We start from the raw sequence: 115,343 nt of genomic DNA on the forward strand, positions 1-115,343 counted from the left end.
GCGGCTGAGCCTCGAGGCGTTCCAAGCCGGGCTGTCCTGGGCCACCATCCTGCGCAAGCGCGAGAATTTCCGCGAGGCCTTCGCCGGGTTCGACCCCGAGGTCATCGAGGGCTTCGGCGATGCGAAGGTCGAAGAGCTCCTGGGCAACGCCGGGATCATCCGCAACCGCGCCAAGATCCTGGCGACCATCAAAAACGCGAAGGCCACCATCGCACTGCGCGAGGACGGCGGCCTGGCCGACTTCATCTGGTCGTTCCAGCCCGATTCCACCCCGGCACCGAACGCGCTCGAGGACATCCCCACCACCAGCCCCGAATCCGTGGCGATGTCAAAGGCGCTGAAGAAGCGCGGCTTCGCCTTCGTGGGACCCACGACCATGTTTGCGCTCATGGAGGCATTGGGCATCGTGGACACCCATTTGTTGGGATCCCATCGCCGCGGCACCTCGGGCATCTGGACGGCATGAGCTCGCGCCTCCTGAAATCCAACGGCTTGCTCGACCCCGGGCACATGATGCGCACTCTCGGCATCCATTCGATTCCCACCCTCGACATCCACGAACCCGACGCCTTGCGGCACACCCGGGCGGTTTCGACGGCTTCGGGGCCGAAGTCTGTCCGGCTGGAGTTTGCCGAGGACGGGGTCGGACTTTCCTGCGCCGAGGCCGACGCCCGGGGCCTTGACGAGCTGGAGGTCGTGGTTCGAGCGTGGCTTGACCTGGATTCGGACCTCGCGCCCATGCAAGGGCATTTCGCCCGCGACCCGTTGCTCGGCCCCCTGGTCCGGTCCCGGCCATGGCTGCGCCTGATTGGATACCTCAACGGCTTCGAGGCCGCAGCCACCACCATTCTTGGCCAGCAGGTGTCCCTGGCGGCGGGCCGGACCTTTGGCGGACGGTTCGTCGGCGCCTACGGCAGCGACGGGCCAGACGGCCTTCGCCTCTTCCCCACCCCGGCTGCGGTGGTCGAGCACGGTGTTGACATGCTGCGTGAAACCATCGGCCTCACCAAGTCCCGCGCGGCCACCTTGTTCGCCATGGCGGAAAGCTTCGACGCCAAGAATTTTTCCGGTACCGCGGGGATCCCGTTGGAACGCGCCGAACTTCTGGCACTGCGCGGCGTCGGCCCCTGGACGGCCGACTACCTGCAGATGCGCGGCCGCAGCGATCCGGATGCATTCGTGCCCGGCGACCTGGTTGCGAGGCGAGCCCTCAACAGGATCACTGAACGCGAGGCATCCAGGTTGGCGGAATCCTGGGCGCCATACCGGTCCTACGCCATGGTCCACCTGTGGGCCTCGGACCCATTGGCACCGGTGTCGACCGATTCACCCAAGCCCGGAGCCTCGGACAACAGGGGTCGCCCCGGCCTGCAACCTGGCTAGGCGTTCATCGCCTCGGGGTAGATCTGCCCGATGGGCGTCTTCTTTTCGGCCTGGAATTCGTCCTCAGCACGCCCGTAGGCCCAGTAGGCGGAGAGCGACATGGCCTTGCGGTCCACCCCTCGCTCCCCGTTGAGGTAGGCACGCAGCGACTTCATGGTCTCACGCTCGCCGTGGGCGAAGACCTGCACGGTCCCCTCGTGCCAGTCGGAGTTGCGCACGGTTTCCTCGAGCTTGGTGTTCTCCGGGGTGAAGTAGCCGCCGCGGTGCAACCAGTGGAGGTTGACCCCGGCGGGCACATCCAGCTGAACCTCGTCCTCGGGACCGGACACCTCAAGGTAGATGTCGCCCACCATGTCCGGCGTCATATCCTCGACGGCTGCGGAAATCGCCGGAAGCGCTGTCTCGTCGCCGATCAGCAGGTGGCGGTCGAATGCCGGGTCGGGAGTGTAGAGCCCGCCCGGGCTGGCGAAGCAGATCTGATCACCGATCTTGGCGTTTTGCGCCCAGGGCCCGGCCAGGCCTTGGTCGCCGTGGATGACGAAGTCGATCTGCACGGTCTGGGCCTCGAGATCCACATGGCGCAGGGTGTAAGTGCGTCGAACCGGGAAGTCTTCCGGAGCCTGCTGCTCGCGCAGGGCATCGAGGTCATACGGCGGAACCAGCCCGAGTTCGGGCTTGGCAAAGAGGATCTTGACGTAGCGGTCGGAGACGGCCTTGTCCTGGAAGTTCACGAACCCCGGCCCGCCGAAGGTCAGTCGCATCATGTGGGGACTCAGTCGCTCGCTCGCCAAAACCTCGAGGACTACCTGGGGCCGAACCGGACGTGCTGAACGCTGCGTACTCACTAATTACCACTTTCTTGGATTAGGGAAGGTAAACCTATCCTATTCGATGGGGCATCGACCAAGCCAATGCCAACTTCACATGCCTACTCCATTGCGCCGGGCCAGACCGTCGATCATGATCGCCAGCCCGACCTCAAAGGAATGGTTCGCGCGCGAGCCCTCAAGCGCAGACTGCGCAGCGAGGACTCCGGCCAGCCCCGGGGTTTGCGCAGCGGCGTCGCCGGGATCGAACATGTCATCCGGGGCAACCACATCAAGCGCGGATCCCAGGATGAACGACTCCAACGCCACCATGTCGCCCATGACTGCGGAGGCCTCCCAGCCGGCGGCAAGGAATCCCTGCACTACGCATTCATACATGGCCAAGGTTCGAGTCGCCCCTGTGATGGGCTCGGTGGCCAACAGGGCAATGGCATTTGGGTGTGCGGAAAATGCGGCCCGGTAGGACCGAGCCCAGCGCTCCACGGCTTCCCGCCAGGACAAACTTCCGAAACCACTGACATCAATGCTCTCATTGACTACCTCGCGCATCCCCACCAACAGCGCCTGCTTGTTCTTGACGTGGTGGTAGAGCGCGGGCGGCTTGACCCCAAGCTCGCCGGCGAGCGCTGCCATGGAGAACTTCTCCGGCCCCACTGAATTGAGCAGCCTAAGGGCCGCGACGAGGATCCTTTCGCGGTCAAGCACCGACGTGCGCGGCCGACCGGCGCGACGAACTTCTGACGAATCCACCAAAACCCCTTGCGTGTGACTCCGCCCACAGATAAGGTAGGCGACAGTTTATTTAATCTTATTAAATTTAGTTGGGAGCTGCACCCCTTGACCTTGACAGTCTTTCATTCGGGCTCGGTTGCCGGTGCCCCTGCGGGGCAAACGACCGCCGTGGCGGTCACCGACGGAATCATCACCGCCATCGGTCCGGCCGCCGGGGACCTGGCATCGATCGCCGATGTCCTCCATGACCTGCGCGGCGGCTACCTCGGGCCCGCCTTCGGCGACGGCCACGCCCACCCCCTCTTTGCCGGGCTCGAGGACGTCGGTCCCCAGATCCGCCACTGCACGGACCTCGACGAAATCCTGGCCGCAGTCGCACGCTGGGCGGACGAGCACCCCGGGGACGAATGGATCGTCGGTGCCAGCTACGACGCAACACTGTCCGAAGATGGATGCTTCGATGCCCGATGGCTCGACAGCGTCGTTTCCGACCGCCCCGTACTCTTGCGCGCCTGGGACTACCACACGGTATGGGTAAATTCCCGGGCACTGGAAATTTCCGGGATCACCTCGGACACGCCAGAGCCCGAGCTCGGCCGTATCATCCGTCGCCCGGACGGCTCTCCCCTGGGGACGTTGTGCGAACCCGGCGCCATCGTCCTGGCTGCCGCCCATGTTCCCGCACACGGCCAGGACACCTTGGTCTCCGCCCTCAGCCGGGCCACCTCGGCATTTGCCCGGGCCGGTGTCAGTTGGGTGCAAGACGCATGGGTGGAAACGGAATCCCTCGACGCCTACCTCGCCGCCGCACGACAGGGGGCGTTGCACACCCGGGTGAACCTTGCCTTCCGCGCTGACCCGTTGCGCTGGGCAGGGCAACTGCCCGAATTTGCCGCAGCCAGGGACCGCGTGATCGCCGCCGGCGGGGAACTGCTCAGCGCAAACACCATCAAGTTCTTCCTGGACGGGATCGTTGAATCGCACACGGCCCACATGATCGATGCCTATGCGGACTGCCCCGGCAGCCGCGGCCTGCCCAATTGGGAAGACCACTCACTCATCGATGCGGCGATCGCCGTGGATTTCATGGGTTTCCAATTGCACCTGCACGCCATCGGAGACGCCGCCGTTCGCCAGGGACTGGACACCATTGCGGCGGTCGTTGCCGCCAACGGCCCACGCGACCGCCGACCGGTCATGGCCCACCTGCAGTCCATCTCCCCCACCGACCTGCCACGGTTCAGGGAATTGGGCGTCATCGCGAACTTCGAGCCGCTGTGGGCCCAGCGGGACACCGTCATGACCGAACTGACCTTCCCACGGCTTGGAGCCGAACGGGCGTCACGGCAGTTCCAGATCAGCGAGGTCGCCGCCTCGGGCGTCAGGGTGTCCTTTGGCAGCGACTGGCCTGTCACACACCACCACCCGATGCCGGGCATCGGCACGGCAGTGACCCGCACAGGGCTGTCCGACCCCGACATTCCTCCGCTGGCCGGGGCCCCCTACGGCGTTGTCGATGCCCTGGACTCCTACAGCGCCCAGGTCGCCTACCAGGCCTTTGCCGACCACGAACGCGGAACCCTGGCAGCGGGGCAGATCGCGGACCTGGTCTGGCTGGAGAGCGATCCACGCTCCATCGCGGAACACGACGTGGCCGGCGTGAAGGTCCTTGGCACCTGGCTTGCCGGCAAACCCACCCACCTGACGACACCCGAACCGGCATTGGACGGAATACGATGAATACCAAGATCTCGGCTCATGTTCCGGCATCCGGCAGCATACACGGCGCCCGTCCCACTGAGCTCAAGCGGGTCCTGGGCATACCTTTCCTGGTGCTCTTCGGACTGACGTACATGGCGCCGGTCACGGTGTTCACCACCTACGGCGTGGTGACCGGGGTGACCAACGGACATCTGCCGGCCGCTTATATCGTGGGACTGGTGACCATGCTGTTCACGGCCTTCAGCTACGCCCAGATGTCCCGGGCGGTGCCGCAGGCCGGATCCGCCTACGCCTACACCCAGCAGGCCTTCGGCGGAACTGTCGGTTTTGCCACGGGCTGGACGCTGATGCTCGACTACTTGTTCATCCCGATGATCAATTTTCTGCTCATCGGCATCTATCTCAACACGCAGTTCCCTGCGGTCCCCGCCTGGGCGTTCTCGCTGGTGTCCCTCGTGCTGGTGCTGGGCCTGAACATCATCGGCATCAAGTTCATCGGCCGGCTCAGCGCCACGGTGGTCGCCTCCTCGGTGCTCATGATCGGCATCTTCGTGGCGCTGGTGCTCAACCAGGTCATCAACGCCGATGCCCCAAGCCTGTTGGCACCGTTCTCCTTTGGCGCCGACGGCCTGGGCCCGATCTTCTCCGGCGCTGCCATCCTCTCGCTCTCGTTCCTGGGATTCGATGCTATTTCGACCTTGTCGGAGGATGCGAGGAATCCCGGCAAGACGATTCCCGCCGCGATCGTGCTTACCACCTTGGCCGGCGGCCTGATCTTCATCGTCGTTGGCTGGGCCGGGGCATTGATCCACCCGGACCACACCACCTTCACCGATCCGGATGCCGCGGGCGTCGAGCTCATGGCAGGGGTCGGCGGTTCGGTGCTCACCGCGATCTTTGTGGCGGTCTACGTTGTGGGGTCATTTGGTTCGGCCATGGCCTCGCAGGCCAGCGTGACCCGAATCCTGTACTCCATGGGTCGTGACGGATTGCTGCCGCGCCGCATGGGCATGCTCAATCGCCGTTTTTCCACCCCCGTCTATGCCACCCTCGTGGTCTCCGCGGTGTCGCTGACCTACCTCTTCGTCAGCTTGGAGACTGCGGCCTCGGTGGTCAGCTTCGGGGCCCTGGTTGCGTTCTCCATGGTGAACCTTTCGGTCATCAAGACCTTCTTCATGGATGCTAAGGCGCGCGGTGCCCGTTCGGTGTTGCTCTACCTGCTCATGCCCCTGGTGGGATTCGCGCTGACCATTTGGTTGTGGACCTCGCTCTCCGGCGTCAGTCTTGTGGTGGGACTGATGTGGTTCGCCGCGGGAATCGGCTTTTTGGCCATCCGCACCAAGGGCTTCCGCACCACCCCGCCGAAGCTTTCCTTCGAGGACTGACGCCGATCCTGAATTGCCGCCCCCACGACGTTTCGGCGCCGTGCGGGCGGCATCGCCGGTTGCAGAACGGGACTTTCTAGTCCAGACGCCGGTCCTGCCAACTGCGCATGGTCCACCGCGATCTTGCTACCGCATCCAGCGTCACCACTCCGGTGTTGGCCAGTGGCAGCGGGCTCAGCAGGCCGGGGTCGAAGTTGGTGCTTCGGGAGGCAAGCCATGTCACCAGCATTGCGGCATGGCTGACCACGACCAGCTTTCCGGTCCCAGCTGCGCGCGCCTGTTCGATGACCGAGTTGAATCGATCCAGTGCCGTGTGCGCATCCTCGCCGCCAGCAACCTTGGCGGCAAGGTCGCCGGAAAGCCACCGGAAAAACACGTCGCGGTAGGCAAGTTGGGCCTCGGGGTCGTTGCGCATCTCCAGGTCACCGGCGGAGATTTCGCTCAGCCCCACGTGCTCGGCAAGGACAAGTCCGCGGGAATCGGCCAAGGGCGTTGCGGTCATCTTGGCGCGCAGCAACGGCGAGGAGAAGACCGCGTCCACATCCTCGGCACCGAGCCTCCGGACGAGTTCCCGTGCCTGGGCCAGGCCGGTCTCGTCCAGCGGCGCGCCGGGGGCCGCGGTGTCCAGGGCCTGGGCCACATTGGAGGCTGTCTGCCCGTGGCGGATCAAGATGAGTCTCATTCACTCACTCTAAAAGGTCACCGGGCGTTTGGTAGGATGAAATTAGCTTCACGAGATACGCGTCAGCTTTGGGCTCCGACCCGGCGCGACACCAACCCCATGCTTCAAGGGTGGTTCGGATGACGAAGCGGTCCTGGCAGCAGCCGCTGCCTTGGGGACAAGAGCACACGAAAGGCGCCACCACCTTGCGCAATGAGTCACGTTCCATCGACACCTGTACCTCGTTCCACTCCGGACACCGCACCAATCCCCGGGCGATCAGGAGCCTCATGGCCCGCCCCACGCTTTGGGCGCCCGCTGACATCGAGGTCGCGATGTCCCTGACCCAGGGCCTGACACTGCATGTCTTTGCCGGAGGCACCCACCACCAGGTGTTCGCCCACGACCTGCCGGTCATTGTGCAGCTGCTGCGCATTGCGCCGCAGCCGGCTCCGGGGATTTCACTTGGGCGGGTGAATTTCCACAGCAACGCGATTGCGCTTCCCGCCGATCCGCGCCACAGTGCCGGGCTGCGCTACTTTTCCTTCAGCACCGAACCGCTCTCTGCATGTACCTTCGAGCGCGATGAGGAATTGGCCCGCGACTTCGAGTCCCTGACGGGCAACCTGCAACTTTCCTAGGATTCCGGGCGGCTGAGACGGCCGTGGACCCAAAGTTGGCGGTCGCAGTCCACCGGTGCTTGGCGGGCCACCCCTTTTTCGGTGGTTTAGAACGGGCTATTGCTTCAGCTCTTCGACAATGCTGTTTCCCGTTTCCGGTCGGGATTCCCATGCCCACGATTCATGGAAACGTACCCGACCGTCGTCAAGGACCTCGATGACCGATTCACAAACTCCGGTTGAGGTTTCCTTGTTAGCGCCAAGGTGAACGTAGCGAAAGTTCAATTTATCCGCATTGCGAGTGCCGACGAGATAGCCTCGGACGACTGCACCACCGGAGTACTCTGCCCAAACCACTTCGTGATCTTGGTGGTAGGTAAATGTGGTGGATTGCCCTACTTCTCCTGTTGCAGAATTCTCAACGCCGCAGAATACTCGGCCGTCCAAGGACACGGTGTCTGCCTGAGGTGCAGTTTCGGTGCTCATGCTCCGAACAATAGCAACGCATTGCACGGGAGAGTCCAAGGCTTGTCTCAATGTGACGGTTCGACGTGTTCCTAGGCGGGGCTGGGCATTAGGCCTTGCACGGCAACGATTGTCCATTGCGTCCGGAAAGAGAAAGCATTAGCGGAAAATCGGGTCGGCCGCGTACTGCGCCAGCGCTTCCTTGTTCCCCGGGCTAAGTCGAAGCAATCGCTGCTCGTCAACGGAGAAGAATGCCAGGGTGGTTGCAGCACGAACGCACACCCCGCCGTCCACCGGATCGTGGAACTCGTAGCTGATGTCGAAACTCGCGGCCTTGATGGTGCTGATCCACAAATCCACGTGCGCCGGGACGTTGCGGTAGTCCAACGGTTTGAGGTAGCGCACGCGGTGCTCGACGACCAGGATCTGCGTGTTTTCCGGGACCGTGGAGAACAGGTCGACCTGCGGCATGATGCCGGGCTTTCCGGTGCCGCCGGGCACCCCGAAGCCGGCGATGCGCGCCTCTTCCATCATGCGGACCAGGTTTACGTTGTTGATGTGTCCGTAGGCATCCATGTCTCCCCAGCGCATGGGGACCTCGACGCGGATCTTGTGTCCGGACATTCAGTCGATCCTTGCCGGATCGTCGGGGCTGATGATGCCCAGGCCCTCCAGCTTCTCGGCGATGCGCGACCCGTCTGGCTCGTAGACCCAGGGCACTCCGGGGGTGGAATTCAGGATCCCCTGGCTGCGCCCACCGGCCAGCACCGCCTCGGAGGGGGTCAGCTGGCGAATGACGATGGCCTCGACATGGCGGGGATAGCGGCGGGCGAATTCGGCGTAGAGATAGGGGTCGTGTTGGCCGTCGTCGCCGATCAGCAGCCACTTCATGTTCGGGAATTCGGCGGCGAGGCGGCGCAACTGGTCGGCCTTGTGCTGCATGCCCGAACGGAACCAGCCGCGCTCGGTGGCTCCCCAGTCGGTCAGCAACAACGGGCCCTGCGGGTAGAGGTTGCGTGAGAGGAATCGGGTGAGGGTCTGGGCGACGTTCCAGGCACCGGTGGAGAGATAGAAGGTGGGGGCTCCGGGCTTGTCTCGCATCAGCCGCTCCATCATCACCGGCATCCCCGGTGTGGCCAGGCGGGCGTGCTCGGAGAGCACGAACGAGTTCCACGCCGCCAGCAGCGGGCGCGGCAGCGCGGTGACCACCACGGTGTCGTCCACGTCCGAGAGCACCCCGAACTCCTGCTTCCCGTCAACGACCACAATCGGCGCGGTGACGGTGGGCCCACCCTCGACGTGCAGGCTGATCTCGTTCCAGCCGGGTTCCAGCGAGGCGGCCACGCGGACATCGACCACTCCCCCGCGGTCTGCCTGCACCTTGAAGCGTTCGCCGTTGATGTGGGCCTCGATCTCGCCGTGGGGCAGGATCGGTGACATGAAGTTACGCCAGCCCCGCACGCCGTCCGTGATGACCTTCGCGAGGTGGCGCCCGTCTTCGAAGGCGCCGGGCTTGGCCAGCAGCACCCGGGCGAAGATGCGCACCCAGCCGTTCTCCGGATCCGACAAGCCGTATCCAGTGTAGGGCAGCACCGTAGGGATCAGCCCGCGTTCGCGGGCGCTCTCTGCGCGAAGCTCGTAAAGGCGATCCTCGAAGCGTGCTGCGATGTGCCGGGCGCGTTCTGATCCTGTTTCCTTGACCATGATCCCCAGTCTTTCATGAGCTGGTGGCATGCGGTGGATCGAAAGGATGACGCGCCGCCATGGCATGAAATAAGGCGGCAATCCTCGACACACTGGTATTTATTCATACTTCATAGAAGTGTGGGGGCATGATGTTCAACCATGATGCAGACCAGCCCGTGCTAACGCTGACAGATGAGGAGTCTTGGGGCCTACTCGGAAGGACCAGCCACGGCCGGCTGGCAACCGCCGTGGGCAACACCATCGATATCTTCCCGGTGAACTTCGGTCTGTTGGACAAGACCATCTATCTCCGCACCGGGCCGGGCGAAAAACTTGCGGCCCTCACGGTACACGATGCGGTCGCGTTCGAAGCCGACGGCATCCTCTCCGACGAAGCGTGGTCGGTGGTCGTGCACGGCCAGGCACACCACTTGCAAACCAGCAAGGAAATCGAAGTGGCCCGCAGCTCCGGGGTATCCCCTTGGATCCCCACTCAAAAGGAATCATGGGTGAAGATCGAGGTCACCGGCATCTCGGGGCGCCACTTCGTCCTTGGGGCACAGCCCGAGGCAGACTAGGTACTGCAGTCGCGTTATTTTCGGCGTTGTCGGCGGTTCAATGGGAATTAATTGGATATCGCCGTTTGCGGCCCCACACCCGCGGGGACGGACGGCTGGTGATCAGACCTTGACGGCGTTGACCTTAATCATGCGTTTGAGAAGGTCGGCTGCTACGCTCACCGCAATGGTGGCCGGATCCTTACCCACGACCTCAGGATCTCCGATGGGGCAGTCGATCCTCCCAATCACAGCTTCCTCATGTCCGCTTTGCGCAAGATTCTTGCGGAATCGCTGCCATTTGGCGTTGGACCCGATCAGGCCGATCGAGCCAAGATTCGGATGCCGCAACGCAGCATCGCATAGGTGGAAATCCTCGGCGTGGTCATGGGTCATGATCAGCACGTGTGTTCCACCAGGCAACCGACTGAGCACTTCTTCGCCAATGACGGCCAGTTTCGGATGAATCCGCGCCACTGCCGGTTCAAGTGCGTTCAGCCCCTGTAGGTTTTCCTCGCGGGAATCGCTCAAATACAGTTCAATGTCCTGCCGAGAAAGAATGCGGGCAAGTTCAAGACCCACATTGCCAGCGCCAAAGATCGCCACCGTCGGGGGTACGGCCATCGGTTCAAGCAAGATCGTCACTTCTCCTCCACAGCATTGTCGACCGTAGGTCGCCGGAGCCTTGTCATTCAGCCGCAAGGTCATTGTTTCGGGCACGTGCAGCGACTCGGTGAGCATTTGCCGGGCCCGTGTCACCGCGGTCATCTCCAGGTTGCCGCCACCTATGGTTTCAAAAAGCTCGTCAATGGTGGCAACCATCTTGGTTCCGGCCTCGCGCGGTGCATGCCCGCGCACACCAACCACGGTGATCAAAACCGCCGGGACCCGCTGGGACCGCAGCCGCATCACCGCATCAATCCAGGTCATGATGATCGCCCGCTGATCAATGCACTGTGCTCGCGGGCCGCCTGAACCGCCCAAAACACCGCTTCGGGCGTGGCCGGCGAAGCCAGGCACACACTGGTTCCGGGCTCGGCAAAACCGGCAATGGCTTGGCGCAGGGCCTCGCGCACCGAAAGTGACAACATCAGTGGGGGCTCACCCACGGCCTTGGAACCATAGACCGCACCCTCTTCATGGGCTTTGTCCAGGAGCGAGACATTGAAGACCTCGGGCATTTCCGACAGGCTCGGGATCTTGTAGGTGCTGGCGCTCTGAGTCGCCAGCCGTCCCCTGGTGGGCCGGTCGCTGGTGTCCCAACGCAGGTCCTCCAGGGTCAGCCACCCCGTCCCCTGCACGAATCCGCCTTCGATTTGTCCCAGGTCAATCAGCGGGGAGAGCGAATCCCCCACGTCGTGCACCACATCCACCCGGCGCAAGGTGTACGAACCGTCGAAACGGCTGACCTCCACTTCACTGGCCGCCGCCCCATAGGCGAAGTACTTGAACGGTTCCCCCTTCATGATGTCCAAGTCCCAGTGCAGCCCTTCGGTCCGGTAAAAACCTGCTGCCGAAAGCTGGACCCGCTGGAAGTAAGCGGCATGAACCAGTTCATTCCAGCCGATGGATTCGCGTCCACTGAGGCTGGAGACCGTACCGCGGATAAACCTGATCTCGTGGGCGGGAACACCCAGCTTTACGGCCGCTACCTCGGCGAGCCGTTCACGGATCTGCTCGCACGCATCCTTCACGGCCCCGCCGTTCAGGTCGCTGCCCGAGCTGGCCGCCGTAGCCGAGGTGTTCGGAACCTTGTCGGTACGAGTCGGTGCGATCCGCACGCTATCGAGGGGGACTCCGAGGGTGGTGGCTGCCACCTGCAGGATCTTGGTGTGCAGCCCCTGCCCCATTTCAGTGCCACCGTGGTTCACCAGCACCGATCCGTCCTTGTAAACCAGCACCAGGGCGCCGGCCTGGTTGAACGCGGTGAGGTTAAAAGAGATCCCGAATTTCACCGGTGTCAGGGCCAAGGCCCGCTTTGCATGCTCATGGCTCCCGTTGAATCGGGCAATCTCGGCTTCGCGACGTTCAATCTCCGCACCGTCCAGCAGCTGCTGCCAGGCGGCCTCCATCCGTTCGGGGTGTCGCACCGGTTGGTAGTACGGGGTGTCCTGCCCCTGTACGTAGAAGTTTCGACGACGCAGTTCCCTGGCACTCATCCCCAGTTGCGGGGCCACCCGGCCCAGGATGTCCTCCATGACCAGCATGCCCTGTGGCCCCCCGAAACCGCGGAAAGCCGTTTGCGAGGTCTTGTGGCATTTGGCGACCCGGCCGTGAACCCGGATATTTGGTATCCAGTAGGCATTGTCAATATGGCACAGCGCCCGGGTCAGCACCGGCTCGGACAGGTCCAGGCTCCACCCTCCATCAGCGGTCAGCGTCGCATCCAGGCCCACGATCTTTCCTTCGTCGTCAAAACCGATTTTCCAGCTGGCATGAAAGCCGTGGCGTTTGCCGGTCATGGTGATATCCACCGTGCGGTCCAGCCGCACCCGTACCGGCCGCCCGGTGAGCAAGGCCCCAAGGGCTGCCACCGCGGCATAGCCATGCGACTGCATTTCCTTGCCGCCGAAGGCGCCTCCCATGCGCAGCACTTGGACGGTGACCCGGTGCGCGGGGATCCCCAGTATGTGGGAGACGATGTCCTGGGTTTCGGTGGGGTGCTGGGTGGATGAATGGATCATCACCTGGCCGATTTCGTCCACCATGGCCAGCGAGTTCTGGGTCTCCAGGTAGAAGTGTTCCTGGCCGGAGAACTCGAACTCCCCCTCAAACACCTGCGCGGCGTCCCTGATGGCGGCTTGGCTGTCGCCCTTGTCGATCACGGGCTGGATTCCGTGGAAGCTTTGCGCGGCGATCGCATCCTGCAGGGTGATCAACGAGTCGAGCGGTTCGTAGTCCACTTCAACGGCGGCTGCCCCGGCCTTGGCAGCTTCCAGGTCCTCGCCGAGCACCCACACCACAGGCTGGCCATAGAACATGATCTCGTCCACCGGCAGCATCGGTTCGTCGCGTTTGGCACCTTGGTCGTTGACCCCCGGGATGTCCGATGCCGTGATCACCCGGACCACGCCGGGAACCCGGTAGGCCCCGTCGATACCCACTTTCAGGATTTTTGCGTGCGCCTGCGTTGACTGCACCGGGTAGGCATGCAGCACTCCGACCAACCGCCGGTCCAGGTCATCGGTGTACAACGCACTTCCGGTGACGTGTCCCACCGCCGACTCGTGCGGATGGGTTTCCCCGACGATGGGACGGTCGCGACGTTGGGACAACCGGCTCATTTGCCTTCTCCCTTCAACGAATGGGCGACTTGCAGTTGTGCGGCGAAGAACCGTTCGAACGAGGATTCGAGCATCGCCTTCCGGTATTCGGCGCTGGCCCGGTGGTCATCCATTGGGGTTCCTTCCTCACCCATGACCTGGGCCGCGGCGCGGATGGTTTCCAGGTCCCATGCCCGGCCTTCGAGCATCGCTTCGGTGGCGGTCGCGCGCAACGGGGTGGCCGCCACCCCGCCCAGGCCGATCCGCGCCTTGGTGATGATGCCGTTCTGGACAGCGAGGGCATAGCCGATGGCCACACTGGAGATGTCGTCAAAGCGGCGCTTGGAGATTTTTTGGAATGAGGTCAATCCGGAAAGGGGCAGCGGGACGCGGATGACGGTGATCAGCTCGCCGGGCTGACGGGCCGTTTGTCGGTACCCGGTGAAGTAGTCGGCCAATGGCACCACCCGTTGGCCCGTCACCGAGCCAAGCACCAGCTCGGCGTCCAGGGCCAACAAGGCCGGAGCCGTGTCGCCGATGGGTGAGCCGGTGCCCAGGTTCCCGCCGATGGTCGCGCTGTTGCGGATGAGCCGGGAAGCGAACTGGCCAAAGAGCTTGCCCAGCAGTGGGATCCGTCCGTGCAGTCCACGTTCCAGTTCACTGAGCGTGCAAGCCGCCCCGATCTCAATGTGCGTGTCAGTCACATCCAGTTGCCTCAGTTCACTCAGCCGGTCGATGGCCAGCAGGGAACGGGCCCGTGCCCCCTTGATGTTGACCTCCACGCCCCAGTCGGTTCCACCGGCGAGGGGCAGCACCCCGGGTTCCTCGAACAGGATCTGCAGTGCTTCCTCCAGGGTTCCGGGCCTCCGGTAGCGGCCGAGCTGGCCCGTGGGGGTATCGGCGCGAGACAGGTCTGTGTGCACGACGGCCGGAGCCAGCTGGTCGCGGCGGGCAGCCAGCGCGTCATCCACCGCCGGCGTGCCGAGCGCAAAGGCGGCATCACGGATGGGCCGGTACCCGGTGCACCGGCACAGGTTGCCTGAAAGCGCATGCAGGTCAAACCCATTTGGCCCGCAGTGCTGGTCTGCTGCGTCCTCTTCATTCGGCGGGGCGCCTGCGGCGGTTGCCCGCTCCGGTCGATAGTATTCGGCGGCCATGCTGCAGACGAATCCCGGGGTGCAGTAACCGCATTGGGATCCACCGTGCTCGACCATCTGTTGCTGGACCGGATGCAGGCGGGTGCGGTCCCCCAGCCCTTCGGCGGTAATCACCTCCTGCCCGTCAAGGGCAGCGGCCGGCAGGAGGCAGGCGTTTAGTGCGGTCCAGCGTGTGGCTTCGCCGTCTGCTCTGGCCACCAGGATGGAACAGGCCCCGCATTCACCTTCGGCGCACCCTTCCTTGCATGAGGTAAGTCCTTCACCGCGCAGGAAGTCCAGGGCGTTGGTATGCGTTGGTCCGGTAAATTCCCGCACCGCTCCGTTAACGGTAATCAAGCACTGGGAGTCTGTGGTTGGTTTGGCGGTCATGCCGCTTCCTCCTACTTCCCGCCGAGCGGAAAGCGCTGTGTACGAACGATCGATGATGGGCACGCAACAAAGCGGCCTGCGTATCAGCGTCAGGAGCCGAAGTCCGGGTCAGCTGGCTCGCTGTGTGCAGGCCAGCTTAGCTTCCGTGGGCAATCTGCCCTTTCGGCCAAGCGATCGTTCCACCCATGAGGGGTCCTCCGACATTTTCAGATCATCAATGTGCTTGGTTCACAAAACAGTCAAAAGTTTGCGGAGACCTGCTGTCCCCGGCTGCCGTCTTTGTGCTCAAAGCCGGCCGTCTGGTGGTTCACAGCTGTGACTCCCTGTCGTTTCACATGGGTGAACCGGAAAACCTCCCGTGCCCGGAACCGCCAGTCACCCACTCAGCCCCGCGTCCGGTCGATAGCTACCATGGGTAAAGCGCACCATGGACTTGCTCCGACCATAGCAGTGACTGTGACTTGTGTCATGCTTCACGCGACACTTAGTTCCCTCTCTACTGGTGCCGTGATTTCGCCCCTGTCGAACGGCCTCCCTGCACCTCTTGTCGAGGAAGTTCGCCGCCAGAAACCATAAGGCCCACGGCCCACGGCGCCGGTGTCAGCAACCCCGGACGCCTGTCACGCGGCAGTGCCCGGGCCGGGACAAAACGGTTTCCCACTACCCCTTGTAGTCGTAGAACCCGGCGCCCGACTTCCGTCCCAGCTTGCCCTCGGCCACCAGGGCCGCGATGCGCTCGTTGGGGGCGTCCTCGACCGCGCCGGTTTCCGCGTGGGTGGCCTGGGCAATGAAGTCGATGACATCCAGGCCCACCAGGTCCATCAGCGCGAACGGGCCCATCGGGTGGCCCAGCGCCGTGCGGGCGGTGGTGTCGATGTCCTCGATGCTGGCGATGCCCTCCTCGGCCAGGAAGAGCGCCTCGCGCTGGATCGCGCCCATCAAGCGGTTGGCGATGAATCCGGGGACCTCGCGATTGATCAGCACCGGCTCCTTGCCCAGCCGCCGCGCCAGTTCCATGGTGGTTTCCACCGTTGCATCGCTGGTGGTTTCGTGGCGCACGACCTCCACGCACTTCATGACCAGGGCCGGGTTGAAGAAGTGCATGTTGCACACCTGTGCCGGCCTGCCGGTGACCTCCGCGACCTTGGAGGAACCGAGGGTCGAGGAATTCGTGGCCAGGATGGCGTGGGCCGGTGCCAGCACGCCGAGCTTCTCGAAAATCTGCGTTTTGATGTCCAGGCGCTCGGTGGCGGCCTCGATGATGAAGTCGGCTTTTGTCGCGACGGAGTCCAGGTCGGTGCTGTAGCCCAGCGCCTCCAGCGCCGCGGTGGCTTTCGCCTGCTCCAACTTGCCCTTGGCCACCCGCGAGGCCGCCCAACCCTCGAGTTCGGTGCGCGCCGCGGCAAGGCCGTCGGCGGAAATATCCTGGATGATGGTCGCGAACCCGCCCAGGGCAGCGGTCATCGCGATCTGCCGCCCCATGGTCCCCGCTCCAATGACCAGGATGGTGGAAATGTTCTCGATGCCGGTCTCTGCGCTCATTTTGGCTCCGCACTTTCGTCAATTGTTCGCTGGATCACGTTTCGCCCATGCCCGTTGCCCATCCTAGACATGACCCGGGGCACCCGCCGCATCCGGTCAGGCTGGATGACGGCGGGTGCCCCAAACCCCGTTTCCTACGCTCCGCGCAGGTACACGGTGGTGGTGTGCGTGAAGAATTCCTTCGCCGCGCCGCCTTGTTCCTTGGGCCCGTACCCGCTCTTCTTGGCCCCGCCAAAGGGCACGTGAGGGTCGGCGCCCGCCGATTCCGAATTCACGTGCAAGATGCCCACGTCGATTTTCTCCATGGCCGCCAGCGCCTTGGAAAGGTCCTGGGTAAACAGCGCACAGCTCAGGCCGTATTCGGAGTCGTTGGCCAGCTCGAACGCCTGCTCGGTGGTTGCCACCCTGCGCACTGCCAGCACGGGACCAAAGAACTCCTCGCTCCAGGCATTGTTCTCCCCGGCGGGCAGCTCAAGGACCGTCGGGGCCACGAAGGCATCCCCCAGGCCCGCGACATCGCCCTCGAAGGTGACGACCGCTCCCTGGGCGATCGAGGCGGCGATGCCGGCACGGATCTGCTCCGCGGCCGGGCCCGAGACCACCGGCCCCATGTGGACGGAGGGATCCGTCGGGTCCCCGGTTTTCCACTCGCTGAGGCGTTCGTGCAAGCGTGCCAGGAACGCATCGGCGATTTCCTCCTGCAGGATGAGCCGCGAAGTGGCGGTGCACTTCTGGCCGGTGGAGCGGAAGGCCCCGAAGAGCACCTGCTCCACTGCGAGTTCCACATCCGCGTCATCCAGCACGACGGAGGCGTTCTTGCCGCCCATTTCCGCCTGGATCGGGACTCCGGCCGCGGCGGCCGCCGCGGCGAGCTTCCTGCCCACCCCGGTGGATCCGGTGAAGGTGAGTCCGTCCAGGTCGGGGTGGTTCACGATCTCGTTGCCGAGCGAACCGGGTCCGATGACCAGGTTCAGCACGCCCGCCGGCAGCCCCGCCTCAACCAGTGCCTGCGCCAGGCGCAGGGCCAGCAGCGGCACGGTGGAGGCAGGCTTCCACACCACGGTGTTGCCGAAGACCAGTGCCGGGGCGATCTTCCAGGCCGGGATCGCGATCGGGAAGTTGAACGGGGTGATGACTCCCACGACGCCCAGCGGCTTGCGGGTCACCAGGATCTTCTCGCCGCGGCGCGGGGAGGAGAAGACCTCCCCGGCCTGCCGGTCGCCCTCGGCGGAGTAATAGGAAAGGATCTGTGCCGCGCGCAGCACCTCGCCCTTGCCCTCCGCTGCGGTCTTGCCTTCCTCGCGGGCCAGTTCGGTGCCCCAGGCATCGGCGTTGGCCGTGATGATCGCCGCGGCGCGAGCCAGGTACGAACCCCGCTCGGCCATGGGTGTTGCAGCCCAGCTGTTTGCCGCTGCGCGCGCCGCGGCCATGGCGGAGCGCACGTCCGCCTCGGTGGCGGTGCCGCCGGCGGCAACCACGCGCCCGGGGTTCGCGGGCGAGGTGGATTCCAGGCCAGCACCGGCGCCGTCGATCCATTCGCCGTCAATGAGCAGGCGCAGCGGCACGGTGTCGGTGTGCGTCATGGTTTCGGTCATGTCTTGCCTCTCGAAACGTTGGAGGTGGGTTAGCGGAAGGCCGGGACGCCGGTGAGCTTGTTGCCCAGGATCAGGGTGTGGACCTCGTCGGTGCCCTCGTAGGTGCGCACCGATTCCAGGTTGTTGGCGTGGCGCAGCGGTGAGTAGTCCAGGGTGATGCCGTTGCCGCCCAGGATGGTGCGGGCCTCGCGGGCGATCTTGATGGCCTCGCGGCAGTTGTTCAGCTTGCCCACCGAGATCTGGTGCAGATCCAGGGTTCCGGCGTCCTTCATGCGGCCGATGTGCAACGCCAGCAGGTAGCCCTTGTTGATCTCCAGGGCCATGTCCACCAGCTTCTGCTGGGTCATCTGGTACCCGGCCAACGGCTTGTCGAACTGCATGCGCTGCTGCGAGTAGGCCAGGGCGTCTTCGAAGGAGTCGCGGGCGGCTCCCATGGCGCCCCAGATGATCCCGTAGCGAGCCTCATTCAGGCAGGAGAATGGTCCCTTGAGCCCCACCACGTTCGGCAGCACCGCGGTTGCGGGCAGGCGCACATCGGTCAGCTCGATCTCGCACTGGATCGAGGCACGCATCGAGAGCTTCGGCTCGATCGGGGTCGCCTTGAACCCGGCGGTTTGCGTGGGAACCACGAAACCGCGGATGCCCTCATCTGTCTGCGCCCAGATCACCGCGACCTGGGCGACGTTGGCCAGCCCGATCCAGCGCTTGGTGCCGTTGATGACCCAGTCGTTCCCGTCCTTGCGGGCAAAGGTCTTCATCGCCGAGGGATCCGAGCCGGCAGTGGGTTCGGTCAGCCCGAAGCAGCCGATGGCCTGCCCCGCTGCCATCTTCGGCAGCCACTCCTGCTTCTGTTCCTCGGAACCATGCTTGTAGATCGCGCTCATGGCGAGGGATCCCTGCACCGAGACGAAGGTGCGCAGCCCCGAATCCCCGGCCTCCAGTTCGGAGCCGGCCAGTCCGTACTCCACCGCGGTGCCCCCGGCGCAGCCGTAGCCCTTCAGGTGCATGCCCAACAGGCCGAGCTTCGCCATTTCCGGGACGATCTCCAGCGGGAACACCGCATCGGCGTACCAGGAAGCGATGTTCGGCTTGATGGCCTCGTCGACGAAGGTCCGCACCTTGGAGCGCAGCGCGAGCTCCTCGGCGGTGAGCAGCGCATCAAAGTTGATCAGGTCCGCCGGGTCCAACTGGTGGGTTTCGTGGTCGTGCATGGTGAGGGTCATGGTGTTCTCCAAAAGTTCGGGGGGTATGGGGGCTGATGAAGGGGTGCTAGTTGGCGGCGTCGGTGATGGCCTGGGCCAGGACGGCCAGTCCGTCGCGCAGCAGGTCCTCGCCGATCACCAGCGGGGGCAGCAGGCGCACGACGTTGCCGTGCGTGCCGCAGGTCAGGGTGATGACGCCGGTGGCGTGGCAGGCCGCGGAGATTTCCTTGGCCAGGTCCGGGCGCGGGGCCAGGGTGCCGGCGTCTGCCAGCTCGATGGCGAGCATGGCGCCGCGGCCGCGGACCTCGGCAACAATGCCGGTGGAGGAAAGCAAGGGCTCCAGGATTTCGCGGGCCACTGCCTCGATGCGGCGGGCGTTGGCCAGCAGCGATCCGTCCTCGAACTGCTCGAAGACCGCCAGCGCGGCCTCGCAGGCCAGCGGGTTTCCGGCATAGGTGCCGCCCAGGCCGCCCGCGTGCGGCGCGTTCATCAGCTCGGTGCGTCCGGTGACGGCGGAGAGCGGGACTCCGTTGGCCAGTGCCTTGGCGGTGAGGATCATGTCCCCCGCAACGCCCTCGTGCTCGGAGGCGAAGAGCGTTCCGGTCCGGCCCATGCCGGCCTGGATTTCGTCGATGACCAGCACGATGCCGTACTTGTCGGCGAGTTTGCGCAGGCCCGGGATGAAGCCCGCGGCCGGGACGATGAAGCCGCCCTCGCCCTGGATCGGTTCGATGACCATGGCGGCGAAGGAATCCGCGCCGTGTTCAAGGATGGTGGCCTCCACGGATTCCAGTGCCGCTTCGGCGCCGGACTCGAGGCCCTCGGCGGGACGCAGCGGGTTGGCGGAGGCGGCCCGGATGATCTCCGCGGGAAGCGGACCGAAGTTCAGCTTGTACGGGTTGACCTTGGCGGTCATGGCCATGGTGAGCAGCGAGCGGCCGTGGTAGGCCTCGTCGAACACCAGCACGTTGGGCCGTCCGGTTCCAGCGCGGGCGATCTTGATGGCATTTTCCACGGCCTCGGCGCCGGTGGAGAACAGGCCGGTGCGCTTGTCGAAGTCGCCGGGGGTGTTGGCGTTGAGCCACTTGCAGACCTGGGTGAAGGATTCGTATTCGGTGACCATGAAGCAGGTGTGGGTGAAGGCTTCCAGCTGGGCGGCTACACGCTGCGCCACGCGCTTGTTGCTGGCACCCAGCGAGGTCACGGCGATGCCGGAGGCGAAGTCGATGAGCCGGTTGCCGTCGACATCCTCGACGATTCCGCCGTCCGCGCGGGCCACGAAGACCGGAAGGGTGATGCCGAAGCCGTTGGTCACCTGTGCTGTGCGTTCGGCGTGCATGGCCGTGGAGCGCGGGCCGGGGATGGAGGTGGCGAGGTGGCGTGTCTGCGGGAGCGTCTCGGCGTCGACGGCCAGAAGTGTTTCGGTCATGGGCTCCACGTTATGCGAGAGCGTGACACGCGTCATTGGATGATTTGCCCAACAAGGCCCTCTGTGTTGGATAATTCAACCCATGATTTCCTTGTTGCAGTTGGGTGCCGAACTCGGACCAGAACTTGTGCCCTGTCCCGGGGCCGAATTCAGCGCCAAGCCGGTGACGGGAGTCCATGTCTCCGAACTGGAGGACCCCACCCCGTATCTGGAGGGCGGCGAGCTGTTGCTGACCACCGGCATGCCCTTCGCGAAGTCGGCGGCGCTTTCGCTCGCGTACATGAAGCGGCTCGGGGCAAAGGAGGTTCGTGCCGTGGGGCTGGGCCTGGGCCCGTGGCTGAGGCAAGTGCCCGAGCATGTGCTTGCGGCCAGCCGCGCGGCTGGCATCGAGCTTGCGCTCGTCCCTGACGGCGTGCCGTTCCAGCATGTCTCACGCGCGTATTGGCGGCTGTCTACCCGGGACGACACAGCGAACCTCATGGATTCGCTCGGAACGCAAACGGCGCTGGCCAGGGCAGCCATGCGCCCCGACGCCACCAGCGCCGTGGTCCGCGGACTCGCCCAGGCGCTTGGCGGCTGGGCCGCCTACCTTCCGGCGGATGCCGGGACCGAAACCGTGTGGCCGACTTCCGCCGGATCCCTGGTCGGGGACCTGCGGGCCGAGTCGATCCGCTTCAACAAGGCCGGGGTGCCCTCGGCCGCCACCTTCGAGCTCCACGGCCAGCCAGTGGTGCTTTACCCGATCTTGCTCGGCGCGCGGATCCACGGGTTCCTGTGCATCGGCTCGGGGCGCACGCTGACCCGCGCCGACCGGCAGATCATCATGACGGTCTCCACGTTGCTGGCCCTGCGGGCCAGGGAACGCGAGGTGGTCGTCAGCACCGCCCATGCGCTGGGTGCCGCAACAACCAAGCTGTTGCTGCACGGGCAGGCCGAGGCGGCACACATGGTGGCCGAGGACGTGGGATTGGCCGAGCTTCCCAACCGGGTCCGCCTTTTGGGCATTAGGCTTTCGCCCGGGGACGATCCGGGGCTGGCGGCACGGGCGGCGGCGCGACTGGCCGCTGATCCGGGATTGCCCGAGTTGTACGCCGCGGTGGATGCCTGCACTCTGCGCCACGTCCAGGACGAGATCCTGTACCTGGTGTTGCCCGCAGCCGGGATCGGCAGCAAGCCCGTGGACGGGCGCGGCGAGTCCCTGGAGCAAAACGCCTTGCTGGGGATTTCAGCGCCGGGCTACCCCGAGGTCTCCGGATCGCTGGCCGCCGCGCTGGGCGACCCGGTGAGCCTGGGCGAGATTCCGGGCAATCTTGCGGTGTTGCGCCGCGCCGTGCTGCAGGCCCCGGCCGGCCGCCTGGTTGCCGTCAACGCCAGCGAGGATGCCAAGGCCGCCGGCTGGGTTCGCCTGCTGGCCGGCTACCACCGCGCCGACCTGTTGGCCACGGTGCGCGCCTATCTGGCGGCCCGCGGCACCTGGGAAGATGCGGCGCGGGCTCTGGGCATCCACCGCAATTCGCTGCGGCACCGGATTTCGGTGGCGGGCAACCTCATCGGCGTGGACCTGGACGACCCGGATGTCGCTGCACACCTGTGGCTGGCGCTGCGCCGCGAAGCGTCAGGGACGGGGCCGCGCTAGCGCCTGGAACTCCGCCATGGATCCCACGTCGCTGCCCAGCCAGGCTCGGACGGCCTCGGTGTGTTCGCCCAGTTGCGGGGGCGACATCGTCGGGGCATCCAGTGCCGGGGTCCAGGTGATCGGGTGGCGCACCTGCCGTCCCACGGCCTCCCCCTGTGCGTTGTGCACCTCGATGAGTGGGTTGAGCCCGAGGGAATCGGCGTAGGCCAGGCCCTCGTCGATGCCCGCGACCTTTCCGGCCGGCACGCCCACTGCGGTGAACCGGGCCTGCCAGTTGGCCCCGGTGTCCGCTCCCAGAGAGTCCTCGAGCAGCGGGATGAGCTCCGCGCGGTGTGCCACGCGGGCGGTGTTGGTGGCGAAGCGGAGGTCGGTGGCGAGCGCGGGCAAGCCGATCTCGGCGCAGAGCCTGGCGAATTGTCCGTCGTTGCCGCATGCTACGGCCACGGAGCCGTCGGCGCAGGCCAGCAGCTGGTAGGGCACGATCGAGGGATGCTCGTTGCCCATGCGCGTGGCGACCTTCCCCGCCCCCAAATAGGCTTGGCCCTGGTTGGCCAGCGCGCCCTGCAGACTGGAAAGCAGGTTGACCTCCACGTGGGCCCCGGCTCCGGATGAGGCCCGTGCGGTCAGTGCCGCGAGCACCCCGATGCTTGCGTCCTTGGCGGTGAGCACGTCCACCAAGGCGACGCCGGCCTTCATGGGGTCCTGGTCCGGCTCGCCGGTGATGGACATCAGCCCGCCGAGGGCCTGGACGATGAAGTCGTAACCGGGCAGTTGCGCCCCGCCGGCGGAACCAAATCCGGAGATCGAGGCGTAGACCAGTCCGGGGTTGGCGGCGGAGAGTTCGGCGTAGCCCAGACCCAGCTTGTCCATGCCGCCGGGCTTGAAGTTTTCCACCAGCACGTCTGCCCGCAGCGCCAGTTCTCTGGCCAGCTCAAGGTCAGCCGGATCGGTGAGATCCAGCGTGACGGATTGCTTGTTGCGGTTCACCGATTCGAAGTAGGTGGAGCCGGTGGCGGAGAAGGGCGGACCCCAGGCGCGGGTATCGTCCCCAGTGCCAGGACGCTCGACCTTGATGACCGTGGCACCCAGGTCGGCCAGCGTCATGGTGCACAGCGGTCCGGCCAGGACTCTGGAGAAGTCCGCAACGATGATTCCCTCGAGGGGACGGATGGTGTTCATGCTCGCTCGGATTCCTTCTCGTGTTCGTTGGCCGATGCTGCGTCCGTGCCGCTGTCGTAGCGCGGCGCCACCCTGGCCGACTTGCGCATGGCCAAGCGCGTCAACAATTCCTCTTCCGCGTGGATGCCCGGTTCGATGCCGCGCGGGACCCGCAACAGGAAGACGATGCCCAGCACCCACCAGGCGGCGAAAAGCATCCACGGCTGGATGCCGATGGCAGCGGGCATGCCCGGCAGATAGAGGCTGATCAGTGCGGCGCAGAAAACCACCGAGGTGATGCCGATGACCTGGCCGAAGTTGCCCTGGCCGCCGATGCGCAGCGGGCGTTCCATCATGGGTTCGCGCCTGCGCAGGATCACGAAGGCCACCCCGACCAGCAGGTAGGCGATCACGATCGATGGCGAGCCGGAATCGACCAACCAGCCGAGCATGGCCGAGCCGAAGAAGGGCGCAAGCACCGAGAGCCCGCCGATGAACAGCAGGGCGTTGACCGGGGTGCCGTACTTGGGGTGCAGCTTGGCGAACCAGCCCGGCAGCATGCCGGAGCCGGCCATGGCGTAGAGAAGGCGTGAGGCTCCCATGAGCAGCGAGTTCCAGGAGGTGAGGATCCCCGCGATGCCGCCGGCAATGAGGACCTTGGTCATCAGGTCGGACCCGAAGAGCGCGCCCATGGCATCCGCGGTGGCCAGTTCGGAGCCGGCCAGCGCCGCGGCGCCCATGCCGGAGGAGGTCGCCAGGATGACCATGACGTACCAGGCGGTGGCGATGAGCACGGCGATGACGACGTACTTGCCGATGCGCCGCGGTTCAATGTCGCATTCCTCGGCCGATTGCGGGATCACGTCGAAGCCGACGAACATGAACGGCACGACGATCATCACCCCGAAGAACCCGGCGACTCCGTTGCTGAAGAACGGTTCCATGGTTTCGGCGGATCCGCCCGAGAAGGAACCGAAGAGCAGCACCGCCCCGATGGCGAAGAGGAAGAGCACCACGAAGGTCTGCACGACACCGGCGGTCTTGATGCCGCGGATGTTGATGGCCGTGATCACCACCGCACCGAGCACACCGACCAGCGCCCAGGTCAGGTGGATCTCGGATCCTGCGATGTCCCAGAGGTGGACCCTGTTCAGGTCGGGGAAGAGGTAGAGCGCCGTCTTGGGCAGGGCCACGGCCTCGAAGGCAATGATGGTGATGTAGCCGCCGACGATGGCCCAGGAACCGGCGAACGACCAACGGGCGCCCATGGCGCGCAGCAGGTAGTTGTGCTCGCCGCCCGCCCGCGGCATCGCCGCAACCAGTTCGGCGTAGGTCAGCCCGACCACGGCCATGATGCCGCCGCCCACGACCATGGCCAGTGCGGCTCCGAAGGGTCCCGCCGTGGTGATCCAGTCGCCTGTGAGCACCACCCAGCCGAAGCCGATCATGGCACCGACGCCGATGGCGAGGGTGTCCCATCGGCCCAGGACCTTCTTGAGTCTGGGTGCTGCGGTGCTGCCTTGCATGTGACTGCTGGTCATCGCGGTTCCTTCCGTGAGTACGACGTAGATCACACTACGGAGGGCAGGCGAACGGCGTATTCAGACAGATCGTCCAACAATTGGTCACTTCATCCGGGACCACTGGTCGGTTGCACTCCCCTGGAATGCCGCCACACGAAGCTTGCCCGGGGCCGGACGTCGTGCGCCGGCCCCGGATGAACACCCTGACCGCGGGAACCTGGAGTTCACGGCGACACGTCGAGACCGGCCATGGTTGCACCGAGGGTGGCCTACCGGAGTCCCCGGATCCCAAGGCCGGCGCGGCCGTCTCCGCCCCGACCGCCCGGGGCGTTGGGGCGCGGGATCGCCGGCATCCGATGCGAGGCCCGTCCCGCCACCGGTTCCAGGGCCGCCGCAGCCTCCCTGACGAGCCGACCGGAGTCCGGGCCCGCAGCGATGAGCACCAGCGCCGGTCGCCCGGGAGACAACTGGTCCTTGGATCGGGCGCGCGCGTCCACTCGTCCGCCGGCCAGCTGAACCTCGTGCCAAGTCCCGGCGTAGCCCCGGACAATTCCCTTGGCCCGAACCAGGCTTCCCGATTGCGCGGCAAGGGCACGAGTGAGCGCCTCCACGTCCACCGGATCCGGGCACTCCAGCGTGGCGGAAGTATGGGCCTCGGCGTGCTTCGCCCCACCGGGGCGGCGATTCCCCGCGTCGCGGCCGGCAACGTCGCCGCCGGCTTCGCGCGCCGGGGCGGCGAGGGCTTCAGCCGCGCTTACCCCCGGGTCTACGGCATCCTGCAGGATCAGCCGAGCCTGCGGCGCCGCCGACTGGCACGCCTTTGCCGCGTCCTCGGTTTCGGTCGGCAGGGCCAAATCGGTCTTCGTCACCAGCACGACCTCCGCCGCGGCGAGTTGTCGTGCCACGGTATCGCCGACGTACTCGTCGCGCAGGAGCCGCCGGATGGACGTCGCGTCCGCGCACACCAGCACCGGACCCGGGGAAAAGCCCGGGAAATCCCGCCACGTGGCAAGCTGGCCGGGGTCGCCCACTCCACTGACCTCGCAAAGCACGTGGTCAAGATCCCCGCGAGCAGCCAACGCGGTCATGGTGCGGGACGCGTCGTCGCTAATCTGGCAGCAAATGCACCCGTTGCTCAGCTCGATGGTGTCCCCGGACGCCGAGGCGATCAGATCGGCGTCGATGTTGATGCTTCCGAAATCGTTCACCACGACGGCGGTGCGCCCCGGCAGCACTCCCGCCAGCAGCCGGTTCACCAGCGTGGATTTGCCGGAGCCAAGGTAGCCGCCAATAATTCCGAGCCGGGCACTCACGGTGCGGGCACCGCGCAGGGAGCAGCGACCTTCGTGGTGTGGTGCCGGCCGCCGACGACGGTGCCGAGGACGTGGATGGAACCGATCTCCTCCGCCGGGACCGCCAGCGGATCCTGCGCCAGAACGGCCATGTCGGCGAACTTCCCCGCCTCCAGCGAGCCGACCTCGTGGTCCATCTTCAGCATGTATGCCCCGCCCAGGGTCACCGCTTCCAGGGCCTCCTGCACCGTGATCCGCTCATGCTCGCCCATGACTCGGCCGGAGACCGTCAGCCGGGTCACGGCGTGCTTCACGGCGTGCAGCGGACCCAGGGGCGTGACCGGAGTGTCCGAGTGCAGGGAGATCGGCACCCTGTGGCGCAGCGCCGTGGCGGCCGCGTTCATCCGGGCGGCTCGGTCAGGCCCCACGGTGACGTCGAGGTGCTGGTCGCCCCAGGCCCAGATGTGGTTGGCGAAGATGTTGGCGCACACGCCCAGGGCCGCCATGCGGCGGTACTGTGCGGCGGTGCTCAGCTGCGAATGTGTGCAGGTGTGGCGGTGGTCGGGACGCGGGTGCGCGGTGAGGATGTCCTCGAGCGTGCCCAGGAACAGCTGGGTGGCCTGGTCGCCGTTGCAGTGCACGTGCACCAGCAGGCCGGCGGCGTGGAACGTCTCGAATGCCGCGCGGAACTGCTCCGGGCTGACGTTCCAGATCCCGTTCGGCTGTCCGCCGAAGTAGCCCGGGTCCAGCAGTCGCGCGGTGAAGCCCTGGATGGAGCCATCGAGCATGAGCTTCACGTTGCCGAAGCGCAGCTTGTCCGTGGAGATCCCGCGCAGGCGCACCAACCGATCCGCTGCTTCCGGCAAGGACAGCGCGACGGGGCCGAGCCCGGCACCGAAGTGGAATACGTTCAGGCGGGCGGGGAATCCGTCGTCCACTGTCGAGCCGTAGAGGGCGACCCCGTCATCGTCCATCAGCAGGCCCGAGCCCAAGTCCGTCAGTGTCGTGGTGCCCGTGTTGATGCCTTCCTGCGCGAAACGGCGCAGGGCATCGGGGCTGATGTTGAGCAGTCCCGAGCCGTCGACGAGCTCGGCGACAAGTCCCATGGCCGCGAATTCCTGCAGTTCCCCGGTCGGCTCGCCGCCGTCGTCCTTGACCACGCCGGCGACGCGCGTGGACTCGTCGATTCCGAAGCGGCGCAGCACCGCCGAATTCACGGCGCACACGTGCCCGTTGGTGTGTGCGACGTGGATGGGTCGCGAGGCAGAGACCCGGTCCAGTTCCGCGGCGGCCAGTGGCTGGCCCGGAAAATAGATCGGGTCCAGTCCCCACGCCAGCAGCGGCTTCTCGGGGTCTTGCAGGTCGGCCGCTGCCGCCCGCAGCCGGTTCAGCACCTCGGCGATGGTGCGGCAGCCAGGCCAGCGCCGGCCGTCCGGGTCGATTCGATCCACGAGGCCCACATAGGTGTTGTCCCAAACATTGCCGGAGCCCGCGTGACTGTGGGCCTCCACGAAGCCGGGCAGCAGGACTGCATCGGCGTAGCGCTCGTCTAGGACCGCATCGGGATAGGCCATCAGCTCGGCGACGCTGCCGACCGCGCGGATCCGCTCGCCCCGCACGGCGACGGCCTCCGCCGTCGGGCGGGCGGGGTCCATGGTGCGGACGGTGCGGGCGGGATAGACGATGATGGATTGCATGATAGTCCTTTCAGTAGGGGGTCTCAGTTGGGCCGCACGAAAAGCACTGTGCCGATGCGTCGCGACTCGCGTGTTCCCATGGTCCCTACCTTCGGGGCAAGGAACCGAAACACGAGGGCTCGTTCACGGGCGGCCCCGCTGCTCCGAAGCCCGTGCGTCCGTTTCATCCCCCGGGGAGCCGGAATCGGCGGAGACGGCGGCCACGGGAACCGCGTCGACTTCCAACAGGAGGTCTTCGCCAGCGTAAACCACCTGGCCTTCCACCGGGACGCCGTCTCCGGCAAGGCGGCCGCGCCGGAAGGCATGGAAGTAGGCGATGACGGTTTCATCATCGGAGTGTTTCGTGGCGAGGCTGACGACGACGAGGAGCAACGCGGAAGTCAGGAGCCCCGGGGCGATCTCGTGGATCCCGAATGGCGTGCCAGCCAAGCGCCAGGCAAGCGACGCGACGAGGGCGCCGATGGTACTGGCCAAGACACCGGTCTTGGTGGCACGTTCCCAGAACATTGCGGCCAAGACCGGGGCAACGAGAGCGGATGCGGTGAACGACAGTGCGATCTGGTAGATGGCGATGATGTCCTTGACCAACAGCGCAATTACGAGTCCGAGGACGGCCATGAACCCGACGGACAGTCGGGAGACCTTGAGGATCTGAGTATCACCGGCGTTCGGATTGACCCAACCCTGGTAGATGTCTTTGGAGACGTTGATGGCACCGCTGAGCAGGAACGAGGTGGCGCCGGTGAGCAACGCCGCGAGCAAGGACACCATGAGGAGGCCACCGATAGGGCCCGGGAAGAGCTCCGAGATGAACGATGTGTAGATAAGGTCCGGAGCGGTGCCGGCCGGGAACATCTGGACCGCGGTGATGCCAATGAAGATCGCCAGGAGGCCGATAACGCCCGAGATGATGAACCCGCTGACGACGGCCGAGATGCCCACCTTGGTGGACTTAGCTGCAGTGAGGCGCTGCCAGGTGGTCTGCCAGATGAGGTAAAAGGGGCCGAATATAAGGAACCAGTTCAAAAGCTCGAGGCCACCGATGCTGCCGAAAGTGAGCAAGTGCTGTGGGGTCGCAGCGACGACGACGGCTGGGCCGCCGACGTAGGCGACTCCAACGACGAGAGTGATGATCACGCCGGCAAGGATGACAAGGGTCTGGATGGCGTCTGTCCAGGCAACGCTGGGCATGCCGCCGATCAGTGTGAATACCAGTGTGACGGCGAATCCTAGGAAAATGCCCCAAAAGAACGGCAGGTTCGTGATGGACGACAGGATCGAGCTCATGCCCACTAGCTGCATACCGAAGGTGGGGGTCATATAGAGGAATCCTATAATCAGCGCCGGAATCAGCGCCGCTAACTTCCCGAACCGGCGAGCAAACAGCTCCGGTACGGTATAAAGTCGTAGTTTCCGGATCACCGGCCCCAGGACCAGCATCGCGACGATCGTGAACAGCACGAAGCTGATGACGCTGACGAAGTACGAGATCCCCATTTCGAAGCCCTTGCCTGCTCCGCCGACCCTTCTATGGCTCAAGTCAAGAGGGTTTGTAGCCTGCGGAAGAGTTGGCGGGCGATGAATCGTTTGACACAGCGGCGAATTTCCCGAAGGGTCTTCCCTTCGGAAGTCCGACGTTCGACGTATGCGATGGTTGCGGGGTCATAGATCATCCGAGAGCGGGCGATCGTATACATGGCCCGGTTCAGTTGCCGGTCGCCGTGGCGGTTGAGTCGGTGCCGGGTCGTGTTGCCGGAGGATGCGGGGATGGGGTTCACCCCGGCCAACGCAGCGAAGGCGGCCTCCGAACGCACCCGACCGTGGTGCGAATACGACACGAGCACCTGGGCAGCGGAGACGGGCCCGACACCGGGCAGGTCCAGCAGGCCGGCTGCCATGGTGCCCACAATGTCCCGCAACTGCCGGTGGTTTGATGCCAGCTGGGCGTGGAACTGCAGGATGGCAGCGGCCAGCCGCTTGGCCTCCGCGCGGGCGACCGCGATCGACAGGTCCTCGCCCCGGCGAGCCCGCCACCGGCTGACCAGCAGGATCTGCTCATCGGCGAGGGCGTGGCGGGCATCGACCCCCAGCTCCATGGTCCGTAGCAGCGAGGTGAGCATCAACCGGTCGGCCGTGTCTTGACGCGCCATGGCGTTCCGGGCGTTGAGCAGGATCCGTAGCGCCTCCCGGTTAACCCCGGCGCGGGGTTCCAACAGGGCCTCAACCTGTTCCCCGAGCACCGTGCGTGCTGCCGCCAGGGCGTCAATGTCGTCCGATTTTCCGCGACCCACACGCGAGGCCCGGCGCGGAGGACGCACCTCGCACAGGTCCAAGTCCGTGGAGCGCAGGAAGCGGGTGAGCCCCGAGCCGTACGAATTGGTGCCTTCGATGGCCACCAGGGTCTTTCCCGGTTCACTCCGCCGGTCGATCCAGGCGATGGCTCGTTTGAGGCCTGGGCCGCTTGTGGGAAACGTCGCGGTATCCGTGACCTGACCGGTGGCGGCCACCAGGATGGCGTAGGTGTTGGTGCGTGCGTGGGTGTCCACGCCCACGATATTCGTGTATTGCTCCCGGACTGCGGTCATGGCAGTGGTTTCCTTCCCAAGACGGGATGCTGAATGGCCAGCCGGGGTGGGATCGCAGCGAGACACATCTCTAACGAGTCACATCCCGCAGGAATCTGCCGGATGGACAACCTTCTATCAGGCCACCGCGCGAGCCAGAACTGGCCCCACGGACCGGGTGGACAAGTCGGCGGGAAGACACTGCCTTGGCAGGTCAGATAACAGCCGAGTCACACCCGGTCCAGGGGTCCCATTCTGGCAGCCAGCCTCAGGCTTGCCACTACACATTAGAGATAAGAGCTGCTGAGCCTGTGACGGTGGCGATGATGGAGCCGCAGATCGGAAAGAAGCCCAGCTTGAAATCGGCCATCACATAATCGTCGGCCGTCTTCACCGTTTTCGATGATCTCACGCTGACCGCAAATAATAGGATCAAAAATCCAACAATCCAAACCAGATACCAATTCACGGGCAGTGCCACCGTTCCCATAGAAGCTCGAAGTTGCTCTAATTGCACATCTTGAGGCCAAATGGGTTGCCGCGGGCGGCATTGGGTCCTTGGCTGGCCGCCAGATCACCCTGAGCGCGGCCCGTGGACATCATCGTTCAACTGCCTGCGGCCCCGACCCGGTCGGATGTGCTATAGATCACTCTCTCTTTGTCTCGGGGGTGAATCAAAGATCCAGATTGACTGGATTTTATGGGGTCCAGCGCCCACTGTTCCGCTCGCCGCCCCTTGTGTGGGAAGAACAAAGCAGGAACAAGGCCCCCGTTTTTGCTTGTGGAGTCCCCGGCTTGTCGCCTTCCACCGTGGACGAGGCGCCAGGCGGGGCCGACCGAGAGAGGGTTGGATTCGGGTTCACCCTCGAGGTCTAGCAATCCCCCGCCGGAAGCCAACGGGACTCGGCACAACATCCGAGCCGGGCGCGCATTGTCCTCGGCACAGACGAGGTCCCAGCGTTTAGACCGTTCGGCGCAGCGGGACTTCCTTGATGAACAGGATGCACACCAGACCGACGACGGCAACGATGGCCGAGGTCATGAACACCACGCCGGTGGCATCGCCGAAGGCCGTCTCGTACATCAGGCGCACCGCAGGAGGCATCTCCGACAGGTCCAGCGACGCCCCGCCTGCGGCGACGCCGCTGGAGCCGTCTGGGGAAACCAGGTGCGCGGACTTGAGCGCATCGAGCACCAGCGCCCCGACCTTGTCCGAGAGCATTGCACCAAGAACCGCCACGCCCGCGGCCCCGCCGACGGCGCGGAAGAAGGCGACCGAGGAGCTGGCGGTGCCGATGTCGGTGACTTTCACGGTGTTCTGCACCGCAAGGACCAGGTTCTGCAGCATGAAGCCCATGCCCAGGCCGTTGAAGAACATGCCGGTGGCCAGGATCCAGTAGTTGGTGTCGTGGGCCATCATGCCCAGCAGTCCCAGGGCGCCGACATTGACGATTCCGCCGATGACCAAGAAGATCTTCCAACGCCCGAAGCGGGAGATCAGCTGGCCGGAGAAGACCGAACCGAAGAGGTTGCCCGCGATCATGGGCAGGGTCATGACCCCGGCCAGCGTGGGGCTCGCCTCGCGTGCCACCTGGAAGTACTGGCCCAGGAAGGCGCCGGATCCGAACATGGCCACGCCGATGGAGATCGAGGCCAGGATCGCCAGTGCGGTGGTGCGGGTGGCGATGATACGCAGCGGGATCACCGGTTCCGGAACCCTGCCCTCGATCCAGAGCAGCAGCGCGATGAGCACCAGTGAGCCGCCGACCATCGCGTAGGTCTGCCAGGAGTTGAACTCGTAGAAGCCCGCCTTGCCCACGTAGGAGACCCAGATCAGCAGCACCGAGACCGAGATGGTCACCAGCACCGCGCCGGCCCAGTCGATGTAGACCTTGCGCGGGACGTGCGCGATGTGCAGCGTCTTGTGGATCAGCCACATGGAGATGATGGCAATGGGCACCCCGATGAAGAAGGTCCAGCGCCAGCCCAGTGGAGAGTCCACGATGAGCCCGCCCAGCAGCGGACCGCCGGCGGTCGCCGCGGCCATGACGCCGCCGAAGTAGCCCGAGTACTTGCCGCGCTCGCGCGGCGGAATGACGGTGCCGATCACCGCCATTCCCATGGCGGTGAGCCCGCCCATGCCGATGCCCTGGATGACGCGCGCGCTCATGAGCATGGGGATGTTGATGGCGAATCCCGCCAGCACGGAACCGATCACGAAGATGACGATGCTGATTTGCAGCAGCTTTTTCTTGTCAAAGAGGTCAGCCAGCTTGCCCCAGATCGGTGTGGTCGCGGCGTTGGCCAGCAGGGCCGCGGTGAGCACCCAGTTGAAGTCGGTCTGCGTGCCGCCCAGGGCATCCATGATGGTCGGCAGGGCGATGGAAACAATCGTGGTGGCCAGCATCGCGGCAAAGAAGGAGGCGAGCACGCCGGTGATGGAGCGCAGCACTTCCTTCTGGCTCATCTGCGGCTGGTCCCCGGGACGCTCCCGCGTCCGGTCGATAGACTGCCGCTGCTCAGACAATGGGAGCCCCTTCCGGACCGTTGACCGTCGGCGTGGTTTTTCCGTGGATGTCGTCCAGCCCGGCGCGCAGCACCTGTTGAATGTCGTTCATCGTGGCTGCCGCCGCGGAGATTTTCGCCTCGTCCCAGTCCTTGAGCAGCCCGGCCAGCACCGTTGCGCGCCTGTCGTAGGCCTTTTCGACCTCCTCGGCGCCCTGGGGAGTGAGGGAAATCAATTGGGCACGGGCGTCCGTGGGGCTCGGGCTCCGCACCAGCAATCCCGAGCTTTCCAGCTCAACGACTTGGCGGCTCAGCGCCGCGGGCCCGATGCCGATCCACTGGGCAATGTCGGTGGCTCGAGTGGGTTGGTTGCGCTGGACGTAGGCCAGGACGCCAAGGGCCGCGAAGCCCACCGGCTGCTTTCCTTCGCTCAGGTGCCCGACGCAGCGCAAGGTGCGCTGGAGGGCTGTCAGGCTCTCGACCAGTTCAAGTGTTGAGGTTTCACCGCGTTGCAACGGATAGCACTCCTTCGCAAATATGGTTGACCAAGGCAAATGTTGCCCACGGCAACCATATGGTCAATTTAGTTGCCTCGTCAAACCAATTTGGCGCATCTCACAGCGGCTAGGCTGGTGGATCGTGAGCACCGAAAATTTCAGCACCCCCGATATCGCCCTGGCTGCACGGCTGCGCTCGATCGCCCTGGATGCGGCGCGGCTGGCCGCACCGGTCCTGCGCGGGGCATTCCGCCAGGACGTGGCACGCGAAAACAAGACCAATGCCCACGACCTGGTGACGGCGTTCGACAGGCAGAGCGAAGAGATCATTCGCGGACACCTGCTGGCGGCCGAGCCCGATTCCCGGGTCCTGGGCGAAGAAGGCGGCAGCACCGGCGCGGGAAGCATCGAATGGATCGTCGACCCCATAGACGGGACCAGCAACTTCACCCACGGGGTTGCCTTCTTCTGCATCTCCATTGCCGCGGCCCGCGACGGGGTGCTGCTGGCGGCAGTCGTGCTTGACCCCATCGCCGACCTGGAATTCACCGCCGACGCGCAACATGCCTACCTCAACGGCACGATCCTGGCTCCCGGATCCAGACCCGACCAGAAACATGCGAACATCATGACCGACTACCCGTCGGCCGAGGCCCTGGAAGTCGACGGGGAGGCGGGCCTGCGCGAGTTCGGCGCGTGGGTCGGGGCCTTTGCCACCGTCCGCCGCAAGGTCTCCGCCGCCATGGCCCTGGCCCATGTGGCAGCCGGATGGTGCGATGCAACCATTGGCTTCGACACCAAGCCCTGGGACGTTGCCGCCGGTGCGCTGCTGGTGCGTCGCGCAGGTGGCACGTACCTGGGCTTCCGCTATGACGTGCACACGCTGCCCGACCACGAGGCCCCGTGCTTCCTGGCGTTGGGCCCGGGTGCCGACTACCCGGTGCTGGACGAATCGATCCACCGGATCATCGCTGCCCGCAACGCGCGGGGCGCCGTCGGCTCAGCCTAGGCCGCGGGCGCTGATTTCCTCGGGAAAGTCCAGGTCCTCGACCTTGCGCACCAGGACGTCGCTGAGCATGCATTGGGCGACCGCGTCGATGCCCACATCGGTGTTTTCCACCAACAGGTTTCCCGTCGAATCGTAGATCCGGCAGCTGATGGTGCCGCGGTTGCCGTCGAGATTCGTTACGACGATGCCGCCAAAGAGCGTCGAGGCGTCAACTGTGCTTCCGTACCGGCCGGATTCATTGGTGGTCACGGGCAGGGCCGAGGTGGTGGTCAGCGAGAGCTCATATTCGCCGGTACCCTCGGCCTCAAATTCAAAGCTCTGCGTATTGTCGTAAAACGAGAGGATCGTGGAAAGCAACACTGCGTAGAGAATCGAGACCAGCAGCCCGAATGTCCCCGTCACCAATGCCGTGACGCTGAATCCGCGGCTCCTGAACCGCTTGGCGATGCCGACGATGCCCAACACCATGGCCAGTGGACCCAATATAAAGGAAATGAAGCCCAGGAAGGGGACCAGGGAAATCACGGCCGCCACGATTCCAGTCACCATGGCGAATGTCGTCATCCCATGCGTGCGCGGCGGCGGCTGGTTGCCACCGTTGCCGTAGTACCCGTAGTACCCGTTGGGCGGATATTGGCCCCCGTAGGGCTCCTGGCCGGATCCGGGTTGCCCCGGGTACCCGCCGGGAGACGACCACGATCCGTGGTGGGGATCTCCGCCCGGACGGGCATACGGGTCAGACATGTGGCTCCTGAAAGGTACGGGGGGGCGGCAGCTGCCGCAACCGTTCACCTAAGAAATTACTCCCTGTCGCGGGCAGGACACAATTGCCGGGCCTAGTCCGATCCGTCGGCCAGCCGATACGCCGACCCGTCACGCTGGCGCAGCAGCATCCCGTAGTCCACGAGATAGCGGCGCAGGAGCACCGGGTCATCGCTGAAGGCTTCCAGCTTCGAGGTCAGTTCGGCCTCCGTGAGTCGTTGCCCGTGCCGCAGCACCTTACCTGCCACCACACGCAGCAAGCCCAGACGTTCCTCGTGCTTCTTGGGATAGCGGTCGATGCGGCCCTCGTTGTCGAAGAAGCGGTCGTTCCCCGTCCGCGGTTCCCGCGGTGCACCCGCGGCCAGGATGCGGGCAAAGACCTCGCCGTCAATCTGGCCCTTCCCATCGAGCAGGCCCGCGTTGGCCAGGTTCAACTGAGCCTTGGCCTGGCGTTCGGGCCGCAGATCGCTCTCCAACCCCAGGACTTGTTGGGCGTAGAAACGGCGTGTTTCCTCATTGGCCAATGCGCCAAAAACCTGGCGCCAGTCGCCCGCGGATTCCTGCACTGGATCCTTCATGTTCCATCCCTCGTTTTTCCTAGACACTCGGCCTACCCTGAGGATATGGCTACTCTATTTCATCGGCATGCGCAGACTGCTGTGCATCACCACGGTGGCGGCTCGATCATCCTTGGCGGAATCCTGGCGGTGTTGCTCTTTGCGGTCTTCGCCGTCTTTCTGTTTGCCGCCCAAGGCGCATGGGAACCCATGTTGATCGGTATCGCCTTCGGCCTTTCAGCTGTCCTATTTGGCACTGTTTACCACTTCACGCACTGACCGAATCGCCCCACGCCGAGCCACGAATTTACTGCTCCCCCGACAAGGGACGGGACGTTGGTGGCTCGCACTATGTTCGCTTCCAAGCCTCGCCGGCGTGGCGGCCTGCAACCCTGCCGCTCATGAGGCAGCCACCCAGGAACGTCCCCTCGAGTGCCCGGTAACCGTGCATGCCACCGCCGCCGAAGCCCGCAGCCTCACCGGCAGCGTAGAGGCCCGGGATCGGATCCCCGGCGGCATCCAGCACGCGGGAATCAAGGTCGGTCTGGATCCCGCCCAACGACTTGCGCGTCAGGATCCTCAATCGCACCGCAATCAGCGGGCCTGCCTTTGGATCCGTGAGGCGGTGAGGTTTGACGCTGCGCACCAGCTTGTCGCCCAGATAGTTTCGGGCCGACGTGATGGCCGAGATCTGCCCGTCCTTTCCGAAGCGGTTCGCCACCGCCAAATCCCTGTCATCGAGGACCCCGGCGACCTGCGCCGGATCCAAGAGGTCGTCCCCGGTGAGCCGATTCATCTTTTCCACCAGCTCGTCGATCGTGGCTGCCTGGAGGAAGTCGTCGCCGCGGTCCAGGAAATTCTGGACCGGGCCGGGGACATCCACGCGTGCCCGTGCCAGCACCGCGCGGATGTCCTTGCCGGTGAGGTCGGGGTTCTGCTCGGAACCCGAGAGCGCGAACTCCTTGCCGATGATGCGCCGGTTCAAGATGAACCAGCTGTAATCGTGCCCGGTGCCGCGCAGGTATTCGAGGGTTCCCAGCGTGTCGAAGCCAGGCCACAGCGGAGCCGGCAGCCGCCGGCCGGTGGCATCCAGCCACAATGAACTGGGCCCGGGCAGGATGCGGATTCCGTGGCGCTCCCATAACGGGTTCCAGTTGGCGATTCCCTCGGTGTAGTGCCACATCCGGTCCCCGTTGACCACCCGCGCCCCTGCCCTCCGGGCGATGTCCAGGCCGCGTCCGTCCACGTGGGCGGGCACCCCGGAGGCCATGTCTTGCGGCGGGGTCCCCAAGCGTTTCGGCCACGCGGCGCGCACCTTGGACAGGTTCCCTCCGATGCCGCCGGTGGCAACGATGACCGATGGGGCAAAGTATTCGAAGTCCCCGGCCTTGGTGCGGTTGGTTGCAACCCCGCGCGTTGCCGGATCATCCGCAAGCACCGTGCCGCGCACCCCGGTGATTGTACCGTTGCCGGTGACCAATTCATCGAGTTGGTGGCGCCAAAGCATAGTCAGCTGCCCCTTTGCCTCTGCGGTGCGGGCGGCCAGGATGAAGGGTGCCAACAGCCCGGGTCCGGTCCCCCAGGTGATGTGGAAGCGCGGCACGGAGTTTCCCGGACCTTGGGCACCCGCCCCGCCGCGTTCGGCCCATCCGACCACCGGGAAGAAGCGGATGCCGCGTTCACGCAGCCATTCACGCTTACCGCCTGCAGCCCATTGGACGTAGGCGCGGGACCACTTGCGGGCCCACTCATCCTCGTCGCGGTCGAAGCCCGCGGTGTTGGCCCAGTCCCGCAGCGCGAGGTCCGCGGAGTCCTTGACACCCAGCCGGCGCTGTTCCGGCGAATCGACGAGGAAGATGCCGCCAAAGCTCCAGTGGGCCTGTCCGCCGAGGTTCGCTTCGGATTCCTGGTCCAGCAGCAGCACGCGTGCCCCGGCCGCGGTGGCCTCGGTGGCAGCCACCAGCCCGGCCAGGCCGGCACCGACGACGATGACATCGAAGTGTTGCGAATGCGGGATGTTCGACATGGATCCACCCTAGCGCCGAAGTGGCGCGGGCCACACGCGCCGCTTCATCGGAGGCTCGGCATGTGCCGCGACGGCGCACTCGACGAACTGGCCTCTCGGGCCGCACCCCGGGCGTCCCGGCGTAGCCGCGCGACAGGTGGCCGTCGTGGCGTGGTGCTAGCGTTCAAGGGGTGCATTTTGTCGAGATTGGTTACGGGACCCCGCTGCTGGTGATCCATGGCTTCTGCGTGGACCACCACCTGCTGGTTGGGCTCGACCCGGCGCTTGCCGGGCGTGGGGGCTGGCGGCGGGTCTACATCGATCTTCCGGGCATGGGCCTATCCGCCGCCGGGCCGGATATCCGCAGCACCGATGACGTCGCGGCGGCCGTGGCGTCGTTCGCCCGCAAGGCCTTTGGCATCCAGCGATTCGCGGTTCTCGGGAATTCCTTCGGTGGAATAATCGCGCGCCACCTCGTGGCGGAGTTCGGCGACCAGGTCCTTGGCCTTGCCCTGCTTTGCCCGGTGGCAGTGGCCGACCACGGACGCCGGCGGGTGCCGCCCCGGATGGTACTGCGCACCGATGAGGACCTGTTGGCCTCCCTGGACCAGGAGGACGCGGCGGCCTACCAGGAAATGGCGGTACTCCAAACCCCGGAGAACTGGGCTCGTTTCCGCGATTCGGCCCTACCGGGGCTGCGGAGATTTGACCGCAAGGCGATCGGCAGGATCGCCGGAAAATACCCGCTGGCCATCGAGCCCGAGGACCGTGAATCGACTTTCAAGGGCCCCACCCTGGTCATCGCGGGACGGCAGGACCACTTGGTGGGATACCAGGACCAGGCCACGTTGGCGGCGCGCTATGAAAACTCCACGTTCTCGATCCTCGAGCGGGCAGGACACAACGCGCACCTGGACCAACCCGAGCTCATCGCCAGCTTGCTCGAAGCATGGATCGCCCGCATGGACGAACTGCTTCCCCTCCCAGGCGGCACCTCGACCTGAGCATTGCAGCGCGGTCAGTCGTTCCAGGCCCGGGCTTCCCGCGCCGCGGCGAGGGACCCGAAGGCGGAGAAGTCCTTGTGCCCTTCCTCGCCCCAGACCACCAGGACGCGCAGCGTCTCATTCCCGGTGTTGCGCAGATCGTGTTCCACCCCGGCCTGGGCCAGGACGCTGTCCCCCGCTTTCAGCTCGTGATGCTCCTGGCCCACGCGCATGGACGCGGTGCCCTCGAGCACCAGGTAAAACTCCTCGAGGGCCATGTCGTCCCGGTGGTGGGCATGCATGCCCTCGTGTCCGCCGGGCTCCAGTTCCCAGGTCTGGATGGCGACGGGCATGCGCATCTCGTCGGCGAAATGGAATTGCATGCGGATGTCGGTGCCCTCGTGCAGGGCGTAGTCAAAGGTGTGTGCACCACGTGGTTCAAACATGCGCGTCCCCTTCTTCGTCGGTTGTGCCGTGCTTCAACTAGGCCGGCGATGCTCCCAGGCGCGTGCTGATTTGCCGGGCCGCCTGCACGCAGGCGGCCCCGAGTTTGCCCAGTTGTTCCTGCGAGACGCGGTAGTAAGGGGCGGCGACCAAGGCACAAGCCACGACCGTGCCGCGGTGGTCGAAGATGGGCGCGGCCACGCCGACCTCCTCGCCGGAGGTCTCCCCGTAGTTGGCCGCGTAGCCCCGGACCCGCACCTCTTCCAGGCGCTTGAGGTAGGCAGCGCGGGTGCTGGCGGTGTTCGCGGGCAGAACCACGGAACCGGGTTCCAGGAGGTCCGCGGCGCGGTCCGGTTCCTCGTGGGCCAGAAAGACCTGGACCGAGGCGCTGAGCGCGGTGTTGTAGCGGCTGCCCATGGCCGAGGTGTGCTTGACCTGGTGGAGGCTGGGGATCTGCTCGACCGAGACGGATTCGATGCCGTCCCAGATGGTCAGCACCGCGGTTTCCCCGGTGTCCCGGGCCAGTTCCGCCAGGAAGGGGTAGGACACCCGGCGCACGTCGAGGTTTGCCAGCAGCGGACCGGCAACGGCGATCAGCCCCAGTCCCAGCGAGTACTTCCGGGTGGCCTCGTCGCGGGCCACGATGCGTTCCTGTTCGAGCGTGGCCAGGATCCGCGAGATGCTTGATTTGTGCAGGCCCACCTGCGCGGCGATCTCCGTGACGCCCAGCACCGGGTGCTCCACGGTGAAACAGCGCAGCACGTCGATGACGTTGACGATGACCGAGGCGCCGCGCGGTTCCGCGGTGGTGGTTTCGGCCGCTTGGGCAACCATGGGAATTCCTCCGGTGGGTGGGGTGCTGGTGGGTGCGTTCACAGTTGTACGCTACCGCGCCGGGGCCGGCGGGGCCTCGTCGACGCCGATGTCCTCATTCCAGAGGCCCGGGTGTTCGGCGACGAAGTCCTCCATCAGTGCTGTGGCCTTCGGGTCGTCGATGACCACGACCTCCACGCCGCGGGACCGCAGCAGCTCGAGTTCCCCGGGGAAGTTCTTCTCCTCGCCGACCACCACGCGCCGGATGCCGAAGAGGATGATCGATCCGGAGCACATGGCGCAGGGCGCCAGCGTGGAGTACAGCGTGGTTCCGGCGTAGGAGGCACGGCGCCCGGCGTTGCGCAGCGCGTCGATTTCCCCGTGCGCCGTCGGATCCCCGTTTTGCACGCGGCGGTTGCGGCCGGCACCCAGCAGCACCCCGTTCTCGAGGATGCTCGAGCCAATGGGCACCCCTCCCTCGCTGGCACCCAGGCGGGCCTGTTCAAGGGCGATGGCGTATCCGGCGCGGTCGTGGTCATCCAGTGTCATGGCGTGGGGCTCGATTCTTCGTCGGGATGCGACGTTCGGGTGAAATGCGGGGGGCGGGTGGAGTGCACGCATGCGCCCCACCCGCCCACCATCATGCCAGCTGGCCCTAGGCGTCGATGATGTTGTTGTCCGGACCGAAGCCGAACTTGGTGATGTTCTCCACGCCGCCGTCCTCGCCGATGACCAGGATGTCGTGCTCGCGGTAGCCGCCGGCACCCGGCTCGCCGTCAAGAATGGTGACCATCGGTTCCATCGAGACAACCATGCCCGGCTCCAGCACCGTGTCGATGTCCTCGCGCAGCTCCAGGCCGGCCTCGCGGCCGTAGTAGTGCGAGAGCACTCCGAAGGAGTGGCCGTAGCCGAAGGTGCGGTTCGGCAGCAGGTTGTGCGAAATGAAGATCTCGTTGAGCTCGGCGGCGATGTCCTTGCAGACCGCTCCGGGCTTGATCAGCTCCAGGCCGCGCTTGTGCACCTCGACGTTGGCATTCCATACCTGCAGCGAGCGCTCGTCCGGCTCGCCGAGGAACAGGGTGCGCTCCAAGGCGGTGTAGTAGCCGCTGGTCATCGGGAAGCAGTTCAGCGAGAGGATGTCCCCACGCTCCAGCTTGCGGGTAGTGGCCCAGTTGTGGGCGCCGTCGGTGTTGATGCCGGACTGGAACCATACCCAGGTGTCGCGCACTTCGCGGTGCGGGAAGGTCTTGGCGATCTCGTGCACCATAGCCTCGGTGCCGATCAGTGCAACCTCGTACTCGGTGATGCCCTCGCGGATCGCGGCCTTGATGGCTTCGCCGCCGATGTCGCCGATGCGTGCACCGTGCTTGATGACCTCTATTTCCTCGGCGGACTTGATCATGCGCTGGCGCATGGCATCCTGCGAGACATCGACCAGGGTGGCTCCGTCGAAGGTGGCCGCGATGGCCTGGCGGGTCATCAACGGAAGGGCGTCGTCTTCGACGCCGATGCGCGAGGCCTTGACGCCGTTGCGCTTCAGGGCTTCCTGCAGACCGAAGTAGAAGTTGTCGCGCTTCCAGTCTGTGTAGACGATGTTGTCGCCGTAGCTGGTGCGCCATGGCATGCCGGCATCGATGTTCGCGGTGATGGTGGTCGAGCTGTCGGCGGTGACAACCAGCGCGTAATTGCGGCCGAAGGTTGTGTACAGGAAATCAGAGTAGTACTTGATGCCGTGGTAGCTGGTCAGGATGACAGCGTCGAGCTCCTTGGCGGCCATGATCCGGCGCAGGCCGGCCAGGCGGCGCTCGAACTCGGCGTCCGAGAAGGTCAGCTGCTGCTTGGTGCCGTTGTGCAGCGTCTTGAGGCGCTCAAGGTCTGAAACGTTGGTGGCGCTGTGAGCGGTGGTGGTCAAGGTATTGACTCCTTAGAAGTAATCAGGTGGCAATGCAGACCGGCCCAATCCAATGGATTGCGTGGATTCTTGGGAACCGCCGGAGAAAGGTTCGGGTTGTTGCATTCATTGCAACGCCGTTGCACTCAGGTTATGTGTGCTCTATCTCACTGTCAAGTGCTTTCCGGCTAACGTCGAAAGATTTCCAATTCGCGGGACTCGACCGGGCCTTTTTGCAGGTATCTTCAAGGGCGCTTTCCCTCGCAGCAATGGCGAAGGTCGTGGTCTCCGCCATTGCGGACACCACGACCTTCGCGCGATCACTTCTTCTCTGACAGTCCAGTTCCCTCGTCGACCTCGGAGGCGACCCTGCGGATCGCGCCCTCCTCCCTCGGATCGGGAACGAACACCCGTGTAGGGTCGGGGTCGTTGATGAACTTTTCCAGCTGCCTAATCGCCTTGTCACGCTTGAGCAGCCTTCGGATCAGGTTCACGATCATCAAAAGGATCACAAACGAGAACGGGAATGCCCCGATGATGGTACCGGTTTGAACGGTGTCAACCACCGCAGTTCCGCCCAACGTCAACAACACCGTGGTGACCGTACCCACGGACAGCACCAGCACCACCCGGAACACGGGTCCGGACTTGTGCGGTGCCGAGACAAACTCGCTCAGCGCGTAGATGCCAGAGTCCAGCGAGGTGACGTAGTAGGTGGCGACCAGGATCGTGGCAACCACCAGCAGGATGGTGCCGACCACTGGAACGGCGTCGAGCATCGCGAACAGGCCGGCAGAGGTATCGGCCGCCACTGCCGCACTGATGGCGCGGTCGGACTTGTCGTCGTAGTAGATGGCGGCCGAACCGATCACTGCCACCCAGACCATGACGATCAGGGTCGGGATGACGGTCACGCCCAGGACAAACTCACGGATGGTGCGCCCGCGGGAGATCCGGGCAATGAAGCCTGCAACGAAGGGTGAGAAGGCAATGACCCAGCACCAGATGAATACCGTCCACCAGCCATTCCAACTGTCCTGCCAGCTCGTGAGAGTGGTTGCCGCCAAACCGGAGTCCGTCCACAAGCTCATGTCCACGAAGTTCGCCATGAAACTGCCGAAAGTTTGGGACATATTGGAGATGATAAACAGCGTCGGGCCGAAGATCAGCACGGCTACCACCAGCACGATGCTGAGGATCGAGTTCACACTACTGATCCGGGCCATGCCCTTGTTGATGCCCACGATGGCCGAGACCGAGGTGATACCGGCGAAAATCAGGATGACCATGAACCACATCACCGGACTGGCTGCAATGCCAGTGAAGGAAGTGATGCCAGAGCTGAACTGCATGGCTGCGAACCCGAAGGACGTGGCGAGACCGAGCACAGTGGCTATGATGGCCAGCAGTTCAACAATGACGCCGGCCCCACGGCGCGACCATCGCGGAAGGATATCGACGGTTGCCTCTCGGAAGGTCAGTGTCTTGCCCAGGTTGTGGTGCGAGTAGGCCAGACAGACCGCCACCACGCAATACATGGCCCAGGCAGTCAGGCCCCAGTGGAAGTAGGTCCACACAATGGCGCCCTCGGCACCGCCGCTGGGCCCGGCCGGGATGACCGGGTTCTCGTCACGCAGCATGATGGGTTCGGCGACCGACCAGAAGATCAGCCCGATGCCTTGCCCACAGGCGAAAAGCATCGAGTACCACGCGAACTTGCTATGCTGCGGCTTTGCATTGGGTCCACCCAGTCGAACCTTGCCCACCTTGCTCACGGCGAGCCAGATGCACACCACCACGGTAAAGACCGAATACAGGATGAACAGCCAGGTGAACTTGCCGGTCACGAAGGTTCGCATTTCGGAGATCGCCGCCGCGGCGCCCACGGGGTTGGCCAGCACCCAGATGATCACCCCGACGATGAGCACTGGCGGAATGACTCGGATCAGCAACCTGTCAAGGGGCGGGATGTGCCGCCCCATGAAGCGGGGAAGCTCCACCAGCGTGGCGGACTTGGGATCATTATCGCCTTCGGCACTCGCAGCCGGATGCGGGTTCGTCTTGTCCAGTGACATGTTATGACACCTCCAGGGCAATGTCCCCGAGCAACAGTTCGCCCTTGAGGGCGTCTGCAATCTGCGTGACAACCGCATCGAGCAAGAGTTGCCCACGCTCGGCACTCGCGCCCTTGGCGCTGGAAAGGCAGCCGCTGTCCGGGGTTCGCGCCGGGTCCTCGGGGAAGATGTCGTAGGGGGTAAGTTTGGCCGGCGGGTGGTCCACAACGCGGGACATATCCACCTTTTCCGGGTGAAGCAAGAGCATCAGGGAGGTTTCCAGCACCCCGCCGTGTTCGATGTCCCAGCCGAGGAAGCCATCAGGGAAGACCTTCTCCAAGGTGGTTTCGTCCACGAAGTCCCAGTAGGAAAGCAACAATGCCCGCGATCCGGTGCCATGTTTGCGGGCGCGGGCAACCGCGTTGTCCAGACCCTCGTAGATGAACTGGTAGTTCTCGAAGTGGCCATTAAGGACGACCACATGATTGAAACCTTGGGCCAGGAACGAGGAAACCACATCATCCACCATTCCGGTCAATGCTGCGGCACCGAGGCTGGTGGTACCTACCCGGTGGTTGCCACCGCCCGAACGCGGCTGGGATTTGTAGCCGTATGCGAATACCGGGGCAACCACTGCGCCGGTCTTTTCGGCGACCACCCCGGCAATTGCCTTCGACAGCATGGCGTCCACGCCCAACGGCATGTGAGGGCCATGTTGCTCCGTGGCACCGGTGGGGATGATTACGGTCGATCCTTCCCGGGCCACAACGGCGGCGTAGGTTTCTGCGTCAAGGTCTTCAAGAAATACTGAGGCCATCGTTGTCTCCTATATATTCACAGCGAACGAGGAATGTCGGGACTTCGGCGGAACGTCACGAGTCCCGCGAATGGAAACTTTTTGTTGCATCTATCACAACATGGTTGCATTGAATCCTTTCAGTGGTTCAGCTCACAGTCAAGCTTCGCTACTCAGGATGAGAGGCGTAAGTCTCGGGCATAAACATCGACGTAACGTCGACTGAGGTGCCGCCACTGTCGATTGACCACCGGAACAGCGATTTGCCTCGATCCAGGGTCACAGCAGTGGAGTTCCGGCCCTGATACATGGTGGGCGCGGGGAGCTGATCCCCGTCACCCCTGTCCGCGCCTGTACCCGCCGGGCATAAGTGTCTTGAGCCTGGTTATGAGGTGCATTCAACTGGCCAATGCGGCAACCCAGGCCTGATCGAGACCCACCTCGCGCGTGAGGAAAATGCTCGTCGACTGGCTAGGCCAGCGGCTTCTTACTGGTTTCAACCGAGAAGGACACGGCCACCAGAGAGATGATTGCCGCTCCCATGAGGTACCAACCGGGGGCCAGATCGGTGCCAGAGCTGGCAATCAGCACGGTTGCCACGAAAGGTGCGGTGCCCCCGAAGAGCGCATTGGACAGGTTGAAGCTCACCGCGAATCCGGAGTAACGGACGCGGGTGGGGAACATCTCGGCAAGGTAGCTGGGCAGCGTTCCGTCGTTGAGGCTAAGCATTGCGCCGAGCAAGATCTGCACAAGAACCACGACGAGGAAGTTGCCCGTTTCCAACAGCATGAACGCCGGCACCGTCAACAGCACAAAGAGGATCGACGCACTCATCAACACCTTCTTGCGCCCGAATCTGTCCGAGAGGATGCCCACCACGAAAATGAAGCCGATGTACGTGGTCAGCGCCACGGTGGTGGCTACATAGGATGCGGTTTCACTGAGCCCGATGTTTTGCGAAAGGTGTGTGGGCATGTAGCTGAGGATCAGGTAGAAACCCACGGCATTGAGCAGCACCGCACCGACGGCCTGTACGAGCTGACGCCAGTGGTTCTTGAACAGCGAGCTAACCGGGGCATTGTCCGCGTTGTCTTCCTTGGCCAGTTCCTTGAATACCGGTGAATCCTCGAGCCGGGTCCGGATATATCGACCAATCAGACCCATTGGTGCAGCCAGCAGGAATGGCAGACGCCAGCCCCAGGACTGCATTTGCTCGGGTTCTAGCAGGCCCGTGAGTAACGCCGCCAGCAGCGAGCCGAGCAGCAGGCCGGTGGCGGTGCTGGCCGGAACGACGGCGGCGTAGAGGCCGCGACGGTTGGCCGGAGCATATTCCACCAGGAATGCCGAAGCCCCCGCGTATTCGCCTGAGGCGGAGAACCCCTGTACGACGCGGATGATCAGCAACAGGATCGGGGCCCAGATGCCGATGGTGTCGTAGGAGGGGATCAATGCAATGCAGAAGGTTGCCGCGGACATGATCAGGATGGACCAGGAGAGTGCCTCACGTCTGCCGATCTTGTCGCCCAGGTGCCCCCAGACGAATCCGCCCAGCGGGCGAACCAGGAATGAGATCGCGAAGAGTGCGAACGTGAGCATCAAGCCTGTCGCAGGGTCCGACTCGGGAAAGAAGACCGCCGTAATGGTCACAGCCAAGTAGCCGTAGACGGCGTAATCGAACCACTCCACGAAGTTGCCGATAAAGCTGGCAGCCACGACCTTGGTGCGCGTCTTCTTGTCGACTCCTGCGGGTCCCTGGCCGCGATCGATGTCCAGGTTATTGGCGTGTGCGCTCGTTGCAGAAACCGAGTGGGCGCCGTGGCCGTTCGCGGAGTTGGTGCGGTGCATCATGGGTAACCACCAGAAAGTTTTTGAAGTTGCATTGCATGCAACACTGTTGCGTTGACCCTATTTGTGTCCCGTGTCACTGTCAAGTGTTTTTTAGGTACCCCTCAAATCGGCTATCGACCGGGCGTGCGGCCAGGATCGGAAAACCCCGCGGTCCTGTTCCGCTGGACGCCACGGAGCCGTTGCCCATGGGCAGTCCGAGGTAATTGCTAGTTCACGGGCTGGCCTCCTCCTAGACGCATCAGTGGCCGGGGTGCGTGCCGGATCCCACGGGCAGATGCCAAGGGGGCTCAACCCCTCTTGAACGGCTGGGCCAAGCGTTCGGCGCAGGCCTCCGCATCGACGCCTTCCAAAAAACAGATCGAGAAGGCACTAGGACTGTTGGCGACATGGCACCTGTGCGAACCCCGTGGAATGGACAGTCGTGGCAACCGGAGCCTGCAGTCGACATTGTGGGCGCCCCACGGCCAATCTCTCCGCCGGGGGGCCCGCTGGTTCTCAAGAACTGCTACGAGCCGATTTTTTGCTTCACTGGCGCCGACCCGGACTGCGGCTCGGTAGGCGCCCGTGCGAACGCGAACTCGGGCCAAAAAAATCGACCACTACATCCAGGAAATCCTTTCGGACCTGCTGGTCCACGACAGCATGCGATCCGGCGATTTGGTCGCCACCGTGGAGACTTGGCTGTCGAGCGGCTGCAATTCCACCGCCGCCGCTGCGCTGTTCACGGAACGTCAGACCCTCCACAAGCGCCCGAACAAGATCATCGACCTGCTAAGCGGCGATCCGCGCGGAACCTCGCGCCCTGCGGCGCTCCACTTGACGACCCGGCTGGCCCTCGCGAGCCTGGACACGCGCAATTGAGGCGCGGCACCCACGAGCATGGCGGAGTCGGCCTCTAGAGCACCGCCCGGATCGTCTGCTCGAAGCTGGTGATGTGCGCCAGCGCCATGGCCTCCGCCTTGTCGGCTTCGCCGGCGACAATGGCCTCGAGCAGGTCGACGTGTTCCTCGATGTGCCCGGCGACGGACGGGACCTTGTCCAGCACCAGGCACCAGATGCGCGTGGCCAGATTGTCCAGGCGGATCAGCGTCTCCTCGAGGTGGGGGTTTCCCGCCGCCCGGTAGATCAGCCGGTGGACGCTGAGGTCGTATTGCATCAGCCCGCGCTTGTCGACCCTTTTCTCCCCCAGCCGCTCGATGTCGCGGGCCAGGGCGCGCAGGGCATCGCGGTCGGATTCCGAGGCACCGAGCGCGGCCTTGCGGGTGGCCAGGGGTTCCAGCGAGCGGCGCATTTCGGAGACGTCAGCCAATTCCGTGATGTCAACGATCGTGGCAAAGGTGCCGCGGCGCGGATAGGAGACGACCAGGTGGTCGATCTCCAGCCGCTTGAGCGCCTCGCGCACGGGGGTTCGTCCCACACCCAGCTCAAGGGCCAGCTGGCCGTCGTTGATCGGTTCCCCGGGACGGATGTCGAGCATGATCAGTCGATCCCGGAGATCGCGGTACGACTGCTCGGCCAGGGAAAGGGGCTCGCCCAGCACCTCCGGGCTTGCGGAGATAGTACTCATGCGGATGTCTCCTTCACTTCGCCGAGGTACGGAATCACTGTAGTTCGGTCGGCCGCACGACTTATTCGGGACGGCCATTGACACTATGTGATCCCCATCATAGCATTGCAACCAGTTCTGATATATCAATCATAAACAACTTGTACTTCAAGGAGTGAACACTGGATGACCGCCACTAACGCCACGCTTGTTGAGACATCGCTGACGCAAAGCATTGCCACCCTGGATCCGGAGATCGCGGAGCGGATCGACGCGGAGCTGGCGCGCCAGCAGCGCGGGCTGGAGATGATCGCCTCGGAGAACCACACGGCCCTGGCCGTGATGCAGGCGCAGGGCTCGGTGCTGACCAACAAGTACGCCGAGGGCTACCCGGGCAAGCGCTACTACGGCGGCTGCGAGGAGGTCGACGTGGTGGAGACCCTGGCCCTGGAGCGGGTCAAGGCGCTCTTCGGTGCCGAGTTCGCCAACGTGCAGCCGCACTCCGGCGCGCAGGCCAACGCCTCGGTGATGCACGCGCTGATCCGTCCGGGCGACACCATCATGGGCCTGAACCTGGCCCATGGCGGGCACCTGACCCACGGCATGAAGATCAACTTCTCCGGCCGCCTCTACAACATCGTCCCCTACGGCGTTGAGGAGGACACCCTGGTGGTGGACATGGACAAGGTCGAGGCCCTGGCCCTGGAGCATAAGCCGAAGATGATCGTCGCCGGCTGGTCAGCCTACCCGCGGCAGCTGGACTTCGAGCGCTTCCGGGAGATCGCGGACAAGGTCGGTGCGTACCTGTTCGTGGACATGGCGCACTTCGCCGGCCTGGTGGCCGCCGGGCTGCACCCCAACCCGGTGCCGCACGCCCATGTGGTGTCCTCCACCACGCACAAGACCCTGGCCGGTCCGCGCGGCGGGATCATCCTGACCAACGATGCGGACATCGCCAAGAAGATCAACTCGGCGGTGTTCCCGGGCCAGCAGGGCGGGCCGCTGGAGCACGTGATCGCCGGCAAGGCGGTGGCGTTCAAGATCGCCGCGACGCAGGAGTTCCGCGAACGCCAGGAACGCACCCTGGCCGGTGCGAAGATCCTGGCCGAGCGCCTCACCGCACCGGATGTCGCGGCGGCGGGCATTTCCGTGCTCACCGGCGGCACCGACGTGCACCTGGTCCTGGTGGACCTGCGCCACTCGGAGCTGGACGGGCAGCAGGGCGAGGACCTGTTGGCGAAGGTGGAGATCACGGTGAACCGCAACGCGGTCCCGTTTGACCCGCGTCCGCCGATGGTCACCAGCGGTTTGCGCATCGGCACCCCGGCGCTGGCCACCCGCGGCTTCTCCGAGGCCGCGTTCGTGGAGGTCGCGGACATCATCGCCGAGACCCTCATCGCCGGCACCCAGGAGAACAACGAGGCAACGCTCGCGGACCTGTTGGACCGCGTGCACGCCCTGGCCAACGCCCACCCGCTGTACCCGAACCTCGCCCCGATTGGAGCATAAGACCATGGCCGATATCCTCCCCGAGCACCCAGAATTCCTCTGGCGCAATCCGGAACCCAAGTCCTCCTACGACGCAGTCATTGTCGGCGGCGGCGGGCACGGCCTGGCCACCGCCTACTACCTGGCCAAGAACCACGGCATGACAAACATCGCCGTCCTGGAACGCGGCTGGCTGGCTGGCGGCAACATGGCCCGCAACACCACCATCATTCGCTCCAACTACCTCTGGGACGAATCCGCCGGCATCTACGAGAAGTCCCTCAAGCTCTGGGAGCAGCTGCCCGAGGAACTCGAATACGACTTCCTCTTCTCCCAGCGCGGGGTCATGAACCTCGCCCACACCCTGGGCGACGTGCGCGAGTCCATGCGCCGGGTCGGGGCCAACCAGCTCAACGGCGTGGACGCCGAATGGATCACCCCCGAGCAGGTCAAGGAACTGTGCCCGATCATCAACATCGGGGACGACATCCGCTACCCGGTCATGGGCGCGACCTACCAGCCGCGTGCGGGCATCGCCAAGCACGACCACGTCGCCTGGGCCTTCGCCCGCAAGTGCGACGAAATGGGCGTGGACATCATCCAGAACTGCGAAGTCACCGGCTTCATCAAGGACGGCAACCGGGTCACCGGCGTGAAGACGTCCCGCGGCACCATCAACGCCGGCAAGGTCGCCCTCTGCGGCGCCGGGCACTCCTCGGTGCTGGCCGAACAGGCCGGCTTCGACCTGCCCATCCAGTCGCACCCGCTGCAGGCACTGGTCTCCGAACTGCACGAACCGGTCCACCCGACGGTCGTCATGTCCAACCACGTGCACGTCTACGTCTCCCAGGCCCACAAGGGCGAACTGGTCATGGGCGCGGGCATCGACTCCTACAACGGCTATGGCCAGCGCGGCGCCTTCCACGTGATCGAGGAGCAGATGGCAGCAGCGGTCGAGCTCTTCCCGATCTTCGGACGGGCCCACGTGCTGCGCACCTGGGGCGGCATCGTGGACACCACCATGGACGCCTCCCCGATCGTCTCCAAGACCCCGATCGACCAGCTCTACGTGAACTGCGGCTGGGGCACCGGAGGATTCAAGGGCACCCCGGGCGCCGGCTATACCTTCGCCCACACCATCGCCAACGACGAGGCGCACGAGCTCAACGCGGGCTTCTCCATCGAGCGCTTCGAGACCGGCCACCTCATCGACGAACACGGCGCCGCAGCCGTGGCCCACTAGAAAGGGATCCACACAAAATGATGCTCATCGAATGCCCCTGGTGTGGGCCCCGAAACGAGACCGAATACGGCTACGGCGGCGAGGCCCACGTGGCCTACCCCGAGGACCCCTCGGCCCTGAACGACAACGAGTGGGCCAAGTACCTGTTCTACCGCCAGAACCCCAAGGGGCTCTTCGCCGAACGCTGGGTCCACTCCGCCGGCTGCCGCCGCTGGTTCAACGCGGTGCGCGACACCGTGACCTATGAATTCAAGGCCGTCTACAAGCCAGGCGAGCCGCAACCGATCAAGACCACCAACGCCCCGGCCACCAACACCGCAGCACAGGGAGGAACCAAGTGAGCACCACCTCTTCGCACCGACTCGGCGCGGACGCAGCCGCCTCCGCCCGCATCGACCGCACCCGCGAACTCTCCTTCACCGTTGACGGCAAGGCCTTCACCGGCTTCGCCGGGGACACCGTGGCCTCGGCCATGCTCGGAGCCGGAATCCGCGCCTGCGGCGACTCGCTCTACCTCAAGCGCCCGCGCGGCATCGTCTCGGCCGGCGTCGAGGAATCCAACGCACTGGTCAAGGTCGCCGCCCGCTGGGCCGGACACGTGAATGAATCGATGCTCCCGGCCACCACGGTGGAACTCACCGACGGCATGGACGTGACCCTGCTGCAGGGCCTGGGCCAGCTGGACCCGCGCACCGACGAGGCCATCTACGACCGCAAGCACGTGCACACCGACGTGCTCATCGTCGGTGCCGGCCCCGCCGGGCTGGCCGCCGCCCGCGAGGCGGCCAAGTCCGGCGCCCGGGTCATCCTCATCGACGAGCAGCCCGAGGCCGGCGGCTCGCTGCTCTCGGCCTCCACCGAAACCATCGACGGCAAGCCCGCCGCCGCATGGATCGCCGAGACCCGCGCGGTCCTGGCCGATGCGCCCGAGTTCACCTACCTCTCCCGCAGCACCGCGTTTGGCAGCTACGACGCCAACTACTTCGTGGCCGTCCAGCGCCGCACCGACCATCTGGCCGGCGAGCTGGGCGCGGGGGTGTCCCGCGAGCGCATCTGGCACATCCGGGCCAAGCAGGTCGTGCTGGCCACCGGCGCCCACGAACGCCCGCTGGTGTTCGAGAACAACGACCGCCCGGGCATCATGCTGGCGGCCGCGGCCCGCTCCTACCTGAACCGCTACGGCGTGCAGGTCGGCAACAACATCGTCGTGGCCACCACCAACGACTCGGCCTACGCCTTGGTCGAGGACCTGCTGGCCGCCGGCACCACGGTCGCCGCTGTCGTCGACGCCCGCGAGGAGCCCTCGATCCGCGCCACCGAGGTCTCTGCCCGCGGCATCCGGGTCATCGTCGGCTCCGTGGTTGCCGACACCTCGGCAGGTCCCGACGGCTCGCTGTCCTCGGTCACCATCAGCGGCATCGATGCCGCCGGCGCACTGGTCGGGGACGCCGAGACCATCAACGCCGAGGTCCTGGCCGTCTCCGGCGGCTGGAACCCCGTGGTGCACCTGCACTCCCAGCGCGAACGCCGCCTGGGCTGGAGCGAGGCGCTCTCCGCCTTCGTCCCACAGCACCCGGTGGCCAACCAGCAGACCGCAGGTGCCATGAACGGGCGCCTCGAGCTGGCCTCCGCGCTGGCCGAGGGCGCCCGCGCCGGGGCCGACGCGGCAACCGCCGCGGGGTTCAGCACCTCGGCCTCGGTGCCCAGCGCACCGGTGGAGACCCCGGGCGAGTCGCGCGCCCTGTGGCTGGTTCCCTCGCTGAAAGGTGAGGCCGCCGACTACAAGAGCCACTTCGTGGACTTCCAGCGCGACCAGACCGTGGCCGACGTGCTGCGTTCGGTCGGCGCGGGCATGCGCTCGGTGGAGCACGTGAAGCGCTACACCTCCATCTCCACCGCGAACGACCAGGGCAAGACCAGCGGGGTGAACGCCATCGGCGTAATCGCCGCGGCCCTGGGCACCAACGACGTGGCGGGCATCGGCACCACAGCCTTCCGCGCCCCCTACACCCCGGTGGCCTTCGCGGCCCTGGCCGGGCGCGAGCGCGGGGAGCTCTTCGACCCGGCCCGCCTGACTTCCATCCACCCGTGGCACGTGGCCCGCGGCGCGCTCTTCGAGGACGTCGGGCAGTGGAAGCGCCCCTGGTACTACCCGCTGGCCGGCGAGGACATGGACACCGCGGTCTACCGCGAGTCCAAGGCCGTGCGCGACTCGGTGGGCTTCATGGACGCGTCCACGCTGGGCAAGATCGAGATCCGCGGCAAGGACGCCGGCGAGTTCCTGAACCGCATGTACACCAACGCGTTCAAGAAGCTCAAGCCGGGCCTGGCCCGCTACGGCCTGATGTGCAAGGCCGACGGCATGATCTTCGACGACGGGGTGACCCTGCGCCTGGACGAGGACCGCTTCTTCATGACCACCACCACCGGCGGCGCCGCCGGCGTGCTGGACTGGCTGGAGGAATGGCTGCAGACCGAATGGCCGGAACTGGACGTCACCTGCACCTCGGTCACCGAGCAGTACTCGACCGTCGCTGTCGTGGGGCCCAAGTCCCGCGCGGTGCTGGCCAAGGTCGCCCCCGAACTGGACCTGGACAACGAGTCCTTCCCGTTCATGGCCTTCAAGGAAACCACGCTGGCCTCCGGCATCGAGGCGCGGGTCTGCCGCATCTCCTTCTCCGGCGAACTCGCCTACGAGATCAACGTGCCGTCCTGGTACGGCCTGAAGGTCTGGGAAGACGTGGCGGAGGCCGGGGAGGAATTCAACATCACCCCCTACGGCACCGAGACCATGCACGTGCTGCGCGCCGAAAAGGGCTTCATCATCGTCGGGCAGGACACCGACGGCACCGTGACCCCGCAGGACGCCTCGATGGAATGGGTCGTCTCCAAGGTCAAGGACTTTGTGGGCAAGCGTTCCTTCGACCGCGTGGACAACCAGCGCGAGGACCGCAAGCAGCTGGTCACCGTGCTGCCGGCGGACAAGAGCCTCCGGTTGCCCGAAGGCACCCAGCTGGTGAACAAGGGCACCGAACTGACCCAGTCGGTATCGCCGGTGCCGATGCAGGGGTTCGTCACCTCCAGCTACCTGTCACCGGCACTGGGCCGCAGCTTCGGCATGGCCATGATCTCCAACGGCCGGGCGCGCATCGGCGAGGAGCTGTCGGCCTTCGTCGACGGCAAGCTCGTGGATGTCGTCGTGGGCGAAACCGTACTTTTTGATTCCGAAGGGAGCCGTCGAGATGGCTGAGCAGGTCTTGACTGATATTTCCGTATTGCGCACCAGTCCGTTGGCGCACCTGGCATCCGCGCTCGAGCAGGGCTCGGTGCAAGGCGAACGCGGCGTGTCGCTGCGCGAGATCGCGTTCACCACCCAGCTCGGGGTGCGCGCCGAGCCGGGAACCGAAGCCCACGCCGCCCTGGCCGCGGCAACCGGCGTCGGCCTGCCGGACTCGGTGGGACAGGTCGCCGGGACCGCCGACGGGACAGCCGTGCTCTGGAGCGGCCCGGACGAGTTCCTGCTGGTTGCACCGGAGGGCACCGAGTTGCTCGGCGACCTGGTCCAGGCGCTGGGACAGGCCCCGGGCCAGGTGGTCGACCTCTCGGCCAACCGCACCGTCATCGAGCTCTCGGGACCCAGTGCCCGAGAAGTGCTGGAGAAGGGCTGCCCGGCGGACCTGCACCCGCGCAGCTTCGGCGTGGGAACCGCGATCACCACAGTGCTCGGCCCGGTTCCGGTGCTGCTGTGGAAGAGCGCCGAGGACACCTTCCGGTTGCTGCCGCGGGCGTCCTTTGCCGACTACACGGCGCGCTGGCTGCTCGATGCCATGACGGAATTCGCTTCCGCCCCCATCGACTAGGCGCACGCCGCCACACTCGTTGCGACCGCGGGCGATCCTGTTCCCTCCCCTTGCCAGGGAGGATGCGGGGTCGCCCGCCGCGCTCGTGGACGCAACATCACGGCACGAAATCGGGAATGCGGGCAACCCGCATCTAAGATTGCCAGCGGAACACCAGCAGCAAAGTAAACAGACCACCCTTCGCGCGGCCCCGGCGGCCGCGCATGTATCGGAGTGCCGAACGTGGATACACCAACTGAAGTCGAACACATCCTCACCGTCGCCTGCGCGGAGCGCCCCGGCATCGTCCATGCGGTGACCGGGTTCCTGCTTGCCCAGGGCCGCGACATCGTCGAGCTCAAGCATTTCGGGGACCGCCGTGCCGGGCAGTTCTTCATGCGCGTCGATTTTGCCGGGGCCGACGCCCCGGGCCTGACCGAGTCCATGCGCGCCGGCTTCGCCACCCTGGCCGACGAATACGGCATCACCTGGACGCTGGCGCCCAAGGGCACCAAGAAGCGCGTGCTGATCATGGTCTCCAAGTTCGACCACTGCCTTAACGACCTGCTGCACCGGGCTCGCCTGGGCGAGCTGCCCATCGACGTTGTCGCCGTGGTCTCCAACCACACCGACCACCAGTCGCTGGCCGAGTGGCACAACATTCCCTTCTTCCACGTCCCCGTCACCCCGGCGACCAAGCCGGCCGCCGAGGCGAAGCTGCTCGACATCATTGACGAGTTCGACGTGGAGCTGGTGGTGCTGGCGCGCTACATGCAGGTACTCAGTGACGAGCTCAGCCGCAAGCTCACCGGCAAGACCATCAACATCCACCACTCGTTCCTGCCGTCCTTCAAGGGCGCCAAGCCCTACCACCAGGCCTGGGACCGCGGCGTGAAGACCGTGGGCGCCACCGCCCACTACGTCAACGCCGAGCTCGACGAGGGACCGATCATCTCCCAGCAGGTCCAGGACGTCGACCACACCTACTCCCCCGCGGACCTGGTGGCCGCCGGGCGCGACACCGAATGCAAGGCGCTGTCCAACGCGGTGAAGTGGCACGCCGAGGGACGCGTGTTCCTCTACGGCAACCGCACCGTGGTGCTGCGCTAACAAACGCACGACCATGCGTTCCGACCTTCGGGCCGGCGGGATCCTTCGGGTTCCCGCCGGCCCGAAGCGTTTTGGGCATAAAACCAACTACTTCACCGGGTCGAGGGATGTCTTGCGGGCATGGCGGTGCCCGCGAAATGTTGTTCCCTTGCCTACCGGATCACTCCCGCGCCAGGACCTCGGCGGCCGCGCCATCGGTGGACGCATCCTCCAGCCCGGATCCGCCCAGGGCCTGTTCCTGCCAGCTTTCTGCCCGCCAGCTGCCCGGAGTTCCCTCCACCACAACCACACCGGTGTTCGAAACAGCGTTAAGGGCGGTGAATCCCTTGGGGAGGTTCCCGCATCGGGCTCCGACCCACGCTCGGATCATGGCGCCGTGGGTGACGAGCACCGCGGTATCGATACCCGTGGACACCACTTCGGCGACAACGTCGTCGAAACGTCCCAGCACCGCCTGCCCGTCCTCCCCGGTCCCGGCGATTATGGCGTCAGTGGCCCATCGGCCCACCCGAAGGCAACGGACAGGTATGCCTCAATGGAGGCCTCGTCGTTGGCCATCTCCAACGTCCCGGCCGGAATTTCCCGAAGCCCGGCACGGATACCTACCTCGAGCCCGAGCGCGGCAGCGAGCGGGGCCGCCGTCTGTTGGGTGCGAAGGAGCGTGGAAGCATAGATCGCCTCGATGGTGGTGGCAGCCAACGCCGCCGGCAGCGCCCGGGCCTGTTCACGACCGAGGTCAGTCAGGCTCGCCCCCGGCTCGCCGGTGTCGAGGTGGTGTCCGACGTTCGATGTGGTCTGGCCGTGCCGAATGAGGATTAGTCGCATGTCCACCATCTTCCCTGCGGCCACGACGGTCCGACGAATTGGTATCCAGGCTTCCTGCCTCGGCGCCCATGCAGGCCATGGAGGATCGCGACACGAGCCCAGGCACGGAAACGATCTCCGGATGAGCTCGCCGTCGAGCCGTTGACATATACCCCCTAGGGGTATATGTTGGCGCCATGAACGAACACCAGCACAGCACGGCAGCCCCGCCGGACCCGGAAAATCGCCAGTTTGGCAATGGACCGCATTCGGCACATCCGGAACACGACCACGAAAGCATGGTCCACCCTGAACATGCCGGCGCCGGGCATGGCGACCACTCGGGCCACGGCGGGCACGGAGACCACGTGGCGGTCTTCAGGAAGCTCTTTTGGGTCATGCTGGCCATCTCGATACCGGTTCTGGCCTTCAACGCCATGTTCACCATGCTCATTGGCGTCACCTTGCCCCGGACCGCGTGGATCCCGTGGGTCTCCCCGGTCCTGGGCACGGTGATGTACCTCTGGGGCGGACGGCCGTTCCTCTCCGGGGCCAGGGACGAGCTAGCGGCCCGCAAACCGGGAATGATGCTGCTGATCTCCCTGGGCATCACGGTCGCCTTCCTGTCCTCTTGGGGTGCGAGCCTCGGCCTTCTGGACCACGGACTGGACTTCTGGTGGGAACTCGCCTTGCTGATCGTCATCATGCTGCTGGGCCACTGGATCGAGATGCGGTCCCTGGCCCAGACCACCTCGGCCCTGGATTCACTGGCCGCGCTGTTGCCCGACACCGCCGAACGCATCGTCGGCGGTGAAGTCCAACAGGTAGCCCCCGGCTCCCTGGAACTGGGCGATGTCGTCATCGTGCGCCCCGGCGGACGCATCCCGGCCGACGGGGAAATCACCGACGGAACCGCCGAGATGGACGAGTCGATGATCACCGGCGAGTCCCGCACGGTGTCCCGCGGCCCCGGTCAACACGTGGTGGCCGGTACCGTCTCCACCGACACCGCCGTCCGCGTGAAGGTCACCGCGATCGGGGCCGACACGGCCTTGGCGGGCATCCAGCGCCTGGTCACCGAGGCACAGGCCTCCAGTTCGCGCGCCCAGCGCATCGCCGACACTGCCGCCGGCTGGCTGTTCTGGTTCGCTTTGGGCGCGGCCCTCATCACCGCCACCGTCTGGTCGCTGCTCGGGGACCCGGACGCGGCGGTCATCCGGACCGTCACGGTGCTGGTCATCGCCTGCCCCCACGCCCTGGGACTGGCGATCCCGCTCGTGGTTTCCATCGCCACCGAACGCGCCGCCAAGGGCGGGGTGCTCATCAAGGACCGGCTCGCCCTGGAGGGTATGCGCCAGGTAACCTCGGTGCTCTTCGACAAGACCGGCACCCTGACCGTCGGCGAACCCGTTCTCACCGAGATCGCCGCGGTACCGGGCCACTCCGAGGACCAGGTCCTGGCCCTCGCTGCAGCCGCCGAATCCGACAGCGAGCACCCGCTGGCCCAGGCGATCATGCGGGCCGCGGGCGAACGCTCACTGTCTCTCTCCCCCGCCACCGGCTTCCGCTCCTCTCCGGCCGAGGGTGTCCAGGCTTCCGTCGACGGGGCCGAGATCGGGGTCGGCGGCCCGCACCTTTTGGCCACCCATGCCCTTGAACCGCTGCCGGCCAGCGAGAGCTGGAAGGCGCGCGGGGCAACCATCCTGCACGTGATCGCCGACGGGGCAGTCATCGGGGCACTGGCCCTGGCGGATGAAATCCGTCCCGAATCCCGCACCGCCGTTGAGGCACTTCACGCCCGGGGCATCAAAGTCGTCATGATCACCGGGGACGCCGCGGCGGTGGCTGAATCCGTGGGTCGGGAGCTGGGCATCGACAGGGTCTTTGCGGGGGTGCGCCCGGAGCACAAGGCCGCCAAGGTCGCCGGGCTGCAGGCGGAGGGGCAGAAGGTCGCCATGGTCGGGGACGGAGTCAACGACGCCCCCGCGCTGGCGCAAGCGGATGTCGGCATCGCCATCGGGGCCGGCACCGATGTGGCCATTGCCTCGGCCGGGGTCATCCTGGCCAGCGACGATCCGCGCTCGGTGCTCTCGGTCCTGGACCTCTCCCACGCCAGCTACCGCAAGATGAAGCAGAACCTGTGGTGGGCGGCCGGCTACAACCTGGTATCCGTTCCCCTGGCCGCCGGAGCGCTGGCCGGCATCGGCTTCGTCCTGCCGATGTCCGTCGGTGCGGTGCTGATGTCGGTTTCCACCGTCGTGGTGGCGTTGAATGCGCAGCTGCTGCGCCGCCTGGATCTGCGCCCCGGCGCCGGGCTCGATCGAGACCGCAGGAAGTAGCCGGCACGGCCCCGGCGACCCGCGCAGTAGGCGCCCCTCCTCTTGACATTGACGTTGCGTCAAGATTTACCGTTGATTCCATGGAACGGTCGATACAACAGGTCGCCAGGCTCGCCGGCACCACCAGCCGCACGCTGCGCCACTACAACGACATCGGCCTGCTGCCGCCCAGCCGCATCGGACACAACGGCTACCGGTACTACGACGAGGCCGCACTGATCCGTCTGCAGCGCGTACTGCTGCTGCGCGAGCTGGGACTCGGCCTGCCGCAGATCCACCAGGTCATCGAGGCCGAGGCGGACGAGGCCGCGGCGGACGAGGCCGCGGCGCTGGAAACGCACCTGGGTCTGCTGCGCGCCGAACAAGACCGCCTCGCGCGACGGATCGCCGCGGTGCAGCACACCATCGATTCACTGCAAGGAAGAGGGAAGCTCATGGCAAAAAACATGTTCGACGGATTTGACCATACGGTGCACCGGGACGAGGTGGAACAGCGCTGGGGCAAGGAAGCCTATTCCCGCTCCGACGCTTGGTGGCGCGGGTTGGGCAAGGATGGGCAGGAGGACTGGAAGCTCCGGATGAAGGACCTGGGCAACGACTGGATCGCCGCGGCCCGGGATGCCGGAACCACCCCGGACTCCCCGCAGGCCCAGGACCTGGCCCGGCGCCACGTCCAGTGGCTCAGCGGCATCCCGGGAACCCCGGCGGCGGAGCCGGGCGGCGACACCAAGGGGTACGTCATGGGCCTGGCGGAGATGTATGTGGCCGACGAGCGCTTCGCGGCGAACTACGGCGGCTTCGAGGGCGCGTCCTTCGTGCGCGATGCCCTGATGATCCACGTCAAGACGATGCCGTAGCCGCAAAGAGTGTGCAGGCATCCCGCCTTCTACAAGTGCGTTGGCGCGAACATCTTCAGCAGCGTCTGCACCACCACCACGTTGGGGCCGTCGGCGGCAAAGGACTCCTCGAGCGCCTCGCGCACGTTTTCCGGGTCCACCAGGCGGGCCGGGATCCCGAAGGATTCGGCCAACGCCACGAAGTCCGGGCGGGCCAGCTCGGTGGCGGTGGCCTTCCCGAAGGCCCCTTCCATGTATTCGCGCAGGATCCCGTAGCCTCCGTCGTCGACGATCAGCCAGGTCACGGGAGCCTGGTGCTGCTTAGCGGTGGCCAGTTCGGCAATGGAGTACATGGCCGAGCCGTCGCCGGAGACCGCCAGCACGCGCGCCTGTGCGGGCGTCTTGCCCGCGACCTGCAGCCCCAGCGCCCCGCCGATGGCCGAGGGGAAGCCGAAGCCCAAGCCGCCTGCACCCTGGGCGGAATGGAACTCCCCGGCCTTGGAGTCCCAACAGCTCCATCCCCAGTAGGCGGAAATGGTCATGTCCCAGAACGTTTGCATGTCATCGGGCACCGCGGCCCGGATGTCGGCCATGAAGGTGCGCTCCTTGGACAGGTCCTGGGCGTCTAGCCGTGCGAAGACCTTGGCCAGGGTGTCGGCAACGACCTTCTCGGGGCCCTTCCCGTGCCAGTCGGCCTCGGTCCCGCCCTCGAGCATGCCCAGCGCCTCGCCGAGGTACTCGAGCGCCGCCTTGGCGTCGGCCCGGATGCCCAGTGCTGGGCGGTTGGATTCGAGCACGCGCGGCTCGGCATCGATCTGGATCAGGTGCCCGCGCGGCTCCAGGGTGAAGTAGTTGCTGGTGACCTCGCCCAGGGCGGAGCCCACCACGATCAGCACGTCGGCGTCCTCCAGGACCTCGGTGACGTGCCGGTCCTCGACCCAGGACTGCAGCGACAGCGGATGGTTCCAGGGGAAGGCGCCGTTGCCGCCGGGCGAGCACACGACCGGGGCGCCCAGGGACTGGGCCACGGCAAGCAGTGCGTCCTTGGCCCCGGCCCGGCGCACCCCGCCGCCGGCCACGATCACCGGGCGACTGGCCTTGGCCAGCCAGCGGACCGCTTCGTCGATGAGTTCGACGCGCGGCGGGTGCTCGTAGGCCTCGGCCAGCGCGTCGATGACCGGCGGGACCAAAACCGGGGCCAGCAAGACGTCCTGCGGGACCTCAACCCAGACCGGGCCCTGCGGCACGGTGATCGCATCGGCCCAGGCGTCCTGGATGGCCGAGGGGATGCCCGAGGCGTGGTGGACGGTGCGCTGGGACTTGGTGACGTTCGCCGCGGAGGCCTTCTGGTCATCGAGCTGGTGCAGCATGCCCTTGCGGCGCGCGCCGAGCCCGTCCAGCGGAATCTGGCTGGCCACCACCACCATGGGCACAGAAGTGGCATAGGCCTCCTGCAGACCGGCCAGGGAGGTCAGCGCGCCGGGCCCGGTGGACAGGAAGAGCACCCCGACCTCGCCGGTGGCCCGGGCATAGCCGTCGGCGGCAAAGGCGGAGTTGTTTTCCACGCGGGAGGAGACGAAATGCAGCTTCGAGCGCGAGAGCGCATCGAAAAGGCCCAGTGCATGCTGGCCGGGGATGCCGAAGACCGTGTGGGCACCGAGCGCCTCGAGGGTCTCGATGACCAGGTCCCCGCCGTTGCGCGTGCCCACCTCGGCGATGTCGTCCGGGCTCATGCCTGGGCCGCTTTTTTGTCGTTGGCGCGCTTGTCTGCGATCAGCGAGACCAGGTCGTAGGCCACGTGCGACGCGGCGACGCCCGTCATCTCGGCATGGTCGTAGGCGGGGGCGACCTCGACGATGTCGGCCCCGACGATGTTCATGCCGCGCAGCCCCCGGATGATCTCCAGCAGCTCGCGGCTGGTGATGCCGCCGGCCTCGGGCGTTCCGGTTCCCGGGGCATGCGCCGGATCCAACACGTCGATGTCCACGGAGATGTAGAGCGGGCGATCGCCGATCCGGTCGCGCAGCTTGTGCACGATCTCGTTCACGCCCTGGTAGTAGACATCCGAGCTGGTGACGATGCCGAAGCCGAAGCGCTTGTCGTCCTCAAGGTCCTTCTTGCCGTAGAGCGGGCCGCGGGTGCCCACGTGGGAGATGGCCTCGGTGTCGAGGATGCCTTCCTCCACCGCGCGGCGGAAGGGGGTGCCGTGGGTGTACTCGGCACCGAAGTAGGTGTCCCAGGTGTCAAGGTGCGCATCGAAATGCAGCATTGCCACCGGCGCGCCTGCCCGCTCGGCGGCGGCGCGCAAGAGAGGCAGCGCGATGGTGTGGTCCCCGCCGAGGGTCACCAGGGTGGAGCCGTCGGCAGTGAGGTCCAAGGCGTTTTGCTGGATGGTCTCGATGGCCTCATTGATGTTGAACGGGTTTACCGCCATGTCCCCGGCGTCGGCCACCTGGGTCAGCGCGAAGGGCGAGACATCCAGGGCCGGGTTGTAGGGACGCAGCAGGCGGGAGGACTCGCGGATGTGCGTGGACCCGAAACGTGCACCTGGCCGATAGGAAACTCCTGCGTCGAACGGAACACCCACGACCTTGATGTCGGCGGCCGGCACCTGGTCGATGCGCGGGAGCCGGGCATAGGTCCCCAGTCCGGCAAAACGCGGAATCCTTGAGGCGTCGATGGGCCCGATGTTTCCGTTTTCTTCAATGCGGAGTTCTTCCACGTTCTTCTCCCTCAGGGTTTCCGGCACCGAGCGCCGAACATGCCTTGTTGCTCAATATGAAACAACCGTTGCCCTGTATGCTATTTGTGGTGTGGGCAACAGTCAAGGCACCCGCCTCGGCCCGGGGATCAGATGGGCGAGCATGGCGCGGTGCCGCCACGTTCCCCGCATGGGCCCTGCCCCCGTCAACGCCCAACACGGCCCTGACATGGCTCCGTCCACCCTGCGAGAATCGTTCAATATGGACACACCCGGCAGCCGCTTGTTACTTCCGGTGCCTACGCAGCACCGAATCGGCAACTGCCAGCACAGCGCAATCGGGTGTGGATCAGTTCGTCGAACTTGGCCGGATTAGACGGGGTGGGACGCGGCCTGGCCAGCTCGCGCATCAAGAACACATACAGAAGTGCCAGGATGGTCGAAACGATCAGCACCACACCGAGCATGAAGCTCGGGGCGCCTCGGTGGAGTTCACCATGGCGCCGAAGAGTCCGTCGATCTCGGCGAGCGCCGCGCGTGATCAAGGTCGGCGGCGGGGGGCTTTTCATCGGGCATGCCTAGAAGCACTTTCAGTGATGGAAAGCCGTGCTTTTCCATCACTGAAAGCCACCGGTCAAACGTCCTGCCTGGGACGCTCCCGTTTCGCAAACGAAGAGAACAAGGCGCGGTCCGCCGCATACATGCAAATGGATATGCCCACAGACAATGCCAGTGCCTTGACGATCACTTCCTGTGGATTCGAGGGCAGCAACACCAGCTGGACGGGACCCACGAGGAAAATCAACAACACCATCCACAAAAGATAGGAAAGCGACATCGGTGGCTCCAGGGCCTCGGAATGGAATTGCCGACGCAAGATCGTGGCGACGCTGATAAAAATGATGATCATGGCCAGGGCTATCGCGCCGGGAATGACAAACGTTCTGGAGGTCCGGAGCAGTGTCAATGTGACCCCCGCAGTCCCGCCCAGGATCATCGCCAGCCACCACGGTGCCCAGAGCCGCTTGGGTCGCCAAGGAACCAAGGATGTGTCTTCGGGCAGGGTACTCACAAACAAAGTCCTTAAAGCAGGCGGGTGCAACGCAGGAAACGACTTCCCTGATGTATGCCGCTACAAAATGGTTGCTTTTCGGCGGCTGAATGTCAAAGCGGCGTACTGTCGCGCACGTCACCAAACTAGTTGTCACCATCTATGTCCAGGCTCGTTGGGCAAGAGTAGCGTTCCTTCTCGTGAAGAAAACCTCTGCGTCAGCCGGACTGGTTTCGCCCGTGCGAACCAAGACCCGTCCAAAACGCTTTTCAAGGTGGCTCCGTGACACCGAAATAGGTCAGGACCACGCGGAACCCGCCGGATCCACGCCAACCGGACACCGATGGTGGCAGGTTATGTGCCTCTCCGGCCTGGACTACTTTTCGACGCTTGGCTACCAACCCGCCATTGCCGCACTGGCGGCCGGCGCCTTGGCCCCGTTGGCCACGCTCTTGCTCGTGGCAGTCACCCTGGGTGCGGCGTTGCCGGTCTATCGGCGCGTGGCCAACGAATCCCCGCACGGGCAGGGTTCGATCTCCATGCTCGAGCGTCTGCTGCCCCATTGGAAGGGCAAACTGTTCGTCCTGGTGCTGTTGGGCTTTGCGGCCACGGACTTCATGATCACCATTACGCTGTCCTCGGCCGATGCCACGGCGCACATCATCGAAAACCCCTTCACCCCCGATGCATTCCACGGGCAGCAAGTCATTATTACGCTGGTCCTCATCCTGCTGCTGGGGGCACTGTTCCTGCGCGGCTTCCACGAGGTCATCTGGCTGGCCGTTGGCTTGGTCGCCGTCTACCTGCTGCTCAACCTCGTCGTCATTGCCGTCGCAGTGGCGTCGCTGGTTCGCGACCCCGCCCCCGTAGACCATTGGTGGCTGAACCTGACGGCCTCGCATTCGGACCCCTGGATGATGGTTGCCATTGCCCTGATCGTCTTCCCCAAGTTGGCCCTGGGTCTGTCCGGCTTCGAAACCGGCGTGGCCGTGATGCCCCAGATCCGGAAGGCACCCGGGGACACCGAGGCCAGTCCACTCGGACGCATCGCCGGAGCCAAGAAGCTCCTGCTGACGGCGGCACTGACCATGAGCGTCTTCCTGGTTTCCTCCTCGATCGTCACCACCCTGCTGATACCCGCCCCGGAATTCCAGCCCGGCGGCCAGGCCAATGGCCGCGCGCTGTCGTTCCTGGCCCACTCGATGCTCGGCGAGGGATTCGGCAGCGTCTACGACCTGTCCACCATCCTGATCCTGTGGTTTGCCGGTGCCTCGGCCCTGGCGGGGATGTTGAACCTCATTCCCCGCTACCTGCCCCGCTTTGGCATGGCCCCGGAGTGGGCACGGGCCGTCCGCCCCCTGGTGTTGGTACTCATCGGCATTGCCGTGGTCATCACCATCTTGTTCGAGGCAAGTGTCGACGCCCAGGGCGCCGCCTACGCCACCGGCGTGCTGGTGCTCATGGCCTCGGCCGCGGTGGCGGTCACCATCTCGGCCAGGCGCAAGGGCCAGCGGTGGCGGGCCATTGGCTTCGGGATCATTTCGGCCATATTCATCTACACCACCGGCGCCAATGTCGTCGAGCGGCCCGACGGCATCCGGATTGCCGGGTTCTTCATCGCCGGGATCATCGTCGTCTCCATGGTTTCGCGTTTCCGGCGCTCCACGGAACTGCGGGCCACGTCGGTGACCCTCGATGCGGAGGCCCTGAAGATCATCGAGACCTCCAGCCGGGATTCGATGGTGCGGATCATCGCCCATGAGCCGGTCCGCCTCTCGGCCGCCCGCTACCGGCACAAGCTTGCCCACGCAAGGATGGCCAGCCACCTGCCCGAGGATGCGCCGGTGGTCTTCATCGAGATCAGGGTCTCGGACTTCTCGGACTTCGCCCAGGACATCGTGGTTACCGGGACCACCCGGCACGGATACAAGATCCTTCAGGCCGAGGCGCCTTCCGTGCCCACCGCCATTGCCGCGATCTGCCTGGAAATCCGCGACCAAACCGGCCTGATGCCGCACATCTACTTCCGCTGGACCGAAGGCAACCCGGTGCACAACCTGTTGCGCTTCCTGTTCCTTGGCCAGGGCGAGATCGCACCGCTGACGCGCGAAGTGCTGCGCGAGGCCGAGCCGGCCATCGGCAAGCGCCCCTGGGTGCACGTGGGCTAAGGCACCTGGCATTCGACACCGCGGGCTTGCCCCCGCGGCCTAGGATTGCAGGGTCCCTGTCGCTTGTCGTGGAGTCTGTGTGTCTGCTGTGGAAAAGAATCCGTCCCGAGAGGGCGGGCGCAAATTGCTGCTCGCGCTGTTCGTTGCCTATCTCTGCCTGCTCGCCTGGATCGTGCTGTGGAAGCTCGAAGTCCCGTACCTCGGCGGGGGCGTGCTTCGCAAGCTCAAGCTGGTCCCGTTCGCTCCCGGTTCAGGGTTCGGGGCGAGCGCACCTTTCGAAGTTGTCGCGAACATCCTGCTCTTCGTGCCCTTCGGCCTCTACCTTGGCCTGCTCGCACCGTCGCGGCAGTGGTGGAAGGCCGCGGGCGCGGTCGCCGGGGCGAGCGCGGCGCTGGAGGTCATCCAGTACGTCCTGGCCCTTGGGAGCTCGGATGCCACCGACCTTGTCGTCAACACCGCCGGTGGACTGGCCGGGATCGGCCTGCTCGACCTGGCACGGCACCGGCTTCAGGCGAGGACGACCGCGGTCATGACACGGATCTGCACGATCGGGACCGTGTTCGCCCTGCTTTTGACCGGGGTCTTCGTGGCCTCTCCCCTGCGCTACGCGCCGCCGCGGGACGCCGCGGCCCTCTCCATGCACTCAGTACCCGCACAGCTGGCAGGGAACACGGCGAAGGACAATGTCCCCGGCTAAGCCCGAACACAAGCGGCCAGCGGACGGTGGCGGCTGGAGGTCTTTTCCGCGGGTTTCGTCCACGGGTTGGGCAACGGGTCCTAACGCGACGCGGCGGGGACCAGCGTCCAGGTGACGATGGCTTCCTCGCCCGTTGGATTCTTCCAGCTGTGCGGCTCGCGCCCCGGGAAAGTCACGGTGTCCCCCGCGTCGAGGTCAAGGCGCTCGTTGGCGAAAATCAGCACAAAGCGCCCGGAGAGGACATGGAGCACCTCCACCTCGCAATCCACCGAGTAGAGCTCCTTTTCACCCTCGCCGTGCGGGGCAATGACGGCGCGAATCACCTGCAGGCGCCGCTCCGAACGCGCCGTCACCAACCTTTCGACAATTCCTTCGCCTCCCAGTGAGATGCGCGGGGCCTCGGCAAGCCTGACCACGTGGGTGTCCGGCTGGGTGAAAAGCTCCCCGACCTCCAGGGACAGTACCTGGCAAAGGGTCACCAGCGATGCCACCGAGGGGCTGGTCAAATCGCGCTCCACCCGGGAGAGAAAACCCTTGGTCAAGCCCGTGGATTCGGCGATCTGGTCAATGGTCAGACGCTGGGCATGACGCGCCGCCCGGATCCGCGAGCCGATGGCGAGGGCAGCACTGCTGGGCTCAACGGGCAGGGCTTTCATCGGCGCGGGTCTCCAGGTGGGCTCGAGGGAAATATTGCGTTCATACAGCTTAGGTGCAATTGACGTGTGCGACACCTCACATTAGCCTGTAGAACAACAAAAGTTTACCCCTAGGCATCCCAGAATTGCACCCCAGTTCATTCCCAGCAAAGGCTCCCCCATGGAATTCATCAATGGCACGATCGTTGCCGTCTATTTGGCGGCTATGCTCATCTTCGGCTGGTGGGGAAAATCGCGCACCAAGAACAGCAGCGACTACCTCGTGGCCGGCAGGCGGCTCGGCCCGTTCCTGTACACCGGCACGATGGCGGCGGTCGTCCTGGGCGGGGCCTCCACCGTCGGCGGCGTCGGCCTGGGCTACAAGTTCGGGATCTCCGGCATGTGGCTGGTCGTGGCCATCGGCGCCGGCGTCATCCTGCTCTCGCTGCTCTTCGCACCCACCCTGCAGCGCCTGAAGATCTTCACCGTCTCGCAGATGCTCACCCTGCGCTACGGCAGCAAGTCGGCAACCAACACCTCGGGCATCGTCATGCTCGCCTACACACTGATGCTCTGCGCAACCTCCACCAGCGCCTATGCGACGATCTTCGTGGTCCTGTTCGGCTGGGAGCGCTGGCTGGCCATCGCCATCGGCGGGGTCATCGTGGTCATCTACTCCACCATTGGCGGCATGTGGTCGATCACCCTGGCCGACCAGGTCCAGTTCGTCATCAAGACCGTGGGCATCTTCTTCCTGATGCTGCCCTTCGCACTGAACGCAGCCGGCGGCATGTCAGGGATCCGCGAACGCGTCGGGGCGGAGTTCTTCAGCTTCACCGGCATCGGCGTCCAGACGATCATCACCTACTTCGTGGTCTACACCCTGGGCCTGCTCATCGGCCAGGACATCTGGCAGCGCGTGTTCACCGCCAAGACCCCGAAGGTGGCCCGCTGGGGCGGCACCACCGCCGGCATCTACTGCGTGCTCTACGGGGCAGCCGGCGCCATCATCGGCATGGCCGCCAAGGTCGCCTTGCCGGAGATCATCGGCGCTGACACCAACAAGGACGTGGTCTACGCGGAGGTCGCCACTCAGCTGCTGCCCGTCGCCGTCGGCGGACTGGTGCTGGCGGCCGCTGTGGCAGCCATGATGTCCACTGCCTCCGGCGCGCTGATTGCCGCTGCCACAGTGGCCCGCACCGACGTCACCCCGTTCGTGGCCAGCTGGTTCGGCAGGCACGTGAAGGTGAACACCAACGAAAACCCGGAGCACGACGTGCGTGCCAACCGCATCTGGGTGCTGCTGCTGGGCATTGTCTCGATCGTGCTGGCCATCATGGTCTCCGACGTGGTCGCGGCACTGACCATTGCCTACGACATCCTGGTGGGCGGCCTGCTGGTGGCCATCATCGGCGGGCTGGTCTGGAAGCGCGGGAACGGGCTGGGGGCCGCCGCCTCGATGGCTGCCGGAACCATTGTCACCTTGGGCACCATGATCGTCCTGGAAATCCAGGCCGAACAGCGCTTTGACGGCATCTACGCGAACGAGCCAATCTACTTCGGATTGATTGCCTCGGCACTGACCTTCATCGTGGTCTCCCTGATCACGCGCCCCACCTCCGCGGCGGTCATCACCCGCTGGAACGCCCGGGTCGCCGGCCATGCCGACGCCGAGGGCGCGGAACTCAACGAGATCGCCGGCCGCTAGCACCGGATTCACGGCACGGACCGCATCCCGAAGGGAGCCCGTCTCCGCGCACTGCGCGCGAAGACGGGCTCCTTCCTTTCGCCGCAGCCCTTCCCCGGCGGGCCCCGTCGCTCCTAGGCTGGGCCGCATGGACAATCTCAAGGACCACCTCACCACGTACCTGGACAGCACGCGCGAAGCCATGCTCTGGAAGGTCGAGGGCCTCAGCGAGCAGGAAATGACCCGCCCCATGGTCGGGACGGGCACCAACATCCTGGGCCTGATCCAGCATCTGGCCACCGTCGAGTACGGCTACTTCGTCGAATGCCTCGGGTTCACGGTCGAGGATGAACGCCACGACGCGCTGATGGCCGATCCGGAAGTCAGCGCCGACATGTGGGTGCCCGCCGATGTCCCCTGCTCCGAGATCCTCGATTTCTACCGCCGCGCCATCGCCGCAGCAAACCACAACATCGCAGCCCTCCCCCTGGATGCACCGGCCACGGTTTCCTGGTGGGTGCCGGAGAAACGCGACACCACGCTCGGACGCCTGCTGCTGCACATGAACGTGGAGACCGCACGCCATGCGGGCCATGCCGACATCGTGCGGGAGCTCATCGACGGTTCCACCGGGATGCGCCGGGACAACACCAACATTCCTCCCTACGACCCCGCTGCCTGGACGCAATTGCACGCAAATATCTTGCGGGCCTCCGAATCACGGTAAAGTGGACCACAGCTTCACGAGACGCGTCGGCAAGCTCCGACTCAGACGCGCACCAACCCCAGGTTCATGGGTGGTTCGGATGAAGAAGCGGTCGCGGACCACTTGGCCCCGGCAAGAGCTCACGAAAGGCTTTCGCCCCCACATGGCACCTTCCATCCCCGTTTTGCCCCTGCTCGATGTCCACCGTGCGGTCGTCGAGCTGCGCCTTGCCGGATCCTGGCACAGCTACCACGTTGCGGACGCACCTTCGCTGGCCGCGGCCCTGGCCAATGCCGTCGGCTCGCCGCGCTTCGACGCCCACGCGAGGGAGCTGTCGGTGCGCATCCCCCGGGCCGGAAAGCCCGCCGGACAGGCGTTGTTTTTTAGTCTCAACGAATTTTCACTTGTCCTGCCAACGGCTACACTCGTGGGTTGAAGGGGAGTAGTTCCCAGACCCGCCGGCACGGCGGGACAGCGGTGCGTCGACATACTGGTTACAGCGTTGTAACCCGGCAATCCACCCGGGGCCACGGGCAATCCAGCCCGGCCCGGGCGAACGAGACCTTCGGTCCACACATTGGTGGCCCGAGGCTCAACGTACCCAAAAAGAAATCCTGCTGGGCCTCTCCATCGCATGGCCTCCCGAGGCCGTGAACGCCCACATGAGGATGAGAGCATGACGCAACAAGCGCCGACCCCCACTCACGCGCAGATCAAGCGCTGGCGCCAGTACCTGGCCGACGAAATCGCCGAGGGCGCGGTCTACCGCGAACTGGCCAACAAGCGCCAGGGTGAGGAACGCGCAGTCCTGCTGGGACTGGCAGCCGCCGAAACCCGACACGAGGAACACTGGCGCTCGCTGCTGGGCGAGAACGCCGACAAGCGCACCCGGCCCTCGATCCGGCGCACCATGCTCCGCTTCCTGGCCCGGCACTTCGGCTCGGTCTTCGTCCTGGCCCTGGCCCAGCGCGCCGAGGGCAACTCCCCCTATGCCGCAGACACCGATGCCAGTCGCCAGATGGCCGCCGACGAACTCGTCCACGAGGAGGTCGTGCGCGGCCTGGCCACCCGCGGCCGCAACCGGCTTTCAGGCAACTTCCGGGCGGCGGTCTTCGGAGCCAACGACGGCCTGGTGTCCAACCTGGCCTTGGTCATGGGCATCGGCGCCACGGGCGTGGCAACCTCCTTCGTGCTCTTCTCCGGCATTGCCGGGCTGCTGGCCGGGGCCCTGTCGATGGCCGCGGGCGAATACGTCTCGGTGCGTTCCCAGCGCGAGCTGCTCTCGGCTTCCAAGCCCACGGAGGTGACCCTGGCCGCGGCGCCGGACCTCGATCTGGATGCCAACGAGCTGGTTTTGGTCTACAAGGCCCGAGGCATGAGCGACGAGGACGCAGCACACCGGGCCGCCGAACGCATGGGCATCTACTCCTGCGACTGCAACCCCTCCACGTCGCTCCGGTCCGAGCTCACGGTTGCCGCCGATAGCCGGGAACACGAGGAAATCGGCTCCGCCATGGGTGCGGCTTCCGCGTCCTTCTGCTTCTTTGCCTCCGGGGCAGTCATCCCGATCCTTCCGTTCATTTTCGGCATGGAAGGCACCCCCGCGATCCTGCTCTCCGCCGTGCTGGTGGGCATCGCCCTGCTGGCGACCGGGGGCGTGGTCGGATTGCTTTCCGGCGCTTCCCCGGCCAAGCGCGGACTGCGGCAGCTGGCCATCGGCTTGGGCGCCGCCGCGGTCACCTACGTCCTCGGACTGCTCTTCGGCAGCTCCGTGGCTTAGCGGCACCACTGCAGGGACACCGGCACGTGCCGCCACTTTCATGGATCGGGGATCCGGCGGCACTCTTTCCTCGCTGTGCCCGAACGGGATGGCACTCGCCGGGAACGCAGTCGCCCACGATCCTTACTAGAACACATTTTCTAATATTCATGAAAATATCTTCCAATTGTCGGTGACTGGTTCTAAAATTGAAGTATGGCAACGACGTCATCGAGCGGTACCCCTTCTGACGGCACCACCGGTGGTGCCGTCAGGGACCTGGGCTACGATGCGCTATTGCACGACGGGGCGGACATGGACGCACTGGTTGCCGAACACTTGGCCCGCACCGGCACCGACGGGATCCTGTCCCTGGCCGCCGCGGTGAACGGAGCCCCGGTACTGACAGGAACCCATGAGGCGGTGACCGCCGTCGGCGCACTGGAAACCTTGAAATGCGCCGCCACGGCGAAGCAGGCCGACCACAGCGTCGCCTACCAGGATTCCTTGGTCGCCGATCGACAGCGCGCCGGGGTCAGGGAGAAAAACCCCGCATGGGGCTCAAGCGGGGACGTAGCCCTGATGCTGCATTTGTCCCCGAAAAGCGGAACCAAACGCACGAACGACTTCCGGATACTTGCCGAAGACCTGCCACACTGCCACCAGGGGCTGCGCCGCGGCATCATGACTTGGGACCAGGCGCACGTGGTAATCAGCGGCACCCGGAGCCTCAAGATCGAAAACCGGAGAATGATCGACGAGCTGCTGTGGGAGGACACCCACACCTGCTTCGAGGCCGGAACTGCGTCGCTGCGTGAGCTGGTCAACTACTGGGCCCTCGTCCTTGAACCTGAAACCGCCGAACAAGAGGAAGAAGACGCCACCGAGAAGCGGTATGTCAGCGGCTACCAAGTGAACGAAAACACCGTGCGGATCGTCGGTGACTTCCCGCTGGACCAGGGCGTTCCCATCCTGCAGGTCCTCAACCGCGAAATGGAACGCCCCCGGGAGCCCGGGGACGACCGCACCAACGCCCAGGTCGCGGCAGACACCGTCTTCGAGGCGATCACCGACACCAAGGCCACCGGCTCCAGGCCGGTGGAGCTGTTGCTGATGATGGACCCGGAAAGCCTCACCGGTGCCAGTGATGAACCGGCACTGATCCCGGGCCACGGATACATCAGCGCCACCAGGGCCCGGTCACTGGTGGCCGGCGACCCAGAGCACCCACTGAACACCTGGTACCGGCGCCTCTATGCAGCCCCGGACACCGGCAAATTGGTCGCGATGGATTCGGCCGCCCGCAGCTTCGCCGGAAACCTCAAGCGCTTCATCACCCTCCGCGACCAACGCTGCCGCACCCCTCACTGCAACGGCCGCATCGAGGAACTCGACCACGTCGTGCAGGTTCGCCGCAACGGGAAGACCACCGAGATCAATGGTTCTGGCCGCTGTCGAACATGCAACCGGACCAAGGAAGCGCCCGGATGGCACGAGGAGCCTCTGCCCGGACGAGGCCGCCATTCCTTCAAAATCACCACCCCGAGCGGCCACAGCTACACCTCCACGGCCCCGCCACCGCGGCCCGGCACCGGCAGTCGCCGGCCACCCCAGCGGATTTAGCCGCCCGCCGCCACGGGCGGGAAATCCACACCCAACGCCACCGGGGATGCAGCCACGCATCCCCGGCACACCCATGAGGCCAGGGCTGCCCGAGTCCAAGAATCAGTCGGCGAGCGCGGTGCGGGCCAGGTCTGCGGCACCCACCAGTCCGGCATCCGGGCCTAGCTCCGCACGGGCTACCTGTGCAAAGGGCCGGTATCCGCGCCCGCTGAGATTTTCGCGATAAGTCGCCTCTGCGGTTTCCACCAGCAACGGAACCGCGGCGCCCAGCCCGCCACCAATGACGAAGATTCCCGGGTCCAATACGGCGGCCAGGTTCGCTATCCCCCGGCCCAGCCATTGGCCTGCCTCGATGAGCAATTCGCGGCATGCCGGATCCCCGGCGGCGGCAAGCGACGTGACAATTTCCCCTGTCACCAGGTGGGGATCGTTCCCGACGGCTTCGCGCAGCGCATGGGCCACCGGCGAATGGACCGCCATGAGGCTGCGCCCCTCGCGGGCCAGCGCATTGCCCGACGCGTATTGTTCCCAGCATCCCCGGTTCCCGCAGGCGCAACGTTGACCGCCAGGCACAATCGTTTGGTGCCCGAATTCGGCAGCCACCCCGAACCTGCCGCGCTGCAGCTTCCCGTCAATGACGATCGACCCACCGATTCCTGTGCCGAGGGTCAGACACACCACATGGTCCTGCCCGCGGGCGGCACCAAAACGGTACTCGGCCCAGCCGGCGGCGTCCGCATCATTGCTCAGCAGCACTTGCCTTCCGGTGGCAGCCTCGAGCTTCGCGCGCAACGGCTCGCTGCGCCAGGCCAGGTGTGGGGAGAACAGCACGGTGTCGCCGGCCGGATCCATCCAACCTGCCGCCCCCACGCCCACCGCGGCCTGAGGGTGCCCCGCGCCAAGCTCTGCGACCAGGGAAGCCACGGTGTCCAGCACCGCGTCGGGGTCATGCCCGACGGTCGCATGGCGGGTCCGCCGTGAAACCCGGCCCTGGCCGTCGACCAGACCCGCGGCAATCTTGGTGCCACCGATGTCGATGCCGATGGCAGCAGCCTCTGTCCTCATGCCAGTCCCCGTACGCCGGAAATCGAACCATCGTTGAGCTCCACCAAAATGCGCACTGCCTCGGACGGCTCGTCCACCAGGAAGACCATGTCCTCCATGGCCCGACCGCGGGCCAGGTCCACCAGCAACGGGTAGGCCGGCAGCGTCCGGGTCCAATAATCGACTCCCACCAGCACCATCGGGCTGATGCTGCCGGCCGCCCCGTAAAAGTTCTCGCAGGCGTCCTGGAAGATTTCCTGCACGGTCCCCGCTGCCCCGGGCATGAACACGATTCCTCCGGAGCATTTTTCCAACAGCACCGCCTCGCGGGTGGCATTGGCGAAGTACTTGGCAATGTGGGTGGCGAACATGTTCGGTGGCTCATGGCCGTAGAACCAGGTCGGGATCCCCAGGTTCGCCAGGCCCACGGGCCAGCGTTCGCGCACGCGTGCGGCGGCCCGCGCCCAGCGGGTCACCGACGAAGCGAACCCGGGCTCGACCGCCAGCATTTCCAGCGCCTCGGCAAGGTTCTCGGTGCTGCCCGCGCCCAGATAGGCGCCCAGGTTTGCTGCCTCCATGGCTCCGGGCCCGCCGCCGGTGGCGACGATGAACCCCGCACCGGAGAGCGCGTAGCCGAGTCGGGCCGCCGTCGCGTAACCGTCGCTGCCGCGCTGTTGCGCATGACCTCCCATGACGCCGACCAGCGGAGCATGGGCCAGTGCCCCGTCGCGGATCTGCGATTCGAGCCGCGCGCCGATGGCATGGTCGTGCAGCGTGGAGGAAAGGGCCGCGTTCAACGCGTCGTGCGCCCCGGCCCCGTAGCGGTGCGAGAGCCAGGCGTAGATCCGCGCATCCGGGACCGTTTCGTAGGACCCGGTCTCCAACCCCGCATAAAGTTCGCCTCCGGAGTACAGTTCCCCGCGATAGGGATCGAAAGGCAGGCCCGGGATCTCGGGGAAAACCAGCGCCCCTCCCCCGCGCAAGCGGCGCTCGATCTTGCCCTCGATCTCGCACCCCATGAACACCGAACCGGCGGCCCGCAGTTTTTCCAGCATCGCGCCCCGGGCACGCAGGTCAACGGATTGCACGTGCCAGCCGTGCATGGAAGCGGCCAGGCGTTTGTCGGTGAGGGCCAGAGCGGCCGCTGCGTGCCTGTCGAAATCGGCCAGCGACGCAATCTCGATGACGCGCGGGAGCGGGTGCAAGGCCGGAGTGCTGTCCATGACATCAAAGACTAGGCGAATTTCACGGCCAGGGCCCGCATTGGTCGTCCACTTCCGCCCGGTCGCGGTTCGTGCTGGGGTGCCAGACGTGAAACGATAGGAGGATGACCGAATCTGCTTTTCCCATGGTCGATGCGCGTGAAATCCTGCGTGTCGTTGGCGGTGTCTCCTTCACACGCGGCAAGGTGCTGGCCACCGACGCCGCTCTGAGCGAGTTCCTGTGGGATCCGGATCAGCAGAACCTGTCCGGGACGGTGTCCGAGGACGGCGAACCCGCTTGCGGCGTGGGCATCACGCTGGCAATGAAAAAGGGCGAGCGCGTCATCGACGACGCCACCTGCAACTGCGGCGATGCGCCCAAGTGCCGCCACGTGGCCGCCGTGCTTATTTACTCCAATTCCATGCACTTGCGGGCCAAGGACGTGGTGTACCGCAACACCGCCGTCGCGGTCCCGGCGTGGCAGCAGTCCCTGCAGCAACTGCTTGCCCCGGCCCCGGCAGCCGCCAAGTCCCTGGGCGGACCCAACTCCAAGCACCCGGTGCTGCAGATGGGCCTGCAGTTCGAGCTGCAGGACACCACGCTTTCGGCACACCAGCAGTGGGCCCCGGGTTCCGGGGTGGGGCAGCTGAAGGTCGCCTCCCGGCGCTGGCGCCTGGGCGTCCGCCCGGTGGTGCGTTCCGGGTCCGACCGCTGGGCGCGGTCGAACCTGCGCTGGAACACCATCAGCTTCAAGACCTTCGGGTTGAACCTGGATGTCGAACAGCACCGCTGGTTCTGCCAGTTCGTGCCGCTCTACCGAGCCAAGGGCGAACTCTACTTCGGCGAGGACAACGACTGGCTGTACCTCGACGAGTATTCCTCGGCACTGCTCTGGGAACTGCTGGCCGAGGCCAGGTCCCTGGGCGTGGCGCTGGTGGGAACCCGGACGTACACCAGGATCCTGCTGGCTTCACCGGCCCAGGTGGCACTGGGCACCCGCGCGGCCGAGGATGGCCTGGCGCTGGCCCCCTCGGTGTCCCTGGGCGGGCACGGCTTCATCCTCGATGCGCACACCGCCGCCGGTTCCATCGGCAGCCACGGCGTGTACGTTGCCAACGAGGACCAGAGCGAGATCTTCCTGGGCCAGGTCCCCGGCGGGCTCAGCCATAGCGAGCTGGCCATGCTGCACCACCCCGAGACCCTGAACGTGCCGGCGGCGGAAACCGAGGAGTTCTTCTCCCGCGTCTACCCGCGACTGGCCCGCAAGTTGCGCGTGACCAGCCCCGACGCCTCCGTCGAGCTGCCCCCCGTGCTGCCGCCCAAGCTGGTGGCCAAGATCCGCTACGGCTCGCGGGAAACCGTCGACGTGGACTGGGTCTTCGACTACAACGGCATGGTCGTGGATGCCGCAGACCGCGACACCCTGGTGGAGTCCGCCCTGGAATCGGCGGTGCTGGAGATCCTGAACCGGCACCCCGCCTTCGAGTCCTCGGTGCTCGGGCCCCGGCACTTCCAGGGCCTGGAGGTCATTGACTTCGTGCGCCGCGTGCTGCCGGAGCTCACCGAGGTCGAGGACCTGGTGCTCTCGGAGGCCGGGACCCGCCCGGAATTCCACGAACTCACCGAGGCGCCGGAGCTGGTCATCACCACGGTGGAATCGGACCGCCGCGACTGGTTCGACCTGGGCCTGCTGATCTCCATCGGCGAGCGGCAGATCCCCTTTGCCGACATCCTGCGTGCCCTGATCCAGGGACACACCAAGCTGTTGATGCCTGACCGCAGCTACTTCTCCCTGGCTGATCCGCTCTTTGACAAGCTGCGCGCCCTGGTCTCCGAGGCCGGAGGGCTGCGGGACATGAAGGACAAGGAAGCGGACATCTCGCTGACCCCCTACCAGTTCTCCATGTGGGAGGAGCTGGAGGACCTGGCCTCCCGCATCGAGGGACCCGACGCGTGGGTGGGCGCGCTGAACTCGCTGGTGAACCTGAAGACCACCGAGGTGGCCGACCTGCCCCCGACGCTGAATGCGACGCTGCGCCCCTACCAGGTGGAGGGCTTCGGCTGGCTGGCCACGCTGTGGCGCAACGGCCTGGGCGGGGTGCTGGCCGATGACATGGGCCTGGGCAAGACCCTGCAGACCCTGGCGCTGATCCTGCACGCGCACCAGGTGTGGGAGAACCCCGCGGCGTTCGAGGGCATCAGCCCCCAGGCCGGCGTACGCGCTCCCTTCCTGGTGGTCGCCCCCACCTCGGTGGTCTCCAACTGGAAGGACGAGGCGGCGCGCTTCGCCCCGTCCCTGCGGGTCGTGGCCATCACCGACACCGAGTCGCGCGCCGCCGCCTCGCTGGCACAGTTGGCCAAGGACTACGACGTGGTCGTCACCTCCTACACGCTGCTGCGCCTGGACGACGACGCGTATGCGGACATCCCCTGGGCCGGGCTGATCCTGGACGAGGCGCAGTTCGTGAAAAACAAGGCCACCAAGGCACACCATGTGGCCAGGGACATGCCCGCCCGCTTCAAGCTGGCGATCACCGGCACGCCCATGGAGAACAACCTCATGGAGCTCTGGTCGATCTTCGCCATCGTCTCCCCCGGGCTCTTCCCCTCGGCCGTGCGCTTTGCGGAGAACTACCAGCGCCCCATCGAGCGCCAGGGACTGGCCGAGCCGCTGGTGCGCCTGCGCCGTCGGATCCGCCCGTTCATGTTGCGCAGGACCAAGGACGCGGTGGTCACCGACCTGCCGCCGAAGCAGGAACAGGTACTGCACGTGGAGCTGGGCGAGGAGCATCGCCGGGTCTACGACACGCACCTGCAGCGCGAGCGCCAGAAGGTGCTGCGCCTGGTCGATGACATGGACAAGAACCGGTTTACGATCTTCCAGTCCCTGACCCTGCTGCGCATGCTCTCGCTCGATGCCTCGCTGGTGGACCCGGAGTACGCGCACGTGCCCAGCGCCAAGCTCGATGTGCTCTTCGAACAGCTGGAGGACGTGCTGGCCGAGGGCCACCGTGCGCTGATCTTCTCCCAGTTCACCTCCTTCCTGAAGAAGGCCGCTGACCGGTTGGATGCCGCGGGGGTGCCCTACGCCTACCTGGACGGGTCCACGCGCAAGCGTGCCGAGGTCATCGACTCGTTCAAGTCCGGGGTCGCCCCGGTGTTCCTGATCTCGCTGAAGGCGGGCGGCTTCGGGCTGAACCTCACCGAGGCCGACTACTGCTTCCTGCTGGACCCGTGGTGGAACCCCGCCGCCGAGTCGCAGGCCGTGGACCGGGCGCACCGCATCGGGCAGACCCGCAACGTGATGGTCTACCGGATGGTCGCCAAGAACACCATCGAGGAAAAGGTGGTGGCGCTGCAGGACTCCAAGCGCCAGCTCATCTCCTCGGTCATGGACGAGGGCGCGGGCTTCGGCAAGGTGCTCAACGCGGACGACATCCGCGAGCTGCTGCGCTAATCCCTCCCGTTGTTTCGGGGCCACATGCCTGATCGAGGGGACGACGCCCGCCGGGCCTGCACCATGTTGCGCAGTGCAAGGCTTCCGGGCCTAGGAACGTTCCTGGGCGGCTTGCGGGACCCGCAGGCTGCCGTAGCGCTCCATCCGGTGCCAACGCAGGCGAACACCGGTGAACGCGGTGACCACCGACTGGATCACCACCAGGTACATCAGCTGCCGATAGACGAACTGCTGCAGCGGGAGCGTCCACAGGGCGTGCAGGGGCTCGCGGTCAAGCTTGAACGCATAGCCGGCCATGACCAGTTGGATCAGCAGGAAGAGGGTCCAGACCACGGCGATCCGGAGCGGATCCAGGAAGACCAGCCCGTAGATGGCGAACACATCGACCACCGGCGCGAACAACGGAAGCAGCACCTGGAAGACCATCAGGTAGCCGATCCCCCGACGCCCGAGCTTGCCGGCAGGTCCCGACTGGGCCATGGCCCCGCGGTGCTTCCACATCGCCTGCAAGGTGCCGTAGCACCAGCGATACCGCTGCTTCCACAGGGCGCCGAGGGTGGCAGGCGCCTCGGTCCAGGCCAGCGCCTCGTCCTCGTAGACGACGCGCCAGCCGTCGCGGGACAAGGCCATGGTGAGGTCGGTGTCCTCGGCCAGGGTGTCGTCGCTGACGCCGCCCACCCGGTCCAGTGCCTCGCGACGGAACGCCCCGATCGCGCCGGGGACAGTGGGCATGCATTCGGCGACGTCGAACAGGCGGCGGTCCAGATTGAACCCGACGACGTATTCAATGTGCTGCCATGCGCCCAGGATGCCGCCGCGGTTGGCAATCTTGGTGTTGCCGGAGATGGCGCCCACCTTCGGATCAGCAAAACGCTGGAGCAGGAGGTGGACGGTGTCGGGCTCGAAGACGGTGTCGCCGTCGACCATCACCACCAGTTCGTGGTTGGCCGCCGCAATGCCGGCGTTCAAGGCGGACGGCTTTCCGCCGTTCTGCTTGCGGATGACCACCACTCCGGGCAGCCCGAGGGACTCGACGATGTCGGCGGTGCCGTCGGTCGATCCGTCGTCAACGACGATGACCTCCACCGGGTGGTGCGAAGCGGCGATGGACCGCACTGCCGCTTCGATTCCGGCCGACTCGTTGTACGCGGGAACGATCACGCTGGCAGGTTCGAGGATCTCCTTGCGCATCGGCAGTTCGAACCACCCGCGGTCGCGCTCGGCCTCGCGGCCCAGCCGCTCGGCGCGTTTGTGCCGGGCGGCCACGACCATCACCAGAACGGCCCGCAACAGCGTCAACACCCCGGCCGCCACGAGCGCCCAGGAAATCGCCACGACGACGGCCTCGGTGATCCTGATTCCCCACACAAAGGCATGGCCCGTGACGGTGTCGGCGGTGGATGCGGGCCGGCTGCTGTCCACGCCGATCGAGCCGCCGACCGTGGTGAAGCGATGGCCCGGGTCGGCCGCCCCTTCCAAGGCCGCATCAAGGGCGGCGACGGTCTGGGACCTGTTTCCGCCGCCGTCGTGCATCAGGACCACTTCCCCGGCCGCTTCCAGCATGGTGAGCCGATCGGCGATCACCTCGGCGCCGGGGCGGACATTGTCGGCGCTGTCGTGGCTGCTCAGGACAGTGAGGTACCCGTCGTCCGCGGCGGTATCCATGAAGCTCCATTGGACCTGGGTGAGCGCCGCATTGTCGTAGCTGGCCGGCGGGCGCAAGAGGGTCGGGGAGTGCCCGGTGATCCCCGTGATGACTTTCTGTGCCCCGCGGATCTCAAGCTGGCGCCGCCAATCGGGCACCGCGGCAAGGTCGCTGTTCGTGAGCGTCTGGATGCCGATCTCATGGCCCTCCGCTAACATGCGACGAATGAGCTCGGGGTACCTGACGGCCGCGGAACCGGTCACGAAGAAGGTGGCATGGACACGGTGCTCGCGCAAGGTGTCAAGGATCCTCGGTGTCCACATCGGGTCCGGCCCGTTGTTGAACGTCAGGGCCACTGAGTCGGCGGACGGTGCGGTGGTGCGCACGCCCTCCCCCCGCGGATCCACAATGGGGCCACCCTCCAGGACGGCACCGGGGGTGTTTCCGGCGTTGGAGGCGCGCGCGGAACCGGGGGGAGCGTCACTGTCCACCGGGTGGTTGATGTATCCCTGGATGGCCAAGGCCAGGCCCAGCGTCAGCATGACGGCCGACAGGAGAACCCAGTGCGCCCCGATCCCGTCGCTGCGTGCGGGGCGCCTGGAGCGGCGTCCCGAACTCATGGCCGGGCCTCGCGCGTCGGCTTGGCGGTGGCCCGGCTCGGCTTGGTGTCACTTCGCCCCGGGGCTGCTGCGCTCTTTCCGGGGGCGCTCTGCGCGACGGCGGTGCTTGGGGCAGGATCCGTCGGTTCGGCACTCGTCTGCGCTTCCGTACCTTCGGGATCGGCGCTTTCGGTTCGCAGTGCGGAGGCCGAGGTCTCTGCTGCGCTGCTCGGCGCGGATGTTCTCTGCTGTGGTGCGGCGGGACCCGGCGTTTTCCGAGCGGTGGATGCCTCTCGGGGAAGCGGTGCCGGCGATGGATTCGTGGAGGGTTGCTCCCGCAGCACCACCGTTTCCGCTCCCGCGCCTGCTTCGGCCCGCGGGGGCAGTGGCGGAGCCGCAACCGTGGAACCTCCCAGCAAGGCGAACAGCATCACCAGGGCATACATCGACATGAATCCCACGGTGATGACTCCGACCGTCAAGACCTGCTGTCGGCGTCTGCCCGACGGGTCGACAAAAATGGGTTCATGCGTTGCGGCGGAGGGTGCTTGGTCATGGGGTTTAGTCAAGTCAGGCATCGGGATTTACTGTAGTACACGGCCCCAAAGGTCACAAAAGCATCACGATTGCAAGAAACGGTGCCCAAGGACACATATTTGACCTGCGATTATGTCCTCCAAGCGCACCGGAGCCCGGCGGTGCAGCGGAGCCGCGGGCCACCGTGCAAGGTACTGGATTCCAGCCGGAGCCGTATCCCTAGCCCAGGCGAATCATGACCTTGGAGGAACCCGAGGAGCGGTCGGCGGCGAGGTCGAATCCGGCCAGTGCCTCGGCAAGCGTTACCTCATGCGTCATCAACGGTGAGACGTCCACGCCGGAGGCCATGAGGTCGAGCGCCTCGGAGATCTCATCGACAAAGCGGTAGGAACCGCGGTAGTCGATCTCGCGGGTCACGATGTTCCCCAGCGCCGCGGAGATTTCCCCGCCGGGCAGGTTTCCGACCTGCACCATGACCCCGCCGCGGCGCACCGCGGCAATCACGCCGCCCAGCGCCCGAGGGGCGCCGGAGGCCTCGATGGCCACATCCACGTCCTGCGGCAGGAGTCCGCCTGACGCGGGGTTCACGCACTGATCCGCTCCCATCCGCGCGGCAATGTCCAGGGCAGCATCCGAGAGGTCCGCGGCAATGACCGTGGCGGCCCCGGCGGCCTTGGCCGCCGCAACCGCCAGCGCGCCGATCGGTCCGGCGCCGTTGACCAGCACCGTCTTTCCCGCCACGTCTCCGGCGCGGGCCACCGCATGCAGCGCCACGGCGAAGGGCTCGGCCAGTGCCGCTTCCTTGAGCGAGACGCCCTCGGGCACGACGCGCAGCTGCTCGGGGCGCACCGCGCGGAGGCGGCTGAAGCCGCCCTGCTCGTGCGGTTCGAATGCCGCCGAGCCGAAGTAGCGCACCTCGGGCCACAGGTTGGTGCGGTCCGCGGTGTCGGCGGGCACCTGGTGCTCGCCAACCAGGGTTGCGGGGTGCATCGTCACGTTGCTGCCGATGCCGATCCCGCGCGCCGCCAGCGCCGCAGCGGCGTCGGGACCGATTTCGGCGACCGTTCCGGAGACCTCGTGACCCAGGACCAGCGGGGCCGAGAGCACCGCGGTGCCCGAGGCGCCGGACTTCCAATAGGCGATGTCCGACCCACAGATCCCGCCCCATTCCATGGCCACCAGGACCTGCTCGGCGCCGCAGACGGGATCCGCGATGTCCTCGACCCGCAGGTCGTCCTTGCCGTGCACAACAACTGCCTGCATGTGAGAGGTACTCCTTGATACTGCGCCGTGAGGCGGATTAGAACATGTTGACAAGACCCATGACGCCGACGAAGAACACGGCGACTGCGGAGAGGACCAGCATGGCCGTAAAGGCCTTGCCGTCCTTGACACGCGGGTCTGTCTGCTTATGCGAGAGGTAGATGGTTGCCGCAGCGACACCCATCAGGAAGATGGCGTTGAGGATGCCGGCCAGGACAATCAGGGCCAGCGGCGAGGAGACGACGGTGCCAAACAAGCCCCAGACGATGGGGAGCACGATCATGATGACGCGCATCCAGCGGTCGCGCTGTTTGCGGTTGTTCCAGTCGAAGGCCCCGAACACAGCGAGGGTGTTGCCGACCTGGCGGCCGAGCGACGGAACGTTGGCGATGATGGTCTTGAACAGCGCGATGCCGGCACCGACCAGGAACACCACGGCACCCCATTGGCCGACGTTGGTGGAGAAGATGGAGGAGATCGTTGTCATGACCTCGTCGCCCTTGGGCTCCAGGCCCTGCGGGTGCAGCACCGCGGCACCGAGCATGTAGAGGGCGGCGGTGGATACGGTGTAGACGACCCAGGAGACCCAGGCATCGAGCTTCATCACGGAGATCCAGCCGCGGGCCCGCTTGACCCAGGCTTCGGAGCCGTCGTTGGGGCCGGTCCAGGAGGCGTAGCCCTTTTCCACACACCAATAGGTATAGGCGGTGATCTCGCCGGCACCCACGCCGGTGAGGCCGAACATGGACAGGGCCACGCCGATGGAGCCCAACGCGATCTGGAAGCGCATGCCGTCGGCCAAGTCGCCGACGTTCCAGCTGAATTCGGTGCCTTGGATGGCGAAGACCATCACGACGGCGAAGATCGTCACCAGGAAGACCAGCACCGTGGAGATGCCCTCGACCACGACGTACTTGTTGCCCAGGTGGATCGCGATGGCGATAACCACCAGGATGGCCACCCAGGTGCCGATGGACAGGAACGAGTACGGGTCCGGCCCGATGGGCAGCAGCGAGGAGAACGCGAAGGCCGAGGCGGTGATGACACCGGCCTGGCTGGTCAGGAACTGCACGAACATCAGCAGGATGAGCCAGGCCATCCAGCCGCGCTTGCCGATCCGCGGCGGGACCTCGTCATAGCCGGTGACGGCGACCTTGCCGGTGGAAATGGACCAGCGGCCCAACTCGATCTGCACCCATACCTTGATGAAGGTGGAAGCCAGCACCAGCCAGAGCAGCATGAAACCTGCCTTGGCACCGAGCGTGGTGGCGGTGAGCAGCTCGCCGGAACCGACGACGGCGGCCGATGTGATCATGCCCGGGCCAAGGAACTTGAACCTGTCCCGCCAGCGGGTGGGCGGGTCCATGATGGACCGGGGATCCAACGCGTACGGGTCGACCGTTTCGTCGCCCAGCGGGCGCGACTCGGGGGTGGTGATAGACATACCGCTCCTTTGAGGTGTGCAACCGGCCTTGAAAGGCCGAAATCATCGGGGGTTCCCCGGCGGCCTCCTGTGCCGGCCGGGTATTGACCTCAATTGACGATCGCCGAGAGAACCAATAAGTATGATATTAGCCACGCACCTCGGAAACAAATCTACGTCCGCTCCGGCCCCCAGATTACGGAATGAGCATCACCTTGATGGCCCGACGCTCATCCATTGCCCTGTACGCCTCCGGAGCCTGCTCGAGATCCATGACCGAGTCGAAGACCAGGCCCGGGTTGATGCTCCCTTCCAGCACGTCGACGAGCAGTTCGGGAAGATAGGCGCGGGTACTGGCGGCCCCGCCAGCCACTGAGATGTTCTTGGAGAACAGCACTGACATCGGCAGCGGGTCATCCCCGTGCGGGACGCCCACGAAGCCCAGGGCACCGCCGGGCCGGGTGCAGCGCAACGCCTGGTCCATGGATTCGGCGGTGCCGACGCATTCGAGCACGGAGTCCGCCAGCACACCCCCGAGCAGCTCGCGCACCTTCGCCGCCGCCTCGGCGCCGCGCTCGGCGACAATGTCGGTGGCCCCGAACTCCCTGGCCAGTGCCGCGCGGTCCGAGTGCCGGGACATGGCGATGATGCGCGTGGCGCCCAGTCGCTTGGCCGCGAGCACCCCGCACAAACCCACGGCCCCGTCACCGACCACCACCACGCTCCGGCCAGGCTCGACACGGGCCCCGAGGGCTGCGTGGTGGCCGGTGCCCATGACGTCCGAGAGCGCCAACAGCGACTTGGACAGCGCTTGGTCGGGCTCCGTGACCCCGGGGACCGCGACGAGCGTGCCCTCGGCATTGGGCACCCGCACCATCTCGCCTTGCCCGCCGTCCACGGGCAGCCCGTGCTCGTCCACCCCGCCCCAATGGGCCCGGTGTTCGCAAGCGACCTGGACGCCGTCGCGGCACGGAGGGCAGGCGCCGCAGCTATTGGCCCAGGGCGCCACCACGAAGTCGCCCACGGCCAGGGTTGAAACCCCTTCGCCGACCGCCTCGATGCGGCCGATGAACTCGTGGCCGATGCGCCGGGGCCTGGGCGTTTGGCTGACCCCGCGATAGGGCCAGAGGTCCGAGCCGCAGACGCACGAGGCGGTGACGCGCACGATGGCGTCGGTGTCGGCGAGCAATGTCGGCTCGGGGCAGTTTTCGACGCGGATGTCCCGCGGTCCGTGGATCAGGGTGGCGCGCATGTGTTCCTCCGCAAAGTGGTGGGCCGGCAATGGTTCCACTCTATGCCCAGCCTGCTGCCGCTACTCGGATACCAGCGCTGGCTTCCCGCGGAGAGGCGCACACCCCTTGCGCACGCTCCGGTCAACCAGCATAATAAATGAACGATATTCATTTAGCGTGATGGCCATCCCATGCACCTTGTCCGGCGCCGGCGTATCGCGCACCACCTACCAAGCAGGAGCACACACCATGAGTTGGTCAATGCCCGCCGAGACCTCGGCCCAGAAGCGCGTCTGGATGGCCTTCCCCCACGAGGGATACACGCTGGGCGTCACCGGGGCCGAGGCCCACGCGGCTCGCTCGACCTGGGCCAACGTCGCCCACGCGGTGGCCGGGTTCGCCCCGGTCGTCATGGTGGTGGACCCCGCCGACGTGGAAATTGCCGCACGCTATCTCGATGAGCGCATCGAGGTCCGCACGGCCGAGCTCAACGACGCCTGGATGCGCGACATCGGGCCGACCTTCGTTACCGACGAGCACGGCGGGCTCGCCGCGGTGGACTGGGTGTTCAACGGCTGGGGCGCCCAGGACTGGGCTGCCTGGGACAAGGACGAGAAGATCGGTGCCATCGTGGCCGAGTGGGCCGGCGCGCCCCGCATCGCCTCGACCCTGGTCAACGAGGGCGGCGGCATCCACGTCGACGGGCAGGGCACGGTGCTGGCCACCGAGACCGTGCAGCTGGATCCCGGGCGCAACCCCGGCATCACCAAGGCCGAGGTCGAGGAGGAGTTCGCGCGCACCCTGGGCGCCACCAAGGTACATTGGCTCCCGCGCGGGCTGACCCGCGACAGCGAGGAATTCGGCACCCGCGGACATGTGGACATCGTGGCGACCATCCCCTCCCCCGGCACCGTGCTGGTTCACATGCAGGAGGACCCCGAGCACCCGGACTACGCGGCCAGCCGGGAAATCGCCGCGTCCTTCCGCGGCGCCACCGACGCCAGGGGCCGCGAATTCACCGTGATCGAGGTCCCTGCCCCTGCGACGCTGCGCGACACCGAGGGGTTCGTGGACTACAGCTACATCAACCACCTGGTCGTCAACGACGGGGTGGTGGCCTGCACCTTCAACGACCCCAACGACGAAAAGGCCCTGGCCGTCCTGGCCGACGCCTACCCGGGGCGCAAGGTGGTGGGCGTTGATGCCCGCGAGCTCTTCGCCCGCGGCGGCGGCATCCACTGCATCACCCAGCAGGAGCCGATGCCGACGGTGAAATGAACCCCCCTCTCGGGAAGGCAGGGTCACTCGCCGTCACAGATGACCGTTTGTTGCTCCCCGCACGCCCGCGCTGGCAAAGTGTCCCCGCTTCGCCGTAGGGTTGGATCAGCTTCACGAGTTCTGGTTGCCGCCTAGGCATAGCTCCGACTAAAACAGACGCCAACCCCATAGTTGCACGGTGGGTGGTTCGGATGACGAAGCGGCCCTGTCGCGCATCCCGCACGAAAGGGCAAGGACAACGAACCCCAAGGACGTGTGCACATCATGTACGGCCCCACCCTGACTTCCGCCCCCACGGATAACCCGCTTCCGCGCTTCACCGGCGACTGGATCACTGCTTGGCTCCGCCTCGACGCGGACACCGACCTGCTGCACATTGGCGCGGGTCCCGACGAGTGGGTGCTCGAGGCACTGGCCCCGCACAAGCTCTCGGCCGCATTGGTCGGCCGCGGCCCCGTCGAGGTCCAGTTCAACCCCGAGCTGCTGGTTCTCCTGCTGCCCGGGGCCCACGAACTGGTCGGCAGCTCGTTCTTCCGCCTGCGCGCCTGACGCCCCGCCGGGCCTGGTGCTAGATGTCCAGCACCAGGCGCCCGCCCTTGCAACGCGACACGCAGATCATCATGGTGTCGCCGGCCTCCCGCTCCTGATCGCTGAGCAGCGAATCGCGGTGGTCGATCTCCCCCGCGACCACCGGGGTCTCGCAGGTCCCGCAGATGCCCTCCCGGCAGGAGTTCAGCACCTGCACCCCGACTTCTTCCAGTGCGGTGAGGATGCTGGTGCCCACCGGAACCTGCACCTGAAGGCCTTCGGTCGTCTCTACGGTGAATTCATGGTCTCCCGCGGCAGGCGCGCTCGCGGCCGCGTCGGCGACAAAGCGTTCAAAGTGGAACCGTGCGGGGTCCTGCCAACCGGTGGTGAGCGTGGCGATGTAGTCCAGCAGCGGGCCGGGGCCGCACACATAGGCGTGGAATCCCGCCGCCGGGCCGCCGAGCAGCTCGCCCAGGGGATAGAGCCCGGATTCGTCGTCCGCGTGCACGTGGACCTTCTCGCCGTACTGTGCCAGTTCGCCGGTGAAGGCCATGGAGCTGCGGCTGCGCCCCAGATAGACAAGGCGCCACGGCACCCCGGAGGCCTCGGCCGCGCGCAGCATGGGCAGGATGGGCGTGATGCCGATGCCCCCGGCGATGAACACGTATTCGGGTGCGGGCCCGAGCGCGAAATTGTTGCGCGGGCTCCTGACGCGCAGCTGCTCGCCGGGCTTCAGTTGGTCGTGGATGTAGGCGGATCCGCCGCGGCCGGCGGGCTCCCGCAACACCCCCAGCCGCCAGCGCGGCTCCCCGGGGGCGGAGCACAGGGAGTATTGGCGCAGCAGCCCGTTGGGGAGCATGACGTCGATGTGCGATCCCGGACTCCAGTCCGGCAGGGCGAGCCCGTCCGGGCGGGCAATGCCCAGGGAGAGAACCGATTCGGATTCCCGCCGGATGTCCACCACGTCCACGACGAAGAACCCGTCCTCGCTCGTCTGGCTGGTCGCCACCGGTTCCTCGATGATGTGCTTTTCACTTGTGCTGATCACGATGCACCTCCAGTGCTGTGGATTGGGTGGGTGGTGAGTACTGTCTGCGGCGTTTGAGGGGGCCGCGCCGCTGCCGGCTCGTCCAAGGCGGCCAGGATTGCGAGGGAGGCCAGACGCGGGCCAATGGTCACCCGCACTCCCGCGCCGTCGAAGGCCCGGACCGACACCCCGTGCGCGGCGCACGCGCGTTCGATGACGGTCGCCAGCCGGCCGTCTTCCGGGATCCAGAGGAAGTTGCCTCCGCTGCATGGGACGCCAATACCGCGGGCCTCCAGTTTCCGGTGCAGGAATTCGCGTTCGCCCGCCACCGCGGCCACGGTGCCGAGCAGGTAGTCGGTGTCGGCGAGGGCCGCCACGGCGCCGGCCTCTGCCACCGCGCTCAGCCCAAAGGGCGGGGCCACCTTGCGAATGGCGCGGACGATGTCCTCCCCTCCCAGCAGGTATCCGGCCCGCGCCCCGGCCAGGGCATGGGCCTTGGAGAAGGTCCGCAGGATCACCAGGTTCGGGTACTTGGGCAGCAGCATCAGGGTGTCGCCACTGGATTCGGAGAACTCGATGTAGGCCTCGTCGAGCACCACGAGCACCCGGCCCGGAACCCTCGCGAGGAAGGATTCGACTTCGTTGATCCCCAGCACCGTTCCGGTGGGGTTGTTGGGATTGCACAGCAGCACCACCGCGGTGCGTTCGGTGATGGCACGGAGCATGGCCTCCGGGTCGTGGCGATGGGCCGCGTCCAGCGGCACCTGGACGCCCCGGGCCCCTGCCAGCGTGACCAGGATCGGATAGGCCTCATAGCTGCGCCAGGCGTACAGCACCTCGTCGCCCGGCCCGGCGAACGCGGCAAGGACCTGGCCCAGCAGGGCCAGGGACCCTGCCCCCACCGCAACCTGGGTGCCGGGCAGCCCGAGCGTGTCGGACAGCGCGGCCACCAGCCGGTCCCCGGCCAGGCTCGGATAGCGGTTGGAGCGTTGCACGCTGGCCGCCATGGCCGCAACGGCAGCGGGCGAGGGCGACATCCAGGATTCGTTGGAGGAAGCCACCCACCGCACCTTCCCCGCGGCCGGCGAGCGCGAATAGTTCGGCAGCAGGTTCACCAGGTTGCGCGGCCGTGGTGTCGCCTCGCGTGCGCCGGATTGCTCGTGGGACATCTGGTCCTTCCTTCTCCGGGTGGATTCCATCGACGCCCTTAGGCCAAGACCTTGGACAGGAAGGCCTGGGTTCTGGGTTCGCGGGGGTCCTCCAGGACCTGCCTGGGGCTGCCGGATTCCACCAGCTGCCCGTCCGCCATGAAGTGCACGACGTCCCCGACTTCCTTGGCGAAGCCCATTTCGTGGGTCACCACGATCATGGTCATCCCCGAAGCCGCCAGGGAAGTCATGACCTCCAGCACCTCCCCCACCAGCTCCGGGTCGAGCGCGGAGGTCGGCTCGTCGAAGAGCATGAGCTTTGGCTTCAGGGCCAGGGCCCGGGCGATGGCCACGCGTTGCTGCTGGCCCCCGGAGAGCTGCGCGGGGTAGTGCTGGTACTTGTCTGCCAATCCCACCCGGTCCAGCAGTTCCATGCCTTCGGCCATGGCCTTCGCGCGCGATTTGCGCTGCACGATGGTCGGTCCCTCAATCACGTTCTCCAGGGCGGTCCGGTGCGGAAACAGGTTGAATTGCTGGAAGACCATGCCGACGGATGCACGTTGCCTGGCCGTTTCGTTTTCCTTCAGCTCGTGCAACTTGTTCCCCGAACGGCGGTATCCAATGCGCTCCCCGTGGACCCACATTTCCCCGTCACTGATTTTTTCCAGGTGGTTGATGCACCTCAGGAACGTGCTCTTGCCCGAGCCGGATGGCCCCAGCAGGCACGCGACCTGTCCGGCCTGCACCTCAAGGGTGATGCCCTTGAGGATTTCCAGGTGGCCGAAGGACTTGCGCACATTGTGGGCGCGCAGGACTGGTTCGTTCATTTGCTTGGCTCCAATTCCGGCTCGATGCTTGGCGCTGCCTTTGGTCCCGCGCCGGGGCCGGTTGCCGAGGCAGCGGGCGCCGCGGGCTTCTTGCCCTTGATGGGTGAGAAGCCCCGTTCAAAGTGGCGTTCGATGAAGTACTGGCCCACGGAAAGCACCGCGGTGACCGCCAGGTACCAGATGGCCGCCACGATGAGCAGCGGAATGGTCTGGAAATTGCGCGAGTAGATGATCGACACGCTGGTCAACAGCTCCGAGTACCCAATGACGATGACCAAGGAGGTGTACTTGAGCATGCCGATGGTCTCGTTGCCGGTCGGCGGGATGATCACGCGCATGGCCTGCGGCAGGATCACCCGGCGCATGGTCTGCATCCTGGACATCCCGATGGCCTTCGCCGCCTCGGTCTGGCCCGTGGCTATGGAGCGGATGCCCGAGCGCACGATCTCTCCCATGTACGCGCCCTCATTGAGGCTCAGGCCCAAGAGCGCTGCGGTGAACGGGGAAATCACCGAGTTGGTGTCGATACTCAGCAGCTCCGGTCCGAACGGGATGCCGAGCCCGATGTTCGGGATCAGGGCCGCCAGGAAGAACCAGAAGAGCAGTTGCACCATTAGTGGCGTCCCGCGGAAGAACCACGAGTACGCCCAGGCCGCGGTGGACAGGATCGGATTCGCAGAGAGCCTGCACACCGCCACCACGATCCCCAGCACGATGCCGATGAGCATCGAGATCGCCGTGAGCATCAGGGTCCGCCCCAGGCCCGCCAGCACCGGCTTGGCGAAGAGGTACTCGCCAACCACGTCCCAGTGGAAGCGTTCGTTGGCAAACATCGAGTAGATCAGTATCAGCAGGATGCCGACGACTGCCACCGCGGCAATCCAGCGGCCCAGATAGCGCGCCGGCACGATGACCAGCCCGTTCTCCCGTGGTTCCGGGGCCCGAGTTGTCATTGCTTGACCCCGTTGACGGGGAAGGACTCCATGGTGTGGTCGGCCATGTTGTACTTGGCCAGGATCTTGTCGTAGCTGCCGTCGGCCTTGATGGCCTCGAGTCCCTTTTGGATGGTGTTCATGAGCTGTTCCTGGTCCTTGGGGAAGACTATGCCGAAGGCAAGGTCCTGGTACCGTTCGCCCATGGCCAGGGCGCCCTTGGACTCGGCGGCAATGACCGACCCGGAGGTCGAATCGACCAGGAAGGCGTCCACGCGGTTCGACTGCAGGGCCAGCACGGCCTGGTTCTGTCCGGCGAAGATCGTGACCTTGACCGCCTGCTTGCCGGCTTCCTCGCACTTCTTGGAGGCCTCGGCTGCGTCGGCGTCCTCGGTGGTGCCCTTCACGATGCCCACGTGGGAGCCGCAGAGGTCATCGAGCGTCTTGAGTTTCTCTGCGTTCGCTGCCGAGGTCATGACGCCTCCTCCCGCGGAGAAGTAGTCGATGAAGTTGACCTGCTTCTGGCGTTCGACGGTGTCGGACATCGCCGACATGGCCATGTCGTAGCGTGCCGAGGCAAGGCCCGGGATGATCGCGTCGAAGGCGATGTTGTCGAAGTCCATGGTGACGCCCAACTGCTTCTCCAGCTCGTCGGCGATTTCCCTGTCGATGCCGATGACGGTGGTGCCGTCCGTGTCAAAGGATTCAAATGGCGGGTATTCGACGTTGCTGGCCACGTTGATGGCCCCGGATTTTTGGACCTTCTCCGGCAGTTGACTAAACAGGGGCGCACTTGCGTTGGCTGCGGCCGGATTCTCGGCTTCCGCGGTCCCGCCGCATGCGGAGAGCGCGAGCATGCCGGCCAGGGCAAGTGCACCAAGTGCGCCGGAACGGATGGTGCGCGTGGAGTTTTTCATGGTGGGTTCCTCCTGATGGATGCGTACTGAACTGCTGGAGCGGATGGGGACTTTCATGTGGGTGAATCCGTCGGATTCCGTGACGGGCACGGGCTTTTTGGGCATGGGCAGTAGAGCCACCGACTTCAGTGGTGCGCTGGGGGCGTTGCTGGGTTGTTCGGCTAGCCGGCGAGAACCTTGTTCACGGTTTCAACGACCGATCCGCTGTGCACCAAGTCCAGGGCCTTCCGGACCCGTGGATACATGACCACGTCGGCGAGGATATGGTCGATCGGCCGTCCGTCGGCCGACTTGCTGCCCCGCACCAGAGCCAGCGCGGCCGCGCTTGCCGCGCCCGGGCGGGCATCCCCGGTGTCGGGGTGCGCGGCACGCAGTTCCAGCGCCTGGGCGGCCATGAGCAATTCGATGCCGACCACGGATTCGATGTTGGCAACGATCTGCCGGGCGTGCCGTCCGGCGTTATTGGCCATTGAGACGTGGTCTTCCTGGTTGGCGCAAGTGGGGATGGAATCGACCGAGTCGGGGTGGGCGAGGGTCTTGCAGTCGGACACCAGTGCCGCGGCCAGGTATTGCGGCAACATATAGCCGCAGTCCATGCCCGTTTGTTCGCTGTCGATCAGCATGTCGGGCAGCCCCCGGTTCAGCGTTCCGTCGTCAAGTCGGAAGAGCCGGCGTTCGGTGATGTTGCCGATCTCGGTGACCACGATGGAGATGAAATCGGCGGCGAAGGCCACGTACTCGGCGTGGAAGTTCCCTCCCGAGACGGCTTTGAGTTTGCGGGTGTCGGGCAGCGACGGGAAAATCAGCGGGTTGTCGGTGGCCGCGTTGATTTCGTTGTCGATGATCCCGGCCGCGAAGGCCAAGGTGTCCTTGATCGGGCCAAAGACCTGCGGGATGCAGCGCAGCGAGTAGGCGTCCTGGGGCGGCTGGCGGACCGGGTCGGTTGAGGCGTTGCCGTCAATGAGGGTGGACCCCGACAGCAGTTCGCGGATGCGCGCCGCGACCTCGATTTGTCCGCGCTGTCCGCGGGCCTGGTGCAACTCGTCAATGAAGGCGTCACCGAACCCCATGAGCGCCTCGATGGTCATGGCCGCGGTGATTTGTGCCGTTTCCAGCAGGTTCTGTGCGTCGTAGAGGGCCAGTGCCGCCTGGGCGCAGGAGAACGAGGTGCCGTTGAGCAGGGCGAGTCCGTCCTTGGCCCCCAGCGGGAGCCGCTCGATGCCGGCGTGGCGCATCGCGGCGATGCCGCTGACCACCTTGCCGTCCAGCAGGGCCTCCCCCGAATCCAGATCCACGTCTTCGCCGGTGTGCGACCGCGACATCACGATGGCCACGTGGGCCAGCGGGATGAGGTCGCCAGAGGCGCCGAGCGAGCCGTACTCCGGAATCGCCGGGCAGACCCCCGCATTGAGCATCCGGGCCAGGGTGCTGACGATTTCGGGCCGCACCCCGGAGTATCCCTGGGTCAGGCTGACGATGCGGATGAACATCGTCGCCCGCACGACTTCCTCGTCCACGTGACGCCCCACGCCCGCGGCGTTTGAGAGCACCAGGCGCCGGGACAGTTCGGCGGCGTCGGCCGGCTCGGCGAAGGCCTTGCGCCCGGCCAATGACCCGAACCCGGTGTTGATGGAATAGATCGGCGGTGTCTGTTTGCCCGGTCCCATCGCATCGACGATGCCGTCCAGCCATTCCCGACTGGGGGCCATGGCGTCGAAGACCGCATCATCGATGATTACGGGGCGTCGATGCCGGGCCACCTGAATGAGGTCGTCGAGCGTGGCACGGTGAACGCCAATGGTCACCGGTGCCGTTTCAGCCAATACTGCTGTAGTCATCAAGGGTCTCCCTGGTTGATTTGTTCGGTGTGCACTCTTGCAATGCCTGGGTAAGTTTGTTGGCCGATTCCTGCATGACGCGCAGCGTGGAGGAGATCCAGAAGCGAGAACCGCACGTTGCCTCGGGACCGGCGACGTTGATCGAGCAGACGACTTCTCCCTGGCTGGTCACCGGGATGGCGATGGACAGCGATCCCTGATCCAGTTCGCCGCGGGAAAGCACATATCCGGAGGACCGGGTCTGCGGAATGGACGCCAGGATTTGCTCGCGGTTCATGGTCTTGGCGGTGAACCGGGTCATGGATCCGGTGAGCACCTCGTGAACCACTTCCGGGGGTGCCCAGGCCAGCAGCACCCGCTGCCCCGCCCCCGCATGCAGCGGCAGCAATTCGTTGACCGCGAAGGAGTATTTCAGGGACTTCTCCGGTTCCACACGCCGAAGGCACATGGCCTGGGAACCAATCCGCACGATCATCACGGCCGTTTCCCCGACCTGGTCCACGATTTCGCGAAGCACCGCATTGCCCACCTCGGCGAGGTAGGACTGGGCATGGTGGCGGCCGGCGGACCTAAGAAGCGCCGGGCCCGGCCGGTACCGTCCGTCTTCCTCGCAGACGAAATCCTGTTCGCGCAGCACCTTGAAATAGCGGTACGCGGAGCTTGCGGGAATGCCGAGCTTCCTGGACACGGCCTCGACCGAGGCGTCTCCGTGTTCAATGACCTCGGTCAGGATTCTCAATCCCCGTTCAAAAGACGTTGACATGTCCCAAGCCTCCCTTCCAACCCAAGATGCGGTGTGATGCGCGACATATTCTTGCGCACTGATTCGATGTTGCACGCTGCGGGAGCGAAGGACAATTCCGACTCTCACATAGTGAGAACCACGCTTACTCGCTGAACCGCGGCACGCTAGGTTGAGGGCAGTCACCACGATCTCGGGAGGTACCCATGGACTCGACCCTGGCCGCTGCCACAGCGCCGATATTTACGGAAGACCCCTATTCCCCGGCGCATTTGGCCGAACCATATGGGCTCTTTGAACGCATGCGCGACGCCGGCCCGGTTGTACTGCTCAAGGAGCACGATGTCTTGGCCGTGACGCGCTTCGATGAGTGCAAGGAAGTCCTGGAGGACTATCGGACCTTCATCTCCGGCGCGGGTGCCGGGCCGCGGAACCTTCACCGCGAACCCAGCTGGCGGGCCCAGGGCATCATGGAATCGGATCCCCCGATCCACACCCAGATGCGCCATGCCATAGCCGGAGTCATCTCACCCCGCGGGGTCCGTTCGCTGCGCGCGGGTTTCGAGGAGTACGCCACCGAGCTGGTCGACGAGCTGCTGGAGCGCGGGGAATTCGACCTGGTCAAGGACCTGTCGGAGGTTTTCCCCCTGCGCGCGTTTGGGGATGCCGTCGGTATTCCGCGCGAGGGCCGGGCCGAGAACCTCCTGGCGCTGGGCGCTGCCAATTTCTCCACCTTCGGACCCGACACGCCCCTGGCCAGGGAGCATTTTTCCGCCGGGGCCGGCACCAACGACTGGGCCATGGCCAATACCGCCCGTGAACGGCTGCGCCCTGGCAGCCTGGGTGCGCAGATCTGGGACCTCGCAGACCGCGGCGAGATCACCACGGACCAGGCACCGCTACTGGTGCGGGCCATGCTCTCGGCAGGCCTGGACACCACGATCTTCTCGCTGGGAGCCACGTTGTTGGCCTTGGTCCGCCACCCCGGGCAATATGCGAAGGTCCACGAGAATCCCAAGCTCGTGAAGTTCGCCATCGACGAGGCCTTCCGCTATGAGTCGCCGTTTCAGTCCTTCTACCGCACGACGAGCCAGGCCGCGGAAATCGGGGGCATGGCCATCCCGGCCGATACCAAGGTCGCGGTATTCGTTGGCGCCGCGAACCGCGACGAGCGGCGCTGGGGGCCGACGGCGAACGAGTACGATATCGCCCGAGCAGCCGGCGGGCACCTGGCATTCGGCATGGGCATCCACCAGTGCGTGGGCCAGCCGCTGTCGCGACTCGAAATGGACGTGCTGATCACCGAACTGGCGCGCCGGGTGAAGAGCATCGAGTTGACGGCCGAGCCCGAGCAATTCATGCACACCACGCTACGCGGCTGGAAATCCATTCCGGTGAGGGTCGCCGCCGCTTAGGTGGCCATGGCCTTCGTGGAAGCGACCGGCGCGGTGTTCCCCGAGCGGTTTGCGGGGACAACGCGCCGGTCGCGTACAGCGGTGCCGGCGGCTTCACCCCTCGCCCAGGCGCACGTGTTGCGGACCTAGTTCCGACAGGGTGCGCACGCCCAGCAGGGCCATGGTTTGCCGAATCTCCCGTTCGAGGATCTCCAGGGCGCGTTCAACCCCTGCCTGTCCCCCGGCCATCAAACCGTAGAGGTAGGCCCTGCCGATGAGGGTGAAGTTCGCCCCTGCGGCCAGCGTCGCCACCACGTCGCCGCCGCTCATGATTCCCGAATCGGCGATGATGAGCCGGTCCGGTCCCACGGCCGCGCGGATGGCAGGCAGCTGCAACACCGGCACCGGCGCCCTGTCCAGCTGGCGTCCGCCATGGTTGGAGACCACCACGCCGTCGACGCCGTGCCCAAAGCATGCTACAGCGTCCTCCGGGCCCTGCACTCCCTTGACGATCAAGGTGCCCGGCCATGCCTCCCGCACCCAGGCGAGGTCGGTGTAGTTCAGGGATGCGTCAAACATCGTGTTGAACTGGGCACTGACGTTTCCCGTGTTGTCCGGAAAGTTTGCGAAGCCCAGCGGTTCGGTGGTGAGGAAGTCCAGGCACCAGCCGGGGCGCCTGAGCGCATCGAGAACGGTTGAAGGGCCGAGCGTGGGCGGCAGCGTCATGCCGTTTCGTTGGTCCCGAAAGCGGTTGGACGTCACGGCGGTGTCCACTGTCAGGAGCAGGGCACTGTAGCCGGCTTCCCGGGCCCGGCGCATCATGGCCAGGGACGCCGCACGGTCCTGGCCGAGGTACAGCTGGAACCAGCGGGTGCCCCCTGGTGCCGCGGCGGCGGTTTCCTCGATGGACACGGTACCCATGGTGGAAAGGGTGAAGGGTATGTTCTGCCGTGCCGCTGCTGCTGCCCCGGCGCGTTCTCCGGCGGCATGCATCAGGCGGGTCAGTCCGGTGGGGGCGATGCCCACAGGCAACGAGAATCGCCCACCGGCCACGGTCACGGAGGGGTCCACCGCGCTGACGTCGCGCAGGATCCCAGGTAGCAACTCGGTGTTCCGGTACGCACGGTAGTTCCGTTCCAAGGCCTCTTCGGCGTAGGAACCGCCATCCGCATAGTCGAAGGCCGCAGTGGGAGTGCGGCGCTTGGCAAGCCTTCGCAGGTCTTCCAGGTTCAGCGCCCCACTCGCCGGACCCTTGCCTGGTTTCGGCAATGACTTGAATTTCAACTGGGCGAGGGCCGCAGGAATCCGGGTGAGGGAACGTTTCATGATGCGAAGCGACCTGCCTTTCGAGCGTGGAGGACACTGTCCTCCACGCATCCTAGGCATCGGCGGGGCATGGCGTGCAAACGGCGTTCCCGCCGGGCGAGAAGCGGCCGAGGCCGGTCGGCGCTTAACGGCGAACGGCGGTTGGCCACCGGAAAACCGGATGTCCAACCGCCGTCAGCGGATACTACAGGTGCATTAGAGTGCGGCGAAAACTTCGCGCAGCAGCGTTGCGGTTTCCGACGGGGTCTTTCCGACCTTCACGCCTGCAGCCTCAAGTGCTTCCTTCTTGGCCTGTGCGGTACCGGCCGAGCCCGAGACGATGGCGCCGGCGTGGCCCATGGTCTTGCCCTCGGGTGCGGTGAAGCCGGCCACGTAGCCGACGACCGGCTTGGTGACGTTGGCCTTGATGAAGTCGGCCGCACGCTCTTCGGCGTCGCCGCCGATTTCGCCGATCATCACGATGGCCTTGGTCTCCGGGTCCGCCTCGAACGCAGCCAGGGCGTCGATGTGGGTGGTGCCGATGACCGGGTCGCCGCCGATGCCGATGGCGGTGGAGAAGCCCAGGTCGCGCAATTCGTACATCATCTGGTAGGTCAGGGTGCCGGACTTGGAGACCAAGCCGATCGGGCCCTTCTGGGTGATGTTGTTCGGCGTGATGCCGACCAGTGCCTCACCCGGGGTGATGATGCCGGGGCAGTTCGGGCCGATGATGCGGGTGACCTGGTTGCCGTCGGCGTCGACCTTGGACTGGGCCAGTGCCCAGAACTCGGCCGAATCCTGAACCGGAACGCCCTCGGTGATGACAACGACCAGGCCGATGCCTGCCTCGATGGCCTCAACGACTGCATCCTTGGTGAATGCCGGCGGCACGAAGACGATGGAAACGTCTGCGCCGGTTTCGGCCATGGCTTCCGCCACTGCGCCGAAGACCTTGATCTCCTTGTCGCCGTGCAGCACCGTGGTGCCGGCCTTGCGGGCGTTGACGCCGCCGACGACGTTGGTGCCGGCCTTCAGCATCAGTGCGGTGTGCTTGGTACCCTCGCCACCGGTGATGCCCTGAACGATGACCTTGGAGTCCTTGTTAAGGTAAATGCTCATGTTCGCGTATCCCTACTTACTTCGCTGCGTTGGCGAGCTCGGCGGCCTTGTCGGCGCCCTCGTCCATGGTTGCTGCCAGGGTGACCAACGGGTGGTTGGCCTCGGCCAGGATGCGGCGGCCCTCTTCGACGTTGTTGCCGTCGAGGCGCACGACCAGCGGCTTGTTGGCGGAGGAACCGAGTTCGGCCAGCGCGCCGACGATGCCCTTGGCAACGGCGTCACACGCGGTGATGCCACCGAAGACGTTCACGAAGACCGACTTGACCTGCTTGTCGTTCAGGATGACGTCCAGGCCTGCGGCCATGACCTCGGCGGAGGCTCCACCGCCGATGTCCAGGAAGTTGGCGGGCTTCACGTTGCCGTGGTTTTCGCCGGCGTAGGCAACGACGTCAAGGGTCGACATGACCAGACCTGCACCGTTGCCGATGATGCCCACTTCGCCGTCCAGCTTGACGTAGTTCAGGTCCATTGCCTTGGCCTTGGCCTCGAGCGGATCCGCTGCGTCCTTGTCCTCAAGCTCGACGTGGTGCGGGTGGCGGAACTCGGCGTTCTCGTCGATGGAGACCTTGCCGTCGAGGGCGACGATGTCGCCGGCGCCGGTGCGAACCAGCGGGTTGACCTCAACCAGGGTTGCGTCTTCCTTCTTGAAGACGTCCCACAGCTTCAGGATGGCGGAGGCGACCTTTTCGGTCAGCTCCGGGGCGAAACCGGCGGCGGCGACGATCTCGTCGGCCTTGGCCTGGTCGATGCCCACGGCCGGGTCAACTGCAATGCGGGCCAGGGCCTCGGGACGCTCAACGGCGAGATCCTCGATTTCCATGCCGCCTTCCACCGAGCACATGGCCAGGTAGTTGCGGTTCGCGCGGTCCAGCAGCACCGAGAAGTAGAACTCCTCGGCAATGTCGGCGCCCTGGGCGATCATGACCTTGTTCACGGTGTGGCCCTTGATGTCCATGCCGAGAATGTCGGTTGCGTATGCGAATGCCTCGTCGGCGGTCTTTGCGACCTTGACGCCGCCGGCCTTGCCGCGGCCTCCGACCTTTACCTGGGCTTTAACAACCACGACGCCGCCGATTTTCTCGGCTGCTGCCTTGGCTTCTTCAGGAGTGTAGGCAACGATGCCGGCCAGCACGGGTACGCCGTGCGACTCGAACATATCGCGCGCCTGGTATTCATACAGGTCCACGGGCTTGTGTCCTTCTTGTCGAAGTCTATGCTGACTCAAGGCATGGCTCCGTAGGCACGGTTCCATGCGTCGAGGGGGTAGAGCCCAACCTGGGATAAGGCCAGGCTCCTTGCTCAGCCTAACGCCTTAGCGCCCAATGGCACAGTTCTACATTCGGTAGAGCCATCGGGCGCGTGAGTACCGACACAACCACATCACCGCAGGTCCGAACGGATGTGTCGACAATGCCCGGGAACCGGCTAGTCAGCCTTGGTTAGCGGGGCGTATCGCAGCAATAGGCGTTTCTCGGCATCGGCGAACTTAACCTTTGCCACTGTCTTGTCCCCGGCACCCTCCAGCGCCAGAACCACGCCTTGGCCGAAGGTCCCGTGTGTCACCTTGTCCCCCACCGACAAGGAAATGATTTCCTTGTTTGGCTGCACACGGCCCTTGGCCCGCGCCGGGGGCGCGGTGCTCAACGTGTGGATCTCCGGGGCGCCGGAAAGCCTGCCTCCGCCACCGCTGCCGGACCCTGCGCCCCAATAGGAACCCGATTCGTAGCGGCTGGTGGCAAAGTTGTTGCGCCCGCCGAAGGACTCAAAGCTGGCCCGCTTGGTGCCCTCGCGTTTCCAGTCCACCAGACTCCCGGGGATTTCCTCGAGGAACTGGCTGGCGGGGTTGTATTGGGACTGGCCCCACAGGCTCCGGTATTCGGCCCGCGTCAAGTAGAGACGCTGGCGGGCACGGGTGAGCCCCACATAGGCCAGTCTGCGTTCCTCCGCCAATTCCTTCTCGTCGGTCAGCGAGCGCTGGTGCGGGAAGATCCCGTGTTCCATGCCAGTGAGGAAGACCACCGGGAATTCCAGCCCCTTGGCCGTGTGCAAGGTCATGAGCGTGACCATTCCCTCACGGTGCGCCATGTCCACGCCCTCCGCATCGTTCGGTGCCTCGGGGATGGAATCGGCGTCGGCCACCAGCGCCACGCGTTCCAGGAAATCCGTAAGCGTTCCCTCGGGATTCTCCTTCATGAAGTCCCGCACCACGGCCACGAGCTCGGCGAGGTTCTCAACGCGGGATTCGTCCTGTGGGTCGTTGGATGAACGCAGCATTTCCAGGTAGCCGGTCTGCTCCAGGACTGCTTCCAGCGCATCGGCAGGTCCCGAGCCATCTGCGACCACTGAGAGGTCGTCAATGATCTTCACGAAGGCGCCGATCATGTTTTGCCCGCGGGTTCCGAGGCCGGGGGCGTCATCGGCACGGCGCAGCGCCGCCATGAAGGAGATCCGTTCGCGTTCGGCCAGCGCGGCTACCGAGTATTCGGCCCGGTCCCCGATCCCGCGCTTGGGTTCGTTGAGAATGCGCCTGACGTTGATGTCGTCTTCCGGGTTCACCAGCACCCGCAAGTAGGCCAGGGCGTCCTTGACTTCCTTGCGGTCGTAGAAGCGGGTTCCGCCAATGACCTTGTACTTCAGGTCCACGCGGATCAGCTGTTCCTCGAGGGAACGCGATTGCGCGTTGGTGCGGTAGAAGACGGCAACGTCCCCGGGGCGGATTCCTTCCTCGTCATTCAGGCGCAGGATCTCATCGGCGATCCAGCGGGCCTCGTCCGACTCGGACTCCCCCACGTAGCCGATGATCAGTTCGCCGTCGCCCTCCGCGGTCCACAGTCGCTTTTCGGGGCGGTCGGGGTTGCGCTTAATCACTTCGTTGGCGGCCGAGAGGATCGTTTGCGTCGAACGGTAGTTCTGCTCGAGCTTGATCGTTTCGGCGTCCGGATAATCCTTGGAGAACTCGTTGATGTTGCGGATGTCCGCGCCACGGAAGGCATAGATCGATTGGTCCGAGTCGCCCACCACAGTCAGTTCGCCGCCGGGAGTGGGGCCGTCCGGGCCGGTCAGTTCACGCACCAGGGCGTACTGTGCGTGGTTGGTGTCCTGGTACTCGTCGACCATGACGTGGCGGAAACGCCGGCGGTAATTGTCGGCGACCGCAGGGAAGGCGCGGAAGATGTTGACCACGTGGGCAATCAGGTCATCGAAGTCCAGGGCGTTTGCGGCGCGCAAACGCTCGGTGTAGCCGCGGTACACCTGGAGGACGGCCGAGGCGAACGGGTCATTGCCTGCGACTGTGGCGGCATATTGTTCATCGTCAATGAGCTCGTTCTTCAGCGCGGAGATCTTGTGCGCGATCGACTTGGGCGTGAACTTCTTCGGATCCAGCTCCAGGCCCTTGGCCACCATCGTGATCAGGCGCAGGGAATCTGCGGAGTCATAGATGGAGAAGCTGGACTTCAGTCCCACCGAAGCCGCCTCCCGGCGAAGGATGCGCACGCACGAGGAGTGGAACGTTGAAACCCACATTTTCTTGGCCACGTCTTCACCCACCAGGGCGGCGATTCGCTCACGCATTTCGGCCGCGGCCTTGTTGGTGAACGTAATGGCCAGGATCTCGTGTGGACGTGCCCGACCCGTGGCCAGGAGATAGGCAATGCGATGTGACAGCACCCGGGTCTTGCCCGACCCGGCCCCGGCGACAATCAGCAACGGGGAGCCTGCATGCTTGACCGCCTGCTCCTGCTCGGGATTTAAACCGGCAAGCAGCTCTTGGGTGCCTGGCAATTGTGGGGCTGGAGCGGGCGCGACGAAGTCATCGAAAAGGAAATCCATGATGTGCCCTAGTCTACGGCGGAGCAGCCACGCATTGGGCGGGCGCGGATCGATTGACGGCATAATTGGGGTTATGGCCAAGTCACAGAAGAAAAAGAAGAAGTACAACCGCCCCTCCGCGGCATCTGCGCCGATCAATCCCTCGACTCAGCGAACGCCGGAGAAGGCCGCAGGCAACGCCAACCTGATCCTGATTGCCGGTTTGGTCGTCACGCTGTTCCTCTTCGGGTACTTCCACTTACTAGTGTTAAACCAGATGGAAGATCTGTCCAACGGACTGACCATGCCCGACCAAATGATCGGGGGCTATTCCGTGGAGCACGTGGAGGCATTGCGCCAGGCCATGGACGCGGACGCCGCAGGGCAACTGAACTACGTGCATAAAACCGCAGGGTTGCTGTTCCCGCTCTTTCTGGCCTTGATCACCATGCTGGCAGTCAACATCAACACCGCCCGTGGTTCGGTCCGCTGGATCCTGTGGGTGCCCCCGATGGCCTTCGCGGTTGTCGACCTTTGGGAGAACCGGGCGATCGACGCCTTGTTCATCGGCGCGCTGGATCCGGCAGCCGTCTCGTTGGCCTCAACTCTGACCACCACGCGGTGGATGCTGCTCTTTGCAACCGCGGCGATCTTGTTCGGTGTGCTCATTGCTGCCTTTGTGCGCACTTTCCGGGAGAAGTGGGAACTGTCCAAGCGGGGACTGCTCTAGGCCAAGGACCGCGTGACTCCCCGGCACGGTGCGCCACATTAACCAAGATTCGCCAAAATACCGTTAGAATTGGTCCGGATCGTTTTTGACGAATCGAGCCTCTGTAGCTCAGTTGGATAGAGCGACTCTCTCCTAAAGAGTAGGCCGTCGGTTCAATTCCGGCCAGGGGCACCAAAACGAAACGCGATCTGCATGTATGCAGGTCGCGTTTCGTTTATGCAAAATCCGTCCGCGCCCATCTGCAGTTGCGCCAGCACCAAGGGAGCCGGCGGGCGAGTCCCCAGAGCGCCAAGCCCGTCCCGGCAATGACGCCGGTCACTTTGCCTCGGAGGCGTAGGGGACGAAGAGTGCTTTGCGCATTCAGAGGGTGCCCCGTCCGCGGGGAAGAACGGCATTTTCACGGCCGCGGCACCGCATTGGCGAAGGGGGCGATAGGCCGCAGCGACACGGTATTTTCTCACGAGCATCGCCTGCGTGAAATCCGGATGGACGCTTAAATGGGAGTGCCGTCGACCGGTGAATCCGTGGGATAACTCCCATTACATCCTACGGCACCGGTCGACGGCGTTAAGAGTCGGGTCCCCAGCAGCCGACCTGCCGTTCCCCCACGCACTGTGTTCGCGGATAAACAAGACCAACACGAAAACAACGGTGGGCAGCTCGGTTGCCACCAACTCTTATTGGTCATCTAAATTCATTAGAGAAAGTTTGTCAACTGACTCATGGGTAATAAGTCAAAGGATCGTTCAAAACGGTAATGAACGATCCTTTGACGTAATATACGACCGCTTAGCGCAGCAACAGTGCCGCGGCCTTTGGCGAGAGGCTCGCGTCCATGATCGCGCAGGCCCCGCCAATTGCGCCAACTTCGTGGCCCAATGTCGAGGAGCGAACCTCGATCGCGTGCACGTGCTTGGAGCTGAAGCGTTCGTTGATGATCGCACGAACATCTTCGAGGCACCATTCATCGACCTCTGCCCACAAGGGGCCAGCCAAAATCACCAATCCGACGTCGAGGGTGTTGCAGAGCTGTCCGGCAACCTGGCCCACATGTCCCATGCATTCCCGGATGAGTTCCACAGCCACTTCATTGCCGGATTGCGCCAAGGCCACGATTTCGTTCATGCCGGCCGCGCGCTCTTCGGCGTTGCCGTCATCTGGTGCCGTGAGGTTCAGGCCTCGCTCGCGTGCCTGCTGCGCAATCATGTTGAACGACAATGAGGCATGCAGGCAATCGTTGCGGCCGCAAATGTTGCAGTCCTGGGAAATGACGCCGGTGGAGTAATGCCCGATTTCACCTGCGTTGTTGCTGATGCCGCGATGGATTTCGCCGTTGAGGACCATCCCTGCACCGATTCCGGCACCGACATACATCGTGACGAAATTGTCGCGCTCGGCGTCGTTGCCCTTCCACTGTTCCGCGATGGAGGCGGCAATGGTGTCTTTTTCAATGATGACATCGAGCTTGAGCAACCGGTGCAAGGGTCCGACCATGTCAACGTCTTTCCAACCGTCGAGCAGCGGCGGATCGATCATCACCCCGCGTTCGGGATCCAAGGGACCGGGAACAACGACACCCACGCCCAACACGTTGGAACGCGGTACTCCGGATTCGGAAATAATCTCGTCCACGGTCGTCGCCATGGTTTCGATGGTCTTTTCCGGAACCTCGACGGCGGGAATATCCAGGCGGCGCGAGTGCAGGATTTCACCCCGCAGGTTCAGTATCACCACGGTGATTACGCCGGGATCCAGGTGGATACCTACGGCCACCATGCGGTTGGATTCAAGTTCCAAGACGGTACGCGGTTTGCCCGGGCCCGAAACAATCGTCCGGTCCTCGCGGACCAGACCTTCATCCAAGAGTCGGCGCACGACGTTTGAAATGGTCTGTGGGGAAAGCCCGGTCGAGCCTGCAAGCTCCACACGGCTGACCCCGTCAACTGCACGGCGAATCGATTCAAAAATGACCGCCTGATTAAAATCCCCGAGTCGACCTAAGTTGGTGCCCCGCTGCATCAATTCTCCATTTGTAGATCCACATTTGATCCCCCATTGGCAATGCCCGAACCACTTGTCCCCAATGACTAGTGGGGTTCCTGGAACACGGCGCGCTGGCGAATTGTCTCCAGTATCCACGAGTAAATGGAAAAACGCGCCCGTAGGCCTGTCCACAAAGCACGCTATCACCCCACCTGTGCTTTTAGCGGTTGTTAAGCTCAAGTTGTGCCAAAGATTCTTACCATCGCAGCCTTGCAACTACTAGACGCCTCCGGACGCATCCTTTTGGTGCGCAAGCAGGGGACCACTACCTTCATGCAGCCGGGAGGAAAACTCGAATTCGGGGAAAGTCCACTGTCCGCGGTATTGCGGGAAACACAGGAGGAAATCGGACTGGTTTTCAGTCCCGACCAAGTCACCGCCATGGGGATGTGGAAGGGGCCTGCAGCCAACGAGGCCGACACCGACATCCACGCCTATTTGTTTGCCGCGCGAACCCTGGAGAGCCCGAGAATCCAAGCCGAAATCGACCAAATCATGTGGCTGGAGCCGGAAACTGCGATGGCCCGACCTGACATCGCGCCCCTACTTCGCGAAAAGGTCTTGCCCGGCTTGCTGGGTCGCTGACACCCTGGCCCTACTGCGCGAACTGGGTGTCGTGCAATTCGGCATAACGGCCTCGCACGGCCATGAGCTCGGTGTGGGTGCCGCGCTCGGCAATCCGTCCATCCTCGATGACCAGGATCATGTCGGCCGTGCGGATCGTGGAGAGGCGGTGCGCGATGACCAGTGCCGTCCGGTTTTCCAGTGCTTCGGCCAACGCGGCCTGGACGGCAGCTTCGTTGGAAGAATCCAGCGCGGCGGTGGCCTCATCGAGAATGACCACCTGCGGGGCGGCCAGGAGCAGCCGCGCAATGGTCATGCGCTGGCGCTCCCCACCCGAGAGCCGGTAGCCACGTTCCCCCACCACCGTGTCCAGCCCGTCGGGAAGCGCTTCGATGGTGGGTTCCAACCGGGCCCGCTGCAGCGCCTGCCAAAGCTCCGCGTCGCTGGCCTCCGGCTTGGCCAGGCGCAGGTTTGATCCGATCGTCTCGTGGAAAAGATGCCCGTCCTGCGTGACCATGGAAACGGTGGAGCGCAACGAACCCAGTTTCAGTTCGCGGATATCGACCTCCGCCAACTGCACGCTGCCCGAATCAACGTCGTAGAGCCGCGCCAGCAGGGAAGCGATCGTTGATTTTCCGGCCCCCGAGGAGCCGACCAGGGCCACCGTGGTCCCGGCGGGGATCTCGAAGTCGATACCGTGCAATACCGTTTCCCCGCCCCGGGTGTCGAGCACCGCGACGTCTTCCAGGGAGGCCAGGGACACCTTCTCCGCACTGGGGTAGGCAAAGGAAACGTTGGAAAACTTCACCGACACCGGGCCTGGATCCAGCACGCGGGCATTGGGTGAGTCGCTGATCAGGGGCTTGAGGTCAAGGATTTCAAAGACGCGGTCAAAGCTCACCAGGGCACTGGTGATTTCCACCCGGGCGTTGGCCAGCGCAGTCAGCGGCGCGTAGAGCCGGGTGAGCAGCAATGCCAACACCACCACATCACCGGCGGCCAGCTGGCCGCGCACCGCGTAGACACCGCCGAGCCCGTACACCAGGGCCAGGGCCAGGGCAGCCACCAAGGTGAGCATGGAGACGAAGAAGAACTGGCGCATGGCCATCTTCACCCCGATGTCCCGCACGCGTCCGGCGCGGGTGGCAAACTGCGCCGATTCGTCGGCCGGGCGCCCGAATAGCTTTATCAGCGTAGCCCCGGGGGCGGAGAACCGTTCGGTCATTTGGGTGCCCATGGAAGCGTTGAGGTCCGCCGATTCCTTGCGCAGCAAGGCCAGGGATTTGCCGAAGTGGCGTGCGGGAAACAGGAAGACCGGCAGCAGCACCAACGCCAGCGCAGTGACCTGCCAAGACGTGGAGAACATGACACCTGCGGTCAACACCACTGCCACGGTGTTCGAAACCAGGCCCGAGAGGGTTCCGGCAAAAGCGGATTGGGCTCCGATCACGTCATTGTTCAGGCGGCTGACCAGGGCCCCGGTGCGCGTGCGGGTAAAGAATGCCACGGGCATCTTCTGCACGTGGTCAAAGACTGCGGTGCGCAGATCGAAGATGATTCCCTCGCCCAGTTTCGAGGAGAACCAGCGGACCACCAGCGAGATGACGGCGTCCAACACCGCCACGATCGCGATGATCCCCGCCAGATTCAACACCACCTGGATCCCGGTTTGGGCCACGATGGCATCAACCACGCGTCCGGCCAACACCGGGGTGATCACTGCCAAGACGGCCGACAGCACAGAGAACAGCACGAAGACCAAAAGCCGGTTCTTGTAGCTCGCGGCAAAGGCCAGCACCCTCCGCGGTGTCGTGGACGCATATGCCTTGCCCTTGTCCGGTCCGGACATTCTCCACAATGAATGCCAGGCCGCAGTTTCCATGCTCATGTTTTTGTTCTCGCCATTCAGCCGGGTTGTCGTGCCGTACCCGGCCAATGACTCCGCCGGGGATTAAAAAGATCGTCGATCGTGGGCCAGCATACGCAGGTGCCCGCCTCCGACATAACCACCGTGGCGCCCGGGTTCTTCCCGGATCCGCCGCCGGCGCATATGGAGGCACGCCCCGCGGGAGTAAAGTGGGCGACCTCGAGGCCATCCCCGGCCGGCTCCCACGACGCAAAATTGGTCGCAATTCTCCGGTGAGTGCCACTCCGGGGAGGGTGAAACGAAACGTGCGCAGGGGGAGGTGCGAACGGCTTTGACCCGGCTCGGGATCACAGTTTCTCGCCGCCGGGATCACCAGAAGCAGCTGCCCACGCAACGAAGGTCCCGGTGACTTGCCCACCGAGACCTTCGTGTTGCTTCCGCAAAGCTACGGGCTCGCCGCGCTTTTTCGGGGCTAGCTGTCCAGCGTCGGGCCCGGCGCGAGTTCGTGCGGCACGAAGCGCACCATGATGGCCTTGAATCCCGGCGTATTGGATTCGCGTGCCACCAAGTCTCGGTGGACCAGTGCATTGGCTTCCGGGAAGTAGGCTGCTGCGCAGCCCTTGGCAGTCGGATAGGAGACAAGCCGGAAGCGGTTGGCCCGGCGTTCGGTGCCGCCAAAGGTGGAAATGACGTCCACCAAGGACTTGTCCTCCAAACCGAGTTCTGCAAGGTCCTGCGGGTTGATCAGGATGACGCGGCGCCCGTCCTTGATGCCGCGGTAGCGGTCGTCCAGACCGTAGAACGTGGTGTTGTACTGGTCGTGGCTGCGCATGGTCTGCAGGACCAGGTGGCCCTCGGGCGCGTAGAGCGCCTCGAAGGGCGAAACGGTGAACTTACCCTTGCCGATGTCGGTGGCGAAGGACCTGGTGTCGCGCGGAGGGTTGGGCAGCACAAAGCCGTTGCGCCCGCGCACCCGCTTGTTGAAGTCCCCGAAGCCCGGCAGCACGCGGGAGATGTGGTCGCGAATGACGTCGTAGTCCTCCGCCATTCCCTTCCAGTCGACCGAGTGGTCCTCGCCGAGAATGGCTTGGGCCATCCGCGCCACGATAACCGGCTCGGCGAGCAGGTGCTCGGAGACCGGCTTGAGTCGGCCCTGGGTGGAGTGGATGACCGACATGGAGTCCTCCACCGAGAGGAATTGTGCGCCGCCCGGGTGCTTGTCGTCCCGGTCGGTGCGTCCCAGGGTCGGCAGGATCAGCGAGGTCTGCCCGTGCACCACGTGGGAGCGGTTGGGCTTGGTGGAGATGTGCACCGTGAGCTTGGCGCGCTGCATGCCCGCCTCCAATGCCTCGGTTTCCGAGTTTGCAAGGGCGAAGTTCCCGCCCATGGAGACAAAGACGTCTACCTCGTCTTCCTCGAAGGCTTGCAGGGCCTCGGTGGAGTCGTAGCCATGGGCGCGCGGGGAATCGATGTTGAATTCGGCATCCAGGGCGGCCAGCAATGCCTCGCCCGGCTTTTCCCAGATGCCCATGGTTCGGTCGCCCTGGACATTTGAGTGTCCGCGGACCGGGCAGGCACCGGCGCCGGGCTTGCCGAAGTTCCCCTGCACCAGCAGGAGGTTGATGATTTCCTTCAGCGTGGGCACCGAGTGCGGCTGCTGCGTCAGGCCCAGCGCCCAGCAGAAGATGGAGGCCTTGGACTTGATGAGCAGGTTGGCAACGGTGGTGATCTCGGCACGGGTGAGCCCGGTGGCTTCCTCGGTGGCTTCCCAGTCCAGGGTTAAGCGGGCTTCCTTGTACGCTTCGTAGCCGTCGGTGGCCGAGTCGATGAACTCCTTGTCGATGACGGTGCCGGGGTTCTTGGCCTCGGCCTCGAAGATCAGGTGGCCGAAGGCCTGGAAGAGGGCCAGGTCCCCGCCGACCTTGATCTGCAGGAAGTGGTCGCTGATGTCATCGGAGCGTCCCAGCATGCCATTGAGCGACTGCGGATCCTTGAACCCGAAGAAGCCGGCCTCGGGCAACGGGTTGACCGCCACGATGTGGGCGCCGCGCTTGCGGGCATCGGCGAGGGCGGAAAGCATCCGGGGGTGGTTGGTGCCGGGGTTCTGGCCAATGACAAAGATCAACTCGGCGTGTTCGAAGTCCTCAAGGGAAACGGTGCCCTTGCCGATCCCGATGGTGGGGTTCAGCGCGGAGCCGGAGGATTCGTGGCACATGTTTGAGCAGTCGGGCAGGTTGTTGGTGCCCAGCGAGCGGGCCAGCAGCTGGTACATGAACGCGGTCTCGTTGGCGGTGCGCCCCGAGGTGTAGAACACGCACTTTTCCGGCGTGGTCGCGTTCACATGCTCACCGATGGTGGCAAAGGCCTGTGACCAGGTGATCGGCGTGTAGTGGCTTTCGCCCTCGCGGATGATCATCGGCTCGGTGATCCGGCCTTGGGAGCCGAGCCAGTACTCGGTCTTCTCACGCAGCACGTTGATGGGGTGCTTGGCCCACCACTCGGGAGTCACCGTGCGGGCGCTGGCTTCCTCGGCGATGGCCTTGGCGCCGTTCTCGCAGAACTCCGCGGGCTTGCGCGCCCCGGTGATGGATTCGGGCCAGGCGCAGCCCGGGCAGTCGAACCCGCCGCGCTGGTTGATGCGCAGCATCGAGCTCAGTGTCCGGCTCACGCCCGCCTCGGAGAAGCCGCGTTCCAGTGACACCATCACTGCCTTGACCCCGGCCGCGCTGCGTTTTGGCTCGGTGACTTTCAGGTCATCCTCGTTGATGTCCTGCGTTGGGGCTGGCCGATGCATGTATCCTCCACGTCGAAGTGCGGTGTTGTTGACCGTAGTCGCGCGTGCCGGAAACCGGGTGCCTTATTCGGGCTATGAACCGGTTTTCACCCGGTCGGCATGCGTATATAAGTTCACCGTACTACCCCGTGAGAAACCCGCAAGCGTCAACCCGGTTTCATCGGCCAATTCCACTGCCAGCGAAGAGGGAGCACTGACCGCCGAAAGGACCGGGATCCCTGCCATCGCGGCCTTTTGCACCAGTTCGAAGGAGGCCCGCCCAGAGACTTGCAGGATGGTGTCATGAAGCGGTAATTTTTGTTCGCGTAGCCCGGCCCCGATGACCTTGTCCACGGCGTTGTGCCGTCCCACGTCCTCGCGAAGGACCAGCAGCTCGCCGTCGGTGGTGAACAGCCCCGCCGCGTGCACTCCCCCGGTGGCGCTGAAGAGATTTTGTGCCTCGCGCAGGGTGTCGGGCAATCCCAGCAGCACCTTCACATCCAGGTGGCCCCGGGCCGGGTCCAGCGGATAGGAGGACTTCTTGGAGACCTCGTCGATGGAGTTGGTGCCGCAGATCCCGCAGGCCGAGGAGGTCACGACGTTCCGTGCCGCGGAAAGATCCGGGGCCTGGGCCCCGAAACCAACCTGCACGTCGATGACGTTGAAGGTCTGGTTGCCGTCCTCGTCGGTGCCGGCGCAATAGCGCATGGAGACCAGGTGCTCGGTGCGGCTGATGATTCCCTCGGCGAGAAGGAAGCCGGCGACCATGTCGAAGTCGTCTCCGGGGGTGCGCATGGAGGTGGTGAAGGACGTCCCGTTGAAGCGAATTTCCAGGGGTTCCTCGACCGCGAGTTTTTCCTCGCGCGCGATCCGCGCACCATCCAGCGTGGCGCGGACGATGCGCCTGCGTGCTATTTTCCGTCCCATATCTTTATTGCCCTTCTAGCCTTGGCCGCGTTCCGCAGCTCGCGCGGTGCGGCGACCGCACACCTACCAAGGTAGCCGAAGATAGGGCACCGGGTCGCCGGCTGTGGCGCCGTCGGGACCCACCACCAAGATGGCGTCGGCAGCGGCCAGTCCGCGCAGCATGGCAGGTGCCACATGTTCGGCCGGTGCCAGTGCATCGGGGTCGGCACCGCCGGCAGCCGGGACCCAACGGGCCGGGACCAGACGGGTCCTGCCCGGTAGCTTGGTGAAGTCCGTGGCCGAGGTTGCCGTGTGGAGTTCGGCCAATGCGCTGCCGTTTGCCCCGCGCAGGATCGGGTCGACGAGTGTTGCAACGGCCATGAGCGCGGCCAACGGGTTGCCGGGCAGGGCCACCAACAGGCGGTTGCCGGGAAGCACCGCGACCATTGACGGGTGGCCCGGTCGCATGGCCACGGAGGAGATGGCTTCCCGCCCCCCGATGGCGCTGACCGCGGCGCGCACGAAGTCGCGCTCGGAGAATCCAGTGCCCCCGGTGGTCACCACCAGGGCAGCCGCCCTGGCGTCTTCGCCGTCGATGGCCGCGATGGTGGCAGCAAGGGTGTCTCCGATGCGGGTACTGCTGGCAACCGTGCCGCCGAGGGCCGCTACGACCAGGGGCAGCACCGGCGAAAAACCGTCTCGGACCTGGCCAGGTGTCGGGTGACCTGAGGTGATGACCTCATCCCCGGTGAACACCAGGTGCACGGGCGGGACGGCAGCGACCGGGAGTTCGTCGTGTCCCGCCACCGCTGCCGTGGCGATCACACCGGCCCGCAGCAGCGTACCCGCGGCGGCCAGCACATCCCCGGCGGAGGCCTCGGTGCCGGAGGGCCGGATGTCGTCGCCAGCGCGCAATGTCCGCTCGCTGGAGAGCAGGCTTCCCTGGAGCGTCGAGTGCTCGACACGCAGGATGGCCGTGGTGCCCTCGGGAATCAGGGACCCGGTGACCACGGCGCTGGCTTCGCCGGCGGCGAGCACCACGCGGTCCGCCGCAGCGGGGTTGGCTGCGTGCGCCCTGAGCAGTTTCCACGGCCCGGTGCCGTTGACGGCGTATCCGTCCATGGCCGAGGTGGCGCAATGCGGCATCGGGTAGGCGGCCGTCAGATCGGCGGCCAGGATTCGTCCGCCGGCCAGGTGAAGGGGAACGGTTTCGCGAATGCCGGCAATCCTGGAGCCCAGCGCATGGGCATCGGCGCGCGCGGCCTCCCACTGGTGGTCTTCCATGGCGCCCGTGCTAGGCGTTGTCAGGGGAGTCGGTGCGTGCTGCAAGGACCTCGCGGGCCAATCCGTCGGCCGCGTCCATGGCGTCCAGTTCGCCCGACCGGGAGCTGCCGACGGCCAGGCCGGCCGCGTAGCCTGCCACGTAGGTGGTCAGCGGTGCCGCCGGACGGACAATGGTGTGGGCGGCCACCCCTGCAAGCGAAAGAACCTGGTCGATGTCGATCCTGGTGTCGGCGAGGTCAAAGGCCGCCAGCAGTTCCTTGACCCAATCCTCGAGCTCGGCTGCAGGCATGGTGCGTTCTCCTTGTCAATGGCCGTTGGCCACCGCTATCCCGTGGCGCCCGGCATCCCCGGGCGTATCGATGTCGCTGAAGTCCGCATCCGGGAGCTTCAGGCGTTCCATCTGCACTGTAGCAAGCAGACGCATCATTGACGCATTTTCGAGACTTCCGCGGGGTTCGGTGGCCTGGTCGATGGCCTGTCGCAAGGAGGAAGTGAGGATGGCGCAGGAGAGTGTCTGCAGCACGCCCGAGGCATCCTGGGGAACCCATGCCTCGACCCCTTTGGAGGGCTTCCCTGTGGCCGCCAGCAGGGCGTCCACGACAGGACCCGGATCCAGGAAGTCCGAAGCCAGCACCACGGTCAGTTCTGAGGCCTGGTTCTGGCGTTGGGCGCTCTCGTCGTCGGGGCCGTCGTCCAGGGCCGCCCGTCCGGCGGCGACCGCTGCCGCTGGACCGGAAAAGCTGGGGTATTCGCGGGTGATGACCACGCGCTGGAAATCCGGCGCGGTATCCATGTACCGGGTGACGGCTTCGGCCAGGGCATGGGTGCCGACCACGGCGATGGCCTGCGCGTCCCGGACGGCGTTCAGGGAATGCTCCAGCAGCGTTTCCCCTCCGTGTTCCAGTAGGGGCTTGCTGACGCCGCCCAGGCGGGATCCACGGCCACCGGCCACAATAATCGCATCGAATTTCATGCTGCACTCCGTAAGAAGGGACTCCAGGCCTCTGCGGGGCGCTCAAGCTCGGTAATGAACCACTGGGCGCCACGCGGTCGGCTCGGGGCGAACCGCAGCTTCCAGCCAAGCTGTGCTAGCGTCCGGTCCCCCTTGGCGCTGTTGCAGCCTTGGCATGCCGCTACTAGATTCTCCCACGAATCCTCCCCGCCGCGGCTGCGCGGCACGATGTGGTCGATCGTGTTGGCGCTGCGTCCGCAGTATCCGCAGCGGTGCCCGTCGCGGCGCAGCACGCCGCGGCGCGAGACATTGACGGTGTTGCGGTAGGGAAGTCGGATGTACCGATTCAGCAGGATCACCGTCGGCCGGGGCATCACCTGGTTGACCCCGACGATCGGGTCACGGTCGTCATCGGCAAGGACGGTGGCCTTCCCGGTGAGGACAAGGAGAAGTGCCCGGCGGAAGGTGATGACCGCCAGCGGTTCAAATCCTGCATTCAGTACTAGGGTTCGCATACGCGCATCCTTAGATCCTGACCCGGCGCAACGCGAGGGACCCGTCCACGACGGAAGTCCCTCACGGTGGCGCACACGGCACTCGGCTTTGGCTCCTGTGACCTAGCCTAAGACAAGAAACAGCGGTTTTGCGTGTATTTGTGGAAAACCAGTTGAAATTGCCACCATAATTTTCCCTGCAGTACACCCCTCGAACACCTGGCGGACAGGGCTCCGCACGGTGTTCCCGTCCCCCGGGCGCACCACCGTTACCGGCCTGGAACAAGGCGAGGGTACAAATGCCTGCTGCGTAGCCCGAACGCTCGATGCCGGCCGAACTGGAGACATGGATTTGCTTCCCGTCCGCACCCAGGGCGACTGCGTCCACCGCGCCGTCAGTTCGGGAGCCTTCACTCCAGCTCACTGCCTCGTCGGTGCTTGAAATCGGCATACCCACGCCAATGTCCGGCTTACCAAGCCCGGGTAGGCTTCCATGCAAAAATCCGCATTAACCAGCAAGGCCTCCGGTCGATCCACATGGATCGACCGGAGGCCTTGGAACGCTTGGCGCTTAGCCCTTGAGGGTGTAGTAACCGTAGAGCGGGTTGCGGGAAACGTCGTGAAGCATGGTGTCGACGGTCGGGTTCTGGGCACCGATCATCTTGCCGCCGCCGAGGTAGATGCCGACGTGTCCGCCACCGTTCTGGAAGACGAGGTCACCCGGCTTCGGGGAGCTGGTGCGCACGAACTGGCCCGAAGCGCGGATAGCCGAGGTGCCGCGGGCGATGTTGATGCCGTGCTTTGCGTAGACGTACTTGACGAAGCCCGAGCAGTCCCAGCCCGAGGGGGTGTTGCCGCCCCATACATACGGAACGCCGACGTACTTGGCCGCGGTTGCCGCGATGCCGGACAGGTTGGCGGTGTTCATCGAGTCGCTCTTCACCTTGGGGGCCTCGGAGGCCTTAGGGGTGGAGTCGCGGTTCGAGCGGGTCACCGGCGCCATGGCGTCCGAGTTGCTGCTGGAACGGGTCACCGGGGCGGTGTCGTTGGAGCGCTCGGAAACCTCGTTGGAAACGGCGACGACAACCGGCGCGGGCGCCGGCTTGGAGGTGAACGCTGCGCGTTCGATGTTCAGGTCCTTGGCCTTGGAAGCCGCGACCGAAACGGCCTTGACGGCTACACGCTCTGCTGAGAGGCCTTCAACGGGAACTGCGCTTGCTTCGCGGGAAACATCACCCTGGGCCGGAACGCCCAAAGTGAGCACGAGGCCTGATGCGGCTGCAATCACTGCTGCCTGGCGTCCAACCGAACCAGCGTTCGAGGCAACTGCCTTCGAGATGGATTCGAGTGGGTTGGTCCGAACCGGGGTCGCGCGGTGGCGGCCCAATGCTTGACGTGTAGTCACGTAGTAATGCCTCTCCTGATGCCTGCGAGGTGAGCTGTCGGGTTCGAGTGGGAGTCACTCGGCAATCCGGCCGCCAGGCCGAACCACTTAACCCCAAGGCTTCCTGTGTGGAAACCGAATGTGGGTCCCCCGCCACTGCCAAACGAGTAATTGAACGGACACCGTGGGCTGGCAGTGCTCGGCACTTCCCGCGGCG

At 65.4% G+C, this 115,343-nt stretch carries 98 protein-coding genes, 1 tRNA gene and 4 riboswitches (1 of these 103 cut by a window edge); of the genes, 33 read left to right on the forward strand and 66 right to left on the reverse strand.

All coding sequences use genetic code 11. The features are described 5' to 3' along the window. Both OIU93_RS02310 and OIU93_RS02315 read left to right on the forward strand, forming a co-directional pair. Positions 1 to 466 carry the 3' portion of a DNA-3-methyladenine glycosylase I gene (locus tag OIU93_RS02310; protein WP_264268433.1) on the forward strand. The gene continues 131 nt to the left of window position 1, outside the view, so 466 of the gene's 597 nt are visible here — the last part of the coding sequence; its start codon lies beyond the left edge, outside the window; it ends in the stop codon at positions 464 to 466. After that, a complete protein-coding gene (locus OIU93_RS02315) occupies positions 463 to 1,383 on the forward strand; it encodes a DNA-3-methyladenine glycosylase (RefSeq protein ID WP_264268434.1) in 921 nt (306 codons plus the stop codon). The genes OIU93_RS02310 and OIU93_RS02315 overlap by 4 nt, the downstream gene beginning before the upstream one ends. Here the strand turns inward: OIU93_RS02315 and OIU93_RS02320 are convergent. Beyond that, the gene (locus tag OIU93_RS02320; protein WP_264268435.1) at positions 1,380 to 2,228 is read right to left on the reverse strand and encodes a siderophore-interacting protein; all 849 of its coding nucleotides are present in this window, start codon (positions 2,226 to 2,228) and stop codon (positions 1,380 to 1,382) included. The genes OIU93_RS02315 and OIU93_RS02320 overlap by 4 nt on opposite strands. Before the next feature lie 75 nt (positions 2,229 to 2,303). Then, positions 2,304 to 2,960, reverse strand: coding sequence for a TetR/AcrR family transcriptional regulator C-terminal domain-containing protein (locus OIU93_RS02325; protein WP_264268436.1), 657 nt, complete (start codon positions 2,958 to 2,960; stop codon positions 2,304 to 2,306). A gap of 93 nt (positions 2,961 to 3,053) precedes the next feature. On the opposite strand from OIU93_RS02325, the gene OIU93_RS02330 reads away from it, so the two are divergent. Further along, a complete protein-coding gene (locus OIU93_RS02330; RefSeq protein WP_372342852.1) occupies positions 3,054 to 4,682 on the forward strand; it encodes an amidohydrolase in 1,629 nt (542 codons plus the stop codon). After that, positions 4,679 to 6,049 (forward strand): APC family permease, encoded by a 1,371-nt coding sequence (locus OIU93_RS02335; RefSeq protein WP_264268438.1) that lies wholly within the window; start codon positions 4,679 to 4,681, stop codon positions 6,047 to 6,049. The genes OIU93_RS02330 and OIU93_RS02335 overlap by 4 nt, the downstream gene beginning before the upstream one ends. 76 nt (positions 6,050 to 6,125) lie before the next feature. On the opposite strand, the gene OIU93_RS02340 is transcribed toward OIU93_RS02335, so the two are convergent. Next, the gene (locus OIU93_RS02340) at positions 6,126 to 6,731 is read right to left on the reverse strand and encodes a histidine phosphatase family protein (RefSeq protein WP_264268439.1); all 606 of its coding nucleotides are present in this window, start codon (positions 6,729 to 6,731) and stop codon (positions 6,126 to 6,128) included. Positions 6,732 to 6,777: 46 nt separating this feature from the next. Next, positions 6,778 to 6,901: riboswitch (SAM riboswitch) on the forward strand. Positions 6,902 to 6,916: 15 nt separating this feature from the next. Here OIU93_RS02340 and OIU93_RS02345 point away from each other — a divergent pair. Continuing rightward, a complete protein-coding gene (locus OIU93_RS02345; RefSeq protein WP_264268440.1) occupies positions 6,917 to 7,351 on the forward strand; it encodes a hypothetical protein in 435 nt (144 codons plus the stop codon). A 96-nt stretch (positions 7,352 to 7,447) separates the two neighbouring features. On the opposite strand, the gene OIU93_RS02350 is transcribed toward OIU93_RS02345, so the two are convergent. The 3 genes from OIU93_RS02350 to OIU93_RS02360 form a co-directional block, all read right to left on the reverse strand. Next, entirely contained in the window at positions 7,448 to 7,816 is a 369-nt protein-coding gene (locus tag OIU93_RS02350) for a hypothetical protein (protein WP_264268441.1), read from the reverse strand. A 138-nt stretch (positions 7,817 to 7,954) separates the two neighbouring features. Continuing rightward, a complete protein-coding gene (locus tag OIU93_RS02355; RefSeq protein ID WP_264268442.1) occupies positions 7,955 to 8,419 on the reverse strand; it encodes a thioesterase family protein in 465 nt (154 codons plus the stop codon). After that, on the reverse strand, positions 8,420 to 9,499 hold the full coding sequence (locus OIU93_RS02360) for an App1 family protein (RefSeq protein WP_264268443.1): 1,080 nt from the start codon (positions 9,497 to 9,499) through the stop codon (positions 8,420 to 8,422). Positions 9,500 to 9,627: 128 nt separating this feature from the next. Here OIU93_RS02360 and OIU93_RS02365 point away from each other — a divergent pair, with 128 nt between their 5' ends. Beyond that, on the forward strand, positions 9,628 to 10,059 hold the full coding sequence (locus OIU93_RS02365) for a pyridoxamine 5'-phosphate oxidase family protein (RefSeq protein ID WP_264268444.1): 432 nt from the start codon (positions 9,628 to 9,630) through the stop codon (positions 10,057 to 10,059). A gap of 102 nt (positions 10,060 to 10,161) precedes the next feature. Here the strand turns inward: OIU93_RS02365 and xdhC are convergent, their stop codons facing one another. The 7 genes from xdhC to OIU93_RS02400 form a co-directional block, all read right to left on the reverse strand. Further along, the gene (gene xdhC / locus OIU93_RS02370) at positions 10,162 to 10,968 is read right to left on the reverse strand and encodes a xanthine dehydrogenase accessory protein XdhC (protein WP_264268445.1); all 807 of its coding nucleotides are present in this window, start codon (positions 10,966 to 10,968) and stop codon (positions 10,162 to 10,164) included. Then, the gene (xdhB, locus tag OIU93_RS02375) at positions 10,965 to 13,322 is read right to left on the reverse strand and encodes a xanthine dehydrogenase molybdopterin binding subunit (RefSeq protein ID WP_264268446.1); all 2,358 of its coding nucleotides are present in this window, start codon (positions 13,320 to 13,322) and stop codon (positions 10,965 to 10,967) included. Before xdhB ends, xdhC begins: the two co-directional genes overlap by 4 nt. Then, on the reverse strand, positions 13,319 to 14,827 hold the full coding sequence (locus OIU93_RS02380; protein ID WP_264268447.1) for a xanthine dehydrogenase small subunit: 1,509 nt from the start codon (positions 14,825 to 14,827) through the stop codon (positions 13,319 to 13,321). Before OIU93_RS02380 ends, xdhB begins: the two co-directional genes overlap by 4 nt. A 660-nt stretch (positions 14,828 to 15,487) precedes the next feature. After that, on the reverse strand, positions 15,488 to 16,369 hold the full coding sequence (locus OIU93_RS02385) for a 3-hydroxyacyl-CoA dehydrogenase family protein (protein ID WP_264268448.1): 882 nt from the start codon (positions 16,367 to 16,369) through the stop codon (positions 15,488 to 15,490). A gap of 134 nt (positions 16,370 to 16,503) precedes the next feature. After that, positions 16,504 to 17,964: an aldehyde dehydrogenase family protein gene (locus OIU93_RS02390; RefSeq protein ID WP_264268449.1), complete on the reverse strand. Its 1,461-nt coding sequence runs from the start codon at positions 17,962 to 17,964 to the stop codon at positions 16,504 to 16,506. Positions 17,965 to 17,993: 29 nt separating this feature from the next. Further along, positions 17,994 to 19,187: an acyl-CoA dehydrogenase family protein gene (locus OIU93_RS02395; RefSeq protein ID WP_264268450.1), complete on the reverse strand. Its 1,194-nt coding sequence runs from the start codon at positions 19,185 to 19,187 to the stop codon at positions 17,994 to 17,996. A 46-nt stretch (positions 19,188 to 19,233) separates the two neighbouring features. After that, positions 19,234 to 20,595: an aminotransferase class III-fold pyridoxal phosphate-dependent enzyme gene (locus OIU93_RS02400; protein ID WP_264268451.1), complete on the reverse strand. Its 1,362-nt coding sequence runs from the start codon at positions 20,593 to 20,595 to the stop codon at positions 19,234 to 19,236. Positions 20,596 to 20,677: 82 nt separating this feature from the next. On the opposite strand from OIU93_RS02400, the gene OIU93_RS02405 reads away from it, so the two are divergent. Beyond that, positions 20,678 to 22,231, forward strand: coding sequence for a PucR family transcriptional regulator (locus OIU93_RS02405; RefSeq protein WP_264268452.1), 1,554 nt, complete (start codon positions 20,678 to 20,680; stop codon positions 22,229 to 22,231). On the opposite strand, the gene OIU93_RS02410 is transcribed toward OIU93_RS02405, so the two are convergent. The 9 genes from OIU93_RS02410 to OIU93_RS02450 form a co-directional block, all read right to left on the reverse strand. Then, a complete protein-coding gene (locus tag OIU93_RS02410) occupies positions 22,211 to 23,410 on the reverse strand; it encodes a CaiB/BaiF CoA-transferase family protein (RefSeq protein WP_264268453.1) in 1,200 nt (399 codons plus the stop codon). The two genes, OIU93_RS02405 and OIU93_RS02410, sit on opposite strands and share 21 nt — an antisense overlap. Further along, on the reverse strand, positions 23,407 to 24,930 hold the full coding sequence (locus OIU93_RS02415) for an APC family permease (RefSeq protein ID WP_264268454.1): 1,524 nt from the start codon (positions 24,928 to 24,930) through the stop codon (positions 23,407 to 23,409). The genes OIU93_RS02410 and OIU93_RS02415 overlap by 4 nt, the downstream gene beginning before the upstream one ends. Before the next feature lie 251 nt (positions 24,931 to 25,181). Continuing rightward, a complete protein-coding gene (locus OIU93_RS02420; RefSeq protein WP_264268455.1) occupies positions 25,182 to 26,225 on the reverse strand; it encodes a GTP-binding protein in 1,044 nt (347 codons plus the stop codon). Further along, positions 26,222 to 27,901, reverse strand: a complete 1,680-nt coding sequence (locus OIU93_RS02425; RefSeq protein WP_264268456.1) for an amidohydrolase — start codon at positions 27,899 to 27,901, stop codon at positions 26,222 to 26,224. The genes OIU93_RS02420 and OIU93_RS02425 overlap by 4 nt, the downstream gene beginning before the upstream one ends. A 123-nt stretch (positions 27,902 to 28,024) precedes the next feature. After that, positions 28,025 to 29,440 (reverse strand): sodium:solute symporter, encoded by a 1,416-nt coding sequence (locus OIU93_RS02430; protein WP_264268457.1) that lies wholly within the window; start codon positions 29,438 to 29,440, stop codon positions 28,025 to 28,027. Then, a complete protein-coding gene (locus tag OIU93_RS02435) occupies positions 29,437 to 30,486 on the reverse strand; it encodes an IS110 family transposase (protein ID WP_264268458.1) in 1,050 nt (349 codons plus the stop codon). The genes OIU93_RS02430 and OIU93_RS02435 overlap by 4 nt, the downstream gene beginning before the upstream one ends. Positions 30,487 to 30,745: 259 nt before the next feature. Further along, the gene (locus tag OIU93_RS02440) at positions 30,746 to 30,982 is read right to left on the reverse strand and encodes a hypothetical protein (RefSeq protein ID WP_264268459.1); all 237 of its coding nucleotides are present in this window, start codon (positions 30,980 to 30,982) and stop codon (positions 30,746 to 30,748) included. A 444-nt stretch (positions 30,983 to 31,426) separates the two neighbouring features. Further along, complete coding sequence (locus tag OIU93_RS02445; protein ID WP_264268460.1) at positions 31,427 to 32,932, reverse strand: MFS transporter; 1,506 nt, start codon at positions 32,930 to 32,932, stop codon at positions 31,427 to 31,429. 52 nt (positions 32,933 to 32,984) lie between these two features. After that, a complete protein-coding gene (locus OIU93_RS02450; protein ID WP_264268461.1) occupies positions 32,985 to 33,485 on the reverse strand; it encodes a MarR family winged helix-turn-helix transcriptional regulator in 501 nt (166 codons plus the stop codon). Positions 33,486 to 33,609: 124 nt separating this feature from the next. On the opposite strand from OIU93_RS02450, the gene OIU93_RS02455 reads away from it, so the two are divergent. Next, positions 33,610 to 34,476 (forward strand): inositol monophosphatase family protein, encoded by an 867-nt coding sequence (locus tag OIU93_RS02455; protein WP_264268462.1) that lies wholly within the window; start codon positions 33,610 to 33,612, stop codon positions 34,474 to 34,476. Here the strand turns inward: OIU93_RS02455 and OIU93_RS02460 are convergent. Continuing rightward, a complete protein-coding gene (locus tag OIU93_RS02460; protein ID WP_264268463.1) occupies positions 34,468 to 35,220 on the reverse strand; it encodes a hypothetical protein in 753 nt (250 codons plus the stop codon). The genes OIU93_RS02455 and OIU93_RS02460 overlap by 9 nt on opposite strands. Positions 35,221 to 35,312: 92 nt before the next feature. Next, complete coding sequence (locus OIU93_RS02465; protein ID WP_264268464.1) at positions 35,313 to 35,816, reverse strand: DUF2087 domain-containing protein; 504 nt, start codon at positions 35,814 to 35,816, stop codon at positions 35,313 to 35,315. Between the two features lie 45 nt (positions 35,817 to 35,861). On the opposite strand from OIU93_RS02465, the gene OIU93_RS02470 reads away from it, so the two are divergent. Further along, on the forward strand, positions 35,862 to 36,074 hold the full coding sequence (locus OIU93_RS02470) for a hypothetical protein (protein ID WP_264268465.1): 213 nt from the start codon (positions 35,862 to 35,864) through the stop codon (positions 36,072 to 36,074). A 70-nt stretch (positions 36,075 to 36,144) separates the two neighbouring features. Here the strand turns inward: OIU93_RS02470 and OIU93_RS02475 are convergent, their stop codons facing one another. Then, the gene (locus tag OIU93_RS02475; protein WP_264268466.1) at positions 36,145 to 37,821 is read right to left on the reverse strand and encodes an FAD-binding dehydrogenase; all 1,677 of its coding nucleotides are present in this window, start codon (positions 37,819 to 37,821) and stop codon (positions 36,145 to 36,147) included. A 170-nt stretch (positions 37,822 to 37,991) separates the two neighbouring features. Between OIU93_RS02475 and OIU93_RS02480 the strand changes: the two genes are divergently transcribed. Then, a complete protein-coding gene (locus OIU93_RS02480; protein ID WP_264268467.1) occupies positions 37,992 to 38,804 on the forward strand; it encodes an alpha/beta fold hydrolase in 813 nt (270 codons plus the stop codon). Positions 38,805 to 38,818: 14 nt separating this feature from the next. Here the strand turns inward: OIU93_RS02480 and OIU93_RS02485 are convergent, their stop codons facing one another. The 7 genes from OIU93_RS02485 to OIU93_RS02515 all read right to left on the reverse strand — a co-directional run bounded on the left by OIU93_RS02485 (position 38,819) and on the right by OIU93_RS02515 (position 46,629). Beyond that, positions 38,819 to 39,229, reverse strand: a complete 411-nt coding sequence (locus tag OIU93_RS02485) for a cupin domain-containing protein (protein ID WP_264268468.1) — start codon at positions 39,227 to 39,229, stop codon at positions 38,819 to 38,821. A gap of 37 nt (positions 39,230 to 39,266) precedes the next feature. Beyond that, complete coding sequence (locus OIU93_RS02490; protein WP_264268469.1) at positions 39,267 to 40,061, reverse strand: IclR family transcriptional regulator; 795 nt, start codon at positions 40,059 to 40,061, stop codon at positions 39,267 to 39,269. Between the two features lie 51 nt (positions 40,062 to 40,112). Continuing rightward, positions 40,113 to 40,589, reverse strand: coding sequence for a nucleoside deaminase (locus OIU93_RS02495; RefSeq protein WP_264268470.1), 477 nt, complete (start codon positions 40,587 to 40,589; stop codon positions 40,113 to 40,115). Between the two features lie 106 nt (positions 40,590 to 40,695). Beyond that, positions 40,696 to 41,952 carry a M24 family metallopeptidase gene (locus OIU93_RS02500; protein ID WP_264268471.1) on the reverse strand — a complete coding sequence of 419 codons (1,257 nt, stop codon included), beginning with the start codon at positions 41,950 to 41,952 and terminating at the stop codon, positions 40,696 to 40,698. A 299-nt stretch (positions 41,953 to 42,251) separates the two neighbouring features. After that, entirely contained in the window at positions 42,252 to 44,006 is a 1,755-nt protein-coding gene (locus OIU93_RS02505) for a BCCT family transporter (RefSeq protein WP_372342853.1), read from the reverse strand. Position 44,007: 1 nt separating this feature from the next. Then, positions 44,008 to 44,802: a creatininase gene (locus OIU93_RS02510; protein ID WP_264268472.1), complete on the reverse strand. Its 795-nt coding sequence runs from the start codon at positions 44,800 to 44,802 to the stop codon at positions 44,008 to 44,010. A 450-nt stretch (positions 44,803 to 45,252) separates the two neighbouring features. Continuing rightward, entirely contained in the window at positions 45,253 to 46,629 is a 1,377-nt protein-coding gene (locus tag OIU93_RS02515; RefSeq protein WP_264268473.1) for an MFS transporter, read from the reverse strand. A 564-nt stretch (positions 46,630 to 47,193) separates the two neighbouring features. Between OIU93_RS02515 and OIU93_RS02520 the strand changes: the two genes are divergently transcribed. Then, the gene (locus OIU93_RS02520) at positions 47,194 to 47,490 is read left to right on the forward strand and encodes a helix-turn-helix domain-containing protein (RefSeq protein WP_264268474.1); all 297 of its coding nucleotides are present in this window, start codon (positions 47,194 to 47,196) and stop codon (positions 47,488 to 47,490) included. 34 nt (positions 47,491 to 47,524) lie between these two features. Here OIU93_RS02520 and OIU93_RS02525 read toward each other — a convergent pair whose 3' ends face one another. Continuing rightward, positions 47,525 to 48,196, reverse strand: a complete 672-nt coding sequence (locus OIU93_RS02525; RefSeq protein ID WP_264268475.1) for a GntR family transcriptional regulator — start codon at positions 48,194 to 48,196, stop codon at positions 47,525 to 47,527. 165 nt (positions 48,197 to 48,361) lie between these two features. On the opposite strand from OIU93_RS02525, the gene glyA reads away from it, so the two are divergent. From glyA to purU, 6 genes are all read left to right on the forward strand, one after another. Beyond that, a complete protein-coding gene (gene glyA / locus OIU93_RS02530) occupies positions 48,362 to 49,684 on the forward strand; it encodes a serine hydroxymethyltransferase (protein WP_264268476.1) in 1,323 nt (440 codons plus the stop codon). A gap of 4 nt (positions 49,685 to 49,688) precedes the next feature. After that, complete coding sequence (locus tag OIU93_RS02535; RefSeq protein ID WP_264268477.1) at positions 49,689 to 50,906, forward strand: sarcosine oxidase subunit beta family protein; 1,218 nt, start codon at positions 49,689 to 49,691, stop codon at positions 50,904 to 50,906. Positions 50,907 to 50,923: 17 nt separating this feature from the next. Continuing rightward, positions 50,924 to 51,247 carry a sarcosine oxidase subunit delta gene (locus OIU93_RS02540; protein WP_264268478.1) on the forward strand — a complete coding sequence of 108 codons (324 nt, stop codon included), beginning with the start codon at positions 50,924 to 50,926 and terminating at the stop codon, positions 51,245 to 51,247. Then, a complete protein-coding gene (locus tag OIU93_RS02545; RefSeq protein WP_264268479.1) occupies positions 51,244 to 54,156 on the forward strand; it encodes a sarcosine oxidase subunit alpha family protein in 2,913 nt (970 codons plus the stop codon). Before OIU93_RS02540 ends, OIU93_RS02545 begins: the two co-directional genes overlap by 4 nt. After that, positions 54,149 to 54,766, forward strand: coding sequence for a sarcosine oxidase subunit gamma (locus OIU93_RS02550; RefSeq protein WP_264268480.1), 618 nt, complete (start codon positions 54,149 to 54,151; stop codon positions 54,764 to 54,766). Before OIU93_RS02545 ends, OIU93_RS02550 begins: the two co-directional genes overlap by 8 nt. 222 nt (positions 54,767 to 54,988) lie before the next feature. Next, positions 54,989 to 55,855 carry a formyltetrahydrofolate deformylase gene (gene purU / locus OIU93_RS02555; protein ID WP_264268481.1) on the forward strand — a complete coding sequence of 289 codons (867 nt, stop codon included), beginning with the start codon at positions 54,989 to 54,991 and terminating at the stop codon, positions 55,853 to 55,855. 160 nt (positions 55,856 to 56,015) lie between these two features. On the opposite strand, the gene OIU93_RS02560 is transcribed toward purU, so the two are convergent. Both OIU93_RS02560 and OIU93_RS02565 read right to left on the reverse strand, forming a co-directional pair. After that, positions 56,016 to 56,306, reverse strand: coding sequence for a histidine phosphatase family protein (locus tag OIU93_RS02560; RefSeq protein WP_264268482.1), 291 nt, complete (start codon positions 56,304 to 56,306; stop codon positions 56,016 to 56,018). A gap of 29 nt (positions 56,307 to 56,335) precedes the next feature. Continuing rightward, complete coding sequence (locus OIU93_RS02565; RefSeq protein ID WP_264268483.1) at positions 56,336 to 56,680, reverse strand: histidine phosphatase family protein; 345 nt, start codon at positions 56,678 to 56,680, stop codon at positions 56,336 to 56,338. 176 nt (positions 56,681 to 56,856) lie between these two features. On the opposite strand from OIU93_RS02565, the gene OIU93_RS02570 reads away from it, so the two are divergent. Both OIU93_RS02570 and OIU93_RS02575 read left to right on the forward strand, forming a co-directional pair. Continuing rightward, entirely contained in the window at positions 56,857 to 58,998 is a 2,142-nt protein-coding gene (locus tag OIU93_RS02570; RefSeq protein WP_372342854.1) for a heavy metal translocating P-type ATPase, read from the forward strand. An 80-nt stretch (positions 58,999 to 59,078) separates the two neighbouring features. Beyond that, on the forward strand, positions 59,079 to 59,855 hold the full coding sequence (locus OIU93_RS02575) for a MerR family transcriptional regulator (RefSeq protein WP_264268484.1): 777 nt from the start codon (positions 59,079 to 59,081) through the stop codon (positions 59,853 to 59,855). A 29-nt stretch (positions 59,856 to 59,884) separates the two neighbouring features. On the opposite strand, the gene OIU93_RS02580 is transcribed toward OIU93_RS02575, so the two are convergent. The 3 genes from OIU93_RS02580 to OIU93_RS02590 all read right to left on the reverse strand — a co-directional run bounded on the left by OIU93_RS02580 (position 59,885) and on the right by OIU93_RS02590 (position 63,607). After that, positions 59,885 to 61,567 (reverse strand): thiamine pyrophosphate-binding protein, encoded by a 1,683-nt coding sequence (locus tag OIU93_RS02580; RefSeq protein WP_264268485.1) that lies wholly within the window; start codon positions 61,565 to 61,567, stop codon positions 59,885 to 59,887. Next, positions 61,564 to 62,556 (reverse strand): agmatinase, encoded by a 993-nt coding sequence (speB, locus tag OIU93_RS02585; RefSeq protein WP_264268486.1) that lies wholly within the window; start codon positions 62,554 to 62,556, stop codon positions 61,564 to 61,566. The genes OIU93_RS02580 and speB overlap by 4 nt, the downstream gene beginning before the upstream one ends. 613 nt (positions 62,557 to 63,169) lie before the next feature. Continuing rightward, on the reverse strand, positions 63,170 to 63,607 hold the full coding sequence (locus OIU93_RS02590) for a hypothetical protein (protein WP_264268487.1): 438 nt from the start codon (positions 63,605 to 63,607) through the stop codon (positions 63,170 to 63,172). A gap of 335 nt (positions 63,608 to 63,942) precedes the next feature. On the opposite strand from OIU93_RS02590, the gene OIU93_RS02595 reads away from it, so the two are divergent. Both OIU93_RS02595 and OIU93_RS02600 read left to right on the forward strand, forming a co-directional pair. Next, a complete protein-coding gene (locus tag OIU93_RS02595; RefSeq protein ID WP_264268488.1) occupies positions 63,943 to 65,754 on the forward strand; it encodes an amino acid permease in 1,812 nt (603 codons plus the stop codon). 79 nt (positions 65,755 to 65,833) lie between these two features. Beyond that, complete coding sequence (locus OIU93_RS02600) at positions 65,834 to 66,451, forward strand: VanZ family protein (protein ID WP_264268489.1); 618 nt, start codon at positions 65,834 to 65,836, stop codon at positions 66,449 to 66,451. Positions 66,452 to 66,531: 80 nt separating this feature from the next. On the opposite strand, the gene OIU93_RS02605 is transcribed toward OIU93_RS02600, so the two are convergent. Beyond that, positions 66,532 to 67,107, reverse strand: coding sequence for a cupin domain-containing protein (locus OIU93_RS02605; protein ID WP_264268490.1), 576 nt, complete (start codon positions 67,105 to 67,107; stop codon positions 66,532 to 66,534). Positions 67,108 to 67,267: 160 nt separating this feature from the next. Between OIU93_RS02605 and OIU93_RS02610 the strand changes: the two genes are divergently transcribed. The 5 genes from OIU93_RS02610 to OIU93_RS02630 all read left to right on the forward strand — a co-directional run bounded on the left by OIU93_RS02610 (position 67,268) and on the right by OIU93_RS02630 (position 72,861). Beyond that, positions 67,268 to 68,794 (forward strand): sodium:solute symporter, encoded by a 1,527-nt coding sequence (locus OIU93_RS02610; protein ID WP_264268491.1) that lies wholly within the window; start codon positions 67,268 to 67,270, stop codon positions 68,792 to 68,794. 127 nt (positions 68,795 to 68,921) lie between these two features. Beyond that, positions 68,922 to 69,500, forward strand: coding sequence for a DinB family protein (locus tag OIU93_RS02615; protein ID WP_264268492.1), 579 nt, complete (start codon positions 68,922 to 68,924; stop codon positions 69,498 to 69,500). A 12-nt stretch (positions 69,501 to 69,512) separates the two neighbouring features. Continuing rightward, positions 69,513 to 69,624, forward strand: a riboswitch (SAM riboswitch). Positions 69,625 to 69,642: 18 nt separating this feature from the next. After that, positions 69,643 to 69,915 (forward strand): hypothetical protein, encoded by a 273-nt coding sequence (locus OIU93_RS02620; protein ID WP_264268493.1) that lies wholly within the window; start codon positions 69,643 to 69,645, stop codon positions 69,913 to 69,915. A gap of 240 nt (positions 69,916 to 70,155) precedes the next feature. Further along, on the forward strand, positions 70,156 to 71,259 hold the full coding sequence (locus tag OIU93_RS02625) for a VIT1/CCC1 transporter family protein (RefSeq protein ID WP_264268494.1): 1,104 nt from the start codon (positions 70,156 to 70,158) through the stop codon (positions 71,257 to 71,259). 195 nt (positions 71,260 to 71,454) lie between these two features. Further along, positions 71,455 to 72,861: a DUF222 domain-containing protein gene (locus OIU93_RS02630; protein WP_264268495.1), complete on the forward strand. Its 1,407-nt coding sequence runs from the start codon at positions 71,455 to 71,457 to the stop codon at positions 72,859 to 72,861. Positions 72,862 to 72,963: 102 nt separating this feature from the next. On the opposite strand, the gene OIU93_RS02635 is transcribed toward OIU93_RS02630, so the two are convergent. Continuing rightward, positions 72,964 to 73,926 carry an ROK family protein gene (locus OIU93_RS02635; protein ID WP_264268496.1) on the reverse strand — a complete coding sequence of 321 codons (963 nt, stop codon included), beginning with the start codon at positions 73,924 to 73,926 and terminating at the stop codon, positions 72,964 to 72,966. Beyond that, a complete protein-coding gene (locus OIU93_RS02640) occupies positions 73,923 to 75,128 on the reverse strand; it encodes an LOG family protein (RefSeq protein ID WP_264268497.1) in 1,206 nt (401 codons plus the stop codon). The genes OIU93_RS02635 and OIU93_RS02640 overlap by 4 nt, the downstream gene beginning before the upstream one ends. 104 nt (positions 75,129 to 75,232) lie before the next feature. Between OIU93_RS02640 and OIU93_RS02645 the strand changes: the two genes are divergently transcribed. Next, positions 75,233 to 78,565, forward strand: a complete 3,333-nt coding sequence (locus OIU93_RS02645; protein WP_264268498.1) for a DEAD/DEAH box helicase — start codon at positions 75,233 to 75,235, stop codon at positions 78,563 to 78,565. Between the two features lie 90 nt (positions 78,566 to 78,655). Here OIU93_RS02645 and OIU93_RS02650 read toward each other — a convergent pair whose 3' ends face one another. The 5 genes from OIU93_RS02650 to OIU93_RS02670 all read right to left on the reverse strand — a co-directional run bounded on the left by OIU93_RS02650 (position 78,656) and on the right by OIU93_RS02670 (position 85,284). Beyond that, positions 78,656 to 80,830: a bifunctional polysaccharide deacetylase/glycosyltransferase family 2 protein gene (locus OIU93_RS02650; protein ID WP_264268499.1), complete on the reverse strand. Its 2,175-nt coding sequence runs from the start codon at positions 80,828 to 80,830 to the stop codon at positions 78,656 to 78,658. Continuing rightward, on the reverse strand, positions 80,827 to 81,378 hold the full coding sequence (locus OIU93_RS02655) for a hypothetical protein (RefSeq protein ID WP_264268500.1): 552 nt from the start codon (positions 81,376 to 81,378) through the stop codon (positions 80,827 to 80,829). The genes OIU93_RS02650 and OIU93_RS02655 overlap by 4 nt, the downstream gene beginning before the upstream one ends. Before the next feature lie 187 nt (positions 81,379 to 81,565). Then, on the reverse strand, positions 81,566 to 82,609 hold the full coding sequence (locus tag OIU93_RS02660; RefSeq protein ID WP_264268501.1) for an L-idonate 5-dehydrogenase: 1,044 nt from the start codon (positions 82,607 to 82,609) through the stop codon (positions 81,566 to 81,568). A gap of 37 nt (positions 82,610 to 82,646) precedes the next feature. Beyond that, positions 82,647 to 84,053: an Nramp family divalent metal transporter gene (locus OIU93_RS02665; RefSeq protein ID WP_264268502.1), complete on the reverse strand. Its 1,407-nt coding sequence runs from the start codon at positions 84,051 to 84,053 to the stop codon at positions 82,647 to 82,649. A 175-nt stretch (positions 84,054 to 84,228) separates the two neighbouring features. Further along, positions 84,229 to 85,284 carry a zinc-dependent alcohol dehydrogenase family protein gene (locus OIU93_RS02670; RefSeq protein WP_264268503.1) on the reverse strand — a complete coding sequence of 352 codons (1,056 nt, stop codon included), beginning with the start codon at positions 85,282 to 85,284 and terminating at the stop codon, positions 84,229 to 84,231. Between the two features lie 229 nt (positions 85,285 to 85,513). On the opposite strand from OIU93_RS02670, the gene OIU93_RS02675 reads away from it, so the two are divergent. Both OIU93_RS02675 and OIU93_RS02680 read left to right on the forward strand, forming a co-directional pair. Continuing rightward, entirely contained in the window at positions 85,514 to 86,542 is a 1,029-nt protein-coding gene (locus OIU93_RS02675) for an agmatine/peptidylarginine deiminase (RefSeq protein WP_264268504.1), read from the forward strand. A 109-nt stretch (positions 86,543 to 86,651) separates the two neighbouring features. Then, a riboswitch (SAM riboswitch) is annotated at positions 86,652 to 86,784 on the forward strand. Positions 86,785 to 86,806: 22 nt separating this feature from the next. Beyond that, complete coding sequence (locus OIU93_RS02680; RefSeq protein WP_264268505.1) at positions 86,807 to 87,091, forward strand: hypothetical protein; 285 nt, start codon at positions 86,807 to 86,809, stop codon at positions 87,089 to 87,091. 19 nt (positions 87,092 to 87,110) lie between these two features. On the opposite strand, the gene OIU93_RS02685 is transcribed toward OIU93_RS02680, so the two are convergent. The 7 genes from OIU93_RS02685 to OIU93_RS02715 all read right to left on the reverse strand — a co-directional run bounded on the left by OIU93_RS02685 (position 87,111) and on the right by OIU93_RS02715 (position 94,522). Continuing rightward, the gene (locus OIU93_RS02685; protein ID WP_264268506.1) at positions 87,111 to 88,118 is read right to left on the reverse strand and encodes a PDR/VanB family oxidoreductase; all 1,008 of its coding nucleotides are present in this window, start codon (positions 88,116 to 88,118) and stop codon (positions 87,111 to 87,113) included. After that, positions 88,115 to 89,266: an aminotransferase class I/II-fold pyridoxal phosphate-dependent enzyme gene (locus tag OIU93_RS02690; protein ID WP_264268507.1), complete on the reverse strand. Its 1,152-nt coding sequence runs from the start codon at positions 89,264 to 89,266 to the stop codon at positions 88,115 to 88,117. The genes OIU93_RS02685 and OIU93_RS02690 overlap by 4 nt, the downstream gene beginning before the upstream one ends. A 38-nt stretch (positions 89,267 to 89,304) precedes the next feature. Then, a complete protein-coding gene (locus OIU93_RS02695; RefSeq protein ID WP_264268508.1) occupies positions 89,305 to 90,072 on the reverse strand; it encodes an amino acid ABC transporter ATP-binding protein in 768 nt (255 codons plus the stop codon). Further along, complete coding sequence (locus OIU93_RS02700) at positions 90,069 to 91,025, reverse strand: amino acid ABC transporter permease (RefSeq protein ID WP_264268509.1); 957 nt, start codon at positions 91,023 to 91,025, stop codon at positions 90,069 to 90,071. The genes OIU93_RS02695 and OIU93_RS02700 overlap by 4 nt, the downstream gene beginning before the upstream one ends. Further along, positions 91,022 to 91,921, reverse strand: coding sequence for an ABC transporter substrate-binding protein (locus OIU93_RS02705; RefSeq protein WP_264268510.1), 900 nt, complete (start codon positions 91,919 to 91,921; stop codon positions 91,022 to 91,024). The genes OIU93_RS02700 and OIU93_RS02705 overlap by 4 nt, the downstream gene beginning before the upstream one ends. A gap of 161 nt (positions 91,922 to 92,082) precedes the next feature. After that, positions 92,083 to 93,759, reverse strand: a complete 1,677-nt coding sequence (gene hutH / locus OIU93_RS02710) for a histidine ammonia-lyase (RefSeq protein ID WP_264268511.1) — start codon at positions 93,757 to 93,759, stop codon at positions 92,083 to 92,085. Then, positions 93,737 to 94,522, reverse strand: a complete 786-nt coding sequence (locus OIU93_RS02715; RefSeq protein ID WP_264268512.1) for an IclR family transcriptional regulator — start codon at positions 94,520 to 94,522, stop codon at positions 93,737 to 93,739. The genes hutH and OIU93_RS02715 overlap by 23 nt, the downstream gene beginning before the upstream one ends. A 185-nt stretch (positions 94,523 to 94,707) precedes the next feature. On the opposite strand from OIU93_RS02715, the gene OIU93_RS02720 reads away from it, so the two are divergent. Continuing rightward, positions 94,708 to 95,916 (forward strand): cytochrome P450, encoded by a 1,209-nt coding sequence (locus OIU93_RS02720; protein ID WP_264268513.1) that lies wholly within the window; start codon positions 94,708 to 94,710, stop codon positions 95,914 to 95,916. Positions 95,917 to 96,009: 93 nt separating this feature from the next. On the opposite strand, the gene OIU93_RS02725 is transcribed toward OIU93_RS02720, so the two are convergent. The 4 genes from OIU93_RS02725 to pcrA form a co-directional block, all read right to left on the reverse strand. Further along, positions 96,010 to 97,221 (reverse strand): alpha-hydroxy acid oxidase, encoded by a 1,212-nt coding sequence (locus OIU93_RS02725; RefSeq protein WP_264268514.1) that lies wholly within the window; start codon positions 97,219 to 97,221, stop codon positions 96,010 to 96,012. A 195-nt stretch (positions 97,222 to 97,416) separates the two neighbouring features. Beyond that, complete coding sequence (gene sucD, locus OIU93_RS02730) at positions 97,417 to 98,319, reverse strand: succinate--CoA ligase subunit alpha (protein ID WP_264268515.1); 903 nt, start codon at positions 98,317 to 98,319, stop codon at positions 97,417 to 97,419. A gap of 16 nt (positions 98,320 to 98,335) precedes the next feature. Next, the gene (sucC, locus tag OIU93_RS02735; protein WP_217388367.1) at positions 98,336 to 99,505 is read right to left on the reverse strand and encodes an ADP-forming succinate--CoA ligase subunit beta; all 1,170 of its coding nucleotides are present in this window, start codon (positions 99,503 to 99,505) and stop codon (positions 98,336 to 98,338) included. 239 nt (positions 99,506 to 99,744) lie between these two features. Next, positions 99,745 to 102,150 carry a DNA helicase PcrA gene (gene pcrA, locus OIU93_RS02740; RefSeq protein WP_264268516.1) on the reverse strand — a complete coding sequence of 802 codons (2,406 nt, stop codon included), beginning with the start codon at positions 102,148 to 102,150 and terminating at the stop codon, positions 99,745 to 99,747. Between the two features lie 73 nt (positions 102,151 to 102,223). Between pcrA and OIU93_RS02745 the strand changes: the two genes are divergently transcribed. Together OIU93_RS02745 and OIU93_RS02750 are read left to right on the forward strand one after the other, a co-directional pair. Next, positions 102,224 to 102,859 carry a hypothetical protein gene (locus OIU93_RS02745; protein ID WP_264268517.1) on the forward strand — a complete coding sequence of 212 codons (636 nt, stop codon included), beginning with the start codon at positions 102,224 to 102,226 and terminating at the stop codon, positions 102,857 to 102,859. 97 nt (positions 102,860 to 102,956) lie between these two features. Further along, positions 102,957 to 103,033 (forward strand) — tRNA-Arg (locus OIU93_RS02750). A 615-nt stretch (positions 103,034 to 103,648) separates the two neighbouring features. Here the strand turns inward: OIU93_RS02750 and OIU93_RS02755 are convergent. Next, positions 103,649 to 104,878, reverse strand: a complete 1,230-nt coding sequence (locus tag OIU93_RS02755; RefSeq protein WP_264268518.1) for an ROK family transcriptional regulator — start codon at positions 104,876 to 104,878, stop codon at positions 103,649 to 103,651. A gap of 207 nt (positions 104,879 to 105,085) precedes the next feature. Here OIU93_RS02755 and OIU93_RS02760 point away from each other — a divergent pair, with 207 nt between their 5' ends. Beyond that, positions 105,086 to 105,487 carry an NUDIX domain-containing protein gene (locus OIU93_RS02760; protein WP_264268519.1) on the forward strand — a complete coding sequence of 134 codons (402 nt, stop codon included), beginning with the start codon at positions 105,086 to 105,088 and terminating at the stop codon, positions 105,485 to 105,487. Between the two features lie 10 nt (positions 105,488 to 105,497). Here OIU93_RS02760 and OIU93_RS02765 read toward each other — a convergent pair whose 3' ends face one another. The 8 genes from OIU93_RS02765 to OIU93_RS02800 form a co-directional block, all read right to left on the reverse strand. Then, positions 105,498 to 107,354 (reverse strand): ABC transporter ATP-binding protein, encoded by a 1,857-nt coding sequence (locus OIU93_RS02765; RefSeq protein WP_264268520.1) that lies wholly within the window; start codon positions 107,352 to 107,354, stop codon positions 105,498 to 105,500. Between the two features lie 451 nt (positions 107,355 to 107,805). Continuing rightward, entirely contained in the window at positions 107,806 to 110,127 is a 2,322-nt protein-coding gene (locus tag OIU93_RS02770) for an FdhF/YdeP family oxidoreductase (RefSeq protein WP_264268521.1), read from the reverse strand. Between the two features lie 72 nt (positions 110,128 to 110,199). After that, positions 110,200 to 111,033 carry a formate dehydrogenase accessory sulfurtransferase FdhD gene (gene fdhD, locus OIU93_RS02775; protein WP_264268522.1) on the reverse strand — a complete coding sequence of 278 codons (834 nt, stop codon included), beginning with the start codon at positions 111,031 to 111,033 and terminating at the stop codon, positions 110,200 to 110,202. Between the two features lie 63 nt (positions 111,034 to 111,096). Then, entirely contained in the window at positions 111,097 to 112,296 is a 1,200-nt protein-coding gene (locus OIU93_RS02780) for a molybdopterin molybdotransferase MoeA (RefSeq protein ID WP_264268523.1), read from the reverse strand. A 10-nt stretch (positions 112,297 to 112,306) separates the two neighbouring features. Further along, positions 112,307 to 112,585 carry a DUF6457 domain-containing protein gene (locus OIU93_RS02785; RefSeq protein WP_264268524.1) on the reverse strand — a complete coding sequence of 93 codons (279 nt, stop codon included), beginning with the start codon at positions 112,583 to 112,585 and terminating at the stop codon, positions 112,307 to 112,309. Between the two features lie 15 nt (positions 112,586 to 112,600). Next, complete coding sequence (locus tag OIU93_RS02790; RefSeq protein WP_264268525.1) at positions 112,601 to 113,269, reverse strand: molybdenum cofactor guanylyltransferase; 669 nt, start codon at positions 113,267 to 113,269, stop codon at positions 112,601 to 112,603. After that, entirely contained in the window at positions 113,266 to 113,763 is a 498-nt protein-coding gene (locus OIU93_RS02795) for an HNH endonuclease (RefSeq protein WP_264268526.1), read from the reverse strand. Before OIU93_RS02795 ends, OIU93_RS02790 begins: the two co-directional genes overlap by 4 nt. A gap of 550 nt (positions 113,764 to 114,313) precedes the next feature. Beyond that, entirely contained in the window at positions 114,314 to 115,147 is an 834-nt protein-coding gene (locus OIU93_RS02800) for a C40 family peptidase (protein ID WP_264268527.1), read from the reverse strand. A 5-nt stretch (positions 115,148 to 115,152) separates the two neighbouring features. Further along, a riboswitch (cyclic di-AMP (ydaO/yuaA leader) is annotated at positions 115,153 to 115,306 on the reverse strand. Positions 115,307 to 115,343 lie beyond the last annotated feature (37 nt).

The sequence above is a fragment of the Paeniglutamicibacter sp. ZC-3 genome, assembly GCF_025847175.2.
Taxonomy (GTDB): Bacteria; Actinomycetota; Actinomycetes; order Actinomycetales; family Micrococcaceae; genus Paeniglutamicibacter; species Paeniglutamicibacter sulfureus.

Coding starts and splice junctions, on each gene's coding strand:
- OIU93_RS02515 (WP_264268473.1), bottom strand. CDS start 46,629: ATGATGCACCGCACCAACTCCGCGAACGGCCACGGCGCCCACTCGGTT.
- OIU93_RS02355 (WP_264268442.1), bottom strand. CDS start 8,419: ATGTCCGGACACAAGATCCGCGTCGAGGTCCCCATGCGCTGGGGAGAC.
- OIU93_RS02695 (WP_264268508.1), bottom strand. CDS start 90,072: ATGAACGAACCAGTCCTGCGCGCCCACAATGTGCGCAAGTCCTTCGGC.
- hutH (WP_264268511.1), bottom strand. CDS start 93,759: ATGACTACAGCAGTATTGGCTGAAACGGCACCGGTGACCATTGGCGTT.
- OIU93_RS02410 (WP_264268453.1), bottom strand. CDS start 23,410: ATGAACACCATCCGTCCCCTCGAGGGAATCATCGTTGCGGACTTCTCC.
- OIU93_RS02415 (WP_264268454.1), bottom strand. CDS start 24,930: ATGACCAGCAGTCACATGCAAGGCAGCACCGCAGCACCCAGACTCAAG.
- OIU93_RS02770 (WP_264268521.1), bottom strand. CDS start 110,127: ATGCATCGGCCAGCCCCAACGCAGGACATCAACGAGGATGACCTGAAA.
- OIU93_RS02715 (WP_264268512.1), bottom strand. CDS start 94,522: ATGTCAACGTCTTTTGAACGGGGATTGAGAATCCTGACCGAGGTCATT.
- OIU93_RS02425 (WP_264268456.1), bottom strand. CDS start 27,901: ATGCAATCCATCATCGTCTATCCCGCCCGCACCGTCCGCACCATGGAC.
- OIU93_RS02675 (WP_264268504.1), top strand. CDS start 85,514: ATGAGTTGGTCAATGCCCGCCGAGACCTCGGCCCAGAAGCGCGTCTGG.
- xdhC (WP_264268445.1), bottom strand. CDS start 10,968: ATGACCTGGATTGATGCGGTGATGCGGCTGCGGTCCCAGCGGGTCCCG.
- OIU93_RS02510 (WP_264268472.1), bottom strand. CDS start 44,802: ATGGCCTCAGTATTTCTTGAAGACCTTGACGCAGAAACCTACGCCGCC.
- OIU93_RS02465 (WP_264268464.1), bottom strand. CDS start 35,816: ATGAAGGATCCAGTGCAGGAATCCGCGGGCGACTGGCGCCAGGTTTTT.
- sucD (WP_264268515.1), bottom strand. CDS start 98,319: ATGAGCATTTACCTTAACAAGGACTCCAAGGTCATCGTTCAGGGCATC.
- OIU93_RS02640 (WP_264268497.1), bottom strand. CDS start 75,128: ATGGACAGCACTCCGGCCTTGCACCCGCTCCCGCGCGTCATCGAGATT.
- OIU93_RS02380 (WP_264268447.1), bottom strand. CDS start 14,827: ATGACCGCCAAACCAACCACAGACTCCCAGTGCTTGATTACCGTTAAC.
- OIU93_RS02615 (WP_264268492.1), top strand. CDS start 68,922: ATGGACAATCTCAAGGACCACCTCACCACGTACCTGGACAGCACGCGC.
- OIU93_RS02635 (WP_264268496.1), bottom strand. CDS start 73,926: ATGAGGACAGAGGCTGCTGCCATCGGCATCGACATCGGTGGCACCAAG.
- OIU93_RS02400 (WP_264268451.1), bottom strand. CDS start 20,595: ATGACCGAAACACTTCTGGCCGTCGACGCCGAGACGCTCCCGCAGACA.
- OIU93_RS02340 (WP_264268439.1), bottom strand. CDS start 6,731: ATGAGACTCATCTTGATCCGCCACGGGCAGACAGCCTCCAATGTGGCC.
- OIU93_RS02630 (WP_264268495.1), top strand. CDS start 71,455: ATGGCAACGACGTCATCGAGCGGTACCCCTTCTGACGGCACCACCGGT.
- OIU93_RS02780 (WP_264268523.1), bottom strand. CDS start 112,296: ATGGAAGACCACCAGTGGGAGGCCGCGCGCGCCGATGCCCATGCGCTG.
- OIU93_RS02405 (WP_264268452.1), top strand. CDS start 20,678: ATGATTTCCTTGTTGCAGTTGGGTGCCGAACTCGGACCAGAACTTGTG.
- OIU93_RS02360 (WP_264268443.1), bottom strand. CDS start 9,499: ATGGTCAAGGAAACAGGATCAGAACGCGCCCGGCACATCGCAGCACGC.
- OIU93_RS02490 (WP_264268469.1), bottom strand. CDS start 40,061: ATGGTTGCCCAAGCGGCCGAAACCACCACCGCGGAACCGCGCGGCGCC.
- OIU93_RS02725 (WP_264268514.1), bottom strand. CDS start 97,221: ATGAAACGTTCCCTCACCCGGATTCCTGCGGCCCTCGCCCAGTTGAAA.
- OIU93_RS02540 (WP_264268478.1), top strand. CDS start 50,924: ATGATGCTCATCGAATGCCCCTGGTGTGGGCCCCGAAACGAGACCGAA.
- OIU93_RS02720 (WP_264268513.1), top strand. CDS start 94,708: ATGGACTCGACCCTGGCCGCTGCCACAGCGCCGATATTTACGGAAGAC.
- OIU93_RS02390 (WP_264268449.1), bottom strand. CDS start 17,964: ATGACCGAAACCATGACGCACACCGACACCGTGCCGCTGCGCCTGCTC.
- OIU93_RS02535 (WP_264268477.1), top strand. CDS start 49,689: ATGGCCGATATCCTCCCCGAGCACCCAGAATTCCTCTGGCGCAATCCG.
- OIU93_RS02475 (WP_264268466.1), bottom strand. CDS start 37,821: ATGTCGAACATCCCGCATTCGCAACACTTCGATGTCATCGTCGTCGGT.
- OIU93_RS02570 (WP_372342854.1), top strand. CDS start 56,857: ATGAACGAACACCAGCACAGCACGGCAGCCCCGCCGGACCCGGAAAAT.
- OIU93_RS02470 (WP_264268465.1), top strand. CDS start 35,862: ATGGCTACTCTATTTCATCGGCATGCGCAGACTGCTGTGCATCACCAC.
- OIU93_RS02315 (WP_264268434.1), top strand. CDS start 463: ATGAGCTCGCGCCTCCTGAAATCCAACGGCTTGCTCGACCCCGGGCAC.
- OIU93_RS02620 (WP_264268493.1), top strand. CDS start 69,643: ATGGCACCTTCCATCCCCGTTTTGCCCCTGCTCGATGTCCACCGTGCG.
- OIU93_RS02550 (WP_264268480.1), top strand. CDS start 54,149: ATGGCTGAGCAGGTCTTGACTGATATTTCCGTATTGCGCACCAGTCCG.
- OIU93_RS02705 (WP_264268510.1), bottom strand. CDS start 91,921: ATGAAAAACTCCACGCGCACCATCCGTTCCGGCGCACTTGGTGCACTT.
- OIU93_RS02505 (WP_372342853.1), bottom strand. CDS start 44,006: ATGTCACTGGACAAGACGAACCCGCATCCGGCTGCGAGTGCCGAAGGC.
- pcrA (WP_264268516.1), bottom strand. CDS start 102,150: ATGGATTTCCTTTTCGATGACTTCGTCGCGCCCGCTCCAGCCCCACAA.
- OIU93_RS02790 (WP_264268525.1), bottom strand. CDS start 113,269: ATGAAATTCGATGCGATTATTGTGGCCGGTGGCCGTGGATCCCGCCTG.
- OIU93_RS02595 (WP_264268488.1), top strand. CDS start 63,943: ATGTGCCTCTCCGGCCTGGACTACTTTTCGACGCTTGGCTACCAACCC.
- OIU93_RS02755 (WP_264268518.1), bottom strand. CDS start 104,878: ATGCAGCGGGGCACCAACTTAGGTCGACTCGGGGATTTTAATCAGGCG.
- OIU93_RS02700 (WP_264268509.1), bottom strand. CDS start 91,025: ATGACAACTCGGGCCCCGGAACCACGGGAGAACGGGCTGGTCATCGTG.
- OIU93_RS02605 (WP_264268490.1), bottom strand. CDS start 67,107: ATGAAAGCCCTGCCCGTTGAGCCCAGCAGTGCTGCCCTCGCCATCGGC.
- OIU93_RS02525 (WP_264268475.1), bottom strand. CDS start 48,196: ATGAGTACTATCTCCGCAAGCCCGGAGGTGCTGGGCGAGCCCCTTTCC.
- OIU93_RS02385 (WP_264268448.1), bottom strand. CDS start 16,369: ATGAGCGCAGAGACCGGCATCGAGAACATTTCCACCATCCTGGTCATT.
- OIU93_RS02680 (WP_264268505.1), top strand. CDS start 86,807: ATGTACGGCCCCACCCTGACTTCCGCCCCCACGGATAACCCGCTTCCG.
- OIU93_RS02785 (WP_264268524.1), bottom strand. CDS start 112,585: ATGCCTGCAGCCGAGCTCGAGGATTGGGTCAAGGAACTGCTGGCGGCC.
- OIU93_RS02690 (WP_264268507.1), bottom strand. CDS start 89,266: ATGTCCCACGAGCAATCCGGCGCACGCGAGGCGACACCACGGCCGCGC.
- OIU93_RS02445 (WP_264268460.1), bottom strand. CDS start 32,932: ATGAGCCAGAAGGAAGTGCTGCGCTCCATCACCGGCGTGCTCGCCTCC.
- OIU93_RS02670 (WP_264268503.1), bottom strand. CDS start 85,284: ATGCGCGCCACCCTGATCCACGGACCGCGGGACATCCGCGTCGAAAAC.
- OIU93_RS02765 (WP_264268520.1), bottom strand. CDS start 107,354: ATGAGCATGGAAACTGCGGCCTGGCATTCATTGTGGAGAATGTCCGGA.
- OIU93_RS02795 (WP_264268526.1), bottom strand. CDS start 113,763: ATGCGAACCCTAGTACTGAATGCAGGATTTGAACCGCTGGCGGTCATC.
- OIU93_RS02395 (WP_264268450.1), bottom strand. CDS start 19,187: ATGACCCTCACCATGCACGACCACGAAACCCACCAGTTGGACCCGGCG.
- OIU93_RS02645 (WP_264268498.1), top strand. CDS start 75,233: ATGACCGAATCTGCTTTTCCCATGGTCGATGCGCGTGAAATCCTGCGT.
- OIU93_RS02575 (WP_264268484.1), top strand. CDS start 59,079: ATGGAACGGTCGATACAACAGGTCGCCAGGCTCGCCGGCACCACCAGC.
- OIU93_RS02435 (WP_264268458.1), bottom strand. CDS start 30,486: ATGACCGCAGTCCGGGAGCAATACACGAATATCGTGGGCGTGGACACC.
- fdhD (WP_264268522.1), bottom strand. CDS start 111,033: ATGGGACGGAAAATAGCACGCAGGCGCATCGTCCGCGCCACGCTGGAT.
- OIU93_RS02625 (WP_264268494.1), top strand. CDS start 70,156: ATGACGCAACAAGCGCCGACCCCCACTCACGCGCAGATCAAGCGCTGG.
- OIU93_RS02335 (WP_264268438.1), top strand. CDS start 4,679: ATGAATACCAAGATCTCGGCTCATGTTCCGGCATCCGGCAGCATACAC.
- glyA (WP_264268476.1), top strand. CDS start 48,362: ATGACCGCCACTAACGCCACGCTTGTTGAGACATCGCTGACGCAAAGC.
- OIU93_RS02650 (WP_264268499.1), bottom strand. CDS start 80,830: ATGAGTTCGGGACGCCGCTCCAGGCGCCCCGCACGCAGCGACGGGATC.
- OIU93_RS02350 (WP_264268441.1), bottom strand. CDS start 7,816: ATGAGCACCGAAACTGCACCTCAGGCAGACACCGTGTCCTTGGACGGC.
- OIU93_RS02495 (WP_264268470.1), bottom strand. CDS start 40,589: ATGACACTGGATGACCACGACCGCGCCGGATACGCCATCGCCCTTGAA.
- OIU93_RS02565 (WP_264268483.1), bottom strand. CDS start 56,680: ATGCGACTAATCCTCATTCGGCACGGCCAGACCACATCGAACGTCGGA.
- OIU93_RS02665 (WP_264268502.1), bottom strand. CDS start 84,053: ATGTCTATCACCACCCCCGAGTCGCGCCCGCTGGGCGACGAAACGGTC.
- OIU93_RS02365 (WP_264268444.1), top strand. CDS start 9,628: ATGATGTTCAACCATGATGCAGACCAGCCCGTGCTAACGCTGACAGAT.
- OIU93_RS02745 (WP_264268517.1), top strand. CDS start 102,224: ATGGCCAAGTCACAGAAGAAAAAGAAGAAGTACAACCGCCCCTCCGCG.
- OIU93_RS02660 (WP_264268501.1), bottom strand. CDS start 82,609: ATGCAGGCAGTTGTTGTGCACGGCAAGGACGACCTGCGGGTCGAGGAC.
- OIU93_RS02580 (WP_264268485.1), bottom strand. CDS start 61,567: ATGAGCCCGGACGACATCGCCGAGGTGGGCACGCGCAACGGCGGGGAC.
- OIU93_RS02485 (WP_264268468.1), bottom strand. CDS start 39,229: ATGTTTGAACCACGTGGTGCACACACCTTTGACTACGCCCTGCACGAG.
- OIU93_RS02460 (WP_264268463.1), bottom strand. CDS start 35,220: ATGTCTGACCCGTATGCCCGTCCGGGCGGAGATCCCCACCACGGATCG.
- xdhB (WP_264268446.1), bottom strand. CDS start 13,322: ATGAGCCGGTTGTCCCAACGTCGCGACCGTCCCATCGTCGGGGAAACC.
- OIU93_RS02610 (WP_264268491.1), top strand. CDS start 67,268: ATGGAATTCATCAATGGCACGATCGTTGCCGTCTATTTGGCGGCTATG.